The following is a 112,576-nucleotide window of genomic DNA, read 5'->3' as shown; positions in this document are numbered from 1 at the left end:
CTTCCCTCCTTTGACTCTACCGTACATTCTGAAACGCGTTTCAGAGCAAGCACTTTAGTAATAATCTCTAATTCCGAACATTAAACGCTAAAATGAGAAATTTTTTAGTTTTTTAACTCGAAATCATTGACGATGTCGATTCGATTTCGTATAGTCAACAAGTTGATAACGTGTATTCCACTTTACCGGACAGTTAATGTTCGGAAATTACTACTTATAAGGAGTCTTTCTAATGAACTTATTCCGTTTACAGCAACACGGAACGAACGTTAAACAAGAAGTGATGGCCGGCATCACGACGTTCGTCACGATGGCCTACATCTCGGTCGTCAACCCGGCGATTTTATCCGACGCAGGCATTCCGTTCGCCCAGGCGTTCACGGCGACCATCATCGCCATCTTGATCGGAACCGGATTGATGGCGTTCTATGCCAACCTGCCGATCGCGGTCGCACCTGGGATGGGCTTGAACGCCTTCTTCGCCTATACACTCGTCGCGCAACAACAGATTGCACCCGAAGCCGCGCTCGGCGTCGTCTTCGTCTCGTCGGTCTTCTTCCTGATCTTGTCGCTGTCACCGATCCGGACGAAACTGATTCAAGCGATCCCCGCTTCATTGAAGCACGCCATCACGACCGGTATCGGGTTGTTCATCGCTTCGCTCGGCTTGAAGCTGTCTGGACTCATCGTCGCGGATGAAGCGAACCTCGTCCGTCTCGGGGAGTTGTCGTCACCGAGCGTCTTGCTCGTCCTCGGTGGGCTGATCGTCTCGGCGCTTCTGTTCTCACGTAACGTCCCGGGTTCCCTTCTTATCGGGATGGTGCTCACAGGTATCGCGGCCTACTTCATGGGTCTATTGAAAATCGAAGGCGTGACGGCGATGCCGACGCTACCGGAAGGGTTGATGGTCAACCCGCTCACCGCTTTCTCTGACGTCATCCAATATGGCTTATTCGGGGCCGTATTGTCGTTCTTCCTCGTCACGTTGTTCGACACGACGGGAACGCTCGTCGGTGTCGGCAAGCAAGCCGGTTTGTTGAAAGAAGACGGGACGATCGAGAACGGGCACCGGGCCTTGTTCGCTGATTCACTCGCAACGATGGGGGGCTCACTCGTCGGAACGAGTCCATCGACGGCCTACATCGAGTCGGCCGCAGGTGTCGCCCAAGGTGGACGGACCGGACTGACGACAGCCGTCGTCGCCGGCTTGTTCGGTCTCACGTTGTTCTTTAGTCCGCTCATCGGTGCGATCTCAGGTGTCGCCGCCATCACGGCGCCGGCCCTCATCATCGTCGGCGCACTCATGCTGACGAACGTCCGCTATATCGATTGGACAGATTTCAGTGAATACTTCCCGGCGTTCATGACGATCCTCATCATGCCGCTCTCAGGCAGTATCGAACGTGGGATCGCCTTCGGCTTCATCCTCTACCCGATCTTCAAGGCGATGAACAAAGAGACGGTCCACCCGCTCATCTACTTGTTCGCCGGATTGTTTATTTTGGAAATGTTTTTCCTATAATACTTTACTTTAACCCTCGTTCCCGACGAGGGTTTTTCTGTTATTAATCAGGGAATCACTGTCGTATAGCAGTTTCTTCATGAATATGTATTCATTATCATTTAGTTCTCAATTAGACAGTATTTTACATTTTTTTGAGAAAATGATTCCATTTTTCTGTTTTGTGCTCATTTGTTATGGAATAATAACTGTGAAACCGTTTTCGAATTTGACTAAAATCAGGAAAGAAGGAATGGACATGCCAAACGTGGCGTTGTTCGTCACTTGTCTCTCCGATACGTTATTCCCATCGGTAGGACAAGCGACGGTCGAACTATTAGAACATCTCGGTTGTGACGTCAGCTTCCCGTTCGAGCAGACGTGCTGCGGTCAACCGGCCTATAACAGCGGCTACCATGAAGAGACGAAAAAGATTGCCAAACACATGATTGAGACGTTCGAGAAAGCGGACGCCGACTATATCGTCGGACCGTCCGGCTCGTGTGTCATGATGATGCGCGACTATCCGCACTTGTTCAAAGACGATCCTGTCTGGAAAGAGCGGGCTGAAGCCCATGCGGCGAAGACGTTCGAACTGACGCAGTTCATCGTCGACGTGCTCGAAGTGACAGACGTCGGGGCGAAATTCCCGGCGAAAGCGACGTATCACGCCTCGTGCCATATGACGCGCCTGCTCGGGATCGAGGCGGCACCGGGACAGTTGTTGAAAAACGTTGATGGGTTGACGATGGTCCCACTCGAAGGGGTACATAACTGTTGCGGCTTCGGCGGGACGTTCTCGGTCAAGATGCCGGACGTGTCGGTACAGATGGTCGACGAGAAAGTCGAGTCGATTTTAAAATCAGGGGCCGACGTGTTGATCGGCGCTGATGCGTCTTGTTTGATGAACATCGGGGGGCGCCTGCATAAACAAGGGCATCCGATCAAGGTGATGCATATCGCGGAAGTGTTGAACGAAGGGGTGAAACAAGCATGAGCATGGGGATTCGGTTAGATGAGAAGTTTCAAGATCGGCGGAAAGACGGGATCGATAACCCGTTCATGCGCCAAGCCGTCAGCTCGGCGCAAAATCGCCTGCGCGACGGACGTTTGAACGCGGCCGGGGAACTCGGGGATTGGGAAGCGTTCCGCGACCATTCGGAAGAGATTCGCCAGCACGTGCTCGAGCATCTCGATTACTACTTACACCAGTTGAGTGAGAATATCTCGAAGCGGGGCGGCAACGTCTTCTTCGCCGAGACGCCGGAAGAAGCGAACCGCTATATCCGCGAAGTCGTGCGCGCAAAAGACGCCAAACACGTCGTCAAATCGAAGTCGATGGTGACCGAGGAGATCGGGTTGAACGAGGCGCTTCACGAAGAAGGGTGTACGGTCGTCGAGTCGGATCTCGGGGAATGGATCCTTCAGCTCGACAACGACCCACCGTCGCACATCGTCGCACCGGCGCTCCACAAAGACCGGAACGATGTCCACAAGACGTTCACGACCCATGGCTACGACGGAACGAACGACCCGACCGAGCTCGGCCGCTACGCGCGCCGTGAGCTGCGCAAAGACTTCTTGAAAGCAGAGGTCGGCATCACCGGTTGTAACTTCGCCATCGCCGAGAGCGGCGCCGTCGGTCTCGTCACGAACGAAGGTAACGGGCGGATGGTCACGTCACTCCCGAACACCGTCATCTCGGTCATGGGGATGGAGCGGGTCGTCCCGTCTTACGAAGAGTTCGAAGTGCTCGTCAACATGTTGTGCCGGAGCGCGGTCGGTCAACGGCTCACGTCATATATCACGACGTTCGCCGGCACGAAAAGCGTCGGTGAAGTCGACGGCCCGGAAGAATTCCATCTCGTCATCGTCGACAACAAGCGGTCCGGCATTCTCGGGACTCAGTTCCAGTCCGTGCTCCAATGTATCCGTTGCGCGGCATGTATCAACGTCTGCCCTGTCTATCGCCATATCGGCGGCCACGCCTACGGCTCGATTTATCCGGGACCGATCGGCGCCGTGCTCGCCCCGCTGCTCGACGGTTACGAGAACTATAAAGAACTGCCGTATGCGTCAAGCCTTTGTGGTGCCTGTACGGAAGCGTGTCCGGTCAAAATCCCGCTCCATGAACTGTTGATCGAGCATCGCCGCGTCATCGTCGAAGACAAGAAAAAATCACCGTTCGTCGAACGCATCGCCATGAAAGGCTTCGCCGTCACGTCATCGAGCCCGTTCTTGTTCGAGGCGGCCGAACAGATCGCGCCGTTCGCGTCGTCCCCGCTTGCGACAGCGGGGCAAATCGACAAAGGCTTACCGGCTTGGACCGACTCGAAAGACTTGCCGCAGCCGGCCAAACAGACGGTCCGCGACTGGTTTAAGAAACGGGGGAATGCACAATGAATCCAGGAACGATCACCAACCGTGAAGACTTTTTAAAGCGGATCGCGGGACAACTCGGACGCGACGTCGATTTGACGCCTCCGAAACGAGTATACAAGCACCGTCCGCAAGACGAGGTGTTGAAAGACGCTTCAACAGAGGAACTCCTCGAGACGTTCCGTATGGTCGCGACGCGCATTCATACCGACGTCGTCGAATGTGAGTCGACTCATCTCGATGACACGCTCCGTCTTCTCCTCGAACGATACGACGGCAAGACGATTATCGCTGAGGACGATGCACGCATTAAGGAATGGGCACCCGAAACGAGCCTGTCGTTCGACTGGTGGGATGCCGCGCGTCCTGATGACAGCCGCGCCCTTGCCGTAAAAGCTGACGTTGGGATCACGATTGCCGACCAAGCACTCGCTGAAAGTGCGACCATCGTCCAATACGCGGCCCCCGGAAAATCGCGGACGATCAGCTTGTTGCCACAAGATCACATCGCCATCATCCCGAAATCGGTGCTCGTGCCCCGGATGACGCAAGCCGCGAAACAACTGGCCGAACTCGATCGCAACGGCGAGCTCGCCTCACCGCAAGGCGTCAACTTCATCTCGGGCCCGTCAAACTCGGCCGATATTGAGATGAACTTGATCGTCGGTGTCCACGGACCGGTCCGTGTCGCCTACGTTCTCGTACATGATCTCTAACGAAAAGACTCGCCACGACGGCGAGTTTTTTCGTTTATTCTTTATTCGACGGTGATGCTGCCGTTCGTGCTCGTCAGTTTGACTTCAAGCGCACCGTCCCCGAACGTCCGCTCGTTCGTCCGATGCCCAAATATGTCAAGTTGGCCGTTTCTCGTCTTGGCGCGGATGACGGTGTCGCTCGGCTCTTGCTTCAGACGCAGTTCGATTTTTCCGTTCGTCGTCTTCAATCGAAGCGGATGTTCAATCGCATCAATCACACAATCGATACGTCCGTTTGACGACTTCGCCTCGATTGCGCCGTCCACGTCGACGATGTCGAGCCGACCGTTTGACGATTGCAGAGTGAGACGTTCAATGACAGAATCTCTCACTTCGACTCGACCGTTCGATGTTTGAACGTCAAAGTCTTGGCCCGCGCTCATCGTCAGGCAGACGTTCCCGTTTGACGAGCGCAACGTCCCGTGACCGGCCCGGACCTCACTCGCGTTGATGCGACCGTTCTCGCTCTCGACCTCAATCAAAGCAGCTCGCACCTCACGGACGTCACTCGAGCCGTGCCGATTGTTCAGACGGACCGACTCATACGTGTGACGCGGCAACTCGACATGCAACACCGGTGTTTTCGTCCCGAACCACGAGAACAAGTCGGACAGTCCGAAGCGGCGTTCCGACTCGATCCGCACCTCGAGCGTGTCGTTGACGATATCCATCTTGACGCCATGTTCGGTCTCATCTTCTAGTGTCGCGTAGGCATAGCCGTCCGCGGACGGTACAACGTTCACGTGCGCATTTTGAACGCGAATCGAGACGTGTTGAAACGCCACGTTTGGGCTCTGGACGATGGCAGGCGGCGCAATCGGCTCCGCCGCAATCGAATCGACCGACACGAGCAGTTCTGAGGCGAGCATGTTCGGTGTCCCGAGCTCCTCGGCCATCGCTTCGTCACTTTTCCCATCGAGTCGCCCGCTCGCAAAGTATTCCGCAACGTCCCGCAAAATATCGACCCGATCGATGATGCTGATCCCCATGAGCAACCGTTCGAGTTCAGTTAAATACTGCTCTTCTGTCATTTGTCGTCTCCCCTTTTGATCAATTCGTTGACTCCGGTCGTGAATGATTCCCATTCCGCTCGCAATTCGTCTAGATGGACCTTCCCTTGCTCCGTGATGGCGTAGTACTTCCGTGGCGGTCCTTCTACCGACTCCTTCAAATACGTCGTGAAGTAGCCTTCCGACGTGAGTCGCCTGAGGAGCGGATAGACCGCCCCTTCCGAGATGGCAACTCTTGCCGAGATTGCTTGGACGAGCTCATAACCGTAACGGTCATTCGTCTCGACGAGTGCAAGTACACACAAGTTTAAGACCCCTTTTTTAAATTGAGGGTTCAATCGATTCGCCTCCTCTACTATTCATTAAACAATAGCATATCATTCACTACTATTCAATAGATATTAGTTAACGTGTTTACTGCATCTCGATAAGTGGTATATCGCTGCAGAAATCTGTACAATAGGGGAACGACACTCGTAGTAAAATAATTGTCACAGCCGGAATGTATGTAGTTCCAGGAAGGAACGGTCCCTATGAAAGCTTGGATTGACGAGCGGATCGGAAGGCAGTTTTTATTCGTCTTCTATTTATTCATTGGACTGATCCTCCTCACCTCACTCGCCGTATACGTATATACGGAAAATCGAATCGAAGAGACGACTTCATCGCTCGAGAACGTCAGCGAACGTCGCACGAATGCGACCGAGCTCTTCGAGACATGGCAGTCGATGCAATATGAGATGCGCGGTTACGTCCTCCTCGGTGACGAGGAGTTACTTGCCCGCGTCAAAGAGAAACAAGTCTTGATCGAGACACAGACCGCCTGGTTCGAAACGAACGCGGTCACAGAAAAAGAACAGACGTATGCGGGGGATGCCCGAGCGTTATTCTCAGCCTATCAACAACGCGTCATGCCGAGCCTCGAGCGTTACGTCGTTGCGAAACGGGAAGGTACGGTCACCGAGCCGTTCCTGCAAATGCCGACGCTCGGGAAAGTGACGCCTCAAACCGAAGCTCAGGCCGATCGGAAGTTCAAGATCAATGCGAAGAGCGCGGCTGACATGAGCGCGAGCATCGTCGACATGGAGACGGTGTTCACCGAATACCGCAACGTATTGAACGCGGAAGAAAACCAACTCCGTGCACAGCTCGCCACCCATACGAAATGGGCGCAAGTGCTTTGGCTCCTGTCACTACTCGCGGTACTGTTCGTCCTCTTCATTGCGGTTCGGCCTTACGTAAAACGGTTGACCGATCAACTGCAAGAGTTGATCACGAACAGCGAACGGCTCACCGACGACCGAGTCATACCCATCCCTGTTTTGGTATCGACTCGGAACGAGGTCGGGCAACTGACCGAATCGTTCCGTCAAATGGCGTCGTCGCTGTCGTCGCAACGTTATCAAGTCGAAGAAGAGCGTGAGAAGACCGCGCGGCTCTTGCACTCAATCCGTGACGCCGTCATTTATGTCGAACATACGACGCATGAGAAACTCGCCAACCAGGCGCTCTTCGTCATGTTCAATCAGGCCATCACGAAGCAAAACGAGACGGACCTTTATCGGCTTGATGCCGACCTTGAAGAACTCGGTCTCCAAGTCGATCAAAAAGACTCGTTCTTCTCGTTCATGCGCCGAGCGTTCGACGGTGAAGCGATGGAAGAGAGCGTGACGTTCTCAATGAATCAAGAAGAACGGTTCATCCAAATGTACGCCGAAAAGATTCATTTGCGCGGCACACGCCATGGTACGATGCTCGTCTTCCGGGACGTGACGCAAGAAACCGAGGTCGACCGCTTGAAGACAGAACTCGTCGCGACGGTGTCTCATGAATTGCGCACTCCACTCACGAGCATCATCGGGTTTACCGAACTTATGCGCTACCGGACGATGCCGGCTGAACGGACCGATCAATATTTAGGGATGATTCATCAAGAGACGCTCCGTCTCGAGGATTTAATCTCCAACTTACTCGATGTTCAGCGGATGGAGTCAGGTAAACAGACGTATCAAAACGAGCCCGAAAGCTTGTACGATATTTTGGCAGAAACGATTGCCGTCCATCAAGGCGCGAGTCAACACCACGACTTATCGTTTGAATGTGATAACGACATCCTCGTGTACGGGGACCGGAACCGGCTCAGCCAGCTGTTCACGAACCTGCTCCATAACGCGATCAAATATTCACCGAACGGCGGAAAAGTTGCGGTGTCCGTCACGAATGACCAGTCGGACGGCGTCGAAATTTCCGTCACGGACTCTGGCATCGGAATTCCGACTTCAGCGCTCCCGAAACTGTTCGACAAGTTTTATCGCGTCGACAATTCGGCCAGCCGGAAGATCGGTGGCACCGGACTCGGTCTTGCCATCTGTAAAGAGATTGTCGAAGGGCATGATGGGACGATCCGGGTCGACTCACGTGTCGGTCTCGGATCGACGTTCACGATCGTCTTGCCGAAATATATCGAGGAAGATCAAATGAGCGGCTAAACAATAAGGGATGACTCGCCTCGGGCGAGCCATCCCTTATGTTATTGAACTTTGTTTTCTGGACCGAATGCCGGATAGAGCGACAAACCACCGTCAGCAAAGATGGTCGTGCCCGTGACGTAAGACGATTCGTCTGACGCGAGCCACGCTGCCACCGCAGCAATCTGTTCAGGTCGCCCGATCTTATGGGTCGGGATGAGCGCTTCGAGCCCTGTCTTCTCTTCCGGATCTTGCATCGTCTCTTCGTTGATCGGTGTGTCGATCGCACCAGGAGCGATGGCGTTGACCCGAATCTGATTCGGCGCATATTCGAGCGCGACCGACTTCGTGAACATCTTGACCCCGCCTTTACTCGCTGCGTAATGCGTATAGCCCGGGCGCGGGATCACCTCGTGTACCGAGGACATGTTGATGATATTCCCTTTCAAGTCATGTTCGACGAAATACTTGAGCGCGGCCCGTACCCCGAGGAACGTCCCGGTCAGGTTCGTATCGATAATTTTCTTCCAGTTGTCGAGCTCCATCTCGTGCGTTTTCGCTTCGACTTGGACACCGGCGTTGTTGACGAAAATGTCCATCTGTCCAAATTCAGACACTGCTTTTTCGATCATCTTCTCAGCGAGCCCTTCTTCGGCGACGTCACCTTGGACAGCGACGGCTTTACCTCCGGTCGCCTCGATGCCGCGGATAACTTCCTTCATCTCGTCTTCACTGCTTCTGTAATTTAAGACGACGTTGACGCCTTCTTTCGCGTAGCGTTCGGCCACCGCTCGCCCGATTCCTTTTGAACTACCTGTGATTACTGCGACTTTCCCTTGAAGTTCTGGATAGTTTGCCATGTCGTTTCCCCTTTCGTCTTCTCGGTTTGTAGTTCCCGTATTCCCCTCTTCATGAAACCTTTCGGGCTGTCTTTTGAATATTTATGGGAAATCTACTATACTGAAACAAACTATTCGTTTTCAGGACTCGCCTGAAAAACGTACAAACTTATTCTTATGGAGGTGAATCCCCGATTTTTTGGGGAATTTTTGGACAGTCCCATGTTACTCAGTTTATTGATCGTCGCCTTTCTCATCTTCATGACCGCCTTTTTCGTGGCGGCCGAATTTTCAATCGTCAAAGTCCGGAGCGCACGGCTCGACCAACTCGTTCTAGAAGGAAACTCACGAGCGTCCGTCGCTAAAAAAGTGATCGAGAACCTCGATGACTCGCTATCCGCCTCGCAGTTCGGCATCACGCTCGCCGCGCTCGGCCTTGGTTGGATCGGTGCCGATCAAATCGAAGGAATGATTCAACCGCTCGTCGACCGCTTGAGCGTCTCGCCGTCGGTTTCTACATTCCTGTCGTTCTTAATCGCCTTTTTGCTCATCGCCTTTTTACACGTCGTCATCGGCGAACTTGTCCCGAAGACGCTCGCCGTACATGAAGCCGAGAAATTGACGCTGCTCGTCGCCCGGCCGCTCTACTTCTTCACGAAGCTGTTGTATCCGTTCATCCGGGTGCTCAACAGTATGGCCCGGCTCACGCTCCGCTTGTTCGGTGTCAAGACGACGGCGCAAGAGACGGCGCACTCGGAAGAAGAACTCAAAATTATCATGACGGAGAGTTTTCGAAGTGGCGAAATCAACGAGAACGAACTCGCTTACGTTCAAAATATCTTCTCGTTTGATGAACGTGTTGCAAAAGATGCGATGGTGCCGCGGATGAATATGGTGACGATCGATGAAGAAGACTCGATCGAGACGATTATCGCGACCGTCCAAGAGCATCAATATACGCGCTATCCGGTCACACGAGACGGTGACCGCGATGACGTGCTCGGTTTTATTAACGCCAAACAAGTGTTCACGGCCCAACTCGTCAAGAGTGACGCCCCGCTTGAATCGTTTATCCATCAGTTACCGCTCGTCACGGAATTCACACCGCTCCAAGAAGCGATGGTGAAAATGCAGAACGCACGGACGATGATGTGTCTCGTCATCGATGAGTACGGCGGCACCGCCGGCCTGCTCACGATCGAAGACATCCTTGAAGAGATCGTCGGTGAGATTCGCGACGAGTTCGACCGGGACGAACAAGCCGAGATCACTGAAGTCAATCCAGGCCATTATCGCTTGTCTGGTCTCGTGCTCACGCAAGAGATCGAAGAGCGCTTCGGCATTGAGATCGAGGATGACGTCGATACGATTGGTGGTTTCGTCCTCTCGCAAAAAGCGAATGCACGCACCGGCGAACGTTTCGTCCTGCCAGGTGAGCACGAACTGATCGTCCGCGAGATCGACAATCACCGCATCGTCTTCGTCGACTTGATTCTTGCGCATAAAGATCAGCTTCGAGCCGAAATGGACTGAGTGTCTTTGACTGCCCTCCCTTGAACATTAGGGAGGGCTTTTCGATTGACGCTCGAACTGTCGCTATATTTTCAAGGCTTGTCGTGATATACTGCACATATGTTGCTAATTTGAGTGCGTGTCACTCATTGACACAACATCACCGAACAGTTCATTAATGTTCGGTCCAACAACTACAGAAAGAAGGTTACGCATGGAACGTAAACTATTTTTAATTGACGGAAACTCCATGCTGGCCAGTGCCTACTACGGTGCCGCCGCGAGCCGAACGAAAAAAGGACGCGAGGTATCTAAAAACGATCGGAGTGCCGTCATCGGTATGACCGGCCTCATCCGGACGATTCTACGCAGACATCGTCCGTCTCATTTTGTCGTCGTATGGGACGTCTCACGTGAAACATTGTGGCGTCGCGAGCTTTATCCCGGCTATAAACGCCGCCGTCGCCAGACACCACCCGAGTTGAAGGCTCAAATGGAACTCATGCGCCAATTGCTTGAAGAGAGCGGAATCCCGCAATATCAAGTCGAAGGTTATGAGGGAGAAGATTTGATTGCCCACATCGCTCGGAAGTTCAGCTGCAGCGCGCCTGTCGTCATCATGACGAAGGATAAAGACTTGCTTCAGCTCGTGAGCCCACGCATCACAGTATGGCTTCAAACACAGGAGCTTCAGCAAATGCAAGCTCGTTGTGATATCCAAGACAACCGCCCGCTCCCACTCAAGCGACATCTCGAGATTCGTCCTGAGGAGATCGCAGCGTTGTACGAAGGATTGAAGCCGAAACAGCTCTCAGCGGTCAAAGCGTTGACGGGAGACCGTTCAGACGGCATCCCACCTGTAGCCGGCCTTGACGAAAGTCAATCGGTACAGTTGATCAAACGCTTCGGTTCGCTCGATAAGCTTTACACGGCGCTTAGCGTCAAAGGCGATAAACGACAACTGATCAATGAAACGATCGCGGCACTGACGTCAGAGGAAGTGCCCCGTAACTTGAGACGTACACGCAAAAAAGCCGAGCGCAACATGGAGCTCGTCCGTCTCGATGTCACGGTGCCAGAACTTGAACATTTGAAACTGGCTCATCTTGAGCTCAGCATCAATTCAAAACGGGTCGAACAAGCGTATCAAAAGCGCGGCATTCGCCTCTCATTTGATTCGAGTCAAAAGAAAATTTCAGCACGTTAAAAAGCGCGGACATTAGTCCACGCTTTTTATATTGACCGTAATCCCATCGTCGTCGGTGAGCGACCATTCCGACGTCGTCCCTCCGAGTTCGTGGTTCGTCGAAGCGTCGACAAAAAGCGTCCATGCTTCAAGTCCCGCCTCGTCGTTCATCGGTTCAGTCGGACGGGCCCAGACGTTCGCACCGATGTGATGATGATACCCGTCGGCCGCGAGGAACAGTGCGCCCGGGTATGAATCGGTCGTGACGGTAAACCCGAGTCGATGTTGATAGAATAATTTCGCCGCTTCGAGGGAACGTACCTTAAAGTGAACGTGTCCCATCGTCGTCCCAACAGGAAGACCTGTGAACGGACGGTCGGCTGCCGCCTCAAGCATCGATTCGTACTCAACCGGATCGGTCGACATCTTCACGTGACCGTTCGCTTCATATTCCCACTTCTCACGTGGCCGGTCAGCATACAGCTCGATGCCGTTCCCTTCCGGATCGTTCAAATAAAACGCCTCACTGACCAAATGGTCGCCTTGACCGACTTCAATCCGTCGCTCGATCAAATGACGGAGAATGCGTCCGAGTTCGACGCGGTCCGGAAGCAAGATTGCCATGTGGAACAAGCCGGCCGCCTTTCGGTTCGGACGCACACCTTTGACTTCATGCAAGATGACGAGCGGCGCATTCGACGCACCGAGCGTGACGCGGTCGATACCGACTTCGAGTACTTCCATTCCAATGACTTGTTCGTAAAACTGTTTCATGTTTTCTAATTCACTGACTCGGAGCGTGACCGGTCCGAGTTGGATATTTTTTAAAATCATGTTTTCTCACCTCTCTCTTTACTATACATGCCGTATCCCGTTTGCAGAAGACGGCACAAAAAGGTGGTATAGTTACCGAAAGGATACTTAGAGAGGAGTGAGACTCATGACGATGATCTCAAGCTGTGAAGTCGATACCGCACTCGAACTGATCACCGGTAAATGGAAACCATCGATTTTACTCGCGCTCATCAACGGCGGGACGCTCCGGTTCAGTGAACTGAAACGCTCGCTCCCGAACATTAGCCAAAAGACTTTGACAGCCCAGTTGCGTGACTTAGAAGAGCACGATATCATCATCCGTACCGTCTATCCGGAAGTCCCGCCGCGCGTCGACTATCAGTTGAGCGAGTACGGCAAGACGCTTATCCCGGTACTCGAGACGATGAACGCTTGGGGCATGAAGCACGCTGCGCGCATGCAACAAAAATAAATTGTCCACATGTGGATAACTCATTTCCGTATTACCGCCCATCACTTATCCACAGGAGGATCTCATGATTCGTTATCCACAGCTCACCGGCCGCCACGTCGGCGTCACCGCCCCTTCGTCCGGCGTACCAGCCGCGCGTCATAGTTTACTTCACGACGCCGAGACGACGTTCGCACGCCACGGCTTCACGCTTCAATTTGAACCGTCTGTTTGGACACAACATAAAGCAAAATCGGCGCCGGCCGCAGTCCGTGCCGAAGAGCTGACGCGACTGTTCCACGATGAGGACGTCGATTTGATCATCCCGCCATGGGGCGGCGTCTTGTTGCTCGAGCTACTCGATAAAATCGCTTGGGACACGCTCCCAGCGAAGTGGATGCTCGGCTACTCTGACGTCAGCTTATTTTTATTCGTCTACACGCTCAAGACCGGCATCGCTTCGGCTCACGGGACGAACCTTGTCGATCTGCGCGGGGAATCGTGGGATGCGACGAGCTCGCGTTGGCTCGACGTCTTATCGACGAAACACGGCGAGACCGTCATTCAACTGTCTTCAGAGCAATTTCAAAAAGAATGGCAGCACGGTAACCCGAGTCCATGCGTCTACCATTTGACCGAGCCGACCGAATGGAAATCACTCGGTGGGACGGAAGCGACCGGTCGTCTGCTCGGCGGTTGTATCGACGTCCTCTTGCATACGATCGGGACGCCTTACGGTGACGTCGCTCAGTTCCAACAGACTCATTTGAACGATGAACCGATTCTTTGGTATTTCGAGAACGCCGAGATGGATGTACCGGCACTCAAACGGACCTTGCTTCAAATGAAGTGGGCCGGTTGGTTTGATCATACGACAGGCATCTTGTTCGGCCGCAGCGATGCCCAACCACCGGTACAAGGTTATACGGCAGAAGACGTCTACGCTGAACTACAGGAACTACTCAACGTTCCCATCATTTATGACATCGACTGCGGGCACGTGCCACCACAACTGACACTCATTAACGGTGCCCATGCCTCGATTCAAGTCGAGGACGGGAAAGGCACGCTCATTCAAACGTTCAAGGACTGAGAATTCAGCCCTTGATTTTTTTTATCATGGAAGTCAGATGGCTTCGAAAACGCCCTTCTGGGAACAACTCGACCTCTCGTTCAATCAACGGGACCCATTCATCGCCACATCCATAACTCGTTCCAATTAATAACCCTTCAAAGTAAATCGCTTGATCGACAAACCCGTGCTTCGCCCACTGATCGTGATGCTCCAACAGCTTCAAAAATGATTTCCGGCCTGTCTCGACTTCACCAGTCAGGGCAAAATAGACACCTTTACTCATCTCAAATGCCGCGATGAATTCTGTATTGCTTTCTAACAACTGATCCATGACAGCAATCTGTTGTTGTAAAAGGTCTATTTTCCGATACTCAATCGCATATAGCGCTTCTGTCATCGCTAGACGAATTTGCATCGTCACGTCTCCAGTGAAGTCAGTATATTGTTTTGCTTTTTTCAACGCATCGATAATCACCGCTTCGTCTTTCAAATAAAGCGCACAAATCGCAATCGTGCGGTACACATCATCGACGCGATAATATATTTTCGTCCGCTTCATATAATCAAGTGTATCTTCGAGACGACGAACCGCACCTGGCAAATCATCGTCATACAACATATTTCGAAACACCATGAGCATACTAAACTCGACGCGAGTTTTCGTTTTCATACTTCTCGAATCAATCAATTCAATCGTGTCGATGCGTTCAATCGCATCGTCAAAACGATTCCACATGAGTAAATAAAAGGCTTGGCTAATGCGAGCCATGATCAGCTCTTCTTTCTCCTCGACCCGTTCGAACACCGTAATCGCTCGATCATACAACTCCAGAAGTTTTTGTTGATTTCCACTATAAAACATACTGTCCGCAAGTAATGTGTAAGCCTTCCCTTGCCATACCGAGTTCATCTCTAAGTCTAAGTAGGGTGTGAGAGCCTTTTGAACAGCTTCATCTTCCCATGAGTTAAGACTTCCTTGCATATATTCAATCTCTTCAACGATTTTTTGTAAGCCTGCCTCGCGAGGATCGACAAGTAACGACTGCACCGACACGTCCAACCGCTTGGCAATCTCGCGCAGACTGCGCATCGACATTTCGGCTTTCCCGTTCTCAATCATACTGAGCATCGATTTCGTGATGATGCCGTCTGCGAGTTGACTTTGCGTCAACTTTTTTTCTTTTCGTAACGTCTTAATCCGCTGTCCAATCATAGAGCACCTCTTAAAAGTTAAATTTAATTGAACTTATTGTTTACAAATCTCTTTTCGTCGTCTATTATAATGTTAAATCACATTGAACTTAATTGCAAAGGAGACTATGTATGACTACTTCTACCTCGAACTTGCACGTGTTGTTGCTCGGGAAATTCATGTCGTTATTCGCTTCCAGTCTATTCACGTTCGTCGCCGGATTGACGGTGCTGACAACTTCCGGTTCCGGGCTCCAGTTCGCCCTCGTCTTACTGGCCGGGACGTTGCCTCGTGTTCTATTATCACCGTTTGCCGGTGCATATGCCGACAAATTGAACCGAAAACGCGTCATCATCACGATGGAATCGGTCAACGGGCTATTGTTCTTCTTGGCCGGGGCCGCGAGCCTCATTTGGACGTTCGGCGTTCCTGCTTTCTTGATTATTACATGTCTGCTTTCTATCGTCTCCACTTTCTTGTCTGTCACGTTGACGAGTTCGATTCCACTCCTGTTCGACGAAGACGGGCTTCAACGCGCCAATTCGCTCATCCAAAGTATCATTTCCGTCTCAAGTATTGGTACGCCACTTTTAGCCGGGGCGCTGTTCAAGCTATTACCGATTTCAGCGTTCTTGTTCAGCTCATCCCTCTTGTTCCTCATTGCCGCCCTGTTCGCCTCACGTCTCACATTCCAAGCGTATGAACATGCTTCCACCGATCAATCGACGTGGGACGACGTCCGCTCCGGTTTCCGCTATTTGAAACGCCAACGCGTGCTATGGACGCTGACGATTCTTGCGGCGTTCCTCAACTTCTTCTTCGTGGCTTCGGAAGTACTGTTCCCGATTGCCGCCTTGCAACAGATCGGGGTCAGCCCGCTCCAGTTCGGCTTTTTAGAAAGTATGTTCGCAGTCGGATTTTTAGTCGCCTCTCTTGCCCACGCGCTGCCGTTCTTTAAGATCAAGTATCGTCTAGCGACGGTCCGCACATCGCTTATCGTCATGAGTTGCCTCTTTATCGGCCCGGCCGTTCCGCTCTATTTTGACTTCTCGGTCACACCCGCCATCGTCTTCCTCACCGGATTCGCTTTGTTGAGCGGTTTCTTCATCATCCGCGTCAATATTCCCATCCAACTGTTTTTGCAGACGAACACGGAACCAAGCTACCTCGGTCGTGTCATGGGCGTCCTCGAATCGCTCGCGATGGGGATCACCCCGCTCGGTTTCGTGTCGTTCGGGTTATTGAGCGAATGGATGTCGGTCACGTCACTTTATGCGATTTGCATGGTATGCCTGCTTTCGATCACGCTGTTCGCGATGCATCGCATCCGTCACGATATCGCGGCTGAAAAAGCGACGGTACTGGCTGAAGTCGAAAGCGCGCCGACACATCAATGAACGAAAAAAAGACATCGAACGTTTTTCAGTTCGATGTCTTCTCTGTTGATGGAAGGACTCGTTTCTCTAACAAGAACGGTCCGAACGGGATGACCGAAGCCATGACCGCGAGGACTAACACTTTGAAGCCCCAGTTGAAGCGCCACGCCATGTAAACCGCTGCCGCCACGTAAGCGACGAACAGGAAACCATGGGCCGCACCGACGATGCTGACGGCTAGCGGCATGCCAGCCAAATACTTAAGCGGCATTGCGATCAACAATAAGAGCAGGAATGACATCCCCTCTGTATAGCCGAGCCATTTGAATCGAGTTGCGTTCATATCCGTTCTCCTTTTTAATCGATGCTACGTTCATCGTAGCCGATAGAGGTGAAGTTTGTCACAGGAGAACGTTAGAAAGTCGTTAGGCTATTTGACGATTTGGTGAACGATGCGCAATTTTCGTTTCGACGAAGCGGCGGAGGAACAAACCATCGACGCCGATTTTGCCTGCGTTGTAGCCCGCGACGAGAATCAAGACCGATACGATCAACATCGTCGGGTTCGTGCTGACCGTCCCTGACAATAAGAACGCCATGTTCATGACGAGTCCGAAGAAAGCCGCGCTGCGTGTGAGGGCACCAAGCAAGAGACCGAGACCGACCAAGAACTCACCATACGGAATTAAGATATCGAAAAGTGCTGCGTTTGGAATCGCGAAGTTTTCAAGGAAAGCTGCCCACCATCCGGCGACCGCCGGGTGATCTCCCGTCGCGAGTGAAGCTGCGTTTTGAAGGTAACCGCCTGATCCGAAGCCGCCCGTGATTTTACCCCATCCGGCTGTGAGCCATTGATAGCCGAGCCAGATCCGTAACACCGTCAAGATGCCGGTTGCGATGTTGTGGTTTTTCCAAAACTTTGTGAACATGATAATTCCTCCTTTTGAATGGTTGAATAATGGCTTATATGTGATTACATTCACAATATATCACCCATGTTCATGTTTTCACATAGTTTGAGACAATAGTTCACGTTTCGTTCATATGTGTGTCACAGGTCAGTCACTTTTTGGAAATTGCACCAAAAAAAGCAACGTCTGCTCGAGACATTGCTTCCACTGATTTAAAGATCAACTTGTTGTGGCGGTTGGCCTTTTTTATTCATCACACGCATCGATTGCGGTGAGATTTTTAAAATGACGAGTTTTGGATCATCAGGCCCATCGAACCAGCCCTCGAGTTTCTCGTTCCACACTTTTTCTTTCATCGACTCGTCATCAGACACCGTCGTCTCTCCTAAAATCTCGAGATACGTGTCGCCGACCCCGTCCCCGTCGTAGCCGATCAAGACGTGCGTGTACGGATTGTTCTTCAACTCATCGACTTTATCCGTATCTTTCGAGGTTGCCGTATAGAGTGTCAGACCGTCATGGAAAAACGTCATGTATCGGCTGTGCGGCTTCCCTTTATATACCGTGGCCATCGTTCCGACGTTGCTTGCATCTAGAATTTGTTGTGCCGTTGTTTTAGCATCCATTTAAAAAGCCCCCTTATCATAGTCACTCGTATAATCATTCCCTTGCGGCACTTGATTAAACACGAAGACACGAAAAAACCTGCTCGCCGAAGCGAGCAGGTTATAAAATTCCTTGGAAAGGAAGATTAGATTTTTTCAACGTTAGAAGCTTGTGGGCCACGAGCTCCGTCAGTGATTTCGAAAGTTACTGCTTGGCCTTCTTCAAGTGTCTTGAAGCCGTCGCCTTGGATTGCTGAGAAGTGTACGAATACGTCGTCTCCGCCTTCCATTTCGATGAAGCCGTAACCTTTTTCTGAGTTAAACCATTTTACTTTACCTGTGTTCATAATGAACCCTCCTGAAATAAACGCTGTGCGTTCTAGTAGTGCCTTACTAGAAAAAACTGACCAAAAAAAAGCACAAAACTTGTTGGATTATCTTTCATGAAAAATAATCCCAAGCGATTGTGAATTATGTTTCCAGCTATTCTTAATTAAGCACATATGTAATATACCATGGATAAATGCTTCTGTCTACTAAATACTTCGGTTTGCTAAAAATAATTTCAAAACGGGTACATCACATGTAGTGAACGTTAGGAGGACGACTCATATGATGAATCAAATTGACCGCACGCATATCGCTGCCACCATCGCCCGTCACGCGGCCTGGTCGACAGATGAGCTATTGACGGAGACGCTCGCTTGGCATCAAGCGACGCGACACGATCATTATCCTGACCAATCGAAGTCGTACCGCTCCCACTTGCCGATGACGGAACGAATCACACCGGTGACGAGTGCACTCCCGCTCGAGGTCGTCGACGATCTCGTCCGGCCCGTCTGGATGCGTCGTCTCGACGCGGAACATTTGAATTTACTGCAGACGACACGCCATCACGTCGACGTGACCGATTACGGGGCCGTCGGGGACGGCAAGACGGACTGCACGCTCGCATTCCGGCTCGCGCTTCGGTCGAACCGCCACGTCCACGTGCCGGCCGGTGTCTATATCGTCCGTGGCGTCCGGATCCCCTCGAACTGCGTGCTCGAAGGTGCGGGACAGCAGGACACGGTATTACGCTTGGCAGACGGCATACCGAAGCATCGCCGGCTGCTGCGAAATGCGACACCGTTTTATGGGAACCATCACATCGAGGTCGCCCATCTGACGCTCGACTGGAACGTCGAGCGCCTTGGCGACGTCGATCGGACGTCGAGTGGAGACACGGCTTCGAGCGCGTTGACGTTCGCCCACGTCAAATTCGGCTGGGTCCATCACGTCACCGCCAAAGGTGCCGGGCTGCACGCGTTCGATATCACCGCCCCTCACTACCATTACCTCGGGGACGGGTTGCGTGCCAAAAAAGGCAGCCGCTACATCTGGCTCGACCGCTGCGAGGCGACGAATTATGGGGACGACGGCATCACGACGCATCATAGCGACGCCATCTACATCACGAACTGCTACTGTCATCACCCGCACGGACGTACGCACGCCCACGGCTTCTCCAATTCAAACGGCATCGAGGTCGATGACGGTTCGCGTCACGTCGTGCTCGTCAACAATATGACGGAAGGTTGTTTTGGAGGCGTCGAGGTGAAAGCCCACGGTACGTCCTCGGCCGCCCATGACGTCCATATTTTTGGGCACGTCTCGTATCGTGATAACCGGTCCTTCAATTTTCGCCACATCGGGCACCACTTAGCCGACGATCCCGAGTCGAAGACGGCGCGGTTCATCTCAGGGACGAATTTACTATCGATTGAACCGGTACGCTCGAAGCTATACGCCAAGTCGTCGCCCCGTAGCCTCGTCATATCGGCGTATCAAGACGTATTGATCCATGGCTTTACGGCAATCGGTGACCCGTCCTATGATTATACAGGACATCCAGCGCTCGCCGTCCAGTATAAGTCTCGGAACGTTCAATTAAAACGGATCGCCACAAGCGGGTTCGTTTCCAGCCGCGCCGACATCGAACTGTTCGGCGGCGACAACCGGACCGATCACGTCACAATCGAAGATGTCACGTGCCGGAATTCGGCCCCGATCTCTGTAAAGATCGGCGGACAGCTCGCTAACGTCGTGCTAAAACACATCGAAGGCGAACAAAAAAGTGGAGATGTCCTCATCTCCACGAGTAGCCCGGTCGAAGCGCACGACTTATTCGCTTATGGTTTCTCAGATCGGGTGCGAAGTGACGCTTGAGCCGACTCGACGAGCTCATTCAACCGTGCTTCGTCCAAATTGAGCGAACTGACCGTCTGTTTGGCCATCATCCGGACGATGGCTTTGTCGAGGAAGCCCATCCGCTCAAAGTCATAGCCGCTGCCGACGACTTCGACGAAGTAGGCGTGTGCTCGTAAATGTTCCCCGTACGCGCCTTCGAGCTCACGTTGCCGCTCCGCCGCGGTCGGCGTGCCGGCGCACAAGTACAATCCGAGCGGACGTTCGAGCAATTGGACTTCGTTTTGCTTCAACCAGTCGGTCAGCTCGTCTTGGACTTTCCCCATCCGGATCGATCCCCCGACGATGACGTGGTCGACCGTTGCCCAATCGACGTCTGGCTCATCGACCAAGTTTTGAACGTGGACGTTTCCGGACAACCGTGCGGCCAAAAGATGGGCGACTTTCTCGCTCGTACCATATCGTGACGTATACGCAATCAACGTCTTCATCTCGTTTCCCCCTTATTAAGTCAGAGTCTACTCTTCCTATTCCCGAATGGTTTGGAGAATACTATACGCTTGAAAAAAACTCGCCGCTTGGGCGAGTTTTTTGTCATAGTTTGTACACTTGTGCCTCGTACGGACGAAGCGTGAACGGTTCGATCGGCTCCATATTGCCGATGACACGGTCTTTGACGTCATACGGCAACGTCCGTTCTTGTGTTTCAGCTGAGAAGTTGCACAGTACGAGCCACGTCTCTCCTTCGAGCGTCCGCGTGAACGCGTAGACGGCTTCGTCTTCCGGGAGCAACAGCTCATACTTCCCGTAGACGACGACCGGATTCTGTTTCCGTAGCGCGATCAACTGACGGTAGTAATGGAAGAGTGAATTCGGATCAAGACGTGCCGCTTCCGCGTTCACGTCGACATAGTTCGGATTGACATCGATCCACGGCGTACCGGTCGTGAACCCACCTTGCGCGTCAGCCGACCACTGGACCGGCGTCCGCGAATTGTCGCGTCCGCGGGCGTGGATGCCGCGGAAAATCTCCTCGTGCGTCAACAAATCGTTCGATGTGTAATCGCGATACGCGTTGAGCGTCTCGATGTCACGGTACTTGTCGATCGAGTCGAACGCGACGTTCGTCATGCCGAACTCTTCGCCTTGATAAATGTACGGCGTCCCTTTCAACATGTGCAGGAGTGTCGCAAGCATCTTGCCAGAGACGACCCGGTACTCATCCGAATCGTTGCCGAATCGCGAGATCGCCCGCGGTTGGTCGTGGTTGCTCCAATATAGGCTGTTCCAGCCCTCTTCCTCGAGTCCTTCTTGCCAACGCGAGAAGATCGTCTTCAGCTCCGTCAGCTTCCAGTCGGTCGGATTCCACTTTCCAAAGCTGCCGTTGCCGACGTCGACGTGCTCGAAATGGAACACCATGTTGAGCTCGTCACGGTCTTCACCGGTGTATAGCTTCGCCTCGTCGACACTGACACCCGGCATCTCCCCGACCGTGATCGTATCGTACTTCGACAACACTTCACGATTCATCTCTTGCATGAACTCATGGATGCGCGGCCCGTTGAAGAAGAACGGCGTTCCGTCTCCGTAGCCCGTCCCGCGCGTCTTCCCGTCCGGATAGCTTTGGTCTTTCGAGATCATATTGATGACGTCCATCCGGAAACCGTCGACGCCTTTGTCGAGCCAGTAAGCCATCAAATCGTACACTTCGCGGCGCAGCGTCTCCGACTCCCAGTTCAAGTCGGGCTGTTTCTTACTGAACAAGTGCAGATAATATTCGTCGCTCGCTTCATCGTACGCCCACGCGCTGCCGCCAAAGAAAGCCCCCCAGTTCGTCGGTGGCTGACCGTTCTCGCCTTTTTTCCAAATGTAGTAGTCGCGGTACGGGCTGTCTTTCGAAGACCGAGACTCCATGAACCATTGGTGCTCATCGGAAGAATGGTTGACGACGAGGTCCATCATGATCTTGATGCCGTGACGGTGCGCCTCTTCGAGCATCGCATCGAAATCGTCCATCGTCCCGAACTCATCCATAATCGCACGGTAGTCGCGGATGTCATAGCCGTTGTCATCGTTCGGCGAATCGTACACCGGTGACAACCAGATGACGTCGATCCCGAGTTCAGCCAAATAGGACATCTTTTCCGTGATGCCCGGGATGTCCCCGATTCCGTCCCCGTTCGAGTCGTTAAAGCTGCGCGGATAAATCTGATAGACGACCGCTTCTTTCCACCATTGTTTCATAAAAGTCTCCTCCTCATCATCGGTTCAGATCTGACGTCATCATCGTACCTTGTCCCGCCGCCTGTGCCTATCCATGATATGATTAAAATATGCACAATCTTGCTATTATAAAGGAGTAATTCGATGGAAATCGGCTTTTGTGGCTATTCGTATCACACAGCAGCATATACTTTTCCGTTCGCCAACCGGTTGGACACGTACTTGATCCGCTTGCAGACTGAAGGGTCGGCCCGAATCCTCGTCAACGGGGAGACATACGTCGCGTACCCCGGCGATCTGCTGCTCGTCAAACCGGGTGACTACTATGAGTTGAATATCGATACCCCGGCGAGTGGCGACTATCATTTGTTCTGCGCTGGTCCGACGCTCGACACCTGGTGGTCGACGACTACCCGCTCACGGCTCACCACGATCTCGATTGACCCTCGCCTCCTGTCGCTTTGGCAACACGTCACGGAAGAGGCACGACGACCGACCGATGAACAGAGCACTGCGTTGATCGAGAAGTTGATCGAGGCGCTTCTGCTCATGCTCGACCGATCGATGCGAGACGTCCGGACGAATGTACGTCCCCCGGTCGTGTCTCGCATGATGCGTTATATAGAAGGAAACGTCACCGCCGACTTCAAAATTGCCGACGTCGCCGCTGCCGTCGGTTTGAGCGTATCGCGGACCGTGCATCTCTTTAAGGAAGTGACCGGGATGACGATCATCGAGTACGCGCACACGATCCGGCTTCAGCTCGCCGAAGAGCAAATGCGGTATACGCAACATTCGCTCGAACGGATCGCCGAGCTGTCCGGGTTTCGAACGTATCCTTATTTCCATCGGATTTTCAAACGGAAATATGGCGTCGCACCAGGGGTTTACCGCACACTTCAACAAAAAAACGAAAAAAAATAATCAAAAAGTGATCCATTTTTTGAATCGCTCCGTTAGATGGGTGTAAACAACGACAACCACTCACAAAAAAGGAGCGATTGAACATGAAGAAAAAAACAATGAACAAATTTGTAGCACCGGCACTGGCACTGGGGTTACTCGTACCATTGAACGCACAGGCAGCAGAGGCGCCAACAGTGAGCACGCCAGCTGGAGACCTTCGTGCCACGCTCGACCAATTACTATCTGAGCATTATGTCTTAGCCGTCACATCGATGATGAAAGCTTACGACGGGGCACCGGATGCCGAAGTCGCAATGAAAGCACTCGATCAAAACGCGCTTGACATGACGCCAGCCATCGCCTCAATCTACGGTGATGAAGGCGCGGCTCAGTTCGAAGACATCTTCGCCGGCCATAACGACTACTCGGCTGACTTCGTCGAAGCTGCCAAGTCAGACGACAAAGAACTTCGTGCCGATGCTGAAGCCGAAGTCGATGAGTTCGTCGAAGAGTTCTCGACATTCCTCGATGCTGCGACAGAAGGCAACTTACCGAAAGAAGCAGCCGCTGACGTCCTTGAACTTCACGAAGATCAAGTTCTCTCGGTGTTTGATAACTACGTCGCCGGTGACTACGAGTCGGCTTACATGACATACCGTGAAGGCTACAAGCTCATGTTCGACATCAGTAAAGCCCTCTCAGGAGCGGTCGTCACACAAATGCCTGACAAATTCCCGACACCTGCTGACACGCCAGCTGTAGAACTTCGTTCGACATTGAACAGTCTCGCCGGTGAACACTTCGCCCTCGCTGCGATCGGCATGCAAAAAGGCTACGACAAAGCGGAAGATTTCGACTACGTCAGCTGGGCTGAAGATCAAAACACGCTCGACTTTAAAGCAGCCATCGGTTCGGTCTACGGTGACGAAGGTGCGGCTCAGTTTGAAAAAGTATGGAACGGAAACCACATCACAGCACAAGGTGACATCGTCGCAGCAACACTTGAAGGCGACGAAGCTAAAATCGAAGAAGCACGCATGAAACTCGATCAGTTCGCTGTCGACTTCAGTACGTTCCTCGATGCGGCGACAGAAGGCAACTTGCCACAAGCGGCCGGTCAAGAAGCGATCATGCAACATGAGGCACTCGTGCTCCAAACGTTCGATCAATATGTAGCCGGTGACGCAGATGCAGCTTGGATGTCATTCCGTGAAGGATACGCGTTCATGTTCGGTGTTGGTGAAACACTCGGTAACGCGATCGTGACACAAATGCCTGACAAGTTCGCTGAAACAGCAATGCCTGCAGCGATGCCTGAAACAGGTCTCGGTGGTGCACAAGCACAATCAATGAATACCCTTTACGCTGGCCTTGCTATACTTGGCGGAATCATGCTCGCCTTTGTTACGCTTCGCAACCGTAAAGTATCAGAACAATAAACTAAAGGAGAGAGCCCAATGAACAAGCGCCATTTGTTTTTGGCGCTCTCTCTATTTTGTTTTGGCTTCTGGTCGTGGACGAGCGCTCAAGAATCGTCATCACCACCTGTAGAAGAAAAACAAATAGAGGAGAGCCCAGATTTATCGGCTGAATTCTCACTTCTACAGGAAGAGGTGAAGAAACTTCGTTTAGCCGAGGAAGAGGAAAGCACTAAAGCCGTGACACCTGTCCAGATTCAAATCCCGAGCATCAATGTCGACACCGCGATCGAACAAGTCGGCGTGCTCGATAACGGACAGATGGGCGTACCCGTTGACGAGAATCAAGTCGGCTGGTTCGAACCTGGTGTCAAACCAGGCAGTAAAGGCAACGCCGTCGTCGCCGGACACGTTGATAGTAAGACGGGGCCCGCCGTCTTTTATGAACTCGATCAACTGAAGACAGGCGATGACGTGACGATTATCGACGAGAACGGCAACACGCTGCGATTTCGTGTCACAAAAACAGAGAGTTATGACACGAAAAATGCCCCAATCGACGAGATTTTTGGCACCACGTCAAATCGCAACTTGAACTTGATCACGTGTTCCGGTACGTTCGGGGACGGCGGTTATGACCAACGTTTCGTCGTTTACACGGAGCTTGTCGATAGCGAGATCAAGTCGACAGTCGAACTCGCCGCCCCGACGAACGTCACGTTAAGCGGTAACTTGCTCACATGGCACGCGGTCCGTGACGATGCCGTCATCGGCTACCGTGTCTATGAAGTCATCGACGGGAACGCGACACGTATCGAGAGCGTCCCGTCACACGCCCGGAAGAGTGTTGAAGTCACGAACGAGCAGGCAACGTATTACGTGACGGCGATCGACCGGCTTGGAAATGAGTCGAAGCCGTCTCAGACAGCGAAGTAGACACGAAACGCCCTTGGATAAAAAATCTAAGGGCATTTTTTCTGTTTTCCATATATAGTGAATGTAGCAAAAAATACATAGATTTAGGATAAGGAGTTTCAAGTCATGAGGACTCGACTTTCACAACCATTCGCAAATCAGTTAAAGAGAAGAATTCGCACCATTTGGGGTGTGAACGATTCGTATTATTGGTACCCTCTTTCCACTTCTCCTCGACTCGATGTGATTGCATTCGACAGCGATTATATTGAAGATGTTGATCAAAAAATCGAAGAAATCCGCCAATGGGTATGGGACCAAGGGACGGAGCTTATATTTGAACTGCATGAGGACCATACACTATGGCAAATCGACACCGCTTCATTAGATCCTTGTTATGAAGGTCGTTATTTAGAACGCTATTGGTTTGACCAAAAAATGAACTGGATCATTTATGCGTCCCACGAAAGTACAATTAGCTTTGGTGGGCATGGATTGATCACATCACTCCAGTCCTACTGGTCGGATTGGCAGGAGCATCTGTCCGTTTTAGACAATCGATTTTTTGAGTAATGAACTTCACAAAAAAAGACGCACCCATTTTTGATCAATGAGTGCGCCGTACTTACACAAAGCAAGGAATCTGCGGGTTGAACGTCTTGTTGTTCTCCGTCATGACCTGCTTTTTAATTTTGCCTTCTCCGAGATAGACGATACGGTCGGCGAGCGCTTCCGCGTCTTCCTCGTCGTGCGTGACAAAGATCGTCGTCGTGCCCGTCTGTTTGAGGAGACGGCGCAAGTCGTCGCGGATCCGGTGTTGGAGCGACGTGTCCAAGTTACTGAACGGCTCGTCTAAGATCAAGAGGGACGGCTTCGGTGCGAGCGCACGCGCGAGCGCGACACGCTGCTGCTGACCGCCGCTCAGCTCATACGGGTAGCGATGCCGGAACTCAGATAAGTTCACGAGCGTGAGCATCTCCTCGACCCGTTCGTTCCGCTCCTTCCGGCTGAGCTTATGGAGGCCGAAGCGGATGTTCTTCTCAACGGTCATGTGCGGGAAGAGCGCATAGTCTTGAAACACCATGCCGACGCCGCGTTGTTCGGGCGGCATGAACTGGCAGTCGTCACAACAGACGCAATCGTTGACGACGACGACGCCTTGATTTGGCATCTCGAGACCGGCGATGAGGCGCAAGATCGTACTTTTCCCCGAACCGCTGTCGCCGAGGAGGGATACGATTTCGCCTTTCGTGATCGAGAGCGAGAACCCTTTGATCGTCTCTGCTTCTGCACCTTTATAGCTGAAGTGTAAATCGTTGATTTGAACAAACATTAGTCGGCCTCCTTATCAAGCACCTTATGGAACACAAAGATTAACAATCCGCTCATGAGAACGATGACGATCGACGCGAGCGCCGCTTCGTGAATCTTCTCATCACTGACATATTTGAACGCCTGCGTCGCAAGCGTCGAGAAGTTGAACGGCTGCAAGAACAGTGTCAGCGGCAACTCTTTCATAATATCGATGAAGACGAGGATGAACGCGCTCATGATCGCCCCTTTGATCATCGGGATATCGACCCGGAAGAACGTCTGAACCGTGCCCCAACCGAGCATGCGTGACGCTTCCGTGAACGACTTCCCGACTTTCTCAAATCCGCTCTCGATCGAGTTGTAACCGATGGCGAGGAAACGGATGACGTAGGCGAAGATGAGCATGATGAGCGTCGTCCGGAACACGAACGTCTGTCCGAGATCGAGCGCGAGCGCTACTTTTAGCACCCATTCGTCTAATAGTAAGAACAACGTGATGACAGCGATGGCGATGGCCGCTCCCGGGATCGAGTAGCCGAGCGTCGTCACTTTCGAGATGACGCGCGTCATGTTCGATGGGAACAACCGCGTATAGTTGGCGATAATGAGTGCGAATACGAGAATGATGATCGTCGCGATAAAGGCGACGCTCACCGTGTTCCAGACGAGGCGGAAAAATTCAGCCGTGAACACTTGCTCGAACGTCAAGAACGTCCAAGCGACGAGTTGGATGAACGGGATCGCGAAGGCGATGCCGAAGATCGTCGCCACGTAACCGAACACGGCGTAACGATGCCAGCCGTTCAACGGTCTTGGCTTGAGCGGCTTCACTTTTGTCGTCGCATAGCTGAACTGCTTGCGGCCTCGGACGAGTCGTTCCCCCATCAAGATGGCGATGACGATGATCATGAGCGTGCCGGCAAGTTTTAGCGCTGAAGACGTGTCCTTCATACCGAACCACGTGCTGAAGATGGCCGTACTGAACGTCTGGATCCCGAAGTATTTGACGACGCCGTAGTCGTTCAACACTTCCATCAAGACGAGACTGACACCGCCGATGATGGCGACGCGCGAGATCGGGATGACGACGGTGAAGAAGATATCCCACGACCCGCGTCCGAGGATGCGGGCGTTCTCGATCATCGACGACGACTGATTGTGTAGGAACGCGCGTGTGATCGTATAAATGTACGGATACAAGAACAACGTGAAGATGAAGATCGTCCCTTGGATCGTCATGATATTGAAGTACGTCTGATCCACGGTGATGCCAAACTCGTTGCGCAGCGTCGTCTGGATGACGCCAGTGTAGTTCAAGATGCCATGATACGTGTAAGCACCGATATACGGCGGGATTGCGAGCGGCAAGATGAGCGCCCATTTGAAGAATCGCCGTAACGGGAAGTCATACACCGTAACGAACCAAGCGAGGCTCGTTCCGATGATGGTCGTCAAGAAACCGGTCACGAGCATGATGAACAACGTGTTCCTCACGTACGTCGGCAGCAGATATTCGCGGATGTGTTGCCAATTGTCATTGACCGGTGCGAACAGTTCTACTAAGACGACGATTCCTGGCAAGACGATAAACGACAACGCGATAAAGCTCAGGATGGACCATCCATTCAGTTGTCGTTTGATTGCATACCAGTTCATGTCTTACAGCTCCCGTTTCTTTCATTTACTTCCTGTCCCATCATATCAGTTTCATCGTCCCGGTAATACCTTTAGACTGTCAGGAAACGCAAAAACCTTCGGCCTGAACATGCGTTCAAGCCGAAGTCGTTTTATTTCCAACCAGCTTCGTTGAAGATGCGGATGGCTTCTTGCTGATTTTCACCGAGAACAGATAGGTTGATATCTTGTTCTTTGAACTCACCCCATGATTTGAGGAGCTCGTTCGGCTCGACCGATTCGTTGACCGGGTACTCGTAGTTGGCGCTTGCGAACTGCTCTTGCGCTGACGGGTCAGACATGAACTCCATGAGTTTCTTCGCGTTGTCAGAGTTCTTCGCCGCTTTCGTCATCGCGATTCCAGAGATGTTGACGTGCGTACCTGTCGTGTCTTGGTTCGGGAAGAAGATACCGAGCGCTTCAGCGACTTTCTTCTCTTCCGCGTCTTCTGAGTTCAGCATGAGACCCATGTAGTACGTGTTCATGATGGCCACATCACCTTCACCGGCGACGACGGCTTTCGCTTGGTCACGGTCGTTCCCTTGTGGGTCACGCGCCATGTTGTTGACCATGCCTTCTGCCCATTCTTTCGCTTGGTCGACGCCGTTCACTTCGATGAATGACGAGAGGAGTGAGATGTTGTACATGTTTTCAGATGGACGAACGAGCACTTTCCCATTCCACTGTTCTTCCGTGAGCGCTTCGTACGTCGACAAGTCTTCCGGCTTCACGCGATCTTTCGCGTAGACGATGACACGTGCACGCTTTGTGAGACCGAACCATTCTTTGTCCGTGTCACGGTATTTTTCTGGGATGTTCGACTCAAGCACATCGCTATCGACCGCTTGAAGATGCCCTGCTTCTTTTGCCTGGTGCAAGTTCCCGGCGTCAGCAGTAATGAAGAGATCCGCTTCTGTGTTCTCACCTTCTGTGTTCAAACGTTCGAGAAGTTCATCACCTTTTCCTTCGACGACGTTGACTTTCACGCCCGTCTCTTCTTCGAACTGTTTGTAGAGCTCTTTGTCGACATCGTAATGACGGCTCGAGTAGACGTTGACGACTTTTGATTCTTCTGCCGTCTCATTGTCCCCCGTAGTAGTCGTCTCTTCCGTGCTCGCGCAAGCCGCGAGCAGTGATGTCGTAAGTGCTGCCGAAAGTCCAAGTGCCATGTACTTTTTGTTCATTTATATTTCCCCCATGTTTTAGTCTCTTTGTTGGTAATGATAATTACTCTCAATCACTATAATCGATGATAATCATTCTCATGTCAACCTTTTTTTGAAAACGTTACCAGTAGTTATGTATTTATAACTTAACAGTTTTGACGATATCATTTCTTGACTTCAAAATGATGAGGCGCCTATAGTTGAAATGAAAAGACCGTCTGGTCGGTACAGAAAGGAGTGACGAAATGACAAACCGATCAACTATCACGAAACAAAAACTGTTAGATGCCGCGACCGAGATCATCATGGAGCACGGAGTGCACCAACTGACATTAGATGAAGTCGCAAAGACCGCTGGTGTCTCAAAAGGTGGCCTGTTGTATCATTATCCGTCGAAAGAAGCGCTTTTGACCGCCATCGTCGAACGGCTTCAAACCGAACAAAACGATTTATACGAATCACTTCAGGCTGACGGCCACGGTCCGGTCGAGGCGTTCGTCCGCCTATTTGATGAGACGAAACTCTATCCGGAACGCTCGCCAATTCATATCGATGCCGAGAAGATGATCGCCTTCTTGACGTTATTCGCCGTCGATCAAGCGTACGCCGACCGTTGGAAGCATGACCTCGACACGTTCTTCGCCGAATTTCAACAGACGAGCGATCCCGTCGAGACGATGATCATCCGCTATGCCCTTGAAGGGATGATGATGTCCGAACACTTCAATGTCGGCGTCCCCCCTACCGCTTTAAAACAAGCCATTATCGCTCGACTCATCGAGCGCGCCCGACACATCGATTCGGGAAACTAGACTAATTTATTAGAGGAGAAATGAACCCCATGCAAAAGATCACGACCTTCTCCGTCAACAACAAGTTCGCAGTTTGGTTGATGACGATCATCTTAACGGCCGCCGGAATCTTTGCCGGCCTGACGATGAAACTAGAGACACTGCCTGACATCACGACACCGACCGTCTCGGTGACGACGATTTACCCTGGCGCTTCCCCTGAACAAGTGCTCGACGAAGTGAGCACCGTGCTCGAAGATCGCTTGAAGAGTTTGAACGGTGTCGAACAAGTCCGTTCGTCTTCGTTCCAAAATGCTTCGAACATTCAAATCGATTATGATTTCAGCACGGATATGGAAGCAGCCGAACAACAGGTCAAAGATGCACTCAGCAACGTCGAGCTGCCAGAGTCCGTCCAAGACCCGCAAGTGTCACGCCTCAGCTTCGACGCTTTCCCGGTCGTCGGTGCAGCCGTTTCAGATGAAAGCCTCGATTTGGCTGAGTTGACAAAACTTGTCGAAGACGAGCTCCAACCGGCCCTTGAAGGTGTCGAAGGTGCCCAGCTCGTCCAAATCGCCGGTCAAGAAGTCCGTCGCGTCGAGCTTCGCTTCGACGAGGCCGCACTTGCCGAATACAACTTGACAGAAGATACGGTCAAACAGTTGATTCAAGCAAACGATGCCCGCATCGCGCTCGGTTTGTACGAGCTCGGGGATACGGAACAGGCCGTTGTCATCGACGGGAAGTCGGAGACGCTCGAAGCGTTCCGCGACCTGCAAATCCCGTACTCACCAGCCCCAGCTGAACCGACCGCCCCAGGGACGCCAAGTGGATTCCCGGCTGGCGAGACACCTGAGTTGCCAAGCGAAGTCCCTGGCACAGTCCCACCTGCGAATGTGCCGACAACAGTCCCGACCGTCGCTTTAAGCGAACTCGCGACAATCGAAGACCGCGGCATCGAAGAATCGATTTCGCGGTCGAACGGAGAACGTTCGATCGGGATTCAAGTGACGAAGACACAAGACGCGAACACCGTCGACGTCGTCAACGCCGTCAAAACGATTTTAGACGACTTTGAGGCCGAATATGATACGGCGAACGTCTCAATCACACTCGACCAAGGTCAGCCGATTGAAGAATCGGTCGAGACGATGGTATCGAAGGCGTTACTCGGTGGTCTATTCGCTATTTTGATCATCTTAGTGTTCCTTCGTAACTTCCGTTCGACGATCATTGCTGTCATCTCGATTCCGCTATCGCTCTTGATGGCGCTCATCGTCTTGAAGCAACTCGATATCACGCTCAACATCATGACGCTCGGGGCGATGACCGTCGCGATTGGACGCGTCGTCGATGACTCGATCGTCGTCATCGAAAATATTTATCGTCGACTCACTCGTCCGAACGAACCGTTACGCGGCAAAGCGTTGATCATCGCCGCGACGAAAGAAGTGTTCGTCCCGATCGCGTCATCGACAATCGTGACGATCGCCGTCTTCTTACCGCTCGGTTTCGTGACCGGCTTCGTCGGCGAACTGTTCTTGCCGTTCGCCTTGACCGTCGTCTTCGCTTTGCTCGCTTCGCTCCTCGTCGCGATCACGGTCGTACCGATGATGGCCGATTCGTTCTTTAAAAACCGTGACAAGCTGAAGCCGGAAGAAGGACCCGGTAAACTTGCCGAATGGTACCGCGGTGTGCTCAACTGGTCGCTCAACCACAAGCTCGTCGTCTTCGGACTCGCGACACTTCTCTTGATCGGCAGTTTCGCCCTCGTCCCAGCCATCGGGGTCAACTTCTTGAACCAAGATTCGGAGAAAACGCTGTTCGTCACGTTCGACCCAGAACCAGGACAGACGCTTGACGACTCAATCGCGGCTGCTGAGATCGCCGAGACGTACTTTATGGAAGACCAGCCGAACGCGACCGACGTCCAGTTCACGGTCGGTGGCGAAAACCCGCTCAACCCGGGGAATAACAAGCAAGGGATCTTCATCGTCCAGTACGACCCGGACACAGAAGACTTTGCCGACGTCAAATTGGCAGACATCGAACAATTGAACGAACTTGCCTCAGGCGGAGAATGGAAAGAACAAAACTTCGCCGGCGGTGCCGGAACGAGCGGTGTGACGTATAACGTCTACGCCAACTCGCTCGAAGATCTTGAAGCGATTGTCCCGACATTCATCGAGACGATCGAAGAAGAGACGGACTACGTCCGCCAAGCGACGTCTGATCTTCGTGAGTCATACGTCCAGTACACGTTCAACGTCGATCAACAAGCAGCAGCTGAAGCTGGCGTCTCGGCCGCTCAACTCGCTCAAACGATCGGTCAGTTCCAAGCACAGGCCAGTCCGCTCGCCAGTGTGACGATCGATGACAAACAGCTCGACGTCATCATCCCGACGGAACAAGTCACGTATGACAGCATTGAAGACTTGCAAGCGCAAGAAGTGACGACGCCGTTCGGGCCGCGCCCAATCTCAGACTTCATCGAAGTCGAAGAAGGCACGACGCCGGACACGCTCGTCCAGCGCGACGGCAAGCTCCTTGCTACCGTCAGCGTCGAACTTAGCACGGACAAGGCGACGGAAGCGTCGGCCGCCATCGAAGAACGTGTCTCTGACATCGATCTCCCGACGGGCGTCTCGTATGACGTCGGCGGCGTGACAGAACAGATTCAAGAATCGTTCACGCAGCTCGGCCTCGCGATGCTCGCAGCCATTGCCATCGTCTACTTGGTGCTCGTCGTCACGTTCGGCGGTGCCATCACCCCGTTCGTCGTATTGTTCTCGCTCCCTTATGCGATCATCGGCGGACTCGTCGCCCTCTTGATCACGGGAGAAACGATTTCCGTATCTGCTTTGATTGGTGCGCTCATGTTGATCGGGATCGTCGTCACAAATGCGATCGTCTTGATCGACCGCGTCATTCATAAAGAAGAAGCCGGTCTATCGACGCGTGAAGCGTTGCTCGAAGCAGCCGGTACGCGACTCCGTCCGATCCTTATGACGGCGCTCGCGACAATCGGTGCCTTATCACCACTCGCCCTCGGACTCGAAGGCGGCGCACTCATCTCGAAAGGTCTCGGTGTCACCGTCATCGGCGGACTCACAAGTTCGACGTTACTGACGTTACTCATCGTCCCAATCGTCTATGAGTTCTTCGCTCGATTCCGCAAGAAACAACAAGCATAATTCAAAAAGAGATTTGACCGAGAGCCGGTCAAATCTCTTTTTGTTGTGTTCAGTAACATTGCATGATCATTTCGGTCTCCTCGAATCGTTTGGCCTGAAGCGCCTCTGTCGGAATCAAAAAGTAGAGGATCCCGACATCGCCGAACATGATATCGAGCTCTTCTGACGAATCCATTTGGAAGAGCAGGAACGGCCGCTTGAAGCGGTCACCATATGTGTCCTGAACCTCTTCGAACACATCATTTTGAATTGCGTTCGGATGACCGCCGATTGCGTGAAATTCCTCATCGTCAATCAGCTCTTCGAACGCCTCGAACTGATCGTCATTCAATAGATGGGCGAGCACATCAACGTTCGGTGCGTATGATTCATCAAACGAGACCCCCCGTTCGTTCAGCGCCTCCCCGACTTTGACACGTTCAAGGTCTGTGTCTTCCGTGTACACAACATGCCAAAGATGACGTTCGTCCTTGTCGCCCCACGGTTGTTCTTCCATATCGTAAAAGAAAGACAACAATCCTTTTTTTGGAAGCGCCTCGACCGACTCACAGCCGGCAAAGTCGCTTAAGCGAAATTGCGCCAAAAACGTCAAGTTCTCTCCAGGATGGTCCGACCCGATCGGTAAATCTGGATAACCACCAAATTTCGAATGGCCAATCGCCACCTCTTCTCGTGTCGTTCGAGGCACCATACTCAAATTGATTCGTTGTTGGAACGCGTTCAAGACGTCTGCCCCATTTTTGATTTGATGTTCTTGAATGAACCGTTCGACTGCCGTTTGTTCCATAAATACACCTCATTTGTTAGTAGTGAGCTCATTATACCACCCCGAACATATGTACCCGTTATCTTTTTTGTCATAGCCTCCATCTTGACCTAGATGATAAAGTTTGAGAGAATTCATACGTTTTGAATGTATATGCGAAAGGATGAATCACATGCAACGTCTTATCAAATGGATTATCGGCCTTTCGCTCTTATTTGGCTTGAGCGCGCTCGGGAATTGGATCGTCGCCGTGCTCGCTATAAAAGTGCCAGGGAGCGTCATCGGCATGGTCCTGTTACTGCTCTTATTGATGACCAAGATCATCCGCGTCGAATGGATCGAAGATAGCGCCGGCTTCTTGACGAAGCACCTCGCCTTTTTCTTCATCCCGATCGCGGTCGGGCTCATGTCGTATAGCTCGCTTTTAAAGGCGGAAGGCGTTCCGCTCTTCCTCGCCTTGATCATTAGCATGACGATCGGTCTCGTCGTGACGGCGGTCGTTTCCGGAAGACACGGTGAGGCGTCATGACCGTCTTCTGGATATTGATTACCATTGCCGTCTATATGTTGAGCCGGAAGCTGTCATTCAAATGGGCGTCCCCGTTCACGAACGTTGTCTTTTTGAGCACGCTCACGCTCATCTTGTTATTGCTCGTCTCTGGACAGACGTACGACACGTATGCGCCGGCGAAAGATGCGATCACGACACTGCTCGGGCCGGCGACAGTGGCGCTCGGCTTGCCGCTCTATCGCAACTTGCCGATCCTGCTCGCTCGGGCTAAACGAGCGCTCGGTGCCATCGTGCTCGGGACGTTATCAACGATTTTCGTCGCTGTCGGTCTCGGAACTGCCCTCAAGTTGACGGATCACGTCTTGCTCGCCTTGTCCGTCAAATCGGTGACCTCGCCAATCGCGCTCGAACTGGCACGACAGTTGCAAGGTGACGCCGCGCTCGCCGCTTCGGTCGCCGTCGCCTGCGGCATCCTTGGCGCCATGCTCGGCCCAGTGATTCTATCTATGTTCAACGTGACCGACCCGTTCACGCGCGGACTCGCCCTTGGGACGATCAGCCACGGCATCGGGACGGCCCAAGCCGCGACCGAACATCCGCTCTCAGGCGCGACAGGCGGAGCTGCGATGGGATTGACCGCTATCCTGACGTCGTTTTTGTTGCCGCTGTTGTTACCATTCCTATTTTAATGGACAGACAGGGAGACGCTTGCTACGCCTCCCTGTCTGTTTTCAAACAATTTTGATACTTTTCAAAACACCTCTCATGCTACACTAAATGAGTAATGATTCATTAGAGGAGGTCTACCATGCAAGCAAAATTGATTGAACGATTAATGACCTACGCAAAGATTGATACCCAATCCGACTTCACGAGTGAGACGACGCCGTCGACGGCGAAACAATGGGATTTGATCCGCCATCTCGAGGCCGAACTGAAGGCGATTGGGCTCGAAGACGTCGAGACCGACGAATACGGCTACTTGTTCGCGACGTTGCCGAGTAACGTCGACCATGACGTGCCGACGATCGGGCTGCTCGCTCACGTCGATACGGCGACCGATTTTACCGGCACAAACGTCAATCCGCAACTCGTCGAACACTACGCGGGTGGCGATATCGTCTTGAACGAGGCACTCAATGTTATCTTGTCACCGCGTGACTTCCCCGAACTTGATGATTACGTCGGCCATACGCTCATGACGACGGACGGAACGACGCTGCTCGGTGCCGATGATAAGGCCGGCATGGCGGAAATCGTCACGGCGGTCGAATACTTACTGGCGCATCCGGAAATCCCACACGGACCGGTCCGGATTGCGTTCACACCGGACGAAGAAATCGGGCGCGGACCACATAAGTTCGACGTCGCCCGCTTCAACGCCGACTTTGCCTACACGATGGACGGCGGTCCGCTTGGCGAACTTCAGTATGAAAGTTTCAACGCTGCCGGAGCGACCGTCACGTTCCACGGCACGAACGTCCACCCGGGTAGCGCCAAGAACAAGATGGTCAACTCGATGAAACTGGCGATGGCGTTCCATAACCGCCTTCCGGCCGACGAGGCACCGGAACATACGAGCCATTATGAAGGATTCTTCCACTTGAACGGATTCTCGGGTGATGTCGAGACGACCGTTCTCCAATACATCATCCGCGACCACGACCGGACGAAGTTCGAAGCCCGGAAAGTCTTGCTCGAGAAGCTTGTCGCCGAATGGAAACAAAAATACGGCGAGGCACGCATCGACTTGAAGATGGACGACCAGTACTACAACATGGCCGAGAAGATCGAGCCGGTCAAACACATCGTCGACACCGTCGCCGACGTCATGCGCGAGCTCGGGATCGAACCGGTGATCGAACCGATCCGCGGCGGGACCGATGGCTCGCAACTGTCGTATATGGGTCTCCCGACGCCAAACATCTTCACTGGCGGCGAGAACTATCACGGCAAGTTCGAGTACGTCTCCGTCAACAATATGGAAAAAGCGACACACGTCATTATCCAGACGCTCCGCACGTTCGCCGAACGCGCGCGAGCATAATCTATGCGCCTCCAATCATTCTCTTCTACACTAGAGACATTGGAGGCGATTTTTATGAAGCATACGTTTCACATGAACCTTGACTGGACTGGCGGACGTAACGACGTCGGCACGATCGAGGCCGAACGGTTGAAGACGCAAATTTCGATTCCCCCGGAAATGGACGGCCCTGGTATCGGGACGAATCCCGATGAGATGCTCCTCGGAGCTGCGGCGACGTGCTATATCATCACGCTTGCGGCCATGCTCGGACGGAGCGATCTTTCCCATCAAGGTATCACAATCGACGCCGAAGGCATCGTCGACGTGACGAACGGCGTGTTCACATACGAGACGATCCGTTATAAAACCGTGATAAACGTCCGCGCTGCGGCGACCGACCGGGATATCACGCTCGTCGAACGGATTGCTAAGAAAGCGAAAGACGGCTGTATGATTTCACGCGCCTTGGCCGGCAACGTGACGTTCGAGCTCGACACGACGGTCACTCGCGTCGGCTGACGATGTACCGGTTTGAACGACCGTTAAAAGAAGGGGTGATCGTCAAGCGGCGCAACCGCTTCGTCATGGACGTGTTGCTCGATGACAAGATTGTCGCGTGCCACTGTCCGGTCACAGGGCGAATCGGTGATCTCGTCTTCGACGGTGTGCCTTGCCTCGTTTCGGCGGCAAACAATCTGCGACGCCATACTTCTTTCACGGTGGAAGCCATCTCGATTGACCGGGACAAGCGCTGGATCGGCATCCATCAAGGACGGGCCAACGACTACGTCGAACATCTCTTGAAAGCGGACGCTTTGCCGGTCTTTCCGTCTCTAGAACGGGTCGAACGTGAAATCGTGTCAGGCGGTTCACGCCTCGATTTCAAAGTCGATGCAGTCTACATGGAAGTGAAAACACCGCTGACGGAACTGTTCGTGACGCCGCTCCCTCACTTTGAAGGAAACGCAAGGCAAACCCCTGTCGAGACGAAACGGTTCATCCGTCATCTTGAAACACTGATCGCGACGTTGCCACAAGCAGGACGGGCCGTTTTATTGTATGTCTTCTTATATGATGCGCCCATCTTCACCGGCAATCCGAAGCGGAGACACGACGCTTTGATTCGCCAACGGATTCGTGACGCGATCGTGGACGGGTTCGAAGTCTGGCAGTTGAACTGCGAAGTCACCTTAGAAGGAATTACCCCGCTGCGCTGTCTCGAGACGACACATTACTTCAATTAAAAAAAGCAATCCTGCGATGACTTTTACTGTAGCAAGAGCGGCGTGACGTACGCCTCGATGACAGCGGAGACAGCGAGGAGCGGGACCGCGATAAATAAGAACGTCTTGATCCCTGCGAGCAATAGCGCTTTGAACGTGACGTCCGTCTCTTTTCCTCGTAACTTCTTCCATACATGACGGTTGAGCGACAGTCCCATCGCCGCCCCGAGCAGAATCGCCGAGATTTCGGTGACGCCGTGCGGTAAAATCCCGAGAACGAGCACTTTAATGACCGACTCGCCCGTGAAACCGACGAGCATGGCGACGAGACCGATGACGGCGGCGTTGATGACGACGAACACGTACGGGATGAAGAGTGGGATCATCCCGAGTAAGAAGGCGAGCAACGTGACACGTGTATTGTTCACGAACAAGGCGATCATCGTGTCGCGTGCGCTCGAGTCGAACGTCAGCCCGCTCGCTTCAAACGATTCGCCGAGTTGGGCTAAAATCTCGTCGACTTGTTCGGCCGCGACGAACGTGCGGAATAACCAATACGAGACGACGACTGTCACGAAGAACACGAGCAACAGTCGGACGAAATCTTTGCGGTAGTAGTCGTTCCACGCCTCGCGGATCGATAGTGATGTTTTCATGAACGATTCCCCCTTATCCATTCATACGAATCCGTTCCACATTTGTTTCATATTTACCCGCGACTGCGCGTTTTTAAAAAACGTGATACAATACACGTCGTAAACAAATCAGAAAAACGAGGTATTCTATACATGATTACAGTAAATAACGTAAGTCTTCAATTCGGTGGCCGTAAGTTGTTCGAAGACGTGAACATCAAGTTCACACCAGGCAACTGTTACGGCTTGATCGGCGCGAACGGTGCCGGTAAATCAACATTCTTGAAAATTCTTGCCGGTGAGCAAGAGACGTCAACGGGTGACGTCAGCTTCTCACCTGGCGAACGTCTCGCCGTCCTCAAACAGGACCATTATGCGTACGAAGACCAGGCTGTGCTTGAAACAGTCATCAAAGGCCATGAGCGCTTGTATCAAGTCATGAAAGAAAAAGATGCAATCTATATGAAAGAAGATTTCTCTGACGAAGACGGCATGCGTGCCGCTGAACTCGAAGGTGAATTCGCTGAGATGAACGGTTGGGAAGCCGAGTCGGAAGCCGCAACGGTGCTTCAAGGTCTTGGCATTACTGACGCGTCGCACCATAAACTCATGAGCGAGCTCACGGGTGGCGAGAAAGTCAAGGTACTCCTTGCCCAAGCGTTGTTCGGTAAGCCAGACATCTTGCTCCTCGATGAGCCGACGAACGGACTTGACATCAAAGCGATTCAATGGCTCGAAGAGTTCTTGATCAACTTCGAGAACACTGTCATCGTCGTTTCCCACGACCGTCACTTCTTGAACAAAGTTTGTACACATATGGCTGACCTCGACTTCGGTAAAATTCAACTGTACGTCGGGAACTACGACTTCTGGTACGAGTCGAGCCAACTCGCATCGCGCATGGCCAACGACCAGAACAAGAAAAAAGAAGAGAAGATCAAAGAGCTCCAAAACTTTATCGCTCGTTTCAGCTCGAACGCTTCGAAGGCGCGTCAAGCGACATCGCGTAAAAAGTTGCTCGATAAGATCACACTGGACGACATCCGTCCGTCATCACGCCGTTATCCGTTCGTCGGTTTCTCGATGGAACGTGAAATCGGAAATGACGTCTTGTACGTCGACAACGTCTCGAAGACGATCGACGGCGTCAAAGTACTCGACAACGTCACGTTCTCATTGAACAAAATGGACAAAGTCGCTTTCGTCGGTCGCAACGACGTCGCCATCACGACACTCTTCAAGATCCTCATGGGTGAGATGGAGCCAGACACGGGTACGGTCAAATGGGGCGTGACGACGATCCAATCGTACTTCCCGAAAGACAACTCGGAATACTTCGAAGGCTCAGATAAGAGCATCTTGGACTGGTTACGCCAGTTCTCGCCAGCTGACGAGTCAGATACGTTCCTCCGTGGTTTCCTCGGCCGTATGCTCTTCTCTGGCGAAGAAGTCATGAAGAAAGCGTCTGTCCTCTCAGGGGGAGAGAAAGTTCGTTGCATGCTCTCGAAGATGATGCTCTCGAACTCGAACGTGCTCGTCCTTGACGATCCGACGAACCACTTGGACCTCGAATCGATCACAGCGCTCAACAACGGACTCGAGACGTTCAAAGGCGTACTCCTCTTCAGTTCACATGACCATCAGCTCATCTCGACGATTGCGACACGCATCATCGAAGTGACGCCGAATGGGATTGTCGACAAAGAAGCGACGTACGACCAGTTCCTCGAGAACGAATCGCTTCAACAACAAGTCGAATCACTTTACCAAAACGCATAATAAAAATCGATCGGCGCGTGCGCCGATCGATTTTTTTATTTGACTTCGACTGTCTCCATGACGTGTTCATGGATGTCGTGTCCTTTCGTCACATGAACTTGGACGTTGTACGTACCGGTCTCCGGGAACGTATGCTCACCCGCATAGCTTCCGTTTTCCGTTTCCTCAAGCTTCACCCAATCGTGCTTATCCGCACCGTCTTTGAATACTTCAAGTTGAACGTCCGCACCTGTCAGCACCTCATGGTCAATTTCAACGTTGACGGTGAACGGGCTCGCTTCATTCGCCGTCACTTGCTTTGGATCGAGTGTGATATCGGCCCCGGCGTGTTGGTGATGGTCTGTTTCAGCCTCGGCTTCGGCTTCTGTTTCTGGATGACCGACCGTCACGTTCGCTGTCGGCATCGTATGCATCGCCCGCGCCGTCACGTGGACTTGGACCGTATAGACCGCTTCATCCGCAAACGTTGCTTCCGTCTCATAGACCCCGTCTTCTGTGAGCGAAGCTTTCATCATCTCGCTCTCTTCTTTGGCGCCGTTCTTCCACACTTCGAACTTGATCTCGTCCGCATCATCAACCCCTGCACCTTCTTGCGTGACGCGAACCGATAATGTGACCGCTTCATCTATTTCCGCTGTCGCCGGTACGTTCAATTCTGCTTCGACAGGTTCCATCGACTGCACCGTCTCCGTCGCATTGTCCGCCTCTTCTGTCCCGCATGCCCCAAGGACGAACAAACCGATTATTCCTGTCGTCATCCCGATTCGTTTCACTGTTTGTTTCATTATGAATCCCCCCTAGTTAATCGCTTACACGTTTCACACATTGTTCATGATATCATCCTTTTTCAGGAATTGTGTGAGGATTTTGTGATATTTACCACGTCTTCCGCTCATAAATTGAACACAAAATTTGAGAGTCATTATCCAAAAATTCCTTTGCCTATTTTTAGGATTATAACGTGTTTTGGAACAAAACGGGGTATATAAAATATATACACAGCTCAATATATGGAAAGCCTTGACACCAAGATACATACACCAAGAATGGAGGCGAAAGGAAAAATGAAGAGCAAATTTGTACGGTTATTGATGGCCTTGTTGATTCTGCTGGCACCGTTAGTCACCTATCCAAAATCAGCTGATGCCGCTGCTTCGAAGTTCATAACGAGCGTGAACACGACGAGTAAAGTCGTGGCGTTGACGTTCGATGACGGAGCGGATGGTGCGAATACGAACAAGATTTTGGACATACTTGCCAAGAACAACGTCAAAGCCACTTTCTTTTTGACTGGAACCGGCGCCAACCACCATCCTCAATACATTAAAAACATCGCAGCTAAAGGTCACCAAGTAGGTAACCACTCGTACAGCCACCCATACTTCACCCAGTTGACCGCCACTCAAATGAAGACCGAACTCGACCGTACCGAAGCAATCGTTAAGTCACTGACCGGCAAAACGACAAAACCGATCTTCCGGGCTCCGTTTGGCGCCGTGAACAGCGCCGTCTTGAGCGGTGTCGGCGCTGCCGGCTACGCTTATACGATCCAATGGAACATCGATACGATTGACTGGAAAGGACTCACTGCTAGCCAAATCAATACGAAAGTCCAAACGAACATCAAACCAGGATCGATCGTCCTCATGCACACCGGTGCTGGTGCGCCAGGCACACCGCTCGCCTTGCCGACGATGATCTCGCAACTGAAAGCAAAAGGCTACAAATTCGTGACAGTTTCCCAATTGCTCGCTTACCAATCTACTTCAACCTCTAAAACGTATACTGTCAAATCAGGCGACACGCTCTATAGCATCGCTCGGGCTTACAACGTCACAGTCGCTGCACTCGCTGCCGCCAACAAGATCACGAACTACAACTTGATCAGTGTCGGTCAAGTGCTCGTCATTCCAGGAACAAGCGTCACGCCACCCCCAACGACGACTGTCAAATATACGGTAAAAGCAGGCGATACACTCTACAAGATTGCGACACTGTACAAAACGACCGTCGCCAAAATCGCTGCTGCCAATAACATCACCAACATCAACCTGATCAGCGTCGGTCAAGTCCTGGTCATCCCAGGAACAACCGTCACTCCTCCGCCAGCGACGACCGTGAAGTATACCGTCAAGTCAGGCGACACTCTCTATAAGATTGCGACGACATATAATACGACCGTCGCCAAAATCGCTGCCGCCAACAACATCACGAACATCAATTTGATCAGCGTCGGTCAAGTGCTCACGATTCCACGCTGAGCAAGTGTAATGTATGAAACTTTTTTATCAAACGCCTCGTAAATGGAAATTAAGAATGATTCATCCATTCATTGAGGGGAGAAATTGAAATGGGACGAACGATGCTACGTCTTGGAATCGAAACAGTAATCGGAATCGGGTTATCTACCGTTATCTTCTTTACTGTGATTTGGCTAGGTTATTCCGATGCGCAAACGACCGGAGATCCAATCACATTCGCTAATATCGAAATTTTTCGAGTGACGAACGAGAACGAAATAGCGAATAACGAAAATATGACTTGGATTGGAATTGTGATCACGGGTGCTTGTATCGCATTGGTTGAGACGTATCGTTCTCTTCGAAAGAATCGGCATGCAAAAACAGCCGCATAAAAAAGATGTCCATCGGCCTCGATGGACATCTTTTTTATGCACCGAGACACTCATCGACCATGGCGACCGCAACATGCGGGTCGTTGACACCGTGGACGAGGACCCGACCATCTTTGAATAAGAGCATCCGGTGACCTCGCCACCGCCATTCTAACGTGAATGGCGTCTTTTTCATTGTGATGTCAGCGCGCTCAAGTTGGTTCGCGATCGGCTCAAGTCCTTCGATGGACCGACGAACTTGAACAACGTCACGTCCGCATAGAAGAGCCGTCTGTTGCCGGTTCGAGACGAGACTCGGATACTCGTTCTGTTGGCACGACGGACACGCCGCGTCGACAAGCCGTTCGACATCGAGTCGTTGCGACTGATTTTCCCATAAGTCCTCAATCAAAAGTCGACGTTCCAATTTCTCATGTCGCCCCGTCAAATATTTCAACGCCTCGACAGCTTGCCGGCTCGCGACGTGGTGGACGATTGGCGCCACGACTCCGGCTGTCGCACACGTCTGCCCAGCGAGCGGCAAGTGGCGCATGAGACAGCGGAGACAAGGTGCCTCACCCGGCAATACGGTATAGTTCATGCCATACGCCCCGACGCAAGAAGCGAACAAGAACGGAATGCCTCGCTCGAGCGCGAAATCGTTCAACAACAGACGTGTCTCGACGTTGTCCGTCGCGTCCAAGACGAGGTCGACGTGAGGCAAGGGACGAAGCCAGTCCCACGAGACGTCGGCGATGTGCGCGTCGATTTCAACGTCTCCGTTGATTGCTCGCAACCGCTCAAGCGCAGCGATTGCTTTCGGCGTCTCCGCTGTCGCGTCTTGTTCCGTATACAGCGTTTGCCGTTGCAGGTTCGTCACTTCCACATAATCCCGGTCGACGATGACGAGTCCGACACCGGCCCGAACGAGCTGATCGGTCACAGCCGCACCGAGCGCGCCGAGACCGACGACAAGTACGCGCTTTGTCATCAGTTCCGCTTGCCCGTCCGCACCGATTCCATGAAAACGGGCTTGCCGTGCATAACGTTCCGACGAGTGTGTCATCGGATATAGTCTCCTGACTTCCCGCCGTGCTTCTCAAGCAAGTAGGTCGGTCCAATGACGATGCCTTTATCGACGGCTTTCGTCATATCATAAACGGTCAACGCCGCAATCGTCGCGGCCGTCAATGCTTCCATCTCGACACCGGTATCGCCTTTTGTTTTGACGAATGATTCGATGATGAGATCGGTGCCATCCCATTCAAACGTCAAATCGATTTTCTTCAAGGCGAGCGGATGACACATCGGGATGATTCGGCTCGTCTCTTTGGCGGCCATGATTCCGGCTACTTGTGCCACAGCGAGGACGTCACCTTTCTCAAGCCCGCCGTTTGTGATGAGCTGTTTGAGCGAACTGCTCAATTCGACTGATGTCCGGGCGCGAGCAGTTCGCGTCGTTTCTTCTTTTCCTGATACGTCGACCATCCACGCTCGTCCCTGTCCATTCATATGCGTCAATTCCATCGTGTCACCCTCCACTCACCATCGGGATCACAGCGACCGTGTCGCCGGCCTCGACCACATACTCGTCAGTCTCATAGCGTTCGTTGACCGCGAACATGAGACGCTCTGCACCCGACACGCCCCTGTCCGACAATCCTTTGCGCAGGGAAGCGATTGTTTGCGGAGCGGGAACTGTATAAGATCGAACTGACAATTCTTCTGCCACGTGGGCAAAACATAATACTTTAATCATTTAAGCGTCACTCCTTCCGGGCGTCCAGGCTGCTGTTCTTTTTGATCTCCGATCCATTTCGTGCCATCCGTCCAGTGCTCCCGTTTCCAAATCGGGACAATTTCCTTAATTCGTTCGATTGCGTACCGATTCGCCTCGTAAGCGTCGGCGCGGTGGGCCGAGCTTGTCGCAATCACGACTGCTTCTTCCAAAATATCGAGCCGGCCAATTCGGTGATGAATCGCAGTTAAAGCGCCAGGCCAACGCTCATCGACTTCTTTCGCGATTTGTTCGAGCATTTTCTCGGCCATCGGCACGTAGGATTCGTACTCGAGCAGTTCGGTCTGTTTCGCTCCGGTCATCTCCCTTACCGTTCCGATAAACAGGACGACGGCCCCGACGTTTCGGTGCCGGACCGCTTCGTAGAGTGCCATCGGCTCGAGGGGACGTTCATTCACTTGATACCAGTTCATATGCCATCCACCCTTCCACCGAACTCATCAAGTGATTCCGGTCTTTCACGGAATCACCGATTGCGATCACATTCGTCAAGTTGACCGGTTGTTCAAAACCTTCTCGAACGAGTACCACTTTCGGATAGTTTTTCTGCTTGTAGCCTTCAATGAGCAGCACATCGACGTGCGCTTCATACCAATTCACGAGTAATTCAAACGTGTCGACGGCTTTCCACTCGATGAACGTCCCGTTCTCACTGATCACACTCGATAACACGGCTCCGGCTAGGGCGTGGCGATGCGAGTCAGTCATTGGCAGGTCGAGCGCCCCTCCATGTCCGTGGTGTTTGATCACCCCGACACGGAACCCCGTCGCCGACAACCGTTCTGTCAGCTCGGAAACGAACGATGTCTTTCCGCTATTTTGATAGCCGACCACTTGCAAGATCGTCAAAGTTGATCGATGATTCGACATCGTACCATGTCCCCTTTCTGAAATCCTCTCGTCCCGCCCGGTAGATGGATCAACGCGTTACATGACGCGAGTGAGGAGACGATACCCGACTTATCTTTTCCGCTCGGATGAACGACCGCGTGTCCGGTCGAATCAATCGTCACATGGGCACGTACGAACCGGTCGAACGGATTCGGTTTCGAAAAATCAACACCGAGTTCCGCCTGTACGACCGTACGCTCGGCTTGTCCATATAGCGTCTTCATATATGTCCCGACAAACAATTCCGTACCGACGAAGCAAGCGGACGGATTCCCGGATAACCCAAACAACAATCGGCCTTCGACGTTCGCGACCGTCGTGACGGACCCCGGGCGCATCCCGACTTTGTTGAACAATACAGACGCACCGAGTGCTTCGTAAACGTCCGGTAAGTAGTCAAAATCTCCGACCGACACTCCACCCGTCGTGACGATGGCGTCACTCGTGTGTAGCGCTTCTTCGATTGCATGTTTCGTCGCGGGAAACGTATCGGGAAGAATCCCGCCATATACCGTTCTCCCGCCGAGCTCCTCGATCTGAGCAAGAATCATATAGGCGTTGGAATTGTAAATTTGACCCTCAGCTTTTCTCTCCCCTGGTTCGGAGAGTTCATCCCCTGTCGCGAACACGGTAATCCACGGTTTTGTGAACACCTCGACCCGCTCGTAGCCGAACGTCGCGAGCAAGGCAATGATGCCGGGGTTGATACGGGTGCCACGATTCACGATATGAGCACCGGTCGCCACGTCTTCCCCACGATAGGAGATGTTTTTATCTCGGACAGGACGTTTGAACGTTACTCGTTGTTCATCCGCCTGAACGATTTCGAGCATGACGACCGCGTCTGCCCCGTCTGGGATTTTAGCACCCGTCATGATGCGGATGGCGTGACCGTCTAACAGCGGTGGGCCGACGTGCCCCGCTCCTTGCACGTATTGAACGGACAAGGTCACCGGCTCGTCACGGCTCGCTGACATCAAGTCGACAGCTCGGACGGCAAAACCGTCATACGGCGATTTATCAAAGGCTGGGACGTCATGCGTCGCGATGAGGTCCGTCGCGAGAATACGTCCATTCGCCTCATGCAGCATGACTGTCTCTATTGCGGGCTCACCCGTCGCTTCTCGGACGAGTGATATCGCTTCATCGATTGCGAGCGGTTTGCGAAACAACGTCGATACCTTCTCCATCAGTCCACTTCCTTCCGTAGCACCGCCGCATATTCGCTCGGTGTGTTCACATTTTTAAACCAATCCCGTTCATCAAACGTGACGATCGTCGCGGCTGCTACATGAGGCATGACCGCCCGCTCGCCTCGTCTTAACGCGTCTTCAAATCGTGGTAACATCGACCGCGGATACAAGGCGATGAGCGGATGCAGTCTGTCGTCCGCAACAGCGACAACCGGGCGACCATCTCGTTCTAAGGCGAGCCGCTCATATACTTCTGAAGGAAGCAGTGGCGTGTCACACGCACAGACAGCGTACCAGTCGTCAGGCTTTTGACGCATCACGGTGACGATGCCGGCGAGCGGTCCCATGCCTCGCCATTCGAAAGTATCTTCAAGCTGATAATCGTCGGTCACCATGCCAGCTGGTACGACGCTCCATTGTGCTGTCGTCGTCGAGACGAGCGTCTGCCTGGCTCGTTCTTCAAACGAGGCGCCTTGATAACGGGCCTGCCATTTCGGAGATCCGAACCGGCGCGACCGGCCCCCTGCCAAGACGATTCCAATCATCGCGTCGCTTCCCAGACGATGTGCGAAAGTTCAGGTAAAATCAATCGTGTCATCGCCAAATCGACGGCTCCGCGTGAACCTGGCATCGAGAAAATGATGGTATTTCCAATGCGTCCAGCCAAGGCCCGTGACAACATCGCAGCCGGACCGATGTCTTCCGTGAAGCTGACATGACGGAACAACTCACCAAAGCCGACCATTTCGCGGTCGAGCAGCGGCCGGATCGTTTCAATCGTGACGTCACGTTTTGTAATACCCGTACCGCCGGTCGTCAAGATGACGTCCATGTTTTCGTCGACCATTCGTTTGACGGCCGCTTCGATTTCTGTCGCATCGTCTTTTGTGATCTCACGATATGTGACCGTGTGCGCGTTCTCTTTTAATAACGTGCAAATATGTTCGCCAGACACGTCCGTATCGAGCGTGCGTGTATCTGAAATCGTTAAAATGGCTGCCTTTACGCTCTTCATGTTTTGATGTGCGTGATTGTGTGCTTGCATGTCTCTATCCTCCGATATAACTCATTTCAATACGATTGCGTGTCCGATTCCCTGTCCGTGTTCGCTCTTCTGAATAACGGTCGTCGCGTACTTCCCACACCATCTTCAGTGTCATGGCGATGAGGTCATCGCTCGCCCCGCTGCGGAGCAGTTCACGAATATCAGTCCCGTCTTCAGCGAAAAGACACGTATACCATTTACCGTCACTCGACAGGCGGCCTCGCGTACACGTCCCGCAGAACGGTTGACTGACCGATGAGATGAAACCGACTTGCGCTCCATCGGTGTAACGGTAACGTTGTGCGACTTCTCCTAGTGATTCAGGTGCAAGTGGTTCGAGTAATCCATTTCGTTGTTTCAACACCTCGAGAATCGATTCAGAAGAAACGACATGCTCGACGTTCCACTCGTTCGCCGTGCCGACGTCCATGAATTCGATGTATCGGAGCGTGATGTTTCGCTCTTTGAAATAAGCGGCCATCGGCGCGACTTCGTGATCGTTCCATCCTTTTCGGACGACCATATTCACTTTCACTTCAAGACCTTGCCGTTTCGCCTCATCAATGCCACGGAGGACTGCCTCCGGTGACGTGCCCCGACCGTTCATCATCCCGAACGTCTCGGGCGACAAGGCATCAAGACTGACGTTAACCCGGTCGAGCCCGGCTTGTTTCAATACTTTAGCCATTCGCTCCAAGTAGACGCCGTTCGTCGTCAAACCGATCGTCTCGATTGTCGTGACGGTGCGGAGGCGGCGAATCAACTCATCAAGATTTGGCCTGAGCAGCGGTTCGCCCCCAGTCAAACGAATTTTTCTCACACCATGTGGCGCAACGATGCGAACGAACCGCTCGATTTCGTCAAACGACAACAGCTCATCTCGTTTTAAGAATTGATGGTGGCGGAACGCCTCTTCCGGCATACAATAGCGGCAACGGAAGTTACATTTATCAATGACCGAGATGCGTAAATCTTCTAACGGTCGTCTCCGTCGATCAGTCCATGGTGTCATCATGATTCATCCTCTCTGTCAATCAACGACAGAAGGGACTATCAAAGTCCCTTCCTCGGTTGTCAGCGAATCGGTTTTTCAGCCCCGCTTCGCAAGTAGTAGTAAATCGTGGTCGCGATCGAAATCGCATAAAGTCCGAGCATGACGAACAGCGCACCGTTGAATGAGCCGACGAGTTCAAGCGACCAACCGAACATCTTCGGAATGAAGAACGCTCCATATGCCGCGAACGCTGCCGAGAACCCGACAACGGCTGGTGTTTTCGTCGCCACGAACACGTGGGGGATCATCGCGAACGTCGCACCTGAGTTGAGGCCGGTCGCAATGAACAAGACGACGAACGACAAGAAGAACATCGTCAAGTTGTTGTTCGTGATGGCCATGATGACCGATATCGTCCCGAGCGCCATGATACCGAACACGACGAGCGTCACCTTGGCCGCTCCGACCTTATCGCTAATCCAGCCTCCAAACGGGCGCGAAGATGCGCCAAGGAACGCTCCTAGAAACGCAAGCGCCATCAAATCCGATTCAGGGAATTTCAACTTCAAAATCATCGGGAATGCTGCCGCATAGCCGATGAACGAGCCGAATGCAGCGGTATAGAGCAACGTTTGAATCCAAAAATGCTTTTCTTTGAATACACTCGCCTGATCACGGAGCGACTGGCGTGCGGTCGGTAAATTATCCATAAACCAATACGCACAGAGAGCCAACACAATCGTCGGGACGACCCAGAGGAGCGCGGCGTTTTGTAGCCAAATCTGTTGACCGGTCTCCGTCACAAGCGCGTTCCCACCGATGAACCCGAAAATACTTGTCGTAATGACGAGCGGAGTGATCAATTGAACGAGCGAGACACCCAAGTTTCCGATACCTCCGTTAATGCCAAGCGCCGTTCCTTTTTTCGCTTTCGGATAAAACGCACCGATGTTAGCGTTTGAAGAAGAGAAATTCCCACCTCCGAGGCCACAGAGGGCGGCTAAAATCATGAATACCCAATAAGGTGTGTTCACGTTTTGGACAGCGTAAGCGATGCCGAGAAGCGGCAACAATAGCACCGACGTCGAGAAGATCGTCCAGTTCCTTCCGCCGAATATACTGTTCGCAAACGTATAGAAAAAGCGCAACGTCGCCCCGACGAGTCCAGGTAGTGCGGCCAATGTGAACAACTGACCTTGTGTAAAGCTAAACCCGATTGAATTCAATTGAACGGCCGCGACCGACCACATCTGCCAGACGATAAACGCGAGTGTCAATGCCGGGACGGAGACGAGCAAGTTCCGATTGGCGACTTGTTTTCCCGTCCCTTCCCAAAACCCTGCATCCTCTGGCGTCCACTCGGCGAGCGCGTGCGATCCTTTGTCTAATTGTTGCATTGTCTATTCCTCCTCTTAACGGTTCAATTCGTACCCTAATCCCATCCTATCGACCCCCCTATAAAAAAAGTGTGCCTTCTTTCACACTTATTTCGCATTTTGATAGTTTTAATTGCCCTGTCATCAATCTGTGACAATATCTTCTTCTTTTTGTTTCTGTGACATTGAACACAGAAAATCCCTCCCCGATTCCTTACGATAAGGAATAGAGGAGGGATGAAGATGTCACATCTGATTCAAATTCAATGCACACCAGAGGTTCGACTGGCGCTGCAACCATATTTCTATAGTCAAGACGATGCCCACGTGTTTCGTGTCTTCGGCACGTCGATTGCCGAAGCTACGTTTACAGAGGACGGGATCGAGCTGACGTTTCCACTCGAAAGCCCGATGGAAGAGCTAGAGGCACTTCACAACTTGCTCGTTCGAATCGATACCCACCACGACGTAACGATTGAGGATTCAAAAGCTGTCATTGGCTATTTAAGAGACGGGACGACGGTAACCGTCTACCGCCAGTTCAACCGCTGGCTAGACTTTTTAGCAGCCGCCCGTGTCCGTTCGATGGAAGGCGTCGTCGTTGAGGTCCGCGCAAACGGCGTCAAACTTGCCGAAGGTGTACTCCGGTCTTACGAACTGGTTGAAGACGGTGCGTTTTATGTATCGGCCTGCACAATCGAGGCCGACGGATTAGAACATTTCGAAGGCGAGCTAGCGCTTGCCGCCGTCATGTGATCAATCGATGACACAGACCGAGACGGGACAGTCTTCACAATGGTTGAGTAGCTTTAACCGTGCTAGGTCATGGATGATGATTTGACGAGACGGCAACGAGATGACGCCGTCTTGCGCGAGCTCGTTCAACATACGGTTCACGCGTTCACGCGATGTGCCGCAATAGTTGGCGAGCTCTTGGTTTTTGAGTTTCAAATCGATGAGAATTCCATCTTCCACTTCAACCCCATAACTGTTCGCCATCCGAATGAGCGTCGAGTAGAGCGCTCCCTTTTTCCCGTTCAATACTAAGTCTCGGAATTTTGTATGTTGTTTCCGCATATGTTCATTGATCATAATCATGAACTCGCGAACAAACTCAGGATTTGACGATAAAATCATCGTTTCAATCCGGTCAATTTTGACGGCATAAATTTCGCTATCCTCTAACGCTTTCGCGTTGAATAAATATCTTGGTTCGATCGCGAATAGCGTCAATTCTCCGCAACAAGCCTCCGCACTCAAACAACGTAACGTCAACTCTTTCCCGTTCTCGGTCAATTTCGAGATTTGGATCAGTCCGCTTTTTACAATATAAAATTCAGACGCATCCTCCTGCTCCCGAAACAAGAAACCATTTTTTGGAACATGGATGATCCGATGGGCCAATTTTTTCGTTTCATCGAGCACCATCGTTTTACTAGAGTGAGTCATTTCCACCGACCTTCCTAAAAAAAACCTGTGCAATTTAGAAGCTTGACTTCATTTTAAACACAAATACCTTTGAAACGCAATCAACATTTGGAAGCGCTTCAAAGGGCAGGTTATTATTTATCACTATATTCAATTTTCTTCCAATATCGATATAACAATATAATCAAGCCGACATTTATAATGGCGATGCTCATGAATAGACGCATCGAGGCGTGGTCATACACCATATAGCTTTCGATTGTATATTGAAATAGAACCATATTCGTTGCCAATAAAATGACAAGACCGATTAAACTCCATACTTTAGGCCCCATGATGAATCTCTCTTCCGACCGCAAAGATCTTCCCGTTCTCGATCTCAAGCAAGATTTTAGGAAGTTCTCGCTGTGGCGGTCCTGACTGCGGTTGACCGTCGACGCTAAAATAACCGCGGTGGCATGGACATAAGAGCACGTCTTCTTCTTCCACATAGAACACCGGACACTGTAAATGCGTACATTTATTATTATAGGCGACAAATTCGCCGGTTTTCAAATGGACGAGAAGTGACGGTTCCGTGCCCGGATATTCGAATTCAAGCGATTTTCCCTGTTCGAGCGCCTCGACCGTCGTGATGAACTGACGGTCGGTTCTCGGCTCGCTGCGGACGAAAGTTGCGATATTGAACGGGATTGTCGCGAGACCGAGCGCGATGCCGGCACCGAACGTCGACTTGATGAAGGCGCGGCGATTCAATTTCACATCGTCAGCTCGGCTCAAGTTATCAACGAGTCCGGATAAGCGTTCCCGGTCTTTTGGTTCTTTTGACATAAGTCATCTTCCTTTCTTCCTCAGTCGGAATAGACGCCAAAGAATTCAGGGACGTAATTCCACTTATCGTCTTGGGATGGTTTTTTCCCTTCAATCATGTTCATTTGCACGCGCTGGCGGCGCAATTGCATCATCTCGTCATGATCGATGAAGCGAATCGCATCCGACGGACAAACAGACGCACACATCGGCGCGATATCATGTTTTGAGCGGTCATAGCACATGTCACACTTGTACATCTTGTTCTTCTCAAAATCGAACTTCGGAATCCCGAACGGGCAGGCGAACGTACAGTTGCGGCAGCCGATACATTTTTCTTCCGAAGCGGACAACACGACGCCTTCTGGCGTGATTTGAATCGCATTGGCCGGGCAGACCTGGGCACAGGCCGGATTTTTACATTGCATGCAGATCATCGGGAACGTCTGACGGCTCTCCGAGAAATCGATGTAGTCAACGTAGTTCCGCTCGAGCCCATCGTGGTCCCCGCATTCCCGACAAGCAGCTTGACAGGCCCGACAGCCGATACAGCGTTCAAATTCTAAATACATGACCTTATTCATTTTGTAGGAACCTCCTCATCCATGATGTGACAGCTCGTCGCAATCGCATGGTCCGCCATGAACGGCACGCTCGAACCGAGTGGAACCGTCAACGGGTTAACGTGCAGCGGGGTGTTAGCCGGCAATTTTTTCATTTTAACCGCACATACTTTGAATTCGGGCATGCGTGACATCGGGTCAAGGCACGGATTCGTCAATTGGTTGATCGCGAGCTCTTTGCCCCAGTGGTAAGGGACGAAGACCGTGTCTTTTCGAATCGCTTTTGTTAAACGTGCTTCGACGATCATGGAGCCGCGGCGTGTCTTCAATTCGACTTTGTCTCCCGTTTGAAGACCATAGCTTGATGCGAGCTCAGGATGAATCTCAACGAACGGCAGTTTTGACATCGTGCTCAAGAAATCGATGCGTCGTGTCTGGTTCCCCGTAAGGTAGTGGAAGACGACCCGACCTGTCGTGAGCGTGACCGGATATTCTTCATTCGCGTATTCTCCCGCCGGACGATACGTGACGACCGGTAGATTCGCCTTCCCGTTCGCCGTCCCAAAGCGCTCTTTGAACATCGTCGGTGTACCAGGATGATCTTCGGACGGACACGGCCAGAACACGCCGTATTCGTTGTCGATCCGATCCCACGTGATACCGGAATAATCAGCCGGTCCGCCTTTCGTGGCGATCCGGAACTCTTCCCAAATCTCAAGCGGTGTTTCGTACGGGAAGTATTGTCCACGGCCCATTCGTTCCGCGATTCGTTTCATGATTTCCCAATCTGGGAGCGACTCTCCGAGCGGTTCACGGACTTTTCGAATCCGAATCACTCGTCCTTCTAAATTCGTTGTCGTCCCTTCATCTTCCGCCCAAGAACAAGCAGGCAACACGACGTCCGCGAACTCACAAGATTCGGACATGAAGAAGTCACTGACGACGAAGAAGTCAAGCTTGTTGAAACTGTCCCAGACGTATGGAAGGTTCGGTGCCGACACGGCCGGGTTCGAGCACATGAGATGCATCGCTCGGATCGTCCCAGCTTGAATTTCATCAAACATCTCGAACGCGGAAACGCCTGGTTTCGGCATTTCGGAAGGATCGATGCCCCAGACCCCACTCACATATTCGACCGCTTTCGGGTCGGTCAGTTTGCGGTATCCTGGCAACAAGTCGGCTTTTTGTCCGTGCTCGCGCCCACCTTGTCCGTTGCCTTGTCCGGTCATCGTCGCAACGCCAGAGGCGAATTTCCCGATCATGCCACGCAGAAGTGCCATCGATGTGTAGAGCGATACGTTGTCGACCCCTTTTGACTGTTGCTCGACACCACGAGCGAACAACATGACTGATCGTGGGCTCTTCCCGTAAATATGACCAGCTTTTTCAATTTTTTCGATCGCGACCCCAGTCACTTCGCTCGTTCGTTCGAGCGACCAGTCTCGGACGGACGCCTTCAACTCTTCGTAGTTATCGCAGCGTTCGTCTACGTAAGCTTGATCGACGTAGTCGTGTTCGACGAGGAAGTTGAGCAACCCCATCGCGAGCGCCGCATCCGTTCCCGGTTTCAAATCGAGGTGGACGTCGGCCACGCGTGCCATCGGAATCTCGCGTGGGTCGGCCACGATGATCTTGGCCCCTTTATCTTTTGCTTTCCAAATATGTTGCGTCGTCGTCGGATGACATTCGGCGATGTTCGAACCGGCGACGAAGAACGTGTCGACGTGTTCAAACTCGGTCCACGGCAGCGTCGCCCCGCGGTCGATCCCGAGCGTCTTCAAGAACCCACCGGCAGCCGACGACATACAGAAGCGTCCGTTATAGTCGATGAACCGCGTCCCGAGCGCGACGCGAGCATACTTCCCGACGAGGTAACACTTCTCGTTCGTCATCGAGACACCACCGAAGACGGAAACCGCATCTTTTCCATGCTCCCGTTGGATCCGTTTGAAGTTCTCTTCAATCACGTCGAGCGCTTCTTCCCATGTCGCTTGTTCGAACTTTCCGTTCCGTTTGATGAGCGGTGTCAAAATGCGGTCTGGGTGCTCGATCGTCTGATAGGCAGTGACCCCTTTCGGACAAAGCTTTCCTTTGTTGACCGGAAAATCATAGCGGGGTTCAACCCCTTTTACGGCCCCAGTCTTCTCATCGACGCGAATGTGCATACCGCACTGCATCCCGCAGTAGCAACAATGGGTCGTAATCAATTTCTCGCCCGGTTTGATTAAATTTTGTACTTCTGGCGACGTTAAAAAGTCACTCATCGTCTTCCCCTCCATAGAACGTTTCCGCTCTTCGTTTTGAAAATCCACTGACGTGATAGCCGTTGATCGTTTGAAGCGGATAATGCATTCCGTCACTTCCAGACCGTCCTAACGCCGAATCGAGACGGGCCCGACGACGACAGGAATGACAGAGATCTTGGACCGTGTGTGCTTCGTCTACTTTCACGAGTTGGTCCGACCCTTCGAGCAATTGTTTCACTTGTTCGATCTCTTCATGCGTACCCATCGGTTCTCCGCATTTAACGCACAGGTGTCTCATCTTTCGTCTCCTTTGGGCGCCCGAATCCCGGCATCGACATGCCCGTGTTCGTATCGACCGGGTGTGTCGGCAACTGACCGTTCATTAAATTCAACTGCATCTTCACGCGCATCGAACGGCGACACGGTTGGCAATAGTCAGACAGTTGTGTCCCATCCCGCAAACCGAGTTGGATCGTCTGCGCTTTTAGAATCGCCTGGACGTCCTCGACTTGATTGTCCGTCGCATAGCGTGTGCCACATCCGGCACAGACGCGTGTCTCGTCCGCTTCGACTTCCCGATAGTTCATCGGTACACTAGCAGCCATCGGGCGGACCGGTAAGTGAAACAGCTTGCCGAACGGGAAGTAACATAAAAAGATGATGACCGTCAATTGATGGAACAAGGCGAGCTCATGATGGATAAATCCACCGAAGAACACGTACGAAACAGTTAATAACAAACCCGATACAGTGACGATCAGCAACATGAGGAGCGGCAAGATATCAAACTCGAACCGCTGTGTCACTTTTACGTCTTGATCGTTGATGCGGCGATAAAGCGCCATGAGCACCCCGACTAAAAGCATGAGCGCGGTGATGTTCAAGCCGTTATAGACCATCTCGGCGAACAGCCCGTGAGCGGCCATCTTGATCGTCGGAATATTAAAGACGACGATTTGATACGTCTCGATGTCGATCAAATCAAAACGCATCCATTGGAACGTCAAACCGAACGTGATGGCGAACGATCCGAGGCATCCCCAAGCGATTAACATATGCTGGGTCCAGCGGTACCATCCACGCTCCCAAATAAATTTCTGCAAGACGATGTTGTTGACCGTCGTCGCGGCGATCGCTTTACTGGCACGCTTCTTTTCTGATTTCATCTGTTTGAGACTTCGCTTCAACACTTGCGAGGTGGCCGGCCGGGCAAAGAATAACGTCAACCGGACGACCATCCCGATCATACAGATGACGGCCGCAATGTAATAACCAAACAACGCCATATCCACATGCTCAAATCCTGCCGAGGCAACCCACGTCGAGAGCACCAAAACGGTAAATCCTACGAACGACCACTTCGCGGCGGTCGAATAAAAATGACGATCAGTCATATGTGTTCCCCCTTCTCTTTCCGAACGACTTCATAGTTTCATCATAAAGATGACATCTAGACTTAACTGTTACTTTTTTCACAGATAAGCGATTCGAGACGTGACAGAATAATGAACGAAGGAGGCGCACGCTATGAAATCTTCTATTAAAATATTTTTGTTTCTGACCATCACGGCCATGCTCGTCGTCTTTTCCATCGGTTTCGTCTTCGCCAACCGGGCGACGACCGAACCGGACGTCGAAGGCTATGTGATCGAAGTGAATGAATCTGACCGCACCGCCCTCATCATCAGCGGCATCAGTGCGGACGAGGCAAAACTAACCGCTGATGCGTTGTTCGCACGAGCCGACCCTGAAAACGTGAGCTGGTTCAAATTTCAAGTGAAGGCAACGTTCGAACAGATTGAGGTCGGCGACCACGTTCACATTTGGAAAAAGACCGGTCCGAGCATTCTCAACACTCCGAACCGATCTTATGTGAAAAAAGTCGACGTGCTCGACTAATATTGACGCTTTCCGTAACGTTCGCTCAGCCACAAGACTAAAAACGCCAGGCCGACCAACCATCCGCTCCAAATGAGCGCTTGGGTCATGTCCCCGTTTAACGTGGCCATATAAATCGCCGTGGCGAGCGTCATCGTCTCGCCCGGAATATTCCCAGCAATCATCATCGTGATACCAAATTCCCCGATCGAACGGGCAAATCCGAGGACGAATCCGCTCGTCAAAGCGGGTAAAAGAAGCGGAATCGTGACATACGTGAACAATTGACGTTCCGTTCCACCGAGCACGCGACCGGCCTCGTACCATTCCGCATCCAACTGTTTTAACCCGAGCCGAATCGTCTGGTAGACGAGCGGGAAAGCCGCCAAGGCAGAGGCGATGATGTTCGCTTGTTTCGTGAACAAGATGGTAACCGGCAACAGTCCCCCAATCCCGTTGTTGCCAAGAACGATCAACGCGTATAAACCAATCACGGTCGGCGGCAAGATGAGCGGCAATAAAAATAGCGTCTCGAGCAACCATTTCCCTTTAAACTGGCGATGATGCATGAGATAGGCGGCCCAGAACGCGAGGACGAAGGCAAGCATCGTCGCGATAAACCCGACTTCGAAAGTAAGTTGCAGTGGGGACTGCGTCATTTAGAAAACCCCTTTGCTAAAAAAATCGCTTGAATATCGTCATCGAATAAACGCTCATATACGTCACGCACATATGGACCATGCGTCAAACGGACAGCCGGATAGGAGATGATGCCGGTCGCTTCAAGCGAGACGGCTTGAATCGCTGCGACACCTTCTGTCAGCTCTGTTTTATACACGAATCCCCCATTCGCATCCCCTTGCTCGACGAGCGTAAGCACTTGTCTCACGTTTTGGGCAAAGATAATCCGAGATTTCACCTGTCCCCATACTTCCGCTTCATCCAACGCCGTTTTCGCATAACGGCCTGCCGGAACGTTCACCGGGTCTCCAATGACGATTCGGGCGCACAACTCCAATTCCTGCCACTCACTCGTGCAACTTTTTCCCTTTGGGGTCACAAACCACAACTCGTTTTTCAAGAACGCATCCCGGTCTAACACGGGCACCTGCAACTTGTCGACATCCTCCTCACTAGCGGCTAAAAAGATGTCAGCCGGAGACCCGTGATTGATTTGGGATCGCAAGGCGCCACTCCCGTTCGTGACGACGCGAATGTCGACGTCGCCGAGTTCGGCCTCAAGTTGTCGTTCCACTTGCTCTAGAACTGGTCCTAAACTCGCCGCCGCTAAAATCGTCACGGTCTCGTCATGGGTGCCAGAAGGACTTGACCAGATTTGACTCAATAACAGGACGACCGCTACCCCGACGATGACTCCACTCACCCGCTTCATGATTGATCACTCCTTTGCTTCTCCTTTATCGTAGCGATTGACTCGCGTTCCTTCTGTATCAAATGTCACAAAAATACACCTCCACGTGATGGAGGTGTAAATTGTATCTGTCAGACAAGCGTACGTGCACGCGGGAACAAAATATTGTTCTCAAGGTGAATGTGTTCGAACGTATCTGATTCGAGTGCCTCTAGACGTTGGTAGACGAGTCGATACGTCCCACACGCACCTTCAGGCGGCGTATAGTCGTTCGTAATGTGACGAAGTTCTTTCAAAATGTCACCGGCCGCTGCATGTTCCGACTCGAGCGCTTCTAAAATGGTCATAATCTCACGTTCCGTCTCAGCCGTCGGTGCCGACTCATGTCGAAGCAACATCGGGAAGTCTTCCATCTCTTCTTTGACGATATGCTGTTCAAGTTCCACTTTCAATTGATTGAACAACTGATGGATGCGTCCAAGGTGTGGATGGTTTTGTCCATGCACGCGGAATACTTTGGTCACATATGGTGTGAGCTGTGGCAATTCATCCGTCAAAAATTGGTGATGCTTATAAATAATATGCTCAATCAATTCCGAAGACGAAGCTGCATCCCAATCGATGCTCGTTTCGTTCATCTCCTGTTTGCGTCGATAGAGCGCGTTGACTTCTTCTAAAATATCTTCCGTCGATCGTTTCGACTTGTCCGTCGCTTCAGCGAGCGGTCGATTGCCGCCGCAACAAAAATCGATTCGATTCCGTTTAAAAATGTCTGCTGCTTGCGGGCATTGCTTGACGATTTCAGATACGTGCGTGCCGCTCGTGAATGTTTGTGTCATCTGTCATAACCTCCATGTTCGTTTTGACATGTTCAGCGTAGCAAGCGTTCAACTTTAAAAATGTGAAATATGTCACATTTAAGCAACTAAAATCGCCTCGTTCCATATTTAGACACACAAAAAAAGCCCCTTTTTCAAGGGGCGTTCGTCAATGTGATGGCGTTTCAAACTGTTCCGCCTCGGTCGATCCAGCGAGCGCGGTCGTCGACGACTGTCCGCTCGAGATGACGAGTGAGACTTCATCGAAGTAGCCGGTGCCGACTTCACGCTGATGGCGCGTCGCCGTGTAGCCGTGTTGTTCGGCCGCAAATTCGGCTTGTTGTAACTCAGAATATGCTGCCATCCCACGATCTTTATAGCCGCGGGCGAGCTCGAACATGCCGAAGTTGAGCGAATGGAACCCGGCGAGTGTGACGAATTGGAACTTGTAGCCCATCGCCCCAATCTCTTGTTGGAACGTCGCGATCTCGTCGTCAGACAGCTTCTTCTTCCAGTTGAACGAAGGCGAACAGTTGTAGGCGAGCATTTTTCCAGGATACTTCGCATGGATCGCGTCCGCGAACTGGCGTGCTTCTTGCAAGTCCGGTTCCGACGTCTCGCACCAGACGAGATCGGCGTAAGGCGCATAGGCGAGACCGCGGGCGATCGCCTGCTCGATGCCGGCCTCGGTCCGGTAGAAGCCTTCCGGCGTCCGGTCGCCGACGATGAACGGATGGTCAATCGGGTCGATGTCACTTGTGATCAAGTTGGCCGCATGCGCGTCCGTCCGGGCGACGATGATCGTCGATACGCCCATGACGTCTGCTGCTAGGCGCGCCGCGATCAAGTTTTTCACAGCCGTTTGCGTCGGGAGCAATACTTTACCGCCGAGGTGACCACACTTTTTCTCCGAAGACAGCTGGTCTTCTAAGTGGACACCGGCCGCACCAGACTCGATCATCGCTTTCGTCAGCTCGAAGACGTTGAGCACACCGCCGAACCCAGCTTCCATATCGGCGACGATCGGCGCGAACCAGTGCGTATCCCCTTTCCCTTCCGCCGTTTGAATCTGATCGGCCCGTTGCAGCGCCTGATTGATTCGCTTGACGACGCTCGGTACCGAGTTGGCCGGGTACAGGCTTTGGTCCGGATACATATGCCCTGATAAGTTCGCATCAGCGGCGACTTGCCAGCCGCTTAAGTAGATGGCCTCAAGCCCCGCCTTCACTTGTTGGATCGCCTGATTTCCGGTGAGCGCCCCGAGCGCGTGGACATAATCCCGTTTGTGGAGCAGGTCCCACAGACGTTCCGACCCTTTCGTCGCGAGCGTATGTTCGATCAAGACCGATCCACGAAGCTTCATGACGTCGTCGACTCCGTACGGACGCTCGACCCCGTCAAACCGTTCCGACTGAAAAACCTTCTCGAGTTGCATGCGTTGTTCATTCATTGTTATTCCTCCTGTATTATATTAGTTTTATTTTAATTAAATTGTTATATAACAGACGTTACAAACTTAATCCAAGTAGGCGCAGCATTCGAGTGCCGACTTGAACGTCGAATGTTCCATCCCACAACTGCGGCAGACGTTTTCCTCGTCCCGCTCTTCTGGTTTGCGGAATACGACGACTTCCTCGACCGGTTCTTTCATGATTTGGAGCGAACCGTCCGTCCGATCGAGCACGAGGCGCATCAAGTCGTTGCCATATACGAATGCGGTATTGGCGAGCGTCGCTGTCGACTCTCCAGAGACGATGCGGCGGACGACCCAACGTTCGATTAACTGTTCGCTTTCGATTTTTTTCGTTGTCATGATGATGCTCCTCCTTTTAAGTTCAATTCAAGTGTCGACTGTGTCAAAAACTGACGGCGGCGGCGATGCAAGATCGGTTCCGTGTACCCGCTTGGCGAATCCGTTCCTTGGAACACTAAGTCTTTTGCTGCTTGATACGCGATCGAGTCGGTCACGTCCGGCGTCATTGGCCGGTAGTTCGGGTCGGCCGCGTTCTGCTTGTCGACGACTTCAGCCATCCGGTACATCGTCGCTTCGACTTGCTCACTCGTACAGACACCGTGATAGAGCCAGTTGGCCACGTGTTGGCTCGAGATGCGGAGCGTCGCCCGGTCCTCCATCAACCCGATATGGTGGATGTCCGGCACTTTCGAGCAGCCGACACCTTGCTCGACCCAGCGGACGACATAACCGAGCAGCCCTTGCAGGTTGTTCTCGAGTTCCTCCCTCACTTCATCGTCTGTATAGACGCGTGTCGCGAGCGGAATCTCGAGCAGGCGTTTCCGTTCGCTGTCGATATCGAACGATCGTTGCACCAACTCCCGTTGGACACGGAACGCATCCACTTGATGGTAATGGAGCGCGTGGAGCGTCGCGGCCGTCGGCGACGGGACCCAGGCGGTCGTCGCGCCGGACTCAGCATGGGCGACTTTCTCCCGCATCATGTCGCGCATCTTATCAGGCATCGCCCACATCCCTTTGCCGATTTGGGCTTGTTGATAGAAGTCGGCCGCGAGTCCGGTCAAGACGTTCAAGCGTTCGTAGGCATCGAGCCAAGCCGACGTCTTCATCTCGCCTTTCTTGCGCATCGGCCCGAACGTGAGCGACGTATGGATCTCGTCACCGGTCCGGTCAAGAAAACCGGTGTTGATGAAGACGATCCGCCCCTTCACGCGTTCGATGCAGTTTTTCAAGTTGAGCGACGTCCGTCTCTCCTCGTCCATCACACCGACTTTGAGCGTATGGCGCGGCAAGTCGAGCACGTCTTCGATCGCGTCGAACAAGTCGTTCGTGAACGTGACTTCCTTTGAACCGTGCATTTTCGGTTTGACGATGTAGATCGACCGTTCCCGCGAGTTCCGTTTTGAGTCGAGGTGACGGCTCGCGATCAGTGACGTGAAGATGCCGTCGAGGATTCCTTCCGGTACTTCCCTTCCTTGATTGTCGAGCATCAAATCTGTCGTCATCAAGTGACCGACGTTCCGAATGAACAGTAAGGAACGTCCCGGCAGCACGACGTCTCGTCCGTTTCTGCCTGTGTAGCGGCGGTCTTCATTCAGCTGGCGCTTAAGGGGCTTGCCGCCTTTCGTGAACGTCGCTTCGAGCGTGCCGTCCATCAGCCCGAGCCAGTTTTTGTACAGGTGGACCTTGTCCCGAGCGTTGACGGCTGCGACCGAGTCCTCACAGTCGACGATGGCCGATAAGGCAGACTCGAGTTCGATATCGGTGAGCCCTGCCCCATCCGTGCGGCCGATCGGATGGTTCCGGTCAAATTTCAGTTCGGCATGGAGGCCGTTATGGACGAGCACTAAGCTCGTCGGACTATCCGGATTCCCGACGTAACCGACGAAACAGTCATTGCTGAACGGGACGTCTTGTCCGTTGATGATGACGTATGGTTCATCGGCGCGAACCGCGTATCCTTCCGCGTCCCGGTGCGAACCCGTTAGAAGCGGGAACGTGTCGTCGAGGTATTGTTTGGCGTAAGCGATGACCGCTTTACCCCGGACCGGATTGTAGCCGGCCGACTTCGTTTTTCCGTCCGCTTCATCGATGACGTCCGTTCCATACAGCGCGTCATAAAGACTTCCCCAGCGTGCGTTCGCCGCGTTCAGTGCATAGCGTGCATTGTCGAGCGGGACGACGAGCTGTGGTCCGGCTTGCTGTGTGATCTCCGAATCGACACCTGAGACGTCGATACTAAAATCAGGGACGACCGGTTCGATGTAGCCGATCGATTGGAGGAAGCGTTCGTAGCTGACAAGGTCAAAGTCTTGTTTCTGTTCGCTGTACCACTTCTGTAACAGTCGCTCAAACGACTCCCGTTCGTGAAGCAACGCCTCATTTCGAGGAATGAACTCGTCTAGTATGCGCTCGACTCCTTGCCAAAACTGATGCCCCGTCTCTGCTCCTGGCAATACATGAGCCGAGACGAAGTCGAGGAGCTCCCGATGTACGCGATAAGTACCTACTTGTTTATACTGTTCCAAGCCTTCACATCCTCCCGTAGTTGTTGTTATATATCAGTTGACTTTAATATAGACTATTATATAACAGTTTAGCAACAGTTTTTTTAAACTTTTTATTTGCCGGCAAACGAAAAACGCGTTAGGATAGATTACATGACCCATCAATGATTGAGTCATCAATTAGTTAAGGAGGGTTATGGATGCGCGAATCTTGTTCGCCTAGCGACCAAATTCTCTACAACGTCATCACTGTACAAAAAGAACTCAGCCAGCTGTTCGATACCGAAATGGATGGACTGAGCCTGACCCGATACGATATTTTGAGCAACTTGAATCACGTCGGTCCGCTTCGCCAACGCGAGCTGCAACAGCGCGTCGATGTCGATCACGCGGCCATCACCCGTCACTTGAAACAACTCGAGACGCAAGGGCTGATCGCTCGTGAACGATGTCTTCAAGACAATCGCGTCATCTACGTCGACTTGACCGAGCTCGGTCGCGACAAAATTGCACATTGGACCGAGCAAAAGAAGTGCTTATCGGACCGACTTTTTGTAAACATGAAGGTAGAGGAGCAACAACATTTGCTCGACCTGTTAAATACGTTACAACACAACATTCAACACGAAAGGAAGACCCTAATATGAACACGACAACACAGAAAGACTTTATGGAGATTGTAAAAGGACGCCGTTCGATTCGCGTCTATGACGAGAGCGTCAAAATCTCGAAAGACGAAATGACACAAATCCTCGAGGAAGCGACGACAGCACCGTCTTCGCTCAACCTTCAGCCATGGCGCTTCGTCGTCATCGACAGCGCCGCCGGAAAAGAGACACTCCTCCCGCTCGCGAGCTTCAATAAGCGTCAAGTCGAGACGTCATCGGCTGTCATCGCCATCTTCGCCGACTACCAAATGGCCGACTACACGGAAGAGATCTTCAATTCGGCTGTCGAGCGCGGCCTGATGCCTCCTGAAGTCCGCGACCGCCAAGTCGACATGATCAAAGGCATCTTCAAAGACGCACCGAACGAAATGATCAAAGACAGCATCTTGCTCGACTCAGGCCTCGTCGCGATGCAGCTCATGCTCGTCGCCCGTGCCCACGGCTACGACACGAACCCGATCGGCGGCTACGATAAGAAGAATATCGCCGAAGCGTTCGGTCTCGAGAAAGAACGCTACCTCCCGGTCATGCTCCTCTCGATCGGCAAAGCCGCGGAAGAAGGTTATCCGTCGGTCCGTTTCCCAATCGACCGCATCACAGACTGGAAATAAGCAAAAGCTCAATCGCGTCGAGGCGATTGAGCTTTTTTTCATCCGATGTATTTGACGACCTCGTTGAAGTCGCGGCGCGTCTTCGGCGCGAAATCGCGAGCCCGGTAACCGAACGCGACCATGGCCGAGAGCGACCAGGCCCCGCGTTCCATGACACCTTCTGAAATCAACAGTTCATCAATCTGTTGTTGGTTGAACCCTTCGATCGGACATGAGTCGATCCCGATTTGGGCTGCTGCCGTCATCATGTTGCCGAGCGGGATGTACGTCTGGCGCTTGATCCACTCTTGGAACACTCGCTCGTCGTCTAGCAGACGGTAATCTTGTTCTTGGAACTCCTGCACTCGTTTGATTCGGAGCGCATATTCATCCTCGGTCCGTCCTTGGACGCCCGTGATGATATGGCGCAGATAGTCCGAATCATAGCGCATTTCCTGCGGAGTCCGGGCCAAGATCAAGACGAAATGGCTCGCCGTCAACGCTTGTCCTTGAGCACCCCACGTGTTGTCCTTAATTTTTTGAAGTAAATCTTCGCGACGGACGACGACGAACTGCCACGGCTCGAAGCCGAATGAGCTCGGTGACAACCGTCCCGTCTCCAGGATAAATTCAAAGTCGCTTTCATCAATCTTGCGGTCCGCGTCGAACTCTTTCGTCGCTTGACGCCAACGGTACGCTTCTAAAATATCTTTTTTCTTCACTCAAATCCACTCCCCATTACCAAGATGACTCCATCATATCAAATCGATAAATGAGAAACCGTTCATGAAGATTCTTCAGCGGCAATCGGACGTCTTGGACGTAACGGAACGGTGTCTCATCATTCAAAAAGTGTAAATAATCGTCGGACGGATAGTAGAGGATGATATCGACCGGACGCGGCGAGAGCTCGACCGAGTCGAGGATGTTGGCAACGACTTGGCGGAACACTTGAACCGAGAACGGGTTGAAGAAATAAAATCGGTTCGCCTCAGGTGGGATCATAAACCGTTCGGCATACGCGCACTCGAACTGGACGCTCCCACGCGACCGATGCTTCTTCGTATAGTTGACCCAGTTTTGAAGCGCCTCCTCGTGATAGCCCCCATCCATCTCGACCCCGATGGCGCGGACACGGAACGTGTAGGCGAGATAAAACGGCAACCTCCCTTTCCCGGATCCAAAGTCGACGACCGTGTCCGTCGGCTCGAGCGGATAGGCGTCGCGCAACAAGTCGAGCGCAGCATATGGGGTCGGCTCATAGCGATGGTATTCGACCGAGGTCGGGAAGCCTTGCTGAGGCTTCACCGTCTCGATTTGTAGCAGTCGTTCATATTGTTGTTCAGTCATGAAAGTGTCCCTTCTTGATTTTTTGGAAGAATGAATCATGCAACGCCTCGGCCAAGTCGATTTCGCGATCAAGGTACGGCTGACGCGACATCCAACCTTCCCCAGCATAAAGTGCCAGTGCGACGAAACCACTGCCGAAGACGACTGCCGCGAGCGGACGGCCGTCAAGGAACGCATATAGGCAAATCATGGCGATGATCGTGACGCTAACCCGCAACATCCAATGGCTTCGCCTAATCTGTAACTGATACTGAGTCCACATATGGAGCCAAGCGATTAGGAGAACCGACAAGAAGAATGACAAAATTGAAGCATGTGTCCATCCCCAATCGACGAGCACCGGCCTAAACAACGAAACGACCACACCATATTTAATGATCAGCTTAACGATATGATATGACAGCGAATAGCGCTTCAACACCTTGATGAGCGCATCGCCGGTGCTTCGCGTGACATCTGCTCGTTCGACCCAAATGAAAAACGTATCGCTGACGACAAGGAGCAGGAAGAGCACCGCCCAAACGAACGCCGAAACGTCGCCGACCCAATCAAGACCACCTTGCCAGAACAAGATATACTGATAACCGAGAAAGAAAAAGAGCGGAAACACGACGTACAATCTGAGCCGCCACGTGTTCCAACGCTTGGCCGCATGGTCCATCACGCGTCGCTTCAATAAATACCGAGCTGTCATCGCACGGCCACATGTTCAACCATTTCAAACAACGTCCTGCTTACCGATTGAATCGAGTCGCGCAGCTGTCGTTTCGCCGCTTCCGTCTCAAAACCGGCGTTCCCGATATGAACATCCATGTGAACCTCCTCGCGACCGATTTGCATCATTTGGCATGGTGCGCTAATGTGGATAAGCATGTGTTCTTGTCTATCTATCATACCATGCCCCAAACATAGCCTTGACAACAAAATCCCCCGTAAAGGAGTAAGTACTATGCAACATTATCTAGCCATCGATATCGGTGGTACGAGTATCAAATACGGAGTCGTCCAAACTGATGGGACACTTCTGTCGAACGACCACGTCCCGACCCCTAAGACGTGGAAAGCATTTCTCGAACAGATCGATGCAATCGTGAACAACACGCAAGCCGCGGGACCGATCCAAGGAATCGCCTTTAGCGCTCCAGGCGCCGTCGATTCGTCGACCGGGGTGATTCACGGCGTTACCGCCCTCCCCTACATTCACGAACAGCCTTTCCTCGAGCCGTTTCAAGACCAGTACGACTTACCCGTCACCGTCCTAAACGACGCGAACGCGGCAGCGCTCGCCGAAGGATGGACCGGGGCCGCCGCTTCTTTGAAACGTTATGCGACAGTCGTCATCGGCACAGGTGTCGGTGGTGCTTTTATCGACTCGAACGAAGTCATGGTCGGTTCACACTTCCATGGCGGCGAGTACGGCTATTGGATTCTTGACCCGAATGCCCCCCACCCGGACGGCACGTGGAGTAAAGTCGGTGCGACGGCCGTTCTCGTGAAGCGGTGCAGTGATCGCCTCGGACTGCCCCTCACCGGCAAAGACGTGTTCGACCTTCAATCGGACTCACGTATCCATGAGGAACTCGAAAACTTCTATCGTTGGAATGCAATCGGACTCTACAATCTCCAGTTCGGGCTCGACCCGGAACGGATTTTGATCGGTGGCGGCATCAGCCGGCGGCCTGAAGTCCGTGACGGCATCAAGCGTCACCTCGATGCGCTCACGGATTCGTTCGGTACGTTCCGGATCGACGTCGAGACGTGCGCCCACTTCAATGAGGCCAACTTGATCGGCGCTGTCCGGTTCCACCTTTTAACGAACTAAAAACAGGGTTTCCATCACCGCTTGGTGAAGGAACCCTGTTTTCTATTGTCTGATGCGGTCCTCATGCAAGTGGTGATACACCTCGTCCCGGATCGCTTGGAGCGTCCGATCATGAACAATCACGTGGGCGCGAATGATGCGGTTCGTCCGCTCATCGATTTTCCGCGTCTCTAGATAGCGATCTAAGATCGGTAAACTGAAGTCATCGATTGGCAAATACGTAATCGGGATCACTTCCTGTCCCGATTTAACGGAGACTTGTATCCCGTTCACGTCAGGAAAGAAGTGCGACTCGTAATACGGCTCGATGATGAGCTCGTCTTTCATCGCGTCCCTTACTTCGGGAATTGTCGTCGGCAAGGCAATAAAGTACACCATCTGATCAAACGAGAACGAGACGTCTTGTAACGAAACGTGCAATGCCGCCGCCTCACGCTTGGCGATGTGACTTAAGATGAATAGATAGCAGTACCGGCTCGACAGCAAGATGGTCCCAACAAAGGCGACCGCCATCATCATGACGCTAAACTCACTCATAGCGTCACCCCTTCCCAGCGACAGACTTGATTTTTCCCGCGTGACTTGGCCGCATAAAGCGCCTGGTCCGCACATTCAATCAACTGTTCGACCGTCTGATCACGAAGCGTATGCTTCGAGGCGACGCCAAAACTGAGCGTCAACTGCCCACCCGGTTGTTGATTCCCATGCATGAATGTTGTACCGAGCACGGCTGAACGAATCGTTTCGGCCACATACGTCGCTCCGATCTCATCGAATCGCGGGAGCAAGACGACAAACTCTTCGCCGCCGAACCGATACGCCATCTGTTCGTCGGGTACACTTCGGCGAATGACGCTCGCGAGTCGCGTCAACAGTTCGTTCCCCGCCAAATGACCGTTCGTATCGTTATAATGTTTGAAGTGGTCGATGTCCATGACGATGAGCGACAGTTCGTCTTCATCACATTCGCGGAACAATACATCCAAATCTTGCTCGAACGAGCGATGGTTCTTCAAACGAGTCAGTCCGTCACGGAGCGCGAGCGTCTCAATCCGTTGATAAAGCGTCGTCTGATGCAACGCAAGCGATGCCTGTTCCGCGATGGGCCGAACCCCATCGATTTTTTGAGGGGTGATCGGCTTCTTGTTGACGACGTTATCGATGACGAGCAATCCGTACGGGATACCTTGATGATGTAACGGGAAGATCGTGCACTCATCCATCTGTAACTCTGTATGTAATAGTCGTAGGACCGCATCATCGGTGATGCTCGCATAGACGTGTTGCGGTCGGCCCGAGTCGAGCGTCTGTTTAAATACATGATTGGAATTAAATGGGAACGTCATTTTGCGAATTCGCTCGTTCAATTGCTCGTCTTGCGTCGAGTCCGTCTCTTTCTCGTCAATCAATCGTTGAAGGTCATAATGTTGCCGTGTGATTTCTTCCCAAATTTGATATCCTTCTTCGGGATTCATCGGTCCCGTCCCCATGACACCGTAAATGCTGTCTTTTTCCGGGTCGGCAAAAAAGATGATCGAGCGGTTGAAGCCGAGCCCATGACCTGCCGTCACTGACGTCAAAATCGTCTGGAGGAGACGGTCCGGGTCGAGCGTATCTTGCATCGTGAAGCTGACTTCACGAAACACGTTCAATTGACGAGAACTTGTCGTCAACATCCGTAATCGATCCGATCGTTCCCGTTTCAATTGTTTAATATAACCGAACAAGAGCGCGGCACCAAGTCCGAAAAAGATATAACTGAGCAACAACGGAAACGATAAATCTCCTGATTGGCTATAGACGAGCAACCAACCGACAAGAATGGCGGTCACCATGCCCGTCCATTGAAAACAGATGAGGCCGGTCGCGATGAGCAGCAGCACCGACCAATGTAAATCATAAAAGTCGAACAGAATCCCATGCCAAATCACGACAAGGCTACTCGCCCCAACGAGTAGCCAACGGTTCAAAGATGGGGTCGTCATCAAGCGCAGTACGTTGATGACGAGTGTGATCAGGACGATGCCAACAATCAATAAACCGTATACCATCGCTACCCCTCATTTCGTCAATAATCATCTCTACACGTCTATTATAGAGCGATTATTCAAACGTGGGACAGTTTTCGCCCAATTACTGACCAAACTTTTAAGTTTATTGAAAGATTTTCCAATAGACTTCAACGTTTGTTTTACATCGTTATTTCGTGTACTTTAGCACAGTAACGTGAAATGATGGAAGCAATTAACCGAATCAAGTGAGGTGGAAACCTAATGGATTTTTGGATAGACACGCTCTCATCGATCGGGACGTACATGCTGATCGCTGCCGGTGTCAGCGTCGCGATCATTTTGTTGCGGAAAATCACGAAGTCATAACAAAAGGCGGCCGGGGCCGCCTTTTGTTATTCAAATAAAATCCGTTGCATCCGCTCCGGTGCCGCTAAAAAGTCGCGCATGACCCGGACGTGTTCGAGTTCATCGAACGTCGTCGGCGCGAGCCCCGCCTCGACTTCCAAAATCGCCGCGTCCGGATACGACATGAGAATCGGTGAATGGCTCGCGATGATGAATTGGCTCCCGGCCTGCACGAGCTCATGCATCCGGGCGAGCATCGTCAATTGACGCATCGGCGACAACGCGGCCTCCGGCTCGTCTAAAATATAGAGGCCCGCGCCCCGGAAACGGTGGAGCATGAGCGACAAGAACGCTTCCCCGTGCGACTGCTCATGGAGTGAGCGACCGCCATACGATTCGTAAAATCGTTCAGGGTCTGGACTCGATCGCGCTATTTCGTCCACGTAACTTGATAGCTGATACGCCGTCTCGGCCCGGAGGAAAAAACCGTCCTTCGGGCGATACGCACTACGAATTGGGCGCAACGCCTCGAACAGCGGGCTATGCGTCGACTCGGTCTCAAAGCGGAACGTCGTCGCCCCGCCTTCCGGATTGAATCCGGCGGCAATCGCCATCCCTTCGATCAACGTCGACTTGCCGCTGCCGTTTTCCCCGACTAAAAACGTGACCGGCTTCGTCAACGTCAATTCGTCAAACGCTTCAAAAATCGGGAGCGAAAACGGATACCCTGGCGTTTCGATCCAATCTCGTTCTAAGCGGACACCTCGTAAAAATAAGTTCAATCCCATTCGATCCAAAAAATCGCCCCCTCGTTTGATTCGACCCCGTAATTGAGTTGCTGCGCTTCAAGCAACAACTTGTTGATGGCGAGTCCAAGACCGTGTCCGTTCGACCGGTCACCTTTGACGTACATATCCCATACGCTCGCACGCATCCTATCATCGAGCCCCGGACCTTGATCCTCGATCTCGAGTCGGTTTCCGACAATTCTGATTGTGATGACGCCACCGTCGGGACTCACCTGGTAGGCGTTATGAAGAAAGTTGGACAACACCCGTTCCATCGCCGTTTGGTCGGCTTGTAGCGTGACCGCTTCGAGTTCGAGTTGGACGGTGACTTGTTTATGCCGGAACCAGTCTTCCATTCGTGCCACCGTCTCACGAACGAGTCCGTCCAATCGGATCGGCTCGATTTGGAGCGGCAGACTTCGTGACGATAACTTCGAGTACTCGAGCATTTGCGTGACGAGACGATCGATCCGGTCAACTTCTTCGGTCATGCTCCGTCCTGTCGATGAGACGTCTTCTGGCTTGACGACGCCGAGCTCGAGCATCTCTGCCTCGTTGCGAACGATGGCGAGCGGTGTCCGAACATCGTGTGTGACCCCAGAGATGAACGTCTTTTGCAGCGTCTCTTTTTCTTGAAGCGCACGATTCATCTGATCGACCGCTTCCGTCAAATCACCGATTTCATCGTCTGTGACCGGCGGCAAGTTGATTGTGTGTGTTCCTGCCATGATCGCCGTTGCCGCTTGTTTCAATTGGACGAGCGGTGACGTCAAGCGCCGCCCCATCCAATACGTCACGCCTATCGCCGCGACGAGGGCGAGCAGGAAGCCACTCCCGAGAATCATATAGATTTGACGGAACTGGGGATTCGCTAGCGGCGCATTCGTATACGTCACGATTTGAATGTCTCCTTCTTCTCGTAAAAACGTCAAGAGACGCGTACCGTTTACGCTGACTTGATCGCGTGCCGCTAATGCGTCCGGGTTCAGCGTCGGTGTCATCTGTCGCCGCATCCGTCCGCCTCGGTCAAGATCGATCGGTTCGCCGTCTTGAAACACGAGGACGTTGAGCTGTCCCGGTATGCCTCGCCCTTCAGCTAATGCGTCATAGACGATGTCCGCTTCACGCTCGAGCTGGGCGTAGCTTTCCGTCTCGGCAAAGCGGCCGATCAAGAGCGACGTGAGTCCGAACGTGAGCACGGCCATGACCACGAGCGGGAGAATGGCGGTCCACAACAACTTTTTCATCAACCGGTTCATCACACGTCCTCCAATCGATAACCGACCCGATGCACCGTCTTCAACTGCCGTTTGATCGTCTTGGACTTGTCGCGGAGCTGTTTAACGTGCGTGTCGACCGTCCTCGTGTCACCGACGAACGTATAGTCCCACACGTCGTCGAGCAATCGGTTCCGGTCAAGCGCTTCCCCGATATGCTTCATGAAATAGAGCAACAGTTCGTACTCCTTATTGGCCAATCGAATCGGTTTCCCGTCTTCCGTCACCGTCCGTGATTTTTCATCCACTTTCAGATCACCGAACACGATGCCATCCGTCTGCTTGACGAGACGCTTCAATCGAATCTCGAGCTCCTTCAAGACGATCGGTTTGACCAAATAGTCGTCAGCACCGAGCTCAAGACCGAACACCCGGTCATCGGCTTCCCCGCGTGCCGTCGTCAACACGATGGCCGGCCGCGGCTGAAGTGTCTGTAATCTCGGAATGAGCGTCCATCCTTCCCCGTCCGGCAGGCGAACGTCGAGCAGTACCGCATCGAACGGCTGATCAAGCAGTCGTTTCGCCTCGGCGAGTGTCCTCGCCACGCTGACAGTAAAGCCCGCGTACGTCAAAAAACGGGCCATCCCGTCCGCTAGCTTCTGTTCATCTTCCACTACGAGCACGTTCATCTGTATCGCCTCCACTCCCATTATATCGCATCAAGAAAGCATCCCATCGTTTCCCAAATACAATTTGCAAAAACCTTGCAACTCCCTCACAACTTGCCGGCGGGCAAGATTTACACTTGAGGTAGTAAAAGGAGGAGATATACATGAAATCATCAAAATTAGCACTCGCTTTGGCCGGTCTGCTTGCCGTCTCGGGCACAGGCGTCTACGCAGCCACGAACGAGACGACGACAACTGAAACGACAGAATCGACGGAAGCTTCGACGCAATGCGAACGCGGTGAACGTGGTGAACGCGGCATGTTCGGAGACCGGGCAGCCGGACAAGCGGCGTTGCTTGAGGCGCTCGGTTTGACCGAAGCCGAGGTCGAAGCGGCACGTGAAGAAGGACAGTCGCTTCCTGAGCTCGCGGAAGAGAAAGGCATCACGGTCGACGCATTCATTGACGCGATCATCGCCTCACACGAAGTGAAACTTGATGCAGCGGTCGAGAACGGTAATTTGACGCAAGCGGAAGCCGACGCGATTTTAGCTGAACATGAGGAGCGATTCGCCGACGTGACAAGCTATGACGACCTAGACATGCAAGGACCGGGAGGCAGAATTCGACACGGTCACGGGTCGCATCACGGTGGCCAATTCGGTGGTCCAAACCAAGACGACAATACACCTTCAACAGATGACAATGTAGAAAATCAGAGTACAAATTCACTGTAAGCAAAAAGGCAACCAAATCTTGGTTGCCTTTTCATATGGCCAATAAAAGTAACGCGTATCCGATGAGCCCGACGGCAAAGGCACGAAAACTGCTGTCACGCTCTTCGGGCAACTCTTCTTTCATGACGTTCAAGATGATGCCACCGGCCAAAAAGGCGACAATCATCGACAGCGTGACTTCATGAAGCGCTGAAAACGCCCCGACACTCCAGCCGACGAGCACCGCGAGTGAAAGCAACAACCTTCCCCGCTCGTCATATAACTGTTGATGGTGGTGTCTCAACCCTTGATCGACCGTGATGAAATGAATCCCTAACGCGAGAAAGTAGAGCGTCATCGCCCATATCGTGTCGAACTCACTCTCTGCGAGCACATACCCGATGCTAAAATTGTAAAAGATGAACAGCGCCATATGAATCCAAAACACGCTTCCTTCATCTCGTTTTTTCATTTGGGATGCCAATCGCTCCAATCCGTAAAAAACGGCCAAACCGAACATACTAACGATGAGGATATGATTCTCGATCGAGGCGAACAGACCGCTCCCGAGATGTCCTTCGAGCTCGCGTTGGTATTCATTCAGTTCAGGCAAGAGATGCAAGAACACGTAAGCGACAGCGACGCCACCGGCGAGCGACAAGAAGCGGCTCCGTGGCGTCTCGCGCACGTGAATCAGTTGACCTGAAAAGTAGTGGATCAAGGAAAATCCGATGGCAAACAACAAACTTAACCAAAACATCTAGTCCACCTCCGACACATTACCCGACAGCCGGACGTTTCGTCATGACTCTCGGTCCTTGGTCCTTACCCGAGCGCTTAAGGTCATACACTTTTTAGTCTCCACGTTCGGCGCGTTGCCGTGCCCGAATCTCTTTTTCAACACGACGCAACGCTTTCTTCGAGCCACGCTCAAAATCATGCGCCTCTTTGCGCTCTCGATAGTCTACGAACAACGTCTCTAAGTCATAACCCGCCGGATAGAGATCAACCGCCTGCGCTTCAAGCCGGACGCGTCGCAACGGATGGTCGCTGAACGTCCCTTCTGCATAAACCGTGACATGTCGCCCAGGATCGTCCGTCGCATAGACGAGCCCGACTTGATTCGTCTCGAGTAACCGGACGCGATCTCCTTTTTCAAATTGCTGGATCAGTTCCGGTTTCGCATTCACCACTTCTTGTGTCAGCTTCGAAGTGTCGACGAGTGTCTGGTCATATACTTTTTCTTTCATATAACGTGACGCTTGTTTCAAAATCGCTTCGGGTAGCTTCATTTTCCGGGCAATGAACAACGCGTTGCTGTCACCGGACTGACCGATCAACAACCGATACTTCGGCTCGAGCGTGTCCGGGTCGAACTGCATCGCCGCGTTCATGAAGTCCGGATGCGCCTCGGAATACGCTTTGATTTCCCCGTAATGGGTCGAGGCGACGACGAGACAGCCGCGCTTGTACGCCTCTTCTAAAATCGCGATGGCGAGCGCCGCGCCTTCGTTCGGTTCGGTCCCACTCCCAATTTCGTCAAATAAGAGCAGCGATCGCTTGCCGGCCCGCTGCATGATCGTCGCCACGTTGTTCATGTGGGCCGAGAACGTGCTGAGGGCAGAACCCATGTCTTGATTGTCACCGATATCGACGAACACGTCGTCAAACGTCGAGATGTCCGTGTCGGAATGAGCCGGAATGTGCAAACCGCTCATCGTCATTAAAGTAAGCAAGCCGATCGTCTTCAAGACGACCGTTTTCCCGCCGGCGTTCGGTCCGGTGATGATGAGTCCGCGGTACGTCTCGCCGAGCGAGAAGTCGAGCGGGACCGCCCCATCAAGCAACGGGTGCCGGACTTGTCGCAAACGAATTTTCCCGGTCCCGTTCACGCGTGGCGAAATTCCTTCGATCGTCTGGCTATACTTCCCTTTGGCGAATACCATGTCGTACTGGGCGATGACGTCGAGCGTCGTCTCAATCGCCGGTAACGCTTCGGCTACCATACCGGTCAGCGTCGCGAGCACTTGATAGATTTCAACCGCTTCCTCGGTCCGTTTGACGGCGAGTTCCGCGTTCAGCTTGCTGATCGCTTCCGGCTCGATGAACACGGTCGTCCCCCGGTTCGACGTATCGATGATCGTCCCGGCGACTTTATGTTTGTACGACGCCTTAATTGGGATCGTGAATCGGTCCTGCTTCTTCGTCACAAACGCGTCTTGAATCGCTTCACGGTTGGCCGCGCTCTTCAAAAATTTAGTCAACCGCTCCTCGATCCGCCCTTCGAGAATATCGATTTGCTTCCGAGTCCGTTTCAGTTCTTTTGACGCCTCATCGACGACGCGTCCGGCCCGGATCGACCGAACGATTTCTTCTTCGATCGAGCGCCTTTCACTCATCTCGTCCGCGTACAGAGATAACAACGGTGCAAAGAACGTCTGCTCGGCCATGAATCGTTTCAGTTTGCGGGCTCCGCGGAAAAATTCAGCGACGGCTTCAAGTTCACCCGCTTCGAGTTGGATGCCACGACTGATTTTCCCGATGAGCGGTTCCATGTCGGACAACCCGATGAACGGGACGTGCGACGAGGCGTCTAGGATCGCTCGTGCCTCCGACGTCTCTTGCAGTCGTTTCTTCACCGTCTGTAGATGGCTCGTCGGTTGTTGATTTCTGAGCAACTTGCGACCGAACCCGCTGATGCAGTAGCGTTCGACTCGTTGGATGAGTTCAGTATATTGTAGTTTTTCTAACGTTTGTTCGTTCATGGTGATCTCTCCTTAAAATAGGGTGGAGATACCGCGCAAACAAAAAGCGTCGGTCGATGACGACCAACGCAAAAAGACAGACCGGTGTCTGGCAGTTTATGATGGGCGGTATCCGTAACAGAACATGAAGGCATGACAAAAACACGCGTCATCCTACGTTTTTCAGTTCGTTAGGCAGATACGACCTCACTCATCAACATGCAACACCTTTCACTTAAGATTCGTCTTCACTATACAACAAATTTCAGAATAAGTACATTTTTTAGACAGCGCTTACAAATTAGGTCTTGTCTTCTTTTAGATAGCGTGCTATGTTGAGACAGAAGAAACAAATATTGATCACATGTGACTGATTCGATCAGGCATGGGGTAAGACGAAAGGCTCACGCCACCCGTCTATACTCCATGCCTGTTTTGTTTTTTCACAATCATTTTCGCAAGGAAAGGATGAAGTGAACATGTTATTGAATAAGTGGATGAAGAGACATACACTGACACTTTATGCACCCATGGAAGGAGACATCATTCCACTTGAGCAAGTGGCCGACCCCGTCTTCAGCGAGAAGATGATGGGCGACGGAATCGCCATTAAGCCGACAAACGGAACAGTCGTCGCACCGGCTAATGGAACGATCGTCCAAGTCGCACCGACGAAGCACGCCATCGGCATCCGGACGGAAGACGGAGCTGAGATTTTGATTCACGTCGGACTCGACACGGTCGAACTTTCAGGAGACCCGTTCACAGTCCACGTCACTGTCGGTGACCATGTTGACGTCGGACATCCTTTGTTGACAGCGGACTTGAAGCAGATTCATCAAGCCGGGAAGGACACGGTCACTCCGATGATCGTCACGAACGGAAGCGACTTACCTCACCCCTACTCGTTCCACGCGGGCGGGCCCTCGCTTTCCGGAAAGACTGTCGTCGCTCAAGCGGAACAATGACTCCTCGATAGGAGGACACATGTTAAAAATCAAAAAAATCTTAAACAACAACGCGGTCATCGTCTCAGACGAAGGTGAAGAAAAGATTGCCATCGGACCAGGCGTCGCCTTTAAAAAAGGGCGAAACGACATCGTCAATCCGCATAAAATCGAAAAACTATTCGTCATGTCGGAAAACGATAAGTTTCAACAGCTCTTAAGCCGCATCCCGGTCGACCACTTCACCATTTCCGAAGAAATTATCACGCATGCGGAGAAGCGGCTCGAGACGACGTTCAATGAGCACATCCACGTCGTCCTGACCGATCATATCTCGTTTGCCATCGAGCGTGAAGAAGAAGGGATCTCGCTTCGGAACAAGCTGTTGAACGAGATCAAAATCTTGTATCGCAACGAATATGAGATCGGGCTCTGGGCGCTGCAACTGATCGAGGACAAAATCGGGTTGAAGATGCCGAAAGACGAAGCGGCCTTCATCGCGCTCCATATCCATACACTCAAAGTGAAAGGAGGTGATTTGCGCAAGACGGTCAAACAGACGACGATCGTAAGAGACATGATTCAATCGATTTCACGACGACTCGACCTATCTATCGAAGAAGATGACTTATCCTATCAACGCTTATTAACCCATTTACGATTTGTCATGGATCGGGTCAACCATTACGATCATCACACGATCGACGAGGACATGCTTCAGATGATTCAAACAAAATTCTCGTCCGCTTACGCGTGTGCGTCTGACGTCGCAACTGAAATGGAAAACTTATACGGCATCGTCTTGCCCGAGTCAGAGCTTGGTTACATCACGCTCCACATTCAACGCCTGCAAGATCAACACCATCAAAAAGGAGGACATTTACAATGATGAACTTTTTACAACGTCTCGGACGTTCGCTCATGTTGCCGGTTGCGGTACTTCCTGCAGCGGCCATCCTCATGGGCATCGGTTACTGGATCGACCCGGTAGGCTGGGGTTCTGAAAACATCGCCGCCGCCTTCCTCATCAAAGCCGGTGCAGCCATCATCGATAACATTCCAATTCTCTTCGCTGTCGGGGTCGCCCTCGGTATGGCGAAAAACCGTGACGGCTCAGCCGCTCTCAGTGGTCTCGTCGCTTTCCTCACGGTCACGACACTTTTATCAGCAGCAACAGTCGCATTATTCCAAGGTGTAGACGTCGAAGCCGTCAACCCGGCGTTCGGTAAAATCGCTAACGCGTTCGTTGGGATCTTGTCAGGTCTCGTCGCCGCGTCCATGTATAACCGCTTTAGTCACGTTCAGTTACCTGACGCCCTCGCCTTCTTTAGCGGCAAGCGTCTCGTCCCAATCATGACGGCGTTCTCGATGATTCTCGTCTCGGTCGCACTTTACTTCGTCTGGCCGGTCGTCTACACAGGACTCGTCGGATTCGGTGAAACAATCTCTAAAATGGGAGCAATCGGTGCTGGACTTTATGGATTCTTCAACCGTCTATTGATCCCGACAGGTCTTCACCACGCCCTCAACTCGGTATTTTGGTTTGACGTTGCCGGCATCAACGATATCGGTAACTTCTGGTCCGGTGAAGGTGAGAAAGGGATCACTGGACGCTATCAAGCTGGATTCTTCCCGATCATGATGTTCGGTCTCCCGGCAGCAGCCCTAGCGATGTATCACACTGCGAAAACGAAACGTAAAAAACAAGCGGCCTCGCTCCTTCTCGCCGCAGCGTTTGCTTCATTCTTCACAGGTGTCACGGAACCGCTCGAGTTCTCGTTCATGTTCCTCGCACCAGTTCTTTACCTTGTCCATGCTGTGTTGACAGGCGTGTCACTCTTTATCGCTGCCACATTCCAATGGACGGCCGGGTTCGGCTTCAGTGCCGGTCTCGTCGACTTCGTCCTCAGCTCACGGCTACCGCTTGCGAACCAGCCGTATATGTTGCTCGTCCAAGGCCTCGTCTTCGGTGCCATCTACTACACGATCTTCCGCTTCATGATTGTCAAACTCAACTTGGCAACGCCAGGTCGCGAGTCGGACGAAGAGGTTGATGCAGTCGCGACAGAAACAGCGCCTGAAGGTGAAACGAAAACGGCACCAGTTGCAGCAGGTGGTCAGTACTCTGCGATGGCAGCCATGATTTATGACGGTCTCGGTGGTGACCAAAACGTCACCGGTATCGAATCGTGTGTCACACGTCTCCGTGTCGACGTCAAAGACATGGACACGGTCGATCAAACGCAAATTAAGAAAGCGGGCATCCCAGGAATTAAAGTCGTCAGCCCGAACCATATTCAAGTCATCGTCGGGACGAACGTTCAATTCGTCCTCGAAGAGATTGAAAAACTCCGGAGCAACCGCGCCGGATGACGAACGAAAGCCACCTCGCTATGGAGGTGGCTTTTTTTACATGCCTCGTAGTCGTTTGATGCGTTCTTCCGGATTCGGGTGTGTCGAGAACAGCCCGCTCAGCTTTTTCTTCATAGGATCCGAAAAATAAAGTGATGCCGACGCCCGTGACGCCTCTTTCACTGGCGTTTTGACGTTAGCGATTTTCTCGAGCGCCGAAGCGAGTGCGTCCGGGTTCCGCGTCAGCTCGGCCCCGCTCGCATCAGCCAAAAACTCACGATTTCGCGAGATAGCCAGGTTGACGAGCGTTGCGATGATCGGGGCTAAAATCAACAGGACGAGCCCGACGATCATAAAGATCGGATTTTGGTTGTTGTCCCGTCGTCCACCGATACTTCGGAAAAACAGCATCCGTGAGCCGATGTCACTCATGATAGCGATGACGGAGACGAGGGCGAGCGTCACCGTCGCCAGGCGGACGTCATAATTTTTAATATGCGCGACCTCGTGGGCGATGACACCTTCGAGTTCTTCACGGGTCAACTGATCCATTAAACCAGTCGTCACGGCGACCGCCGCCTTCTCGGGTTTGAGCCCGGTCGCGAACGCGTTCGGTGACGGATCATTGATGATGAAGATCCGTGGCATCGGGACACGGGCGACCATCGCCATGTTCTCGACCGTGTGCCATAAGAAACGATGTTGTTCGACCGATGTGATCTCTTGGGCGTGATTCATCTTCATGACGATATTCGTGCTCGACATGATGACGATCCCGATGTAAAACAACGAGAACACAGGAGTGAAGATGAGCCCCGGGAGTGGATCGCCATAGTTCAAATACGAGATGACGACCCCGACGGCTAAGACGAGGAGGACGAATCCAGCCACGATGAACACGGTTTTAATCTTATTCTTGCGGATTTGTTCATACAGAATCATCGTCGCCACTCCAATCCATTAGAATGAGACGCGAACGTTCTCGCGTTCTTCTTCGCGCGCCTCGAGCATGTCGCGTTTTTCGAACTTATGGACAGAAGCGATGATGTTCGTCGGGACCGATTCGATTTTCGTATTATATTTCATGACCGTATTGTTATACAGCTGTCGCGAGTAAGCGACTTTATTCTCTGTCTGCGTCAACTCTTCTTGTAGCATCAAAAAGTTCTCGTTCGCTTTCAAGTCCGGATACGCCTCGCGCAGCGCAAACAAGTTTTTGAGCGCACCGCTCAGTTGATCGTTCACTTCCATCTGTTCCTGACGGCTCGTCTTCGAGCCAAGCTGGTTCCGTAGCTCGACGACTTTCGCAAGCGTCTCTTGTTCATGCTTCGCATACCCTTTCACCGTCTCGACCAAGTTCGGGATCAAGTCGTAGCGGCGTTTCAGCTGAACGTCGATCTGCGCCCACGACTCGTCGACCCAGTTTCGATATTTGACAAGTCCGTTGTACATCGAAAAATAGATGACCGCCAAGACGACGATGATACCAATTGCGATAATCCAACCCATTTCAACACCTCATTTCATGATTTACTTCTGTATTAATTCCCTTTCGTCGTATACCATAAGCATAACTTAGAAAAATGTAACCAATGACTCATGGCGATCATGGGAAACACCGCTCAGGCGATTAGAAACTCTTACCTCTTAGATACGTATAATCTATGGAGCTGGTTTCAAACAAAAATGATTAACTGACAGGAGTGCAAATCATGCTTGTGACTGACCTCGATTCACGATTGGCGGAACTGTACGACGAGATGGTGTCGCTCCGACGCCATTTTCACCAATATCCCGAACTGTCGTTTGAAGAACAGGAGACACCAAAAACGATTGCCGCTTATTTGCGCAAGCTCGGCCTCGAAGTCCGCGAAGGCGTCGGCGGCAACGGTGTCGTTGGACGCATTCGAGGCGGCAACGGACCAACCATCGCCTTCCGGGCCGACTTTGACGCTTTGCCGATCCAAGACTTGAAAGACGTGCCGTACCGCTCAAAAGTGAACGGTTCGATGCATGCGTGCGGCCATGACGCCCATACGGCGACACTGCTCGTGCTCGCCAAAGCCTTGAGTGAGACCGACCTGCCGGGAGACGTCGTTCTCATCCATCAGTTTGCGGAAGAACTCGCGCCCGGAGGAGCCAAGCCGATGATCGAAGATGGCTGCTTGGACGGTGTCGACTACATCTTCGGCGCTCACATCTGGACGCCGCTCCCGTATGGCACGATCGGGGTAAAAGCAGGTCCGATCATGGCCGCAGCCGACCGCTTCGAGCTGACGATCAAAGGGAAAGGCGGCCACGGCGCGATTCCGCAACATACGGTCGATGCCGTCATGGTCGGGGCGAACGTCGTCGGTCAGCTGCAACAAGTCATCAGCCGTCGCACCGATCCGCTCGAACCGGCCGTCTTAAGCGTCGGCACGTTCACCGCGGGCCAGGCATTCAACGTGATCGCTGACGAAGCGAAGTTATCGGGGACAGTCCGAACGTTCACGCTAGAAACACAAGAACGGATCATCACAGAGATGGAGCGCACCATTTCCCACGTCTGCGCGGCGAGCGAGGCGACGTATGAGCTCGAATATATCCGCGGCTATCCTCCCGTCATCAATCATTACGCCGAGACGGAGCATGTTCGCCAAAGTGCAGCTCGCGTCGTCGGTGAAGCCGGCGTCATCGAGATGTCTCCGCTCATGGTCGGAGAAGATTTCGCCTACTACATGCAACATGTTCCCGGCAGCTTCTTTTTCGCCGGGGCCGGCAATCCTGAAGTCGGCGCCGTCTTCCCTCACCACCATCCTCGCTTTGATGTGGACGAACGGGCCATGCTAAACACCGCCCGCGTCCTCATGCGCGCAGCGTTCGAAACATGGAACACACAAAAAAACGAAGACTGACGCCCTAAGGCATCAGTCTTCGTTTGGCGTTTCTGACAACATCGACACGAGAACTTGGTCGACACGTTTCCCGTCCATATCGACGACTTCGAAACGTAACCCGTACGCCTCGACGATGTCTCCGCGTTTCGGGAAGTCACCGAGCGAGTAAATGACGAGCCCTGCTAGCGTGTGGTACAAATTACGGCCCTCATCGAAACGGTTATCTCGAATCCCGAACGTTCGTTTCAAATCTTCAATCCCGAGCAAGCCATCCGCCAAGTACGTCCCGTCCGCGCGGCGGACCACTTCCGGCGTCTCTTCTTCAATCATCACTTCCCCGACAATCTCTTCTAGTATGTCGAACAACGTGACCATACCGAGGAAGCCACCGTATTCATCGAGCACGAACGCAATCTCGACGCCGTTCTTTTGCATCATCTGCAGCACTTGGCTGGCCTCACGTTGCTTCGGCACGATGAGCGGCTGCTTGATGCGTTTTAAAATCTGTGACGGCTCACGCAACGTCGCGAGCGTTAAAATATCACGGACATCGATGTAGCCGACGAAGTCGTCGAGCGAATCGCGTCCGACTGGAAGCTTGTTGTGTTTACTCTCATAAATCGATTTTTTAATATCGTCCATGTCATCCTCGAGGTCGACCCATTCGAGCGTCGTTCGCGGCTGCATCAGTTCATAGATCAACTGGTCATGGAAAGCGAAGACGCGCTCGACTTGTTGCACTTCTTCATGGGCGAACGCCCCTTGCTGCGCCCCTTCGAACAACAGCTGTTTAATTTCGAGCTCGGTCTCCCCACTCGACTGCTCTGCTTTCAAGCCGAGCAATTTGAACAAGAACAGTGTCGATTTCGATAAGATCCAAATGAACGGTCGCATGACTTTGCTGAACAAATCAAGCGCCGGAATGATCGACATCGTCACCTGTTCAGGTGACACGAGCGCAATCCGTTTCGGGACAAGTTCTCCGATGATGAGCGACAAATACGTGATGATCGTGACGACGACGACATAACCGACCGTCGGCGCGTACTGCGCGCTCATTCCGAGCTGTGCAAATAGTTCAGCGAGCGGTGTTGAAAAACGCGCGCCCCCGTAAGCCCCGTTGATGATCCCGATCAATGTGATCCCGACTTGGACGGTCGACAACAGGTCTGTCGGGTCTTTTGAATGTTTGAGCGCGATCTTGGCGCTGCGTTTACCTCGATTCGCCTCAACTTCAAGTTTTGCCGGTTTCGACGAGATGAGCGCGATCTCAGTCATCGCGAACACCCCGTTCAACACGATTAAAAATATGACGATCATTAAATCAATTACTATGGAAGAATCCACTTTTTTCATCACCTCTACGTATATTTCGTACTACTCCATCTCATCATATCAGACATTCATTATCCACCTGTACCCGTTTTGCTCACAAAAAAAGCCACTTCATTGTGAAGTAGCCTGTTCCGTCGCTTGATGTTCGATTGCTGCCGCCTGAGCTTGTTTGAATACAATCACGCCTAGTAGCAAGATCATCAACCCGATGATTTGGCCTGGTGACAGTGATAACCGCGGCATACCGAACGCCCCGAAGAAATCGACGCCGAGTGCCCAAATCAACTGGGACACGAGAATGATCGAGACGGATAATGTCGGGCCGAGCAGTTGGATGCTGCGCATCACACAAAATACGACACCGACACCGAGCAAACCACCGAGCGCATAAATCGGTGAAATGTCGAACACGCCGCGGATGTTTCCGCCGAAAAGTGCGAGCGGGACGAGCGAGCCGATGAATCCGACGATAAAGACGAGCACGGTCGTCGCCCAAGCTCCTAAATACACGTTCATTTTGGCATTGACCGCCGCTTGTACACTGATGAACGCGCCAGCCACCGCTGAACAAATGATTCCTACTAACATGAACTGCCTCCTTATTCATACACCATGCCATTGGCACGTTCGTTTAATCGTTTCGCATCGAGAATTGTCACTTTCGTCCGACTCCGTTCGACGAGTCCCTCGTCCGCGAACGCCTGCAGCGTCCGATTCAAGTGGCGATAGCTCGTCCCGAGCCATTCGGCGACTTCTTTCCGTTTCAACTGACTCATCTCTTGTTGGAACAACTCATTTCCTGACGCACTGAGTGAGACGAGATAGCCTGCTAACCGCTCTTCAAGCGTTGACATCAGATGATTCGAGGAGGCGTTCGCCTCAATAAATAACTTTTCCGACACCCCGCGGAGCAGATGTTCCGTGAACTCGATCGTCCGGTTATGCGTCCGCAGCGCTTCAAACGGGATGCGCAGACACGTGACCGCCCCGACCGCTTCGACCGTATGCAGGACGTCCCGGCCGCTGGCGTACTCAATATCGCCAATCAAAGACGGCGCCGTCTTCAACCGCAAGAGTCTCAGTTTCCCTTCCTCGCTCAACGTATAAATTTTGACGCGTCCCTCTAAAACGACGAACAACGACTCAATCGTTTGATCGTTCGCACACAACATCGCACCGGTTGGAAATGTCACGATCGACGACGCCGCGAGTGTCTCCGTCGAAAAAAGATGGTGCCAGTTAAGGCGTGTTAACGCAGCTTCAACCCCCATGTCACCCCTCCTCACGTGAATGTGTAAATCCCGATACCGACAACCATCAAGGCGAGTCCCATGATCTGACCTTGATTGACAGGCTTCTTCTTCACCCCGAACCAACCGTTCAAATCGATAAGGAACGCCCCGATCAATTGGGCGACGAGCAACACGCAGATTGCCCACGTCACACCGAGTCGCTGGATGGCCGTCAGCTCTCCAAAGACGACGAAGACGCCAAACAACCCACCTAAACTGTAATACCATGGCACACGCCGGAACGCCGTCATGTCTGCATCACGTTTGAACGCATAAATGCCCAAAGCGAGGATGAGTCCGACAAAGTGGACGATCGTGACGGACAACCAGGCCCCGACTGCGTAACCAAGCTTTGCGTTAAAGATGCCTTGTAACGCGATGAACGTGCCTGAGAGTACTGCAAAAATGATTCCCATACTTACCTCCTATTCTCCTCGTCTGACTGTACGCGAGAATAAAATGCTTGAAAAGGACATATGTCCAAAAAAAAGAACAACCTAGGTCAAGACCTAGGTCGTTCGCATCATTATCCTAGAATTTTTACGATTTCTTCCGCGACTTGCTCAGAAGACTGCGGGTTTTGTCCCGTGACAAGGCGATCATCGACGGCGACGTTGACAGCCCAATTGTCAGCTTTGTCAAAATCTCCGCCCTTCTCACGAAGTGCCGTCTCTAACAAGAACGGTACAGCTGAATCGAGTTGCATCTCGACTTCTTCAGCATCCGTGAATCCAGTCACGCGCTTACCTTTCACGAGTGGTTCGCCGTTGCTCAACTTGACGTTGACGAGGCCGATCGGGCCGTGACAGACAGCTGCAACGATATTGCCGCTCTCGTATACGTCTCGAACGACACGCTGTAACGTCTCGCTTCCTGGGAAGTCGACGACTGTCCCGTGTCCGCCTGGAAGGAAGACAGCATCATATGTCTCATCCGCTACTTGATCAAGACGGACCGTATCTTTCAACAAGGTTTTCGTATTTAAGATTTCTTCCGGTAATCCGTCTTCTAGACTGTTCGCATCGATTGGCACGTCTCCACCTTCGATACTAGCAATCGTTACTTTGTAGCCTTGTTTCTCGAACAAAAGGTACGGTTCAGCGAACTCCCCGAGCCATAACCCTGTTTCGTGGCCGTTCTCTAATTTATTGGCAGATGTCGTGACGATCAGTACGTGTTTAGACATGTGATTTCCTCCTTCTGAAATAAGCATACGAATTAAATGTTCCCGTTGTGGTTCGATTCAAACCATCGAACGCTCGACACGACGAGACGTCACTCTTTTTTTGACCTGGTCATTTTTTTGAAACAGGAACGGCGTCTGAACTCGTTATACTCGGATTATCAGTCATCAGGAGGGAACCATCGTGACCAAATCGATACTTGAATGGGGATTTCTCGCTGTCGCCGCTTTGATTGTCGTCCTCGTAGTACTCGGTGGAATGTGGACGAACATGTGACCTCGCTTCGCTGAGATGTCACATGATTGTTCGTTTGAAACACGCCTTAAATCGGGAACAGACACATGTTGTCCTATCGCCACATTCATTTGAGAAAGGATGTTGAATATGTCAGAACGCGTTTTCATCAGTCCCGCAAAGTATGTGCAAGGCAAGAATACGATTGACCGGATCGGAGAGTATGTCGGGCATTTCGGTTCACAGGCACTTCTCATCGCTGACGATATCGTCTGGAGCTTGATCGGGGAACGGGTGACCGCCTCGTTGACGTCGAGCGGTGTGAACGCCGAGAAAGCCGACTTTGTCGGGGAGGCGTCACGTCACGAGATCGAACGGATCGCCAAGGCGGCAGAAGCGAACGAGACGGCGTTCGTCATCGGCATGGGCGGCGGGAAAACGCTCGACACGGCCAAAGCCGTCGCCGATGCGCTTAATGCCCGCATCGTCATCGTGCCGACCATCGCCTCGACTGACGCCCCGACGAGTGCCCTCTCGGTCATCTATACGGATGAAGGTAATTTTGAGAGTTACCGGTTTTATAAGAAGAATCCCGATTTGGTCCTCGTTGACACGAAACTGATCGCCGAGGCCCCGGCCCGCTTCCTCGCCTCAGGGATCGCCGACGCGCTCGCGACGTGGGTCGAGGTCCGGAGTGTCCTCGCGTTCGGTGGCAAGACGATGGCAGGCGGCGTCCCGACGATCGCCGCCGAAGCGATCGCCAAGCGCTGTGAAGAAGTGTTGTTCGATTATGGGATTCCGGCCTATGAATCGGTAAAAGCAAAAGTCGTCACGCCGGCGCTTGAAGATGTCGTCGAAGCGAACACGCTATTGAGCGGTCTCGGTTTCGAGAGCGGTGGATTGGCGGCAGCCCATGCCATCCATAATGGCTTCACCGCCTTAGACGGGGAGATCCATCATTTGACGCACGGTGAGAAAGTCGCGTTCGGGACACTCGTCCAGCTCGCGCTTGAAGGACGGACGCAAGCCGAGTTCGAACGGTACGTCGCCCTTTACATGGCGCTCGATTTGCCGGTCACACTCGAAGACGTGAAACTAAAAGACGCGTCACGAGAAGATATCTTGAAAGTCGGTCAAGCAGCGACCGCTGAAGGGGAAACGATTCATAGCGGTTTCGACGTGTCGCCTGAAGATGTGGCCGACGCCATCATCGCCGCCGACCGTTACGCCCGCCTCTACCAAAGCAAACTGACCTAAAAAGACGAGGAACGGCTACTTGAGCTGTTCCTCGTCTTTAGTTGAAGTTACGAATGAGACGACGATGCCGAGCGCCATACAGCTGACTGTCAGCACGAAAAACGTCAGTTGATTCGCGTAAATAATGTTCGTGAACTGGTTCCAACCCGACGCGTACGCCGCATTTTCAGAAGCTCGTATCCCGTCCCGCAACGAACTTGCCTGCCCGAAGTTCACGTATAGACCGATCCCCGCCATCAATATGCTCCCGGCGAAGAGGCCGACCCGCGCGAGACCGTTCACCGACGCGACCGTTCTCCTGGCGAGCCGGACGGTGATCCAAATGAACAACAAGACGAACGGCCAGCCAACCAACAAGACGAGCAGGTACGGGTTTCCTTCGCCCGCTGGCTCCGTATAGGCGGCCGTCATCGTTTCACCGAGCTTGAATAACATAAATGTGATGAGCGTGATGATGAACCACGCCTTGATCAACTTCTCCATGACAACACCTCGTCCCCAGTATACCAAAAACACCATGCGCTTTCGCACACGGTGTCAAGTCACTCTTTCGGACGAACGGCGTAGTAGATCAAAATGACGAGCCACGTCCAAACCCCGGTAAAGATTCCGAGGATCGCGATGATGAAAAAACCGAGCGGGATCATCGATTTCGTCCGGTTGTAGTCTTTCCACATATTCGATAACCCTTTGATATTGAAATACAAAAAGGCAAAGAATAGGACGAGCAATAACAACGGTAAGCCAAAAATAAGTTCCATATGCGTCCACTCCTCTCTTCTGTTGCACAGTTCTTGTCTATACAATCAGTTTACTTCGTTTAAGCCCCCCGGCACATCGGGCTGGGGCAGTACATCTATCGGGTCACGAGACGGAGACTGTCGTTTGAGTATTCCCTAATCACTCGTCTTTTCATCATTTCAAAAAAAGGGAAAGGGAAACTATCCATGCATAAGGGGGTCGTCCTAATGAAACTCATCCGCCTGCTGCTCATCCTCGTACTCGTCTTCACCGCCTCGTCTACTTATGCCGCCACCCCGTCACCTCAGCCCGGCTACACGATCAAGACGACGAAACTATACTGGCGGGCCATGCAATCGTCACCGGTCGCCAAGACACTCCTCACAAACACACCCGTCCGTTACACAACGTACAATCGAAGCTGGTCGAACGTCTACATCGGGAGCACCCGCTACTTCACACCATCGAGCAATCTAAAGGCCGGTATCCCGAAACTCACGTCAACGGAGCGGTTGCGGCTCGTCAACAAGCAACATGGCCTGTCCGCGTCCTATCGGTCCAGTCAACTCGTCACGCTCACCATCCCGACCGTCTATGCGAAAGGAAGCGAACGGACGCTCATGGCTGCCGAGGCGGCGCACGCGCTCGCTCGTCTCTACTATGACGGCCGAAAACAAGGACACACGCTTTACGCATTGAGCGCGTACCGGTCCTACGCCACGCAAAAATCACTCTACAATTATTGGGTCAACGCTCGCGGCACGGCCTATGCCTCGATGTATGTCGCTCGTCCCGGCCACAGTGAGCACCAAACCGGGCTTGCCGTCGATATGACGAGTCAACAGATGCGGATGGGACTATACGCCTCGTTCGATCAGACACCTGAAGGCAAATGGATGATCCAGAACGCGCACCGCTATGGTTACATCGTTCGCTATCCAAAAGGGAAAGAAAAGATCACCGGCTACAACTATGAGCCGTGGCATCTCCGCTACGTCGGTGTGAAGGAAGCGACGACGATGAAGCAAAACAACTGGACGTTCGAAGACTGGTGGGCCAAACACTAAGTCCGAGCATCTAGTCGCTAGGAAGCGAGGTGCCCCATGTATACTAGACGTGTACGAATTTGCAGAGGAGGACATCTCGATGTGGATTGTGATGAACAAACTAGATGTTGAAAAAGGGAAAGTCGATGCGGTCAAAGCCCGGTTCCAAACGACAAAAGGAATCGAGACGATGGACGGATTTATCCGCATGCAAGTGTTGACCGATACGTCTGACGAAACGAAAGATCAAGTCGTGATCATGACGACGTGGCGCGACGCTGCGAGCTTTGAAAACTGGCGCGACAGCGGTGCCTATAAACACGCCCATAAAAAACGGGACGACGGCACGTCTGAAGTGAAGCCCGTCGTCCTCGGAAATACCGTCACCCAATACGAGGTCGCGATCGAGCACATGGCCTCAACCGATCACGTATAAAATATCTTGCGGTCGGATGATACCGAGAAGCGGTTCACTCTCTTCCCCGGTCTCGGTGATCAAGAGCGCGTCGAGGCGCACACCGTCTTTCATGTTGATGAAATGTTGATGCGCCTCGATGACAGACGTCTCCTTCGCAACGAAACGGTAACGACGAAGGTGCGGATCGTGATGAAGTACGTCTTTAACTTGAACGCCCTCGAGTGACACGTGCGGGCCGTCGATTGTCTCGGCGAGCCAGCTGGTCACTCCTTTTTTTGTCAATAAACCACGCCACGAGCCGTCAGTGTTATAGACCGGGAACTGGGAATAGTTTTTATCCCGAATCTCACCGAGCACCTCGACTAACGCGTCATCGGCATTAAACGTCGTCACGAGTTTACGAAACAGCGGGATGACTTGACGCGGGTGCAACAGCTCCCGCTCCACTTCGAGCATCAACTCGACGATCGAGTCGTGCGGTTCGGCGATAATGAAATCAGGCTCTCGTCGTTCGTGGACAATCGCATTGCGTAGCTGACTCATTTGGTGCAAATCTTCTTTATACCGCTCGATGATCGGATTATGCTTGGCGAGACGGTTGACCATGTTGCTGAAGCTAAAATGTTGTCCGTCTCCCATCTCGCGGCTCAAATAATCTTCAATTCGGTGGTACGATGCGATAAATTCTTCGGCTCGACTCATATGTTCACTCTCCTTATCGCCTATCTATACCCTATTTTTTAATCGTTTGAGCAGGAAACCATTCCTTCGTCTCGAATGAATGGACATCACCTATTTTGAAAGGAGGAGAGCCGATGGCGACCCCGATCCAGCAAGCTACTCCCTTATCCAACCAAGACGCGTTCCGCTCCGGGATGCGCGCCGGTATCCCGGTCGCGGTCGGTTATATTCCGATCGCGATCGCGTTTGGTCTCCTCGCCAAATCGTTCGACATGCCAAACGTCATCACGTTGGCCATGTCGTTATTTATCTTTGCCGGTGCGAGCCAATTCATCGGTATTCAATTGATCATGGCCGGTTCGATGTATTGGGAGATCGTCTTGACGACGTTCATTTTGAACTTGCGCCATTTCCTCATGTCGGCCTCGCTGTCGCAACGGATCGAAACAACCTCGAACCGTTTCCTGGCTGCCATCGCGTTCGGGGTGACCGATGAGACGTTCAGTGTCGCCTCGACTCGGAACGAAGCGACACGTGGCCATTTTGTCCTCGGTTTGAACTTGATCGCCTTTTTCGCTTGGAACGTCGGGACATGGATCGGCGTATTTCTCGCTTTCGGTCTCCCCCAGTCAGTCCAGGCGAGCATGGGCATCGCCTTGTACGCCATGTTCATCGGATTGCTCGTCCCATCGCTTACGCGAAAACCGGTCATCGTCGTCGCGGCGCTTGCCGTCGTGACCCAAGTCGTGCTCTATTGGGGTGTCGCCCCGTTCATTCCGCTATCATCGGGTTTGAGTATCATCATCGCGACAATCGTCGCCGCCGGGGTCGGCGCCCTGCTTTATGAACAGGAGGGCGTAACATGATCAGTCTGTTCCTGCTCGTCCTCGCTATGGCGCTCGTCACGTACGTCCCGCGGCTCGTGCCGCTCCTTTGGCTGCGCGACTTGAAGTTACCGCCGCTCTTGAAGCGCTTCTTGTTGTTCACGCCGTATGCCGTGCTCGCGAGCTTGATTTTCCCGGGTATCCTCTATTCGACGAGCAGCCTGTCGTCAGCCTTGGCCGGAGGCGTCTTCGCCACGATGCTCGCCTTGCTGCGCGTCAACTTGATGCTCGTCGTGCTCGGCGGCATCCTCGGGGTGTACGTCGTCGAAACGTTCATCTGACAAACAGGTCTGTCTCCGCGGAGACAGACCTGTTATCGTTTAGGCGGACAACGCCTCACGGCGCAGCTGAACGAACACATCGACGAACGCCGCGTCCCATTGGGTGCCACGCCCGCTCTCTAAAATCGACAGCGCCTTCTCGACTTGCATCCCTTGCCGATACGGACGGTCTGACGTCATCGCGTCGTAGGCGTCAGCGATCGCCATGATACGGCCGAAGAGCGGGATAGCTTCACCGGACAATCCGTCTGGATAGCCGTTCCCGTCGATTCGTTCATGGTGTGACCGTACACCCGCCATGAGCGGCTGAAGTGAGACCGGCAACGTGATCTGATTCAAAATATGAATCCCGATTGTCGGATGCTCTTGAATTTGGGCGAACTCGTGGTCTGTCAGCTTTCCTTCTTTCAACAAAACGTCGTCACGAATCCCAATCTTCCCGATATCATGAAGCAACGCCGATTTTCGGAGTAGCTCAATCTGCGCCTGCGGCCAACCTAACGCACATGCCAGTTCGACAGAATAGGCGGCAACCCGTTCCGAATGGCCGGCCGTGTAGGAATCACGGGCGTCGAGCGTAGCCGCGAACAAGACGAACAAGCTGTTCAGCAGTTGATCGTTTTCTTCCTCACGTTCATTGACGTTCTTCACCATCTGATTGAACCCGTTCACCAGCTGCGAAAACTCATCAGCGTACGGGTTGTCGATCGGTTTCAGCTCGCCGGCATCGAGCTGTTCGATCCCTTGTGTCAACGTGGCAAGCGGACGCTTGATGTTGTCGTATAGGAGCAGGCTACTGAACGTCGCGACACCGACGATCACGACCAAGATCAACCCGGCCCAACGCCAATATGCGTCGACTTGCTCGACGGTCGACAGTTGGACGCCCGAAGCGAGAATGAACAACATGACCGGAAACACCCCGATGACGAGCATACTGATCAAAAGCTTCGTCCGGACGCTAATTGACTGGTACGACGCCTGGAGCGGTGTATCGTACAGTTGCTCACTTTGATCTTGTAAATGAAGCAACAACGGCTCGACCGACCGATACGTCAAAAAGAACTCGATGAGCGCATGTAAAATGGCGATCAATACCGCCCCAAAAGCCGCCATTCCAATCAAACGGTACGGCAAATTGATCCAGTCTTGTTGAATCGCCAATGCGGTCAAGCTCATGGCCGGCACTGAAAGACCAAATAAATGAGGTCCTAGTATGCGCTTCACTGTCAACGTCGGAAAGTGACTCGTCTGATCGAACGCCTGTTGAAGCGCTTCGTAACTAGGCGCCTCACTTCGAAAGACATTCCGAATCGGCCGGATGTGACGCCGATATATCAGTAATTCGAGACTGATCATGACCACACCTGACACCGCCATGATGGCAAATAAAGATATCACTTCAGCACGGGACAGTTCGAGCGTTTGGAAGATGAACAGACCCCCGACACCGAACACCGCGATCCCTGAACCGATGATATAATTCATAATTAACGTATTTTGAAAGCGTTCAAACACTTTGACCCCTCCTATTCTTCACCGACTTCTCTCATTCTGTTTATCGACCAAAAATCACCCTTTTTCACAACACAAAAAACGAGCCTCTCACTAGAGAGACTCGCTCAGTTCACTGATTATGGACGACGTGGACCTTCGTTGTCGTCGGGTGAACGGTTATCTTCTGGCGTGATGTTTTCATGGAACGGGTTCGGTTCTGGACCGTCCACGTTCGTCACATCCGTTGTCCGATTCGTTTCACGTTTCAACTCTTGGTTCGTTTGATCCGCTTCACGTTTCGACTGATCGATACCTTGCTTCGCCTGTCGCTTCGCAGCTTCGGCTTCTTGATTCATTTGTGCTTTCTCTTGTTCGAAACCCTCTTTTGATACTTCCGTCTCGTCGATGCTCTTCTCAGCTTTTTTCAAGTAGCGAGCTGCTGTTTCACGTCCACCGAGACCGAAGGCAAGGCCGAACGCAAGGGCGACAGCACCGAGGATAAGCAGGAACGCCGTATTGACGATCATCGGTGCGATGCCGAGCTGACTGATGGCCATGAAGAAGGCGATCCCGAGAATCGCATACTTCGCGACGTGGCGTAGTACGCTCGGTTGACCTGACGCATCGACGAGCACGCTGCCGACGAGACGCTCTGCCATATTGGCGAGCCAGAAACCGACCGCCAAGACGATGATGGCTGCAATGACCATCGGCAAGTAAGCAAAGATTGCAGTTGCGAGCGAGGCCATGAAGTCGAGGTTAGCGACTTGCAGGGCTTCCGACACGAACAACAAGATGATGATGATTTGAACGATCGTACCGATTACTTGAGCAATCGACGTCGATGATGTCGAACGTCCACCGAGACCCATCTTGCTTGCGAGCGAGTTGACGCCCAAATTCTCAAGAAGTGATACGACCACCCCTTTGAGCCATTTGGCAACGAACACACCAGCGAGAATCAAGACGATTGCGACGATGATGTTCGGGATCATGGCCAAGACATTGTTCAACATGGAGATGGCAGGGTCTGAGATGCCTCGAATGTCGAGTGCCTCAAGTGCTGAGATTGTGACCGGGATCATGATCAAGATGAAGACGACCGTACCGACCGCTTTCGCCAGGCTTGACCCTTTCACGTAATCTGCCAAGTGAAGTTTCTCGGCAAACTTGTTGAGTCCTGCCGCTTCCAAGAACTTCGTCAAAATATCGCGGACAATTTTCGCGACGATATAACCGATCGCAAAGATGAGTGCCGCTGCGACGAGTTTCGGAATGAAGGCGAGGAAGCTGTTCAACAAGTCTTCAAACGGTCCACTGATGCCTCGGAGACCGAGCGCGTCAAGGACGGCAGGAAGTGCTAGCAACAACACCAAGTAGAAGACGATGTTTGCGACCGTGTCGACCCATTTCGTCTGGTTGACACTTGTCGACTCCTGACCTGTCTTCTCCATCAACTTGCTCAAGTTGAGGCGATGACCCGCCATTTGAATCGCTTTTTTCAAGAGCGTCGCGATAATCCAGGCGACGAGTAGAATGAGACCTGCTTTGACGACTCCGGTAATTAAACCTGAGAAGCCTTCATAGATTTGACTAAACGGCTGCGTGATCGCTGGCACGTTCATAAATTCAAAGATGATTAAGAATGCGAGAAGTAATACTCCAAAGAAGACGACTTTCGCGATGATTCGTTCAGGTGTCCACCGCTTTTCTTCTCTTCCGGGTTTATCAGGCTCCCCTTCTTGTTTGACACCAACACGATCGTCGAGGCGTGCTTTACGCAGCGCTTTACGTGTCACGTTTTCCAAAACTTTTGCCAAAATAAAACCGACGACAAGGACAAGAAGTGCAAGCAAAAGCTCTGGCAACCAAGACATGAACGTGTTGAAATTATACGTTGTATCGTTCATCCGACATCTTCCTCCAATCTCTTTTGAAATGATTACTATTTATTTGACTCTCTGTATAAATACCAACATTTTCATATGCCTAAACATAGACAATTATCACCCTTGAATAAATATTAACTGGGAAAATGATTTTCTAGGAAAATTTTCCCTCAAGAAACAAGGCGTGTCTTTCTAGTTCAAATATGATACGAATTAAGAAGAAGTCTTTTTAAGGAGGAGTCAAGATGAACATCGCCCTGATTGCCCATGACAAGAAAAAAGATGATTTAATCGTACTCGTCAAAGCTTATTCTCACATATTAGAGAAACATCATTTGTTTGCGACGGGAACGACCGGAACACGTGTCGCCGAAGCGACGGGACTTCCGGTCCATTGTTTTAAGTCGGGACCGCTCGGTGGCGACCAAGAAATCGGCGCCTCGGTCGCCCGTGGAGAGATGGATATGATCATCTTCTTCCGTGACCCATTGACGGCCCAACCCCACGAGCCGGACGTGAGTGCATTGATGCGCCTCTGTGACGTCTACTCGATTCCGCTCGCCACAAACATGGGTGGAAGTGAAATCTTGATTCGCAGCATCGAACAAGGCGACTTTGAATCGCTCAAACTTTCCCATAACGACGAACCGTCTGTATGACCATTTTATATAGAAGAGAGGAATTGTCCTGAACCCACATGTATCGAACGACCCGACCGTACAGCAATTTTACGAACAAGTGCGAACACATCTGTCTGAACTGTTAGACGATAACTCAACAGCGGAGCGCTTGCTCAACAGTTTGGCCGGGTATATTCAACAAGCAGAAAGAAGCGGTCAATCCCTCGACGGCCTGACGAGTCAAGACCCACGCGCCTATGCGATGTTCTTGATCGAAAAACCAAAAACGAACGACGAGTATCGTCGTCGTTACCGCTCCATCATCGAGCAGTCGGGCGAACTTAAAATGCATGAGAAGGTACAGGCAAACCGTGAGTTCGACTGGGCCGTCGAGCGATTGAACGAGACGCAGCTCGAACTCCAAGACATCGAAAAGCGTGACGTCTCGTTTCTCGCCTACACAAAAATCGAGGCGATCAAATCGTCTCGCCGCATTTGGAACCAGTTCGGCTGGCTGCTCGGCATGGTGCTCGCGTTCGCTTACGCCAACCTGTTGCTCGTCATGGACGACTTGTTCAGTCTACGGCTGTTCAGTGCACCGACGACCTCGTATCCGCTCGATTACTTCGCCTTCGTGCTGCCGGTCTTACTGACCGGTGCCGTCTTCGGTTTACTGACGCGCTTCCGTCACCACTTTCAGACGATTGGACGGCGCATCTTGTTCGCACTGCTCATCATTCTCGTGTATGTCGGCTTCGTGATCCTGATCCAACCGCTCCTGTTCACGCTCGGATGGTCGTTTTTGATTCAATTGACGCCCATCTACGCGTTAGTGTTGTTAGCGATTAGCGGCTTCATGGCGCTGTGGACACTCGCCGAGTTTGTCTGGAAGAGCACGCGTTGCCATCTCGGGAACGATACGATGACCATTTATTATTAATGACGCCAGTCTCAGGTGAGATGGCGTTTTTTGTTTGAACATTCGCCAGAACGGAAATTACTAATACCGTGATGTCAATTTAATCGTAAGACGAGATGATAAAGGGGGCAGACCATGTCAGACCGCAAAATGATCGGGTTATTTCATAGCGAGCAAGAAGTGATGGACAAAGTGAACGAACTCAAAAAGGCCGGGGAAGCGGAGAAAAATATGCATGTCGTAGCCAAGCGGGACGGGGAAATTTCCGCATTGCGCTATCACACCGATGTGAACGCCGAGTCTGGGATTCGAGATGTCAATTGGTTAGACCGCGTCAAAGCATTCCTTCACGGCAGCGACCGGATTCGCGATGAGCTGCGTAATATGGGTCTTAGCGATGCCGAGGCAGAGGAATACTATTCAGCCATCGACGACGGTAAACTGTTGCTTTACGTCGATAAACATTCGTACGAGCGCTATCCGAATATGTATAAAAAAGACAGTGAACTCGACCACGATCAAGGGGAAAAGGCAGACGGGATTGCATTCGATGCCAAACCGTTCAATGATCATGATGAAAAACCACGCGGTACGAAAGAAGATCCGATTGTACGGGGACATTCCGGCTTAGAGGACCATCGCCGATTATAAGGAGGAGACAACCATGAGTGAGAAACGATTTATTAGCATGTACGACACGCAAGAATCGGCTCTAGGAAAGATTGAGGAGCTACGTGCCAAAGGATACAAAGACTCAGACATTTACGTCGTCGCCAAACATGAGGACAGCGTCTCGATTTTGCGCCGTAAAACGGACGTGCACACCGAGGCCTCGCACGATACAGGTTGGTTCGACAAAGTCCGTTCGTTCTTGAGCGGCCACGAAGACGTTCACGCCGGGCTCCGCAACATGGGGCTGAGCGAAGAAGAAGTCAACCGCCATTACAGCGACGTCGAGGCCGGGAAGATTTTGATTTATGTCGATGAAGACTACGAACGACGTCACAATGAAGGTTTGACGATCGATTCGACGCCTTACAACGATACGAAACATGATACAAGCCACCAAGGACACCATACTGCTGACGGTTTGGAAGTCGATTCGAAGCCGTTTAACGAACCAAGCCACGAGTCGACTACTCGAGAGCATCGCAATGATGACGGCCTAGAGATCGATTCGAAGCCGTTTAACGAACCAAGCCACAAGTCGACTACTCGAGAGCATCGCAATGACGACAGCCTAGAGATCGACTCAAAACCGTTCAACGAATCCTCATCAGACAATCCGAATCGGGCCGTCGACCCAGAGCAAGACAAACTGGACGAAAAGGCCAAACTGAACGATAAAGAAGCGAAGCTTCGTGGTCTCGATGACCGTGCTCTACGCAACGATGTTGAAGATCCAGACAACATTCGCCGCTTTTAATGGACATAAAAGAGGAACCTGACACATGGCGTCAGGTTCCTCTTTTTTACGTCAATCGATTTTTTGGTTCTTTCCCTTCAAGTACGTTGACGATGGCTTCTCGGTTGAGCGCCATCATCGAGAGGCGCGTCTTGATCGTGGCGCTGCCGATATGCGGGAGCGTCGTGACGTTCGGAAGCGTCAAGAGCGGATGGTCCATCGCCACCGGTTCTTTCGCGAACACGTCGAGCCCCGCTGCCCAAATCTTGTTTGCTTTCAATGCCTCGTACAGTGCCGACTCATCAATGATCTCGCCGCGGGCGACGTTGATGAAGACGGCCGTGTCTTTCATTTTGGCGAACTGTTCGGTGCCGATCATGCCGCGCGTCTGTTCGGTGAGCGGTGCGAGCACGACGACGAAATCCGACTGCTCGAGTAAGTCATCGAGTTCGGCGTAGACGAATCCGTACATCGACTCCGATTCATGACGACGCGTCCGATTATGGTACAAGACGTCCATGTCAAAGCCGCGGGCCCGGCGTGCGACCGCCTCGCCGATGCGTCCCATCCCGATAATCCCGAGCTTCGCCTGATGCAGGTCCATCCCGACGTAGCCCATCGGTGTCCACGATTTCCATTCCCCCGCCCGCAAATCACGTTCTGCCTCTCCGAGCCGGCGCCCGGTCATCATCATGAGTCCGAACGCGAGGTCCGCTGTCGTCTCGGTCAAGACGTCCGGTGTGTTCGTCACGACGATACCGTGCTGTTTTGCCGCTTCGATATCGATGTTGTTATAACCGACGGCCAAGTTCGAGATGACTTCGAGGTCAGGCGCCTGTTCGATCAACTCGCGGTCGATCGTGTCGCTGAGCATCGTCCATAGCGCATGAGCCGATGCTGCTTCTTTCAACAAGACGTCACGCGGTACGCTCACCGCCTCTTCGTCCCACATGCGGACGTCATACTTGTCTCGCAGCGGCGCCACTGCTTCTTCTGGCAGACGTCGTGTGATGTAAATTCGTTTCTTCATATCCATTCCCCCTGTTCTCTCTCATCGTAACAAACTTCGAATCACGATTTGTCTTTCGACATCGGATTCTCTTTTATGAACTGATCGAACAATGAACTAAAGTCACTGTTGAGCAGTTGCTCGATCGTCTTCGAGGAGTCCATCGCATTGCGATACGCGACTTCATTGATGGCAAGGCCGATTGCCCAGGTGATCCCGGATGCCACTGTCGCATTGATCACGCTCGCCGCCGCGTTCGCACCTGGGAAGAACTTCATGACGTTCAACAACAGCGTCTTCGAAAGCGTCCGTCCGATTTGCGGGATGATCGTGCTGCCAATCAACGTTTTCAACATGTCATCGCTCGCTTTGACGCCCCAATAACGGAACAAGTGGACGCTCATCGTCACTTGGATCGGTGTCAACGCGATGGCATCCGCGAACGGGAGTGGCACGGCAGCGGCAGTCCCAGCACTCGCGACATAGCCCGAGATGATCCGGTTCGCCTTCTTGCGTTTCAGCTTGAGCATCGCTTCGCTCTCCGCATGAATCTCCATGAGCAATCCTTCTTGAAGTGACTGGTCGAGCTGGTCGACCGACCATGTGACGAGACGTTCCCAGTCAAGGTGGTCCCGAAGTTCAGCATCGTTCAATAACTCACCGGCGACACTTACCTGAAAAATTGCGTCTTCCGGTACGACTCCAGCCAATTCGTTTCGCAGCGCCGTCAATTCATCCATGTCGACTTGATCGATTTGCGTCAATAAGACTGCGACCGAAGTGACGTCGTTCAACTGTTTGATCAGCGTCCGATCGAGCGGTGTGACCCGTTTCATCGAGGCGTTGATAGCGTACCAGACGAGGTGCATCTGCTCGGCCGCAGGTTTTGTCTGTGCCCGTTCGACAAAGCCGATGACTTCGTCGGCATACGCCTGTTGGCGCTCACTTCCGATCTCATACCCTTCACTATCATAGAGGACAATCGCGATGTCATCACTCATGAACTGGTGGATTCCACGCGTCACCGGCTCGCCGGCCGCCACTTTCGTCAAATCGCGACCGAACACATGGTTGACGACCGAGCTCTTCCCAGAACCGGTCGCACCGGCGATTAAAATGTTCGGCTTCTTGACTTCGCCTCGCAGACGACCCAACTCTTCTTTCAAATCGTACGTATCTAAATTAAATGGCGCTTTTTTCTCCATATGACTTCCTCCTCATTGCTTGAGCGTACGCCCAAGCTGCTTCATCTCGTTCTCGAATCCACGTTGCACGTCCTGAACAATCGCTTCCCTGACCGTCTCATACTGTTGGTCGATGGCTTTTTTGATGCCCCGCTCCGCCGTCCGGCGCTTGAACGCCCAGTAGATGAAATGAATACCCGGAATCATCCCGAGCACCATCTTTCGAATCGTCCGCTTAAATGAATAATCAAAGCCGAGTTCGACCCGGCGCGTCTTGAAGCCGACGTCCGCTTGTTTGCCGACGAGCGGATAGCGCTCCATCAGTTGAATGTAATGACGGACCCCCTGCGCCATCGCTTCTTCTGTCGTGAGCGCGGCCTGTTCGAGCGTGCTCTCCAAATCTTTTTCGATTTGACGCGCTTTCCAGCTGATCATCGCTTGCGGGGTGATCATCCGAATTTTTTCAGCCGAACGGTAACTCCGGTCGCGCCACGCTTCGAGCTCGTCCAATAAATGCCGGGTCAAGTTGAGCGGTAATTTCCGCTCGACATCCTGCCAGAGGTTCGTTCGGTTCCGCTGCCAGACCGCCTCATAACCGAGCGTCGGTACGACTTGTCCGCTCAGCAGCTTTTTCTCGACACTGTTCACCCGGATCATGGCGTCACGATTGATGCCAAGTTCTCGCATCAAGACGTCTTCCATCGCCTCGGCTTTCTCCACGTTCATCGCGCTGTCCGGATTATAGTTCGTCAAGATGATGGTGACGTTGCTCTCTTTCGCATAAAGCGGCTTCAAAATCGACTCGAGCTCATACGTTTCGACACGACCTGAGTTGATCGACAGCAAATAATAAATCGTGTGGAACCAGTCAGCGATGTCGAGTGCCCCTTCCCGCTTATTGACGACGGCGATGACCGCTTCATGCCATTCTTCAGACCGGTCGGCTTCAAGTCCCCACGTATCAAAAAAGCGGAACAAGATCCCGCGTTCAAGATCGTAATACTCGTATTCGTGCAGGCCTTCTGCCGTCACCGGGCTGCCCGCCCGTGACTCGGCCACGTCACGTCCGTAAATATAGTTCAAGAAGGCGCTCTTGCCGACGCCTGTTTTTCCCGCGATCAATATGTTCGAGACAAGCCCCGTGTTGTCCATATGGTTCCCCCTGCAGTCGTTGTATAATACCATTATACTAAACGGCCGCTTTTGAAACGTCCGACGGAAGGATGAGACGCATGCTTCACCACGTAGAGCTCTATGTTTCTGACCTGAACAAAAGTTTAATCGCTTGGGACTGGCTCCTCACAGAACTTGGGTATACGGTATACCAACAATGGGAACACGGAAAAAGTTATCGTCATGGTGAGACGTACCTCGTCTTCGTTCAAACCGAACCGGCATATCTCGAACCCTCGTACCATCGGAAGCGAACAGGACTGAACCACCTCGCCTTTCACGCTGAATCGGTGGAGCAACTCGAATCTTTTCGCAGCCGCTTGTCCCGTTACGGCTTCAATGAGCTGTACGCCGACCGTTTTCCGTATGCGGGCGGTCCGAACTACGTCGCGCTCTATTTCGAAGACCCGGATCGCATCAAAGTCGAACTCGTGGCGACGATGTGAACGGATACAAATCCCCTTATCGAAAGTTTGTGAAAACAATTGCAAACTTTTTTAAGACCTCCTAGACTTAAGTTGTCTAAAGGAGGTCTTATTCAAATGGAAAAGCAAGTTATCGATTATATGGAAGAAGCCGCCCATAAAAAAGCGACGCTCCTTCATCACTCGTTCGGTCAATACGCACTTCGCTCGCTCGTCGCCGGTTTTTTGATCGGAATCGGAGTCGTCTTCGCATTTACGGTCGGAAACATGTTCATCGACGTACCAGGGACGATGCTGTTTGCCGGCATGAGTTTCTCGGTCGCACTCGTCTTCATCGTCTGGATGGGCGGAGAGCTGTTCACGAGCAACACGATGTACTTGTATACCGGTGCGAAGCGTGGACGTGTCGCATGGAGCGATCTTGTCAAAGTGTGGGGCATCAGCTGGATCGGCAACTTGGTCGGCGCGCTGTTGCTCACGATCCTCGTCATCGGCGCCCACAGCATGGGTGACATGAATAGTGACCACTTGCTCGCAGTCGTAGCTGCTAAAAAGATGGGCGGTGACGCACTCGCCATTTTCTTAAAAGGAATTCTTTGTAACGTACTCGTCTGTATCGCCATCTTCATGCCGCTCAAGACGCAAAACGACGTCGCCAAAATCATGTTGACGATGCTCCCGGTCGTCGTCTTTTTCGCCGCCGGTTTCGAGCACTCGATCGCCAACATGGGTATCTTCGGGCTGGCCCTCTATTATGTGCCGTCTGAAGCCATCAACATCGGGCTCGCACTCTATAATCTACTGTTTGCCACACTCGGCAATATCGTCGGGGGCGCCTTGTTCGTCGCCGGCACGTACCTCCATTTGAACGCAAAACCTGGGACGGCGAACGTGGAAACGCTCCGCCAGAACGCATAAAAAGACAGGGGCCCCGATGCAGGGCCCCTGTTGTTGCGTAAATGATTATTTTGACGAATCGGCAGCGGCGATTTGAACCGCACCTTCTGCGACTTCGTCCTCGTCGACGTCCCAACATTCCGTGTTCTCGATGCCGAGCTTACGGGCCGAGAAGCGTGGGTTGAGACCTTGGGCCCGTTGCTCTTCGTAGTCACGAAGTACTTTGAAGGCAACACCGCCGAGAAGCGAGATGGCGACCAAGTTGATGAGTGTCATACCGGCCATGAACAAGTCGGCGAGACTCCAAACGAAGCCAAGGCTCGCGACCGAACCGAGGAAGACAAAGCCCATTGTGAGAAGGCGGAAACCGAAGACAGCGCCTTTGCTCTTCTTGATGAACTCGATGTTCGTCTCACCGTAGTAGTAGCTACCGACGATCGAGCTGAATGCGAACAAGAGGACACTGACAGCGATGAAGCCAGGTGCCCAAGCACCGATTTGCTCAGCCAACGCGTTTTGAAGGAGTGCGATCCCTTCACCGTTACCAGCCGCGTAGCTGTCCGAAAGGAGGACGATAGCCGCTGTCGCCGTACAGACGATCAACGTATCCAAGAACACACCGAGCGTCTGCATGAAACCTTGTTTCGCCGGGTGTGACACTTCTGCTGCCGCTGCTGCGTTCGGTGCCGAACCCATACCAGCTTCGTTCGAGAAGAGACCACGACGGACACCCATCATGATAGCCGCACCGACCGAACCGCCAAACGCTTGCTCGATTCCGAACGCGCTCTTGAAGATCATGCCGAGGACGGCTGGCATTTCTGTGATGTTCACGACGACGACATAAAGAGCGACGATCAAGTAAAGGACAGCCATGATCGGTACGACGATTGCCGAGAAGTTCGCGACCCGTCGGACGCCACCGAAGATGACGAGTCCTGTCAAGACGACGAGGATAGCGCCACCGACTGCAGCTTCGAGACCGAACGCGTTATCAAACGCTGCTGCGATCGTGTTCGATTGTACCGAGTTGAAGATAAGACCGAACGTGAATGCGATCAATACTGCAAAGATGATACCAAGGACGCGGTTGTTGAGCCCTTTTTCAATGTAGTAAGCTGGACCGCCGCGGTATGCGACGTCGTCTTTTACTTTATACACTTGAGCGAGCGTGCTCTCGATCATCGCGGTAGCGCCACCGACGAGGGCGACGATCCACATCCAGAACACTGCTCCCGGTCCACCGAGTGTGATCGCGACCGTGACCCCTGCCAAGTTACCAGTCCCGATTCGCGTTGCCGCTCCGATGAAGAACGACTTCGCCGAGCTGATGCTCTTACTATCTGTGGCGTCCGATTTTTCTGTGACGACACGGAACATCTCTTTTAAGTAGCGGAACTGCATAAACCTTGTCTTGACCGTAAAGTAAATCCCGGCCCCAATCAATCCGACGATAAGCACGTACGACCATAAGATGTTGTTTAAAAAGTCGACGCTTCCTTGTAACAAGTTTTGTACAGCTTCCATGAATAAGTTCCTCCCTGTTGTGGAAATCTAAGTTGAAGATTTTTTATGATGTCTTAGTTCTGAATTATACAAAGATTCTGACAATTAGCAACAATTTTTTTATAGGTGAGTTCACAAAAAATTCACATGACACACGACAAAAAGACTGAAAAACCGACACTTAAAGCGCTTACATGCTATTTTGGAAGAATGAATAAATCATCATTTTTATTTCGTTATTTGATTTAAGGTTTCACTTTTTTTAAAGAAGCTTCATCTGCATGACTTCAACGATCGCCATTTCATTGATGCGTCTCCTGATTGACCCCAACAAAAAAACAGTCGCTCGCATGAGCAACTGCTTGGTTTATACGCCGGTCCGTTTCTTCTGGTTGTTCGGCTTTTTCGTCAACTGGTTCGTCAACGGTTTTTGCTTCGTCCCACGAAGTCCTGTCGGCACTTTCGTTTCGTTCTGTTTCTTCTCGGCGAGTTTTTGCTTCATCGCCTCTTGGAAACTCAATTTCTTTTCACTCATATTATTCACCTCCAGCTTCGATCACTTTTACCCGACCGACCTGTCCATCGTTTAAGCGTACTTTAATGCCGTGCGGGTGACTTGGCGAGTTCGTCAAAATGTCTTTGACGACGCCTTTCGTCAACTTCCCGCTCCGCTGATCTTGTTTCAGGACGATCTGGACGTGGAGTCCTGGGCGAATGTCCGCGCGTTTCTTACCATCCATACCCGACACCCCTTTCCGTATAGTCAACCTCTATCATATGCTCTTTTCCCGCATTTGTCACAGTCTATTCAAACGGTCCGATCTGACCAAGCGTTTTCGTCAAATAACTTTGATCGGTCACAAACGTCGTCACGCCTTGTCCCCACGCGATTGAGACATCGACCCGTCCCCTTTCGAACGCAATCGTTAAAATCGTCCGGCCGCTCTCATTTTGAAGGTGGGCCTTACCGCTCAATTGCTCATACGCTTCGGTAAGGTCTCGTCCAAACGAGACATAGTCAGCCGTCCGGACCATTTCTGCGTCGCGAGCGAGGACGAGTTTTAGCGTCGTACGATTAGCCTCAGCAATGATGAATCGAACCGTGACGTCGTCGTTCCCGAGTTCGATCTGATGCATACTGATCCCCTCCTAAAAGACACCTCCCGAATGGAAGGTGTCTCGTCATTATAAGCGATATAACCGGGCTTCAAACGGCTTCAGCATGAACGTGTCTTGCTCGATCGGTTCCGGGTCCACCTCATTCGTCAAGACGAGCGTCGCCTCGTCAAGACCAGGCAGCGTCGTCTCGGCCGGATTCGCCGTCAAGTTGACGAGCACATAAAAGCATTGTTGCTCGAACTTGCGCTCATACGCGAATACTTGCAGATGTTCCGGCAAGAGATCACGGTAACTTCCATACGTGAACGTCTCCTCGGCTCGGCGTAGACGGATCATCGCCTTGTAGAACGACAGAATCGAGTTCACGTCTTTAGACTGTGCTTCCACGTTCAACGTCTCATATTCGGCATGGATCGGCATCCACGGGGTGGCTGACGAGAAGCCGCCGTGCGGCGAGGCGTCCCATTGCAACGGCGTCCGGACGTTGTCGCGTGACGTCCCCCACACGTGTTGCATCGAGTCGATTTCACTCATCCCGTTCGCGATCCGTTCGAAGTACTCGTTCTTTGTCGCGACGTCATCGTAGTCGTGAATCGATGGCAACGGCACGTTCTTCATACCGATTTCTTGCCCTTGATAGATGAACGGCGTCCCGTGCATGAAGAAGTACATCATCCCGAGCGCGGTCGCACTCTCACGCCAATAGTGGTTCTCGTCCCCGACGAGCGAGACGGCACGCACCATGTCATGGTTCTCGATATAGAGGGCGTTCCACCCTGTTTCAAGCAACCCTTGTTGCCACTTGTCAAAAATAAGTTTCAGTTCGACGACGTCAAGCGGGGCGAGCCGGGACTTGCGCATAATATCGACGTGGTCGAAATGGAACGCCATGTTCATCGCCCCGTTTCCAGGTCCCATCCACAGGTCGGCCGCTTTCGGCTCGATCCCGTTCGTCTCGCCGACCGTCATGATATCGTACTTGGCGAACGTCTCGCGCTTCATCTCTTGGAGATACTCGTGGATCCCCTCGATATTTGAATACATCGAGAACGCCGTGACGTGACGTTTGCCATCCGGGGAAGGCAACATCGTCTCGGTCGGCATCTTTTTAATGTGGCTGATTGCATCGACCCGGAACCCATCGATTCCTTTATCGAGCCACCAGTTGATCATATCGTAGACCGCACCGCGCACTTCTTCATTCTCCCAATTCAAGTCAGGCTGTTTTTTAGAGAACACGTGAAGGTAGTGCTGCTCGGTCGCCGCGTCATATTCCCAGGCCGAGCCGCCGAAAATACTGGCCCAGTTGTTCGGTGGCTCGTCTTCTGACCCGTCTCGCCATATATACCAATCCCGCTTCGGGTTGTCTTTCGAACTTTTCGATTCGACGAACCATGGATGTTCGTCTGACGTATGGTTGACGACGAGGTCTAGCAATAGCTTCATCCCTCGCGCATGGACCGCGCTCAGCAACGCATCGAAATCTTCCATCGTCCCGAACTCTTCCATAATGTCTTCGTAATCGCTGATGTCATAGCCGTTGTCATCGTTCGGTGATTTGTACATCGGACAGAGCCAGATCACATCGATGCCGAGGTCTTCCAAGTAATCAAGCTTTTCGATAATGCCACGGAGGTCGCCGATGCCGTCCCCGTTCGAATCTTTGAAACTGCGTGGGTATATTTGATAGGCGATGGCTTCTTTCCACCATGCCCGGGCGATGCCTTGCTTCTCACTTTGTCTGAACGCCGTCTCCATACGCCAAATTCCTCCTAAGCCTACGATTAGTATCAATGAAGGTACATACCACTGTTTGGGTAAATCTAATCTTACAATATCATTAGTGCAAGCGTTTGCAAAGAAGTGCAAATAAAAATGCAGTCTTAGAGACTACATTTGTTCAACCGTCGTCACTTGTTCACAGAACGTACCGATCGCGTCGGCTAATCGACCGCGATCATGGTCCATCGTCGCCACATGGTACGATTGCTCCAAAACGATACGCTGCTTCGGCGCCTGAATCTTGTCATACAACCACATCGAATCTTCCGGCGGGACGACGTGGTCGACAGCGGAATGGATGACGCACGTCGGAACTACTACGTCCGACACACGAGGCCGAACTTCCTCGATCAAAGCGAGCAATTCGCGAATGGCCGACGTCGGTACTTTGTCGTAGACGATCTCATACACGTCATTTGCCTTGATATCCGGCTCGTCCTCGTCGATGAAGCGACAGACGTCGTCAGCCGCATGACACGCGTAGCCCGGTACAGACAACGCCGCGTTGATCGTGATGACGGCGTCGGCAAGGCCGGCGAGCGCGGCTTTCAAGGCGAGCGTCCCGCCCATCGATTGTCCGACGACGATGACGTGGCGACATCGCTCGCGCAAGAAGCGGATACCTGCTTCCATGCTCTCATACCAGCACTTGCTCGTCGAACATCTAAAGTCCTCGGGGTCGGTCCCGTGCCCCGTCAAGCGAGGGGCATACACCGTGAAGCCCTTTTCCATCAAGTCTATCCCGACATCGCGCACGCTTTGTGGTGTCCCATTAAAACCGTGACATAATAATATCCCGGTTTGATTCCCTTCATAATAAAACGTCCCCGCTCCCGGGATGACCGGATAAGTAGTCGTCGTCATTCGTTTCCTCCCTATTAATTCACAGTTAACCGATACACTTAATTTGTATTAATGAATTGTAAGAGTTCATGGCCTTGTCGTCAACCTAAAAGGGAAAAATCCAAAAACTCATTACCTTGTCATCGAAATGTAATATGAACTTCGTGAAAAGGAGATTGAGTTCTGACGTCTGCTTGGTTATGTTTAACATGTAGTTGCAAAGTTGGTAAATGATAGTCAAATACACCAATCGATGGAGTCGTAACGAGCCATTTTCATAGACACCAGTCGATTAATGTAAGCGCTATCATTTCTTGTATTGACTAGGAGGGGGCTAAACGCTCAACAAGTGACCAAACGAATTGGGAAATCGTATCGGCCATCTACATACCAAAGGGAGACTACAACATGGGGAAACCAAAAGCACGTTCACTCAAACAAATGACCGGCCTCGCTTTATCAGCCGGACTGATCGTCAGCAGCATGACGCCAATCGCGGCAAACGTACAAGCCGAAACGTTGAACGCAGCAGACTTATTCATCTCGGAGTATATTGAAGGCTCAAGCAACAACAAAGCGATTGAATTGTTCAACGGAACCGATTCAGCCATCGACCTCTCTGCCTACAAGCTCGAACTGTATTCAAACGGCGGGACGGCTCCTGGCACGACGCTCAACTTGACGGGGACCCTCCAACCGGGTGGCACGTATGTCATCGTCAACGGCAGTGCGAGTGAAGCGCTCAAGGCAAAATCAAATGCGACGAGCGGCGTGACGAATTTTAACGGTGATGACACGCTCGTCTTGAAAAAAGGTGACACTGTGCTCGACGTCTTCGGTCAAATCGGTGTCGACCCGGGCACAAAATGGGGAACAAGCGTCGCAACCGCTGACCAGACGTTGATTCGTAAAGATACGGTCACGACCGGAGATGCTAACGGTACGGATGCGTTCGACCCAGCGGCGGAATGGAACTCACAACCAATCGATACGTTCACGAACCTCGGGTCGCACACGTTCCAAGGTGTCGTATACGGCGATGGCGGAACGGTAGAACCACCGGCACCGGTCACTCCGATTTCAATCAGTGATGCCCGCACGAAGGCAGAAGGTGAAACGGTCACGATCAAAGGCATCGTTACGGCCAAACTTGCGAACACGATCTCGATTCAAGACGCGACAGGCGGCCTCTCAGTCCGTCCGACATCACTCGCGGTCAACGTCGGCGATGAAGTCGTCGTCACAGGTGCGATCGGTTCATACCGTGAGCTCCTTCAATTAAACAATGCGGTCGTCGTCTCGAAACAAACGGCGAGCGTCCCAGCTGCGCAAGTTCTCACAGGCGAACAGATCAATGAGGACGTCGAGTCTGAACTCGTGACGGTGAAGAACGTCACACTAACAGGCAGCGGTCAGAACTTGACGGCGACAGACGGAACGAAGGAATTTGTCGTCCGTGACGAACGCGGCGTTCTCGATTTACAGACGGACGTCAACTACGCATCAATCACCGGGATCGTCCAACAGTTCGACAACACGTATCAAATCATCCCACGTGATGCGGCTGACACAGCCATCGACCCGACGGTGCTCCGTCCGGCAACGGCGAAGCCAGGCGCAGGAACGTTCGTCGGGCCACAAGACGTGACGCTCTCGACGACGACTGCGGGCGCTGAAATCTATTACACGCTCGACGGGTCAGACCCGAAAGTGAACGGGACACGTTATACAGGTCCAGTCCGTGTCGAAGAGACGAAGACGCTCAAAGTCGCCGTCAAGTCAGGCGATGCGTTCAGCGCCGTGACAACGTACGACTATAAGATCACGGACAAGATCCGCATCCATGACATCCAAGGCGCGAGCCACACGTCACCGATGAACGGCCAAACGGTCGAAGGCGTCGAAGGAATCGTCACGTACACGTTCGTCTCGATGGGTACGACTTATTACTACATTCAAACACCGGACATGGAAGCCGACCAAGACGCACGCACGTCAGAAGGCATCATCCTGTACGGCGGACGTTCGATCGCCGGCATTCAAGTCGGAGACCTCGTCAACGTGAAAGGTGTCGTCAGCGAGTACGCCATCGAAGGCTATAGCGATCGCCAACGGACAGATATGTTGATGACACAAATCGATACACGCAACGGTAGTGTCAATGTCGTCAAGAGTGATGTCACACTCCCGACGCCAGTGAAGATTGACGAGTCGAACTTGCCGACCGAGTTTATCGACAGCGACGCCCTCGCCGTCTTCAATCCAGACAAAGACGCCATCGATTTCTGGGAAAGCCTCGAAGGGATGCGCGTCGAGACCGGAAATCTCAAATCGGTGTCGCCGCAACAAAACGGTGACCTCGTGACCGTACTCGAAAGCACGCCTACCGAGACGTTCAACGGAGGAATCCTTTTGAAGAAAGATGACGCAAACCCGGAACGTATCCAGTTCCGTCTCGAACCGAACGCAGAAGCGCGTGAGTTCGATGTCGCGACCGGTGACCGTTTCAACGGACCAATCGTCGGTGTCGTCGGTTATTCATATGGAAACTACAAAATTCAAGCAGGTCTCGATGAGATGAAAGCTGCCTTTGTCAAAGGTGATGCTAAGCGTGAGACGACATTCATCGAGGCAGAAGAAGACAAGTTGACGATCGCTTCTTACAACCTCGAGAACTTCTCGAACAACGTGAAGGAGACGTCGGACGAGAAGGCGCTCAAACTGGCGAAAGCGTTCGTCGAAGAGTTGAACAACCCGGACATCATCGGCGTGACCGAAGTTCAAGACAACAACGGTCAAAGCACAGGAGATGCTGCAGCTGACCAAAGCTATCAACGCTTGATCGATGATATCGTCTCAATCGGCGGCAAGTCGTACAAGTACGTCAACATCGATCCGGAGAACAATCAAGATGGCGGCGCACCGAACGCCAACATTCGTGTCGGCTTCTTGTACAATCCGGAACGCGTCTCGCTCACGGAAGGCATCCCTGCTGGTGACGCGACAACGGCCGTCGGTTACGAAAACGGCAAGTTGACACATAACCCGGGCCGAATCGCGCCACTCGACCCAGCATTCAACAGCTCACGTAAGCCGCTCGCGGCCCAGTTCGACTTCCAAGGTGAGAACGTCGTCGTCATCGCCAACCATTGGAACTCAAAAGGTGGCGATACCGGCTTCTTCGGTTCACAACAACCAGTCGTGCTCGGCAGTGAAGTGCAACGGAAAAAAATCGCACAACTCGTCCACAACTTCGTAGCGGACGTGAAAGCCGATAACCCGGATGCGAACGTCGTCGCTCTCGGTGACTTCAACGACTTCGAGTTCTCAGACGCGCTTCAAATCTTCAAAGGTGACTTGATGACGAACATGGTCGAGAAAGTACCTGCTATCGATCGTTACTCTTACGTCTACCAAGGCAACTCGCAAGTGCTCGACCACATCCTCGTGTCGAACCGTTTGGCCGCTACGACCGAGATTGATATGATCCATGTCAACGCCGACTTCACAGAGATGTCAGGCCGGGCCAGTGACCACGATCCGGTCCTCGCGCAAATCGACCTCACACCAGAACCCGTTGTCGATGTGAAACGTTACACGGTCGAGAACAATAAGGCTGCCCGTCTTGTCCTTCAAGACGACTACATCGGCGTGACAATCGGTAAAGGTACGAACTTTAAGAACGGCATCTTCGTGCGCGGCGTTTACACGGAATTGACGGGTGACCCGCTCAAGAACGTCGTCGTTCAAGTGAAGCCGAAACAAGCCGGTGCCATCATCGATTTCAAAGGCGCGACCGTCAAAGAAGTCATCGTCGACGGAACAAACCTTGCAGAAATTCGTGGTGCCGAGAACGTCAAACGCATCACGTATACGAAAGGCGCATCTGCTAAAACAGTTGTCGTCAAAAAATAACGAACGCTACCGCAGACATTGAACTGCTCCCCGTCAAGTAGACAGGGTAAATAATGAAAACCAGCCTAGGCGGCTTGAGCCCTGTATTCGACAGGGCTCAAGCCGTTTAGTCGTTTCTGGAGACGATCATGGTTGTAGAACGATAT

119 protein-coding genes are annotated in these 112,576 nt (G+C 52.4%); 47 read left to right on the top strand and 72 right to left on the bottom strand.

Going from position 1 to position 112,576, the window contains the following annotated elements:
- Positions 1–232 precede the first annotated feature (232 nt).
- From EVJ23_RS10595 to EVJ23_RS10580, 4 genes are all read left to right on the top strand, one after another.
- Positions 233–1,522, top strand: a complete 1,290-nt coding sequence (locus tag EVJ23_RS10595) for an NCS2 family permease (protein WP_070328344.1) — start codon at positions 233–235, stop codon at positions 1,520–1,522.
- Positions 1,523–1,760: 238 nt separating this feature from the next.
- Entirely contained in the window at positions 1,761–2,498 is a 738-nt protein-coding gene (locus EVJ23_RS10590) for a (Fe-S)-binding protein (RefSeq protein ID WP_070328569.1), read from the top strand.
- Positions 2,499–2,500: 2 nt separating this feature from the next.
- Complete coding sequence (locus EVJ23_RS10585) at positions 2,501–3,904, top strand: LutB/LldF family L-lactate oxidation iron-sulfur protein (protein ID WP_131466027.1); 1,404 nt, start codon at positions 2,501–2,503, stop codon at positions 3,902–3,904.
- Positions 3,901–4,596 carry a LutC/YkgG family protein gene (locus EVJ23_RS10580; protein WP_071398835.1) on the top strand — a complete coding sequence of 232 codons (696 nt, stop codon included), beginning with the start codon at positions 3,901–3,903 and terminating at the stop codon, positions 4,594–4,596. Before EVJ23_RS10585 ends, EVJ23_RS10580 begins: the two co-directional genes overlap by 4 nt.
- Before the next feature lie 41 nt (positions 4,597–4,637).
- Here EVJ23_RS10580 and EVJ23_RS10575 read toward each other — a convergent pair whose 3' ends face one another.
- Together EVJ23_RS10575 and EVJ23_RS10570 are read right to left on the bottom strand one after the other, a co-directional pair.
- The gene (locus tag EVJ23_RS10575; protein ID WP_131465937.1) at positions 4,638–5,666 is read right to left on the bottom strand and encodes a DUF4097 family beta strand repeat-containing protein; all 1,029 of its coding nucleotides are present in this window, start codon (positions 5,664–5,666) and stop codon (positions 4,638–4,640) included.
- Positions 5,663–5,983: a PadR family transcriptional regulator gene (locus tag EVJ23_RS10570; protein ID WP_131465935.1), complete on the bottom strand. Its 321-nt coding sequence runs from the start codon at positions 5,981–5,983 to the stop codon at positions 5,663–5,665. Before EVJ23_RS10570 ends, EVJ23_RS10575 begins: the two co-directional genes overlap by 4 nt.
- Before the next feature lie 195 nt (positions 5,984–6,178).
- Between EVJ23_RS10570 and EVJ23_RS10565 the strand changes: the two genes are divergently transcribed.
- On the top strand, positions 6,179–8,134 hold the full coding sequence (locus EVJ23_RS10565) for an ATP-binding protein (protein WP_131465933.1): 1,956 nt from the start codon (positions 6,179–6,181) through the stop codon (positions 8,132–8,134).
- Positions 8,135–8,175: 41 nt separating this feature from the next.
- Here the strand turns inward: EVJ23_RS10565 and EVJ23_RS10560 are convergent, their stop codons facing one another.
- Positions 8,176–8,973 (bottom strand): glucose 1-dehydrogenase, encoded by a 798-nt coding sequence (locus tag EVJ23_RS10560; protein WP_131465931.1) that lies wholly within the window; start codon positions 8,971–8,973, stop codon positions 8,176–8,178.
- Positions 8,974–9,174: 201 nt separating this feature from the next.
- Here EVJ23_RS10560 and EVJ23_RS10555 point away from each other — a divergent pair, with 201 nt between their 5' ends.
- On the top strand, positions 9,175–10,485 hold the full coding sequence (locus EVJ23_RS10555) for a hemolysin family protein (RefSeq protein ID WP_071398830.1): 1,311 nt from the start codon (positions 9,175–9,177) through the stop codon (positions 10,483–10,485).
- A 193-nt stretch (positions 10,486–10,678) separates the two neighbouring features.
- Positions 10,679–11,671, top strand: a complete 993-nt coding sequence (locus EVJ23_RS10550; protein ID WP_070328350.1) for a 5'-3' exonuclease — start codon at positions 10,679–10,681, stop codon at positions 11,669–11,671.
- A gap of 12 nt (positions 11,672–11,683) precedes the next feature.
- On the opposite strand, the gene EVJ23_RS10545 is transcribed toward EVJ23_RS10550, so the two are convergent.
- Complete coding sequence (locus EVJ23_RS10545; RefSeq protein ID WP_131465929.1) at positions 11,684–12,484, bottom strand: VOC family protein; 801 nt, start codon at positions 12,482–12,484, stop codon at positions 11,684–11,686.
- Between the two features lie 106 nt (positions 12,485–12,590).
- On the opposite strand from EVJ23_RS10545, the gene EVJ23_RS10540 reads away from it, so the two are divergent.
- Both EVJ23_RS10540 and EVJ23_RS10535 read left to right on the top strand, forming a co-directional pair.
- A complete protein-coding gene (locus EVJ23_RS10540) occupies positions 12,591–12,917 on the top strand; it encodes a winged helix-turn-helix transcriptional regulator (protein WP_131465927.1) in 327 nt (108 codons plus the stop codon).
- A 64-nt stretch (positions 12,918–12,981) separates the two neighbouring features.
- Positions 12,982–13,989, top strand: coding sequence for a S66 family peptidase (locus tag EVJ23_RS10535; protein ID WP_131465925.1), 1,008 nt, complete (start codon positions 12,982–12,984; stop codon positions 13,987–13,989).
- 4 nt (positions 13,990–13,993) lie between these two features.
- Here the strand turns inward: EVJ23_RS10535 and EVJ23_RS10530 are convergent, their stop codons facing one another.
- Complete coding sequence (locus EVJ23_RS10530; RefSeq protein ID WP_131465923.1) at positions 13,994–15,184, bottom strand: helix-turn-helix domain-containing protein; 1,191 nt, start codon at positions 15,182–15,184, stop codon at positions 13,994–13,996.
- Positions 15,185–15,294: 110 nt separating this feature from the next.
- Between EVJ23_RS10530 and EVJ23_RS10525 the strand changes: the two genes are divergently transcribed.
- The gene (locus tag EVJ23_RS10525) at positions 15,295–16,560 is read left to right on the top strand and encodes an MFS transporter (RefSeq protein ID WP_131465920.1); all 1,266 of its coding nucleotides are present in this window, start codon (positions 15,295–15,297) and stop codon (positions 16,558–16,560) included.
- A 25-nt stretch (positions 16,561–16,585) separates the two neighbouring features.
- Here EVJ23_RS10525 and EVJ23_RS10520 read toward each other — a convergent pair whose 3' ends face one another.
- The 4 genes from EVJ23_RS10520 to EVJ23_RS10505 all read right to left on the bottom strand — a co-directional run bounded on the left by EVJ23_RS10520 (position 16,586) and on the right by EVJ23_RS10505 (position 18,402).
- Entirely contained in the window at positions 16,586–16,882 is a 297-nt protein-coding gene (locus tag EVJ23_RS10520; protein ID WP_021068057.1) for a DUF3817 domain-containing protein, read from the bottom strand.
- Positions 16,883–16,964: 82 nt separating this feature from the next.
- On the bottom strand, positions 16,965–17,468 hold the full coding sequence (locus EVJ23_RS10515; protein ID WP_131465918.1) for a DoxX family membrane protein: 504 nt from the start codon (positions 17,466–17,468) through the stop codon (positions 16,965–16,967).
- A gap of 194 nt (positions 17,469–17,662) precedes the next feature.
- Positions 17,663–18,076 (bottom strand): pyridoxamine 5'-phosphate oxidase family protein, encoded by a 414-nt coding sequence (locus EVJ23_RS10510; protein WP_016507973.1) that lies wholly within the window; start codon positions 18,074–18,076, stop codon positions 17,663–17,665.
- A gap of 125 nt (positions 18,077–18,201) precedes the next feature.
- A complete protein-coding gene (locus EVJ23_RS10505) occupies positions 18,202–18,402 on the bottom strand; it encodes a cold-shock protein (protein ID WP_016507985.1) in 201 nt (66 codons plus the stop codon).
- A gap of 265 nt (positions 18,403–18,667) precedes the next feature.
- Between EVJ23_RS10505 and EVJ23_RS10500 the strand changes: the two genes are divergently transcribed.
- On the top strand, positions 18,668–20,266 hold the full coding sequence (locus EVJ23_RS10500; protein WP_131465916.1) for a glycoside hydrolase family 55 protein: 1,599 nt from the start codon (positions 18,668–18,670) through the stop codon (positions 20,264–20,266).
- Here EVJ23_RS10500 and EVJ23_RS10495 read toward each other — a convergent pair.
- Both EVJ23_RS10495 and EVJ23_RS10490 read right to left on the bottom strand, forming a co-directional pair.
- Positions 20,230–20,736, bottom strand: coding sequence for a flavodoxin domain-containing protein (locus EVJ23_RS10495; RefSeq protein ID WP_131457933.1), 507 nt, complete (start codon positions 20,734–20,736; stop codon positions 20,230–20,232). The two genes, EVJ23_RS10500 and EVJ23_RS10495, sit on opposite strands and share 37 nt — an antisense overlap.
- A 103-nt stretch (positions 20,737–20,839) precedes the next feature.
- On the bottom strand, positions 20,840–22,489 hold the full coding sequence (locus EVJ23_RS10490) for a glycoside hydrolase family 13 protein (RefSeq protein WP_131465914.1): 1,650 nt from the start codon (positions 22,487–22,489) through the stop codon (positions 20,840–20,842).
- 123 nt (positions 22,490–22,612) lie between these two features.
- Here EVJ23_RS10490 and EVJ23_RS10485 point away from each other — a divergent pair, with 123 nt between their 5' ends.
- The 4 genes from EVJ23_RS10485 to EVJ23_RS10470 all read left to right on the top strand — a co-directional run bounded on the left by EVJ23_RS10485 (position 22,613) and on the right by EVJ23_RS10470 (position 26,280).
- Positions 22,613–23,392, top strand: a complete 780-nt coding sequence (locus EVJ23_RS10485) for an AraC family transcriptional regulator (RefSeq protein WP_131465912.1) — start codon at positions 22,613–22,615, stop codon at positions 23,390–23,392.
- Positions 23,393–23,490: 98 nt separating this feature from the next.
- Positions 23,491–24,813 (top strand): globin family protein, encoded by a 1,323-nt coding sequence (locus tag EVJ23_RS10480; RefSeq protein WP_236641234.1) that lies wholly within the window; start codon positions 23,491–23,493, stop codon positions 24,811–24,813.
- Positions 24,814–24,831: 18 nt separating this feature from the next.
- On the top strand, positions 24,832–25,728 hold the full coding sequence (locus tag EVJ23_RS10475) for a class F sortase (RefSeq protein ID WP_131465908.1): 897 nt from the start codon (positions 24,832–24,834) through the stop codon (positions 25,726–25,728).
- A gap of 105 nt (positions 25,729–25,833) precedes the next feature.
- Positions 25,834–26,280, top strand: a complete 447-nt coding sequence (locus EVJ23_RS10470) for a hypothetical protein (RefSeq protein WP_071398817.1) — start codon at positions 25,834–25,836, stop codon at positions 26,278–26,280.
- Positions 26,281–26,332: 52 nt separating this feature from the next.
- Here the strand turns inward: EVJ23_RS10470 and EVJ23_RS10465 are convergent, their stop codons facing one another.
- The 3 genes from EVJ23_RS10465 to EVJ23_RS10455 form a co-directional block, all read right to left on the bottom strand.
- On the bottom strand, positions 26,333–27,040 hold the full coding sequence (locus tag EVJ23_RS10465; RefSeq protein ID WP_131465906.1) for an ABC transporter ATP-binding protein: 708 nt from the start codon (positions 27,038–27,040) through the stop codon (positions 26,333–26,335).
- Positions 27,040–28,677: an ABC transporter permease gene (locus EVJ23_RS10460; protein ID WP_131465904.1), complete on the bottom strand. Its 1,638-nt coding sequence runs from the start codon at positions 28,675–28,677 to the stop codon at positions 27,040–27,042. Before EVJ23_RS10460 ends, EVJ23_RS10465 begins: the two co-directional genes overlap by 1 nt.
- 131 nt (positions 28,678–28,808) lie before the next feature.
- A complete protein-coding gene (locus tag EVJ23_RS10455) occupies positions 28,809–29,879 on the bottom strand; it encodes a Fe(3+) ABC transporter substrate-binding protein (protein ID WP_131465902.1) in 1,071 nt (356 codons plus the stop codon).
- Between the two features lie 227 nt (positions 29,880–30,106).
- Between EVJ23_RS10455 and EVJ23_RS10450 the strand changes: the two genes are divergently transcribed.
- Together EVJ23_RS10450 and EVJ23_RS10445 are read left to right on the top strand one after the other, a co-directional pair.
- Positions 30,107–30,673, top strand: a complete 567-nt coding sequence (locus tag EVJ23_RS10450; RefSeq protein ID WP_131441679.1) for a TetR/AcrR family transcriptional regulator — start codon at positions 30,107–30,109, stop codon at positions 30,671–30,673.
- A gap of 29 nt (positions 30,674–30,702) precedes the next feature.
- Positions 30,703–33,846, top strand: coding sequence for an efflux RND transporter permease subunit (locus EVJ23_RS10445; protein WP_131465900.1), 3,144 nt, complete (start codon positions 30,703–30,705; stop codon positions 33,844–33,846).
- Positions 33,847–33,895: 49 nt separating this feature from the next.
- Here EVJ23_RS10445 and EVJ23_RS10440 read toward each other — a convergent pair whose 3' ends face one another.
- Entirely contained in the window at positions 33,896–34,633 is a 738-nt protein-coding gene (locus tag EVJ23_RS10440) for a YwqG family protein (protein WP_131465898.1), read from the bottom strand.
- A gap of 151 nt (positions 34,634–34,784) precedes the next feature.
- On the opposite strand from EVJ23_RS10440, the gene EVJ23_RS10435 reads away from it, so the two are divergent.
- From EVJ23_RS10435 to EVJ23_RS10415, 5 genes are all read left to right on the top strand, one after another.
- Positions 34,785–35,141 carry a CidA/LrgA family protein gene (locus EVJ23_RS10435; RefSeq protein WP_131465896.1) on the top strand — a complete coding sequence of 119 codons (357 nt, stop codon included), beginning with the start codon at positions 34,785–34,787 and terminating at the stop codon, positions 35,139–35,141.
- Positions 35,138–35,812 carry an LrgB family protein gene (locus tag EVJ23_RS10430; protein ID WP_131465894.1) on the top strand — a complete coding sequence of 225 codons (675 nt, stop codon included), beginning with the start codon at positions 35,138–35,140 and terminating at the stop codon, positions 35,810–35,812. Before EVJ23_RS10435 ends, EVJ23_RS10430 begins: the two co-directional genes overlap by 4 nt.
- A 119-nt stretch (positions 35,813–35,931) precedes the next feature.
- A complete protein-coding gene (gene pepT, locus EVJ23_RS10425; RefSeq protein ID WP_131465892.1) occupies positions 35,932–37,170 on the top strand; it encodes a peptidase T in 1,239 nt (412 codons plus the stop codon).
- A gap of 54 nt (positions 37,171–37,224) precedes the next feature.
- Positions 37,225–37,671, top strand: coding sequence for an SACOL1771 family peroxiredoxin (locus EVJ23_RS10420; protein ID WP_131465890.1), 447 nt, complete (start codon positions 37,225–37,227; stop codon positions 37,669–37,671).
- A 2-nt stretch (positions 37,672–37,673) separates the two neighbouring features.
- Positions 37,674–38,396 carry a DNA/RNA nuclease SfsA gene (locus tag EVJ23_RS10415; protein ID WP_131465888.1) on the top strand — a complete coding sequence of 241 codons (723 nt, stop codon included), beginning with the start codon at positions 37,674–37,676 and terminating at the stop codon, positions 38,394–38,396.
- Positions 38,397–38,419: 23 nt separating this feature from the next.
- On the opposite strand, the gene EVJ23_RS10410 is transcribed toward EVJ23_RS10415, so the two are convergent.
- On the bottom strand, positions 38,420–39,031 hold the full coding sequence (locus EVJ23_RS10410) for a stage II sporulation protein M (protein ID WP_161567025.1): 612 nt from the start codon (positions 39,029–39,031) through the stop codon (positions 38,420–38,422).
- A 132-nt stretch (positions 39,032–39,163) separates the two neighbouring features.
- Here EVJ23_RS10410 and EVJ23_RS10405 point away from each other — a divergent pair, with 132 nt between their 5' ends.
- Positions 39,164–40,789 (top strand): ABC-F family ATP-binding cassette domain-containing protein, encoded by a 1,626-nt coding sequence (locus tag EVJ23_RS10405; RefSeq protein WP_070328113.1) that lies wholly within the window; start codon positions 39,164–39,166, stop codon positions 40,787–40,789.
- A gap of 35 nt (positions 40,790–40,824) precedes the next feature.
- Here the strand turns inward: EVJ23_RS10405 and EVJ23_RS10400 are convergent, their stop codons facing one another.
- Complete coding sequence (locus EVJ23_RS10400) at positions 40,825–41,574, bottom strand: FixH family protein (RefSeq protein WP_131465884.1); 750 nt, start codon at positions 41,572–41,574, stop codon at positions 40,825–40,827.
- 279 nt (positions 41,575–41,853) lie between these two features.
- On the opposite strand from EVJ23_RS10400, the gene EVJ23_RS10395 reads away from it, so the two are divergent.
- Together EVJ23_RS10395 and EVJ23_RS10390 are read left to right on the top strand one after the other, a co-directional pair.
- Positions 41,854–43,050 (top strand): LysM peptidoglycan-binding domain-containing protein, encoded by a 1,197-nt coding sequence (locus EVJ23_RS10395; RefSeq protein ID WP_071398801.1) that lies wholly within the window; start codon positions 41,854–41,856, stop codon positions 43,048–43,050.
- A gap of 89 nt (positions 43,051–43,139) precedes the next feature.
- Positions 43,140–43,424, top strand: coding sequence for an LlsX family protein (locus EVJ23_RS10390; protein ID WP_131465882.1), 285 nt, complete (start codon positions 43,140–43,142; stop codon positions 43,422–43,424).
- Positions 43,425–43,458: 34 nt separating this feature from the next.
- Here EVJ23_RS10390 and EVJ23_RS10385 read toward each other — a convergent pair whose 3' ends face one another.
- Genes EVJ23_RS10385 through EVJ23_RS10340 form a run of 10 tightly spaced genes read right to left on the bottom strand, consistent with a single transcriptional unit; the run spans position 43,459 to position 50,721 of the window.
- A complete protein-coding gene (locus EVJ23_RS10385) occupies positions 43,459–44,469 on the bottom strand; it encodes a ThiF family adenylyltransferase (RefSeq protein WP_131465879.1) in 1,011 nt (336 codons plus the stop codon).
- On the bottom strand, positions 44,466–44,930 hold the full coding sequence (gene moaC, locus EVJ23_RS10380) for a cyclic pyranopterin monophosphate synthase MoaC (RefSeq protein ID WP_131441220.1): 465 nt from the start codon (positions 44,928–44,930) through the stop codon (positions 44,466–44,468). The genes EVJ23_RS10385 and moaC overlap by 4 nt, the downstream gene beginning before the upstream one ends.
- Positions 44,931–44,934: 4 nt before the next feature.
- Complete coding sequence (locus EVJ23_RS10375) at positions 44,935–45,162, bottom strand: MoaD/ThiS family protein (RefSeq protein WP_035385838.1); 228 nt, start codon at positions 45,160–45,162, stop codon at positions 44,935–44,937.
- Positions 45,159–45,614, bottom strand: coding sequence for a molybdenum cofactor biosynthesis protein MoaE (locus EVJ23_RS10370; RefSeq protein ID WP_131465877.1), 456 nt, complete (start codon positions 45,612–45,614; stop codon positions 45,159–45,161). Before EVJ23_RS10370 ends, EVJ23_RS10375 begins: the two co-directional genes overlap by 4 nt.
- Entirely contained in the window at positions 45,592–46,071 is a 480-nt protein-coding gene (mobB, locus tag EVJ23_RS10365) for a molybdopterin-guanine dinucleotide biosynthesis protein B (RefSeq protein WP_201739235.1), read from the bottom strand. Before mobB ends, EVJ23_RS10370 begins: the two co-directional genes overlap by 23 nt.
- Positions 46,047–47,282 carry a molybdopterin molybdotransferase MoeA gene (locus EVJ23_RS10360; protein ID WP_131465875.1) on the bottom strand — a complete coding sequence of 412 codons (1,236 nt, stop codon included), beginning with the start codon at positions 47,280–47,282 and terminating at the stop codon, positions 46,047–46,049. The genes mobB and EVJ23_RS10360 overlap by 25 nt, the downstream gene beginning before the upstream one ends.
- Positions 47,282–47,830, bottom strand: a complete 549-nt coding sequence (locus EVJ23_RS10355; protein WP_131465873.1) for a molybdenum cofactor guanylyltransferase — start codon at positions 47,828–47,830, stop codon at positions 47,282–47,284. The genes EVJ23_RS10360 and EVJ23_RS10355 overlap by 1 nt, the downstream gene beginning before the upstream one ends.
- Positions 47,827–48,330 carry a MogA/MoaB family molybdenum cofactor biosynthesis protein gene (locus EVJ23_RS10350; RefSeq protein WP_070328105.1) on the bottom strand — a complete coding sequence of 168 codons (504 nt, stop codon included), beginning with the start codon at positions 48,328–48,330 and terminating at the stop codon, positions 47,827–47,829. The genes EVJ23_RS10355 and EVJ23_RS10350 overlap by 4 nt, the downstream gene beginning before the upstream one ends.
- Positions 48,331–48,334: 4 nt before the next feature.
- Positions 48,335–49,345 (bottom strand): GTP 3',8-cyclase MoaA, encoded by a 1,011-nt coding sequence (gene moaA, locus EVJ23_RS10345; protein ID WP_016507982.1) that lies wholly within the window; start codon positions 49,343–49,345, stop codon positions 48,335–48,337.
- 59 nt (positions 49,346–49,404) lie between these two features.
- On the bottom strand, positions 49,405–50,721 hold the full coding sequence (locus tag EVJ23_RS10340; RefSeq protein ID WP_131441227.1) for an MFS transporter: 1,317 nt from the start codon (positions 50,719–50,721) through the stop codon (positions 49,405–49,407).
- A gap of 222 nt (positions 50,722–50,943) precedes the next feature.
- On the opposite strand from EVJ23_RS10340, the gene EVJ23_RS10335 reads away from it, so the two are divergent.
- Complete coding sequence (locus tag EVJ23_RS10335) at positions 50,944–51,456, top strand: hypothetical protein (RefSeq protein WP_236633756.1); 513 nt, start codon at positions 50,944–50,946, stop codon at positions 51,454–51,456.
- On the opposite strand, the gene EVJ23_RS10330 is transcribed toward EVJ23_RS10335, so the two are convergent.
- The 6 genes from EVJ23_RS10330 to EVJ23_RS10300 form a co-directional block, all read right to left on the bottom strand.
- Positions 51,457–52,149 (bottom strand): Crp/Fnr family transcriptional regulator, encoded by a 693-nt coding sequence (locus tag EVJ23_RS10330; RefSeq protein WP_070328101.1) that lies wholly within the window; start codon positions 52,147–52,149, stop codon positions 51,457–51,459.
- Between the two features lie 303 nt (positions 52,150–52,452).
- Positions 52,453–52,959, bottom strand: a complete 507-nt coding sequence (locus tag EVJ23_RS10320) for a QcrA and Rieske domain-containing protein (protein WP_070328099.1) — start codon at positions 52,957–52,959, stop codon at positions 52,453–52,455.
- Between the two features lie 20 nt (positions 52,960–52,979).
- Entirely contained in the window at positions 52,980–53,522 is a 543-nt protein-coding gene (locus tag EVJ23_RS10315; RefSeq protein WP_070328098.1) for a 4Fe-4S dicluster domain-containing protein, read from the bottom strand.
- Positions 53,519–55,765, bottom strand: coding sequence for a molybdopterin oxidoreductase family protein (locus tag EVJ23_RS10310; protein WP_070328097.1), 2,247 nt, complete (start codon positions 55,763–55,765; stop codon positions 53,519–53,521). The genes EVJ23_RS10315 and EVJ23_RS10310 overlap by 4 nt, the downstream gene beginning before the upstream one ends.
- A complete protein-coding gene (locus EVJ23_RS10305) occupies positions 55,758–56,012 on the bottom strand; it encodes a hypothetical protein (protein WP_131441229.1) in 255 nt (84 codons plus the stop codon). The genes EVJ23_RS10310 and EVJ23_RS10305 overlap by 8 nt, the downstream gene beginning before the upstream one ends.
- A 13-nt stretch (positions 56,013–56,025) precedes the next feature.
- On the bottom strand, positions 56,026–57,141 hold the full coding sequence (locus EVJ23_RS10300) for an MFS transporter (protein ID WP_131465865.1): 1,116 nt from the start codon (positions 57,139–57,141) through the stop codon (positions 56,026–56,028).
- 133 nt (positions 57,142–57,274) lie between these two features.
- Between EVJ23_RS10300 and EVJ23_RS10295 the strand changes: the two genes are divergently transcribed.
- Positions 57,275–57,646, top strand: coding sequence for a DUF3221 domain-containing protein (locus EVJ23_RS10295; protein ID WP_131465863.1), 372 nt, complete (start codon positions 57,275–57,277; stop codon positions 57,644–57,646).
- On the opposite strand, the gene modB is transcribed toward EVJ23_RS10295, so the two are convergent.
- The 6 genes from modB to EVJ23_RS10265 all read right to left on the bottom strand — a co-directional run bounded on the left by modB (position 57,643) and on the right by EVJ23_RS10265 (position 63,817).
- Complete coding sequence (gene modB / locus EVJ23_RS10290; protein ID WP_131465861.1) at positions 57,643–58,284, bottom strand: molybdate ABC transporter permease subunit; 642 nt, start codon at positions 58,282–58,284, stop codon at positions 57,643–57,645. The genes EVJ23_RS10295 and modB overlap by 4 nt on opposite strands.
- Entirely contained in the window at positions 58,281–59,018 is a 738-nt protein-coding gene (gene modA / locus EVJ23_RS10285) for a molybdate ABC transporter substrate-binding protein (protein ID WP_131465859.1), read from the bottom strand. The genes modB and modA overlap by 4 nt, the downstream gene beginning before the upstream one ends.
- A gap of 110 nt (positions 59,019–59,128) precedes the next feature.
- Positions 59,129–59,836, bottom strand: coding sequence for an iron-sulfur cluster repair di-iron protein (gene ric, locus EVJ23_RS10280; protein WP_131465857.1), 708 nt, complete (start codon positions 59,834–59,836; stop codon positions 59,129–59,131).
- Between the two features lie 148 nt (positions 59,837–59,984).
- Positions 59,985–61,265, bottom strand: a complete 1,281-nt coding sequence (gene aceA, locus EVJ23_RS10275; RefSeq protein ID WP_070328090.1) for an isocitrate lyase — start codon at positions 61,263–61,265, stop codon at positions 59,985–59,987.
- 66 nt (positions 61,266–61,331) lie between these two features.
- Complete coding sequence (locus tag EVJ23_RS10270) at positions 61,332–61,628, bottom strand: hypothetical protein (protein ID WP_070328089.1); 297 nt, start codon at positions 61,626–61,628, stop codon at positions 61,332–61,334.
- Entirely contained in the window at positions 61,625–63,817 is a 2,193-nt protein-coding gene (locus EVJ23_RS10265) for a malate synthase G (protein ID WP_131465856.1), read from the bottom strand. Before EVJ23_RS10265 ends, EVJ23_RS10270 begins: the two co-directional genes overlap by 4 nt.
- Before the next feature lie 179 nt (positions 63,818–63,996).
- Here EVJ23_RS10265 and EVJ23_RS10260 point away from each other — a divergent pair, with 179 nt between their 5' ends.
- Entirely contained in the window at positions 63,997–64,443 is a 447-nt protein-coding gene (locus tag EVJ23_RS10260; RefSeq protein WP_070328087.1) for a MarR family winged helix-turn-helix transcriptional regulator, read from the top strand.
- Positions 64,440–65,075, top strand: a complete 636-nt coding sequence (locus EVJ23_RS10255) for a nitroreductase family protein (protein WP_131441238.1) — start codon at positions 64,440–64,442, stop codon at positions 65,073–65,075. Before EVJ23_RS10260 ends, EVJ23_RS10255 begins: the two co-directional genes overlap by 4 nt.
- Positions 65,076–65,113: 38 nt before the next feature.
- Here the strand turns inward: EVJ23_RS10255 and EVJ23_RS10250 are convergent, their stop codons facing one another.
- The 4 genes from EVJ23_RS10250 to EVJ23_RS15375 are packed head-to-tail and all read right to left on the bottom strand — an operon-like array spanning position 65,114 to position 67,217.
- Positions 65,114–65,776: an NAD(P)H-dependent oxidoreductase gene (locus tag EVJ23_RS10250; protein WP_070328085.1), complete on the bottom strand. Its 663-nt coding sequence runs from the start codon at positions 65,774–65,776 to the stop codon at positions 65,114–65,116.
- A gap of 16 nt (positions 65,777–65,792) precedes the next feature.
- Positions 65,793–66,404, bottom strand: a complete 612-nt coding sequence (locus EVJ23_RS10245) for a class I SAM-dependent methyltransferase (protein WP_070328084.1) — start codon at positions 66,402–66,404, stop codon at positions 65,793–65,795.
- Positions 66,397–67,098 (bottom strand): ABC transporter permease, encoded by a 702-nt coding sequence (locus tag EVJ23_RS10240; RefSeq protein WP_131465854.1) that lies wholly within the window; start codon positions 67,096–67,098, stop codon positions 66,397–66,399. The genes EVJ23_RS10245 and EVJ23_RS10240 overlap by 8 nt, the downstream gene beginning before the upstream one ends.
- Positions 67,095–67,217, bottom strand: coding sequence for a hypothetical protein (locus tag EVJ23_RS15375; RefSeq protein ID WP_255417728.1), 123 nt, complete (start codon positions 67,215–67,217; stop codon positions 67,095–67,097). The genes EVJ23_RS10240 and EVJ23_RS15375 overlap by 4 nt, the downstream gene beginning before the upstream one ends.
- Positions 67,218–67,353: 136 nt before the next feature.
- Here EVJ23_RS15375 and EVJ23_RS10235 point away from each other — a divergent pair, with 136 nt between their 5' ends.
- A complete protein-coding gene (locus tag EVJ23_RS10235; RefSeq protein ID WP_131443988.1) occupies positions 67,354–68,226 on the top strand; it encodes an ROK family protein in 873 nt (290 codons plus the stop codon).
- A 42-nt stretch (positions 68,227–68,268) separates the two neighbouring features.
- Here EVJ23_RS10235 and EVJ23_RS10230 read toward each other — a convergent pair whose 3' ends face one another.
- The 5 genes from EVJ23_RS10230 to EVJ23_RS10210 all read right to left on the bottom strand — a co-directional run bounded on the left by EVJ23_RS10230 (position 68,269) and on the right by EVJ23_RS10210 (position 73,277).
- A complete protein-coding gene (locus tag EVJ23_RS10230) occupies positions 68,269–68,763 on the bottom strand; it encodes a hypothetical protein (RefSeq protein WP_131465850.1) in 495 nt (164 codons plus the stop codon).
- Complete coding sequence (locus EVJ23_RS10225) at positions 68,760–70,277, bottom strand: diguanylate cyclase (protein WP_131465848.1); 1,518 nt, start codon at positions 70,275–70,277, stop codon at positions 68,760–68,762. Before EVJ23_RS10225 ends, EVJ23_RS10230 begins: the two co-directional genes overlap by 4 nt.
- 353 nt (positions 70,278–70,630) lie before the next feature.
- Complete coding sequence (locus EVJ23_RS10220; protein ID WP_131466022.1) at positions 70,631–71,371, bottom strand: AAA family ATPase; 741 nt, start codon at positions 71,369–71,371, stop codon at positions 70,631–70,633.
- Positions 71,362–72,630, bottom strand: coding sequence for a HAMP domain-containing sensor histidine kinase (locus EVJ23_RS10215; protein WP_131465846.1), 1,269 nt, complete (start codon positions 72,628–72,630; stop codon positions 71,362–71,364). The genes EVJ23_RS10220 and EVJ23_RS10215 overlap by 10 nt, the downstream gene beginning before the upstream one ends.
- Entirely contained in the window at positions 72,630–73,277 is a 648-nt protein-coding gene (locus tag EVJ23_RS10210) for a response regulator transcription factor (protein ID WP_070328077.1), read from the bottom strand. The genes EVJ23_RS10215 and EVJ23_RS10210 overlap by 1 nt, the downstream gene beginning before the upstream one ends.
- Positions 73,278–73,420: 143 nt before the next feature.
- Here EVJ23_RS10210 and EVJ23_RS10205 point away from each other — a divergent pair, with 143 nt between their 5' ends.
- Positions 73,421–73,993, top strand: a complete 573-nt coding sequence (locus tag EVJ23_RS10205; RefSeq protein WP_131465844.1) for a hypothetical protein — start codon at positions 73,421–73,423, stop codon at positions 73,991–73,993.
- Between the two features lie 31 nt (positions 73,994–74,024).
- On the opposite strand, the gene EVJ23_RS10200 is transcribed toward EVJ23_RS10205, so the two are convergent.
- A complete protein-coding gene (locus EVJ23_RS10200) occupies positions 74,025–74,732 on the bottom strand; it encodes a hypothetical protein (protein ID WP_131465842.1) in 708 nt (235 codons plus the stop codon).
- A 94-nt stretch (positions 74,733–74,826) separates the two neighbouring features.
- Positions 74,827–76,737 carry an endonuclease MutS2 gene (locus EVJ23_RS10195; protein ID WP_131465840.1) on the bottom strand — a complete coding sequence of 637 codons (1,911 nt, stop codon included), beginning with the start codon at positions 76,735–76,737 and terminating at the stop codon, positions 74,827–74,829.
- A 476-nt stretch (positions 76,738–77,213) separates the two neighbouring features.
- Between EVJ23_RS10195 and EVJ23_RS10190 the strand changes: the two genes are divergently transcribed.
- From EVJ23_RS10190 to nagE, 3 genes are read left to right on the top strand one after another with little or no spacing between them, the layout of a single operon-like run.
- Positions 77,214–77,684 carry a PTS sugar transporter subunit IIA gene (locus EVJ23_RS10190; RefSeq protein ID WP_236641233.1) on the top strand — a complete coding sequence of 157 codons (471 nt, stop codon included), beginning with the start codon at positions 77,214–77,216 and terminating at the stop codon, positions 77,682–77,684.
- A gap of 19 nt (positions 77,685–77,703) precedes the next feature.
- Positions 77,704–78,552, top strand: a complete 849-nt coding sequence (locus EVJ23_RS10185; protein WP_131441252.1) for a PRD domain-containing protein — start codon at positions 77,704–77,706, stop codon at positions 78,550–78,552.
- Positions 78,549–80,036 (top strand): N-acetylglucosamine-specific PTS transporter subunit IIBC, encoded by a 1,488-nt coding sequence (gene nagE, locus EVJ23_RS10180; protein ID WP_071398775.1) that lies wholly within the window; start codon positions 78,549–78,551, stop codon positions 80,034–80,036. Before EVJ23_RS10185 ends, nagE begins: the two co-directional genes overlap by 4 nt.
- Before the next feature lie 36 nt (positions 80,037–80,072).
- On the opposite strand, the gene htpX is transcribed toward nagE, so the two are convergent.
- Positions 80,073–80,954 carry a zinc metalloprotease HtpX gene (gene htpX / locus EVJ23_RS10175; RefSeq protein ID WP_070328297.1) on the bottom strand — a complete coding sequence of 294 codons (882 nt, stop codon included), beginning with the start codon at positions 80,952–80,954 and terminating at the stop codon, positions 80,073–80,075.
- Between the two features lie 21 nt (positions 80,955–80,975).
- Positions 80,976–81,524 carry a LemA family protein gene (locus EVJ23_RS10170; protein ID WP_131465838.1) on the bottom strand — a complete coding sequence of 183 codons (549 nt, stop codon included), beginning with the start codon at positions 81,522–81,524 and terminating at the stop codon, positions 80,976–80,978.
- 203 nt (positions 81,525–81,727) lie between these two features.
- Here EVJ23_RS10170 and EVJ23_RS10165 point away from each other — a divergent pair, with 203 nt between their 5' ends.
- Entirely contained in the window at positions 81,728–82,912 is a 1,185-nt protein-coding gene (locus tag EVJ23_RS10165) for an amidohydrolase (protein WP_131465836.1), read from the top strand.
- Between the two features lie 12 nt (positions 82,913–82,924).
- Here the strand turns inward: EVJ23_RS10165 and EVJ23_RS10160 are convergent, their stop codons facing one another.
- From EVJ23_RS10160 to EVJ23_RS10140, 5 genes are all read right to left on the bottom strand, one after another.
- The gene (locus EVJ23_RS10160; protein WP_236633525.1) at positions 82,925–84,214 is read right to left on the bottom strand and encodes a hemolysin family protein; all 1,290 of its coding nucleotides are present in this window, start codon (positions 84,212–84,214) and stop codon (positions 82,925–82,927) included.
- A gap of 126 nt (positions 84,215–84,340) precedes the next feature.
- Complete coding sequence (locus EVJ23_RS10155) at positions 84,341–84,817, bottom strand: DMT family transporter (protein ID WP_131465832.1); 477 nt, start codon at positions 84,815–84,817, stop codon at positions 84,341–84,343.
- 11 nt (positions 84,818–84,828) lie between these two features.
- Positions 84,829–85,500: a Crp/Fnr family transcriptional regulator gene (locus tag EVJ23_RS10150; protein WP_083274036.1), complete on the bottom strand. Its 672-nt coding sequence runs from the start codon at positions 85,498–85,500 to the stop codon at positions 84,829–84,831.
- Between the two features lie 11 nt (positions 85,501–85,511).
- A complete protein-coding gene (locus EVJ23_RS10145) occupies positions 85,512–85,937 on the bottom strand; it encodes a DMT family transporter (protein WP_070328066.1) in 426 nt (141 codons plus the stop codon).
- 110 nt (positions 85,938–86,047) lie between these two features.
- Positions 86,048–86,707, bottom strand: a complete 660-nt coding sequence (locus EVJ23_RS10140; protein WP_071398770.1) for a type 1 glutamine amidotransferase domain-containing protein — start codon at positions 86,705–86,707, stop codon at positions 86,048–86,050.
- 382 nt (positions 86,708–87,089) lie between these two features.
- On the opposite strand from EVJ23_RS10140, the gene EVJ23_RS10135 reads away from it, so the two are divergent.
- A complete protein-coding gene (locus tag EVJ23_RS10135; RefSeq protein ID WP_070328064.1) occupies positions 87,090–88,196 on the top strand; it encodes a glycerol dehydrogenase in 1,107 nt (368 codons plus the stop codon).
- A gap of 15 nt (positions 88,197–88,211) precedes the next feature.
- On the opposite strand, the gene EVJ23_RS10130 is transcribed toward EVJ23_RS10135, so the two are convergent.
- Positions 88,212–88,679, bottom strand: a complete 468-nt coding sequence (locus tag EVJ23_RS10130; protein ID WP_131465830.1) for a hypothetical protein — start codon at positions 88,677–88,679, stop codon at positions 88,212–88,214.
- Between the two features lie 59 nt (positions 88,680–88,738).
- The gene (locus tag EVJ23_RS10125; RefSeq protein WP_016507949.1) at positions 88,739–88,957 is read right to left on the bottom strand and encodes a hypothetical protein; all 219 of its coding nucleotides are present in this window, start codon (positions 88,955–88,957) and stop codon (positions 88,739–88,741) included.
- A 207-nt stretch (positions 88,958–89,164) separates the two neighbouring features.
- Here EVJ23_RS10125 and EVJ23_RS10120 point away from each other — a divergent pair, with 207 nt between their 5' ends.
- Positions 89,165–90,004: a M15 family metallopeptidase gene (locus EVJ23_RS10120; RefSeq protein WP_131465828.1), complete on the top strand. Its 840-nt coding sequence runs from the start codon at positions 89,165–89,167 to the stop codon at positions 90,002–90,004.
- 79 nt (positions 90,005–90,083) lie between these two features.
- On the top strand, positions 90,084–90,419 hold the full coding sequence (locus EVJ23_RS10115; protein WP_070328061.1) for an antibiotic biosynthesis monooxygenase: 336 nt from the start codon (positions 90,084–90,086) through the stop codon (positions 90,417–90,419).
- Here EVJ23_RS10115 and EVJ23_RS10110 read toward each other — a convergent pair.
- Complete coding sequence (locus EVJ23_RS10110) at positions 90,402–91,103, bottom strand: CBS domain-containing protein (RefSeq protein WP_131457851.1); 702 nt, start codon at positions 91,101–91,103, stop codon at positions 90,402–90,404. The genes EVJ23_RS10115 and EVJ23_RS10110 overlap by 18 nt on opposite strands.
- Before the next feature lie 113 nt (positions 91,104–91,216).
- Between EVJ23_RS10110 and EVJ23_RS10105 the strand changes: the two genes are divergently transcribed.
- Together EVJ23_RS10105 and EVJ23_RS10100 are read left to right on the top strand one after the other, a co-directional pair.
- Positions 91,217–91,948, top strand: coding sequence for an AzlC family ABC transporter permease (locus EVJ23_RS10105; RefSeq protein ID WP_131457852.1), 732 nt, complete (start codon positions 91,217–91,219; stop codon positions 91,946–91,948).
- Entirely contained in the window at positions 91,945–92,247 is a 303-nt protein-coding gene (locus tag EVJ23_RS10100; protein ID WP_070328058.1) for an AzlD domain-containing protein, read from the top strand. The genes EVJ23_RS10105 and EVJ23_RS10100 overlap by 4 nt, the downstream gene beginning before the upstream one ends.
- Before the next feature lie 39 nt (positions 92,248–92,286).
- On the opposite strand, the gene EVJ23_RS10095 is transcribed toward EVJ23_RS10100, so the two are convergent.
- Both EVJ23_RS10095 and EVJ23_RS10090 read right to left on the bottom strand, forming a co-directional pair.
- Entirely contained in the window at positions 92,287–93,765 is a 1,479-nt protein-coding gene (locus EVJ23_RS10095) for an HD domain-containing phosphohydrolase (protein ID WP_131465826.1), read from the bottom strand.
- 116 nt (positions 93,766–93,881) lie between these two features.
- The gene (locus tag EVJ23_RS10090) at positions 93,882–95,654 is read right to left on the bottom strand and encodes a mechanosensitive ion channel (RefSeq protein ID WP_131465824.1); all 1,773 of its coding nucleotides are present in this window, start codon (positions 95,652–95,654) and stop codon (positions 93,882–93,884) included.
- A gap of 224 nt (positions 95,655–95,878) precedes the next feature.
- Between EVJ23_RS10090 and EVJ23_RS10085 the strand changes: the two genes are divergently transcribed.
- The 4 genes from EVJ23_RS10085 to EVJ23_RS10070 all read left to right on the top strand — a co-directional run bounded on the left by EVJ23_RS10085 (position 95,879) and on the right by EVJ23_RS10070 (position 98,598).
- Entirely contained in the window at positions 95,879–96,292 is a 414-nt protein-coding gene (locus EVJ23_RS10085) for a methylglyoxal synthase (protein WP_131465822.1), read from the top strand.
- A 79-nt stretch (positions 96,293–96,371) separates the two neighbouring features.
- The gene (locus EVJ23_RS10080) at positions 96,372–97,193 is read left to right on the top strand and encodes a hypothetical protein (protein ID WP_070328055.1); all 822 of its coding nucleotides are present in this window, start codon (positions 96,372–96,374) and stop codon (positions 97,191–97,193) included.
- Between the two features lie 114 nt (positions 97,194–97,307).
- Positions 97,308–97,823: a YflT domain-containing protein gene (locus tag EVJ23_RS10075; RefSeq protein ID WP_070328054.1), complete on the top strand. Its 516-nt coding sequence runs from the start codon at positions 97,308–97,310 to the stop codon at positions 97,821–97,823.
- A 13-nt stretch (positions 97,824–97,836) separates the two neighbouring features.
- Positions 97,837–98,598, top strand: coding sequence for a YflT domain-containing protein (locus EVJ23_RS10070; protein WP_131465820.1), 762 nt, complete (start codon positions 97,837–97,839; stop codon positions 98,596–98,598).
- A gap of 46 nt (positions 98,599–98,644) precedes the next feature.
- Here the strand turns inward: EVJ23_RS10070 and EVJ23_RS10065 are convergent, their stop codons facing one another.
- The 3 genes from EVJ23_RS10065 to EVJ23_RS10055 are packed head-to-tail and all read right to left on the bottom strand — an operon-like array spanning position 98,645 to position 101,922.
- Complete coding sequence (locus EVJ23_RS10065; RefSeq protein WP_131465818.1) at positions 98,645–99,607, bottom strand: 2-hydroxyacid dehydrogenase; 963 nt, start codon at positions 99,605–99,607, stop codon at positions 98,645–98,647.
- Between the two features lie 41 nt (positions 99,608–99,648).
- Positions 99,649–100,791 (bottom strand): YcjF family protein, encoded by a 1,143-nt coding sequence (locus EVJ23_RS10060; RefSeq protein WP_070328051.1) that lies wholly within the window; start codon positions 100,789–100,791, stop codon positions 99,649–99,651.
- Between the two features lie 12 nt (positions 100,792–100,803).
- Entirely contained in the window at positions 100,804–101,922 is a 1,119-nt protein-coding gene (locus tag EVJ23_RS10055) for a GTPase (protein WP_131465816.1), read from the bottom strand.
- 80 nt (positions 101,923–102,002) lie between these two features.
- Between EVJ23_RS10055 and EVJ23_RS10050 the strand changes: the two genes are divergently transcribed.
- Both EVJ23_RS10050 and EVJ23_RS10045 read left to right on the top strand, forming a co-directional pair.
- Entirely contained in the window at positions 102,003–102,389 is a 387-nt protein-coding gene (locus EVJ23_RS10050) for a VOC family protein (RefSeq protein ID WP_070328049.1), read from the top strand.
- Positions 102,390–102,485: 96 nt separating this feature from the next.
- Entirely contained in the window at positions 102,486–103,286 is an 801-nt protein-coding gene (locus tag EVJ23_RS10045) for a formate/nitrite transporter family protein (RefSeq protein ID WP_070328048.1), read from the top strand.
- 45 nt (positions 103,287–103,331) lie between these two features.
- Here EVJ23_RS10045 and EVJ23_RS10040 read toward each other — a convergent pair whose 3' ends face one another.
- The 6 genes from EVJ23_RS10040 to EVJ23_RS10020 all read right to left on the bottom strand — a co-directional run bounded on the left by EVJ23_RS10040 (position 103,332) and on the right by EVJ23_RS10020 (position 108,536).
- A complete protein-coding gene (locus EVJ23_RS10040; RefSeq protein ID WP_070328047.1) occupies positions 103,332–104,792 on the bottom strand; it encodes an alanine/glycine:cation symporter family protein in 1,461 nt (486 codons plus the stop codon).
- A 346-nt stretch (positions 104,793–105,138) separates the two neighbouring features.
- Complete coding sequence (locus EVJ23_RS15305) at positions 105,139–105,306, bottom strand: hypothetical protein (protein ID WP_016507944.1); 168 nt, start codon at positions 105,304–105,306, stop codon at positions 105,139–105,141.
- A gap of 1 nt (position 105,307) precedes the next feature.
- Entirely contained in the window at positions 105,308–105,511 is a 204-nt protein-coding gene (locus EVJ23_RS10035; protein WP_016508010.1) for a YwbE family protein, read from the bottom strand.
- A gap of 64 nt (positions 105,512–105,575) precedes the next feature.
- Positions 105,576–105,908 (bottom strand): hypothetical protein, encoded by a 333-nt coding sequence (locus EVJ23_RS10030; RefSeq protein WP_131465814.1) that lies wholly within the window; start codon positions 105,906–105,908, stop codon positions 105,576–105,578.
- Between the two features lie 48 nt (positions 105,909–105,956).
- A complete protein-coding gene (locus EVJ23_RS10025) occupies positions 105,957–107,612 on the bottom strand; it encodes a glycoside hydrolase family 13 protein (protein ID WP_131466020.1) in 1,656 nt (551 codons plus the stop codon).
- 168 nt (positions 107,613–107,780) lie between these two features.
- Positions 107,781–108,536 carry an alpha/beta hydrolase gene (locus EVJ23_RS10020; protein ID WP_131465812.1) on the bottom strand — a complete coding sequence of 252 codons (756 nt, stop codon included), beginning with the start codon at positions 108,534–108,536 and terminating at the stop codon, positions 107,781–107,783.
- 387 nt (positions 108,537–108,923) lie between these two features.
- On the opposite strand from EVJ23_RS10020, the gene EVJ23_RS10015 reads away from it, so the two are divergent.
- Complete coding sequence (locus EVJ23_RS10015) at positions 108,924–112,430, top strand: chitobiase/beta-hexosaminidase C-terminal domain-containing protein (protein WP_131465810.1); 3,507 nt, start codon at positions 108,924–108,926, stop codon at positions 112,428–112,430.
- Between the two features lie 65 nt (positions 112,431–112,495).
- Here EVJ23_RS10015 and EVJ23_RS15430 read toward each other — a convergent pair.
- On the bottom strand, positions 112,496–112,576 hold an 81-nt coding region (locus tag EVJ23_RS15430; protein ID WP_131440828.1), incomplete at its 5' end, for an IS3 family transposase.

Origin of the sequence: Exiguobacterium sp. SH1S1 (assembly GCF_004337245.1) — a bacterium.
GTDB classification, from domain to species: Bacteria; Bacillota; Bacilli; order Exiguobacteriales; family Exiguobacteriaceae; genus Exiguobacterium; species Exiguobacterium aurantiacum_A.
The sequence above is the reverse complement of the archived record's forward strand: the minus strand, read 5'-3'. Positions and strand labels throughout refer to the sequence as shown.

Excerpts from the sequence above, each read along its gene's own strand:
- EVJ23_RS10595 (WP_070328344.1), top strand. The coding sequence starts at position 233 with ATGAACTTATTCCGTTTACAGCAACACGGAACGAACGTTAAACAAGAA.
- EVJ23_RS10590 (WP_070328569.1), top strand. The coding sequence starts at position 1,761 with ATGCCAAACGTGGCGTTGTTCGTCACTTGTCTCTCCGATACGTTATTC.
- EVJ23_RS10585 (WP_131466027.1), top strand. The coding sequence starts at position 2,501 with ATGGGGATTCGGTTAGATGAGAAGTTTCAAGATCGGCGGAAAGACGGG.
- EVJ23_RS10580 (WP_071398835.1), top strand. The coding sequence starts at position 3,901 with ATGAATCCAGGAACGATCACCAACCGTGAAGACTTTTTAAAGCGGATC.
- EVJ23_RS10575 (WP_131465937.1), bottom strand. The coding sequence starts at position 5,666 with ATGACAGAAGAGCAGTATTTAACTGAACTCGAACGGTTGCTCATGGGG.
- EVJ23_RS10565 (WP_131465933.1), top strand. The coding sequence starts at position 6,179 with ATGAAAGCTTGGATTGACGAGCGGATCGGAAGGCAGTTTTTATTCGTC.
- EVJ23_RS10560 (WP_131465931.1), bottom strand. The coding sequence starts at position 8,973 with ATGGCAAACTATCCAGAACTTCAAGGGAAAGTCGCAGTAATCACAGGT.
- EVJ23_RS10555 (WP_071398830.1), top strand. The coding sequence starts at position 9,175 with ATGTTACTCAGTTTATTGATCGTCGCCTTTCTCATCTTCATGACCGCC.
- EVJ23_RS10550 (WP_070328350.1), top strand. The coding sequence starts at position 10,679 with ATGGAACGTAAACTATTTTTAATTGACGGAAACTCCATGCTGGCCAGT.
- EVJ23_RS10545 (WP_131465929.1), bottom strand. The coding sequence starts at position 12,484 with ATGATTTTAAAAAATATCCAACTCGGACCGGTCACGCTCCGAGTCAGT.
- EVJ23_RS10540 (WP_131465927.1), top strand. The coding sequence starts at position 12,591 with ATGACGATGATCTCAAGCTGTGAAGTCGATACCGCACTCGAACTGATC.
- EVJ23_RS10535 (WP_131465925.1), top strand. The coding sequence starts at position 12,982 with ATGATTCGTTATCCACAGCTCACCGGCCGCCACGTCGGCGTCACCGCC.
- EVJ23_RS10530 (WP_131465923.1), bottom strand. The coding sequence starts at position 15,184 with ATGATTGGACAGCGGATTAAGACGTTACGAAAAGAAAAAAAGTTGACG.
- EVJ23_RS10525 (WP_131465920.1), top strand. The coding sequence starts at position 15,295 with ATGACTACTTCTACCTCGAACTTGCACGTGTTGTTGCTCGGGAAATTC.
- EVJ23_RS10520 (WP_021068057.1), bottom strand. The coding sequence starts at position 16,882 with ATGAACGCAACTCGATTCAAATGGCTCGGCTATACAGAGGGGATGTCA.
- EVJ23_RS10515 (WP_131465918.1), bottom strand. The coding sequence starts at position 17,468 with ATGTTCACAAAGTTTTGGAAAAACCACAACATCGCAACCGGCATCTTG.
- EVJ23_RS10510 (WP_016507973.1), bottom strand. The coding sequence starts at position 18,076 with ATGGATGCTAAAACAACGGCACAACAAATTCTAGATGCAAGCAACGTC.
- EVJ23_RS10505 (WP_016507985.1), bottom strand. The coding sequence starts at position 18,402 with ATGAACACAGGTAAAGTAAAATGGTTTAACTCAGAAAAAGGTTACGGC.
- EVJ23_RS10500 (WP_131465916.1), top strand. The coding sequence starts at position 18,668 with ATGATGAATCAAATTGACCGCACGCATATCGCTGCCACCATCGCCCGT.
- EVJ23_RS10495 (WP_131457933.1), bottom strand. The coding sequence starts at position 20,736 with ATGAAGACGTTGATTGCGTATACGTCACGATATGGTACGAGCGAGAAA.
- EVJ23_RS10490 (WP_131465914.1), bottom strand. The coding sequence starts at position 22,489 with ATGAAACAATGGTGGAAAGAAGCGGTCGTCTATCAGATTTATCCGCGC.
- EVJ23_RS10485 (WP_131465912.1), top strand. The coding sequence starts at position 22,613 with ATGGAAATCGGCTTTTGTGGCTATTCGTATCACACAGCAGCATATACT.
- EVJ23_RS10480 (WP_236641234.1), top strand. The coding sequence starts at position 23,491 with ATGAACAAATTTGTAGCACCGGCACTGGCACTGGGGTTACTCGTACCA.
- EVJ23_RS10475 (WP_131465908.1), top strand. The coding sequence starts at position 24,832 with ATGAACAAGCGCCATTTGTTTTTGGCGCTCTCTCTATTTTGTTTTGGC.
- EVJ23_RS10470 (WP_071398817.1), top strand. The coding sequence starts at position 25,834 with ATGAGGACTCGACTTTCACAACCATTCGCAAATCAGTTAAAGAGAAGA.
- EVJ23_RS10465 (WP_131465906.1), bottom strand. The coding sequence starts at position 27,040 with ATGTTTGTTCAAATCAACGATTTACACTTCAGCTATAAAGGTGCAGAA.
- EVJ23_RS10460 (WP_131465904.1), bottom strand. The coding sequence starts at position 28,677 with ATGAACTGGTATGCAATCAAACGACAACTGAATGGATGGTCCATCCTG.
- EVJ23_RS10455 (WP_131465902.1), bottom strand. The coding sequence starts at position 29,879 with ATGAACAAAAAGTACATGGCACTTGGACTTTCGGCAGCACTTACGACA.
- EVJ23_RS10450 (WP_131441679.1), top strand. The coding sequence starts at position 30,107 with ATGACAAACCGATCAACTATCACGAAACAAAAACTGTTAGATGCCGCG.
- EVJ23_RS10445 (WP_131465900.1), top strand. The coding sequence starts at position 30,703 with ATGCAAAAGATCACGACCTTCTCCGTCAACAACAAGTTCGCAGTTTGG.
- EVJ23_RS10440 (WP_131465898.1), bottom strand. The coding sequence starts at position 34,633 with ATGGAACAAACGGCAGTCGAACGGTTCATTCAAGAACATCAAATCAAA.
- EVJ23_RS10435 (WP_131465896.1), top strand. The coding sequence starts at position 34,785 with ATGCAACGTCTTATCAAATGGATTATCGGCCTTTCGCTCTTATTTGGC.
- EVJ23_RS10430 (WP_131465894.1), top strand. The coding sequence starts at position 35,138 with ATGACCGTCTTCTGGATATTGATTACCATTGCCGTCTATATGTTGAGC.
- pepT (WP_131465892.1), top strand. The coding sequence starts at position 35,932 with ATGCAAGCAAAATTGATTGAACGATTAATGACCTACGCAAAGATTGAT.
- EVJ23_RS10420 (WP_131465890.1), top strand. The coding sequence starts at position 37,225 with ATGAAGCATACGTTTCACATGAACCTTGACTGGACTGGCGGACGTAAC.
- EVJ23_RS10415 (WP_131465888.1), top strand. The coding sequence starts at position 37,674 with ATGTACCGGTTTGAACGACCGTTAAAAGAAGGGGTGATCGTCAAGCGG.
- EVJ23_RS10410 (WP_161567025.1), bottom strand. The coding sequence starts at position 39,031 with ATGAAAACATCACTATCGATCCGCGAGGCGTGGAACGACTACTACCGC.
- EVJ23_RS10405 (WP_070328113.1), top strand. The coding sequence starts at position 39,164 with ATGATTACAGTAAATAACGTAAGTCTTCAATTCGGTGGCCGTAAGTTG.
- EVJ23_RS10400 (WP_131465884.1), bottom strand. The coding sequence starts at position 41,574 with ATGAAACAAACAGTGAAACGAATCGGGATGACGACAGGAATAATCGGT.
- EVJ23_RS10395 (WP_071398801.1), top strand. The coding sequence starts at position 41,854 with ATGAAGAGCAAATTTGTACGGTTATTGATGGCCTTGTTGATTCTGCTG.
- EVJ23_RS10390 (WP_131465882.1), top strand. The coding sequence starts at position 43,140 with ATGGGACGAACGATGCTACGTCTTGGAATCGAAACAGTAATCGGAATC.
- EVJ23_RS10385 (WP_131465879.1), bottom strand. The coding sequence starts at position 44,469 with ATGACACACTCGTCGGAACGTTATGCACGGCAAGCCCGTTTTCATGGA.
- moaC (WP_131441220.1), bottom strand. The coding sequence starts at position 44,930 with ATGGAATTGACGCATATGAATGGACAGGGACGAGCGTGGATGGTCGAC.
- EVJ23_RS10375 (WP_035385838.1), bottom strand. The coding sequence starts at position 45,162 with ATGATTAAAGTATTATGTTTTGCCCACGTGGCAGAAGAATTGTCAGTT.
- EVJ23_RS10370 (WP_131465877.1), bottom strand. The coding sequence starts at position 45,614 with ATGAACTGGTATCAAGTGAATGAACGTCCCCTCGAGCCGATGGCACTC.
- mobB (WP_201739235.1), bottom strand. The coding sequence starts at position 46,071 with ATGTCGAATCATCGATCAACTTTGACGATCTTGCAAGTGGTCGGCTAT.
- EVJ23_RS10360 (WP_131465875.1), bottom strand. The coding sequence starts at position 47,282 with ATGGAGAAGGTATCGACGTTGTTTCGCAAACCGCTCGCAATCGATGAA.
- EVJ23_RS10355 (WP_131465873.1), bottom strand. The coding sequence starts at position 47,830 with ATGATTGGAATCGTCTTGGCAGGGGGCCGGTCGCGCCGGTTCGGATCT.
- EVJ23_RS10350 (WP_070328105.1), bottom strand. The coding sequence starts at position 48,330 with ATGCAAGCACACAATCACGCACATCAAAACATGAAGAGCGTAAAGGCA.
- moaA (WP_016507982.1), bottom strand. The coding sequence starts at position 49,345 with ATGATGACACCATGGACTGATCGACGGAGACGACCGTTAGAAGATTTA.
- EVJ23_RS10340 (WP_131441227.1), bottom strand. The coding sequence starts at position 50,721 with ATGCAACAATTAGACAAAGGATCGCACGCGCTCGCCGAGTGGACGCCA.
- EVJ23_RS10335 (WP_236633756.1), top strand. The coding sequence starts at position 50,944 with ATGTCACATCTGATTCAAATTCAATGCACACCAGAGGTTCGACTGGCG.
- EVJ23_RS10330 (WP_070328101.1), bottom strand. The coding sequence starts at position 52,149 with ATGACTCACTCTAGTAAAACGATGGTGCTCGATGAAACGAAAAAATTG.
- EVJ23_RS10320 (WP_070328099.1), bottom strand. The coding sequence starts at position 52,959 with ATGTCAAAAGAACCAAAAGACCGGGAACGCTTATCCGGACTCGTTGAT.
- EVJ23_RS10315 (WP_070328098.1), bottom strand. The coding sequence starts at position 53,522 with ATGAATAAGGTCATGTATTTAGAATTTGAACGCTGTATCGGCTGTCGG.
- EVJ23_RS10310 (WP_070328097.1), bottom strand. The coding sequence starts at position 55,765 with ATGAGTGACTTTTTAACGTCGCCAGAAGTACAAAATTTAATCAAACCG.
- EVJ23_RS10305 (WP_131441229.1), bottom strand. The coding sequence starts at position 56,012 with ATGGGTACGCATGAAGAGATCGAACAAGTGAAACAATTGCTCGAAGGG.
- EVJ23_RS10300 (WP_131465865.1), bottom strand. The coding sequence starts at position 57,141 with ATGACTGATCGTCATTTTTATTCGACCGCCGCGAAGTGGTCGTTCGTA.
- EVJ23_RS10295 (WP_131465863.1), top strand. The coding sequence starts at position 57,275 with ATGAAATCTTCTATTAAAATATTTTTGTTTCTGACCATCACGGCCATG.
- modB (WP_131465861.1), bottom strand. The coding sequence starts at position 58,284 with ATGACGCAGTCCCCACTGCAACTTACTTTCGAAGTCGGGTTTATCGCG.
- modA (WP_131465859.1), bottom strand. The coding sequence starts at position 59,018 with ATGAAGCGGGTGAGTGGAGTCATCGTCGGGGTAGCGGTCGTCCTGTTA.
- ric (WP_131465857.1), bottom strand. The coding sequence starts at position 59,836 with ATGACACAAACATTCACGAGCGGCACGCACGTATCTGAAATCGTCAAG.
- aceA (WP_070328090.1), bottom strand. The coding sequence starts at position 61,265 with ATGAATGAACAACGCATGCAACTCGAGAAGGTTTTTCAGTCGGAACGG.
- EVJ23_RS10270 (WP_070328089.1), bottom strand. The coding sequence starts at position 61,628 with ATGACAACGAAAAAAATCGAAAGCGAACAGTTAATCGAACGTTGGGTC.
- EVJ23_RS10260 (WP_070328087.1), top strand. The coding sequence starts at position 63,997 with ATGCGCGAATCTTGTTCGCCTAGCGACCAAATTCTCTACAACGTCATC.
- EVJ23_RS10255 (WP_131441238.1), top strand. The coding sequence starts at position 64,440 with ATGAACACGACAACACAGAAAGACTTTATGGAGATTGTAAAAGGACGC.
- EVJ23_RS10245 (WP_070328084.1), bottom strand. The coding sequence starts at position 66,404 with ATGACTGAACAACAATATGAACGACTGCTACAAATCGAGACGGTGAAG.
- EVJ23_RS10240 (WP_131465854.1), bottom strand. The coding sequence starts at position 67,098 with ATGACAGCTCGGTATTTATTGAAGCGACGCGTGATGGACCATGCGGCC.
- EVJ23_RS15375 (WP_255417728.1), bottom strand. The coding sequence starts at position 67,217 with ATGGATGTTCATATCGGGAACGCCGGTTTTGAGACGGAAGCGGCGAAA.
- EVJ23_RS10235 (WP_131443988.1), top strand. The coding sequence starts at position 67,354 with ATGCAACATTATCTAGCCATCGATATCGGTGGTACGAGTATCAAATAC.
- EVJ23_RS10230 (WP_131465850.1), bottom strand. The coding sequence starts at position 68,763 with ATGAGTGAGTTTAGCGTCATGATGATGGCGGTCGCCTTTGTTGGGACC.
- EVJ23_RS10225 (WP_131465848.1), bottom strand. The coding sequence starts at position 70,277 with ATGGTATACGGTTTATTGATTGTTGGCATCGTCCTGATCACACTCGTC.
- EVJ23_RS10220 (WP_131466022.1), bottom strand. The coding sequence starts at position 71,371 with ATGGGATTGAACTTATTTTTACGAGGTGTCCGCTTAGAACGAGATTGG.
- EVJ23_RS10215 (WP_131465846.1), bottom strand. The coding sequence starts at position 72,630 with ATGAACCGGTTGATGAAAAAGTTGTTGTGGACCGCCATTCTCCCGCTC.
- EVJ23_RS10210 (WP_070328077.1), bottom strand. The coding sequence starts at position 73,277 with ATGAACGTGCTCGTAGTGGAAGATGAACAGAAGCTAGCGGACGGGATG.
- EVJ23_RS10205 (WP_131465844.1), top strand. The coding sequence starts at position 73,421 with ATGAAATCATCAAAATTAGCACTCGCTTTGGCCGGTCTGCTTGCCGTC.
- EVJ23_RS10200 (WP_131465842.1), bottom strand. The coding sequence starts at position 74,732 with ATGTTTTGGTTAAGTTTGTTGTTTGCCATCGGATTTTCCTTGATCCAC.
- EVJ23_RS10195 (WP_131465840.1), bottom strand. The coding sequence starts at position 76,737 with ATGAACGAACAAACGTTAGAAAAACTACAATATACTGAACTCATCCAA.
- EVJ23_RS10190 (WP_236641233.1), top strand. The coding sequence starts at position 77,214 with ATGAAGAGACATACACTGACACTTTATGCACCCATGGAAGGAGACATC.
- EVJ23_RS10185 (WP_131441252.1), top strand. The coding sequence starts at position 77,704 with ATGTTAAAAATCAAAAAAATCTTAAACAACAACGCGGTCATCGTCTCA.
- nagE (WP_071398775.1), top strand. The coding sequence starts at position 78,549 with ATGATGAACTTTTTACAACGTCTCGGACGTTCGCTCATGTTGCCGGTT.
- EVJ23_RS10170 (WP_131465838.1), bottom strand. The coding sequence starts at position 81,524 with ATGGGTTGGATTATCGCAATTGGTATCATCGTCGTCTTGGCGGTCATC.
- EVJ23_RS10165 (WP_131465836.1), top strand. The coding sequence starts at position 81,728 with ATGCTTGTGACTGACCTCGATTCACGATTGGCGGAACTGTACGACGAG.
- EVJ23_RS10160 (WP_236633525.1), bottom strand. The coding sequence starts at position 84,214 with ATGATCGTCATATTTTTAATCGTGTTGAACGGGGTGTTCGCGATGACT.
- EVJ23_RS10155 (WP_131465832.1), bottom strand. The coding sequence starts at position 84,817 with ATGTTAGTAGGAATCATTTGTTCAGCGGTGGCTGGCGCGTTCATCAGT.
- EVJ23_RS10150 (WP_083274036.1), bottom strand. The coding sequence starts at position 85,500 with ATGGGGGTTGAAGCTGCGTTAACACGCCTTAACTGGCACCATCTTTTT.
- EVJ23_RS10145 (WP_070328066.1), bottom strand. The coding sequence starts at position 85,937 with ATGGGAATCATTTTTGCAGTACTCTCAGGCACGTTCATCGCGTTACAA.
- EVJ23_RS10140 (WP_071398770.1), bottom strand. The coding sequence starts at position 86,707 with ATGTCTAAACACGTACTGATCGTCACGACATCTGCCAATAAATTAGAG.
- EVJ23_RS10135 (WP_070328064.1), top strand. The coding sequence starts at position 87,090 with ATGTCAGAACGCGTTTTCATCAGTCCCGCAAAGTATGTGCAAGGCAAG.
- EVJ23_RS10130 (WP_131465830.1), bottom strand. The coding sequence starts at position 88,679 with ATGGAGAAGTTGATCAAGGCGTGGTTCATCATCACGCTCATCACATTT.
- EVJ23_RS10125 (WP_016507949.1), bottom strand. The coding sequence starts at position 88,957 with ATGGAACTTATTTTTGGCTTACCGTTGTTATTGCTCGTCCTATTCTTT.
- EVJ23_RS10120 (WP_131465828.1), top strand. The coding sequence starts at position 89,165 with ATGAAACTCATCCGCCTGCTGCTCATCCTCGTACTCGTCTTCACCGCC.
- EVJ23_RS10115 (WP_070328061.1), top strand. The coding sequence starts at position 90,084 with ATGTGGATTGTGATGAACAAACTAGATGTTGAAAAAGGGAAAGTCGAT.
- EVJ23_RS10110 (WP_131457851.1), bottom strand. The coding sequence starts at position 91,103 with ATGAGTCGAGCCGAAGAATTTATCGCATCGTACCACCGAATTGAAGAT.
- EVJ23_RS10105 (WP_131457852.1), top strand. The coding sequence starts at position 91,217 with ATGGCGACCCCGATCCAGCAAGCTACTCCCTTATCCAACCAAGACGCG.
- EVJ23_RS10100 (WP_070328058.1), top strand. The coding sequence starts at position 91,945 with ATGATCAGTCTGTTCCTGCTCGTCCTCGCTATGGCGCTCGTCACGTAC.
- EVJ23_RS10090 (WP_131465824.1), bottom strand. The coding sequence starts at position 95,654 with ATGAACGATACAACGTATAATTTCAACACGTTCATGTCTTGGTTGCCA.
- EVJ23_RS10085 (WP_131465822.1), top strand. The coding sequence starts at position 95,879 with ATGAACATCGCCCTGATTGCCCATGACAAGAAAAAAGATGATTTAATC.
- EVJ23_RS10075 (WP_070328054.1), top strand. The coding sequence starts at position 97,308 with ATGTCAGACCGCAAAATGATCGGGTTATTTCATAGCGAGCAAGAAGTG.
- EVJ23_RS10070 (WP_131465820.1), top strand. The coding sequence starts at position 97,837 with ATGAGTGAGAAACGATTTATTAGCATGTACGACACGCAAGAATCGGCT.
- EVJ23_RS10065 (WP_131465818.1), bottom strand. The coding sequence starts at position 99,607 with ATGAAGAAACGAATTTACATCACACGACGTCTGCCAGAAGAAGCAGTG.
- EVJ23_RS10060 (WP_070328051.1), bottom strand. The coding sequence starts at position 100,791 with ATGGAGAAAAAAGCGCCATTTAATTTAGATACGTACGATTTGAAAGAA.
- EVJ23_RS10055 (WP_131465816.1), bottom strand. The coding sequence starts at position 101,922 with ATGGACAACACGGGGCTTGTCTCGAACATATTGATCGCGGGAAAAACA.
- EVJ23_RS10050 (WP_070328049.1), top strand. The coding sequence starts at position 102,003 with ATGCTTCACCACGTAGAGCTCTATGTTTCTGACCTGAACAAAAGTTTA.
- EVJ23_RS10045 (WP_070328048.1), top strand. The coding sequence starts at position 102,486 with ATGGAAAAGCAAGTTATCGATTATATGGAAGAAGCCGCCCATAAAAAA.
- EVJ23_RS10040 (WP_070328047.1), bottom strand. The coding sequence starts at position 104,792 with ATGGAAGCTGTACAAAACTTGTTACAAGGAAGCGTCGACTTTTTAAAC.
- EVJ23_RS15305 (WP_016507944.1), bottom strand. The coding sequence starts at position 105,306 with ATGAGTGAAAAGAAATTGAGTTTCCAAGAGGCGATGAAGCAAAAACTC.
- EVJ23_RS10035 (WP_016508010.1), bottom strand. The coding sequence starts at position 105,511 with ATGGATGGTAAGAAACGCGCGGACATTCGCCCAGGACTCCACGTCCAG.
- EVJ23_RS10030 (WP_131465814.1), bottom strand. The coding sequence starts at position 105,908 with ATGCATCAGATCGAACTCGGGAACGACGACGTCACGGTTCGATTCATC.
- EVJ23_RS10020 (WP_131465812.1), bottom strand. The coding sequence starts at position 108,536 with ATGACGACGACTACTTATCCGGTCATCCCGGGAGCGGGGACGTTTTAT.
- EVJ23_RS10015 (WP_131465810.1), top strand. The coding sequence starts at position 108,924 with ATGGGGAAACCAAAAGCACGTTCACTCAAACAAATGACCGGCCTCGCT.